At 52.8% G+C, this 115,343-nt stretch carries 92 protein-coding genes and 1 tRNA gene (2 of these 93 running past the window's edge); 72 read left to right on the forward strand and 21 right to left on the reverse strand.

Features of this window, described 5'->3' with window-relative positions:
* Positions 1-2,062 carry the 3' portion of a ribonuclease R gene (gene rnr / locus Q2J34_RS00900; protein ID WP_300969037.1) on the forward strand. It extends 116 nt beyond the left edge of the window, so only the last 2,062 of its 2,178 coding nucleotides appear in the window; its start codon lies off the left edge, out of view; it ends in the stop codon at positions 2,060-2,062.
* Between the two features lie 13 nt (positions 2,063-2,075).
* Positions 2,076-3,101, forward strand: coding sequence for a dual-specificity RNA methyltransferase RlmN (rlmN, locus tag Q2J34_RS00905; RefSeq protein WP_300969038.1), 1,026 nt, complete (start codon positions 2,076-2,078; stop codon positions 3,099-3,101).
* Positions 3,102-3,200: 99 nt separating this feature from the next.
* Here the strand turns inward: rlmN and Q2J34_RS00910 are convergent, their stop codons facing one another.
* Entirely contained in the window at positions 3,201-3,821 is a 621-nt protein-coding gene (locus tag Q2J34_RS00910) for a hypothetical protein (protein WP_300969039.1), read from the reverse strand.
* 40 nt (positions 3,822-3,861) lie between these two features.
* Positions 3,862-5,550 carry a SulP family inorganic anion transporter gene (locus Q2J34_RS00915; protein WP_300969040.1) on the reverse strand — a complete coding sequence of 563 codons (1,689 nt, stop codon included), beginning with the start codon at positions 5,548-5,550 and terminating at the stop codon, positions 3,862-3,864.
* Positions 5,551-6,102: 552 nt separating this feature from the next.
* Here Q2J34_RS00915 and Q2J34_RS00920 point away from each other — a divergent pair.
* The 6 genes from Q2J34_RS00920 to Q2J34_RS00945 all read left to right on the forward strand — a co-directional run bounded on the left by Q2J34_RS00920 (position 6,103) and on the right by Q2J34_RS00945 (position 14,504).
* Positions 6,103-6,768 carry a hypothetical protein gene (locus Q2J34_RS00920; RefSeq protein WP_300969041.1) on the forward strand — a complete coding sequence of 222 codons (666 nt, stop codon included), beginning with the start codon at positions 6,103-6,105 and terminating at the stop codon, positions 6,766-6,768.
* Between the two features lie 133 nt (positions 6,769-6,901).
* Positions 6,902-8,638 carry a hypothetical protein gene (locus tag Q2J34_RS00925; RefSeq protein WP_300969042.1) on the forward strand — a complete coding sequence of 579 codons (1,737 nt, stop codon included), beginning with the start codon at positions 6,902-6,904 and terminating at the stop codon, positions 8,636-8,638.
* Positions 8,639-8,653: 15 nt separating this feature from the next.
* On the forward strand, positions 8,654-9,643 hold the full coding sequence (locus tag Q2J34_RS00930; RefSeq protein ID WP_300969043.1) for a hypothetical protein: 990 nt from the start codon (positions 8,654-8,656) through the stop codon (positions 9,641-9,643).
* A 12-nt stretch (positions 9,644-9,655) separates the two neighbouring features.
* Positions 9,656-12,190, forward strand: coding sequence for an Hsp70 family protein (locus tag Q2J34_RS00935; RefSeq protein WP_300969044.1), 2,535 nt, complete (start codon positions 9,656-9,658; stop codon positions 12,188-12,190).
* Positions 12,191-12,229: 39 nt separating this feature from the next.
* Positions 12,230-14,008 carry an AAA family ATPase gene (locus Q2J34_RS00940; protein WP_300969045.1) on the forward strand — a complete coding sequence of 593 codons (1,779 nt, stop codon included), beginning with the start codon at positions 12,230-12,232 and terminating at the stop codon, positions 14,006-14,008.
* A 16-nt stretch (positions 14,009-14,024) separates the two neighbouring features.
* A complete protein-coding gene (locus tag Q2J34_RS00945; protein WP_300969046.1) occupies positions 14,025-14,504 on the forward strand; it encodes a tellurite resistance TerB family protein in 480 nt (159 codons plus the stop codon).
* 17 nt (positions 14,505-14,521) lie between these two features.
* On the opposite strand, the gene Q2J34_RS00950 is transcribed toward Q2J34_RS00945, so the two are convergent.
* Positions 14,522-15,706: a Coenzyme F420 hydrogenase/dehydrogenase, beta subunit C-terminal domain gene (locus Q2J34_RS00950; RefSeq protein ID WP_300969047.1), complete on the reverse strand. Its 1,185-nt coding sequence runs from the start codon at positions 15,704-15,706 to the stop codon at positions 14,522-14,524.
* A 1,035-nt stretch (positions 15,707-16,741) separates the two neighbouring features.
* On the opposite strand from Q2J34_RS00950, the gene Q2J34_RS00955 reads away from it, so the two are divergent.
* From Q2J34_RS00955 to Q2J34_RS00990, 8 genes are all read left to right on the forward strand, one after another.
* The gene (locus tag Q2J34_RS00955) at positions 16,742-17,869 is read left to right on the forward strand and encodes an ISAs1 family transposase (RefSeq protein ID WP_300969048.1); all 1,128 of its coding nucleotides are present in this window, start codon (positions 16,742-16,744) and stop codon (positions 17,867-17,869) included.
* 88 nt (positions 17,870-17,957) lie between these two features.
* Positions 17,958-21,371, forward strand: a complete 3,414-nt coding sequence (gene ileS / locus Q2J34_RS00960) for an isoleucine--tRNA ligase (protein ID WP_300969049.1) — start codon at positions 17,958-17,960, stop codon at positions 21,369-21,371.
* 85 nt (positions 21,372-21,456) lie between these two features.
* Complete coding sequence (locus Q2J34_RS00965) at positions 21,457-21,837, forward strand: TraR/DksA family transcriptional regulator (RefSeq protein ID WP_300969050.1); 381 nt, start codon at positions 21,457-21,459, stop codon at positions 21,835-21,837.
* A gap of 17 nt (positions 21,838-21,854) precedes the next feature.
* A complete protein-coding gene (locus tag Q2J34_RS00970) occupies positions 21,855-22,535 on the forward strand; it encodes a lipoprotein signal peptidase (RefSeq protein WP_300969051.1) in 681 nt (226 codons plus the stop codon).
* A gap of 15 nt (positions 22,536-22,550) precedes the next feature.
* Entirely contained in the window at positions 22,551-23,537 is a 987-nt protein-coding gene (locus Q2J34_RS00975; RefSeq protein ID WP_300969052.1) for a DUF4296 domain-containing protein, read from the forward strand.
* A gap of 43 nt (positions 23,538-23,580) precedes the next feature.
* Complete coding sequence (locus Q2J34_RS00980) at positions 23,581-23,805, forward strand: hypothetical protein (RefSeq protein WP_300969053.1); 225 nt, start codon at positions 23,581-23,583, stop codon at positions 23,803-23,805.
* 175 nt (positions 23,806-23,980) lie between these two features.
* Positions 23,981-26,599: an alanine--tRNA ligase gene (gene alaS / locus Q2J34_RS00985; protein ID WP_300969054.1), complete on the forward strand. Its 2,619-nt coding sequence runs from the start codon at positions 23,981-23,983 to the stop codon at positions 26,597-26,599.
* Between the two features lie 25 nt (positions 26,600-26,624).
* Positions 26,625-27,719 (forward strand): 3-dehydroquinate synthase, encoded by a 1,095-nt coding sequence (locus Q2J34_RS00990; RefSeq protein ID WP_300969055.1) that lies wholly within the window; start codon positions 26,625-26,627, stop codon positions 27,717-27,719.
* A gap of 1,359 nt (positions 27,720-29,078) precedes the next feature.
* Here the strand turns inward: Q2J34_RS00990 and Q2J34_RS00995 are convergent.
* The 7 genes from Q2J34_RS00995 to Q2J34_RS01025 form a co-directional block, all read right to left on the reverse strand.
* Positions 29,079-33,665 (reverse strand): hypothetical protein, encoded by a 4,587-nt coding sequence (locus Q2J34_RS00995; protein ID WP_300969056.1) that lies wholly within the window; start codon positions 33,663-33,665, stop codon positions 29,079-29,081.
* Positions 33,666-33,741: 76 nt separating this feature from the next.
* Entirely contained in the window at positions 33,742-35,211 is a 1,470-nt protein-coding gene (locus Q2J34_RS01000; RefSeq protein ID WP_300969057.1) for a hypothetical protein, read from the reverse strand.
* Between the two features lie 36 nt (positions 35,212-35,247).
* Complete coding sequence (locus Q2J34_RS01005; protein ID WP_300969058.1) at positions 35,248-36,207, reverse strand: FimB/Mfa2 family fimbrial subunit; 960 nt, start codon at positions 36,205-36,207, stop codon at positions 35,248-35,250.
* 298 nt (positions 36,208-36,505) lie between these two features.
* Positions 36,506-38,074 carry an Mfa1 family fimbria major subunit gene (locus tag Q2J34_RS01010; protein WP_300969059.1) on the reverse strand — a complete coding sequence of 523 codons (1,569 nt, stop codon included), beginning with the start codon at positions 38,072-38,074 and terminating at the stop codon, positions 36,506-36,508.
* Positions 38,075-38,393: 319 nt separating this feature from the next.
* A complete protein-coding gene (gene dgt, locus Q2J34_RS01015; RefSeq protein WP_300970141.1) occupies positions 38,394-39,731 on the reverse strand; it encodes a dGTP triphosphohydrolase in 1,338 nt (445 codons plus the stop codon).
* A 26-nt stretch (positions 39,732-39,757) separates the two neighbouring features.
* Positions 39,758-41,182, reverse strand: coding sequence for a DNA repair protein RadA (gene radA / locus Q2J34_RS01020; protein ID WP_300969060.1), 1,425 nt, complete (start codon positions 41,180-41,182; stop codon positions 39,758-39,760).
* A 3-nt stretch (positions 41,183-41,185) separates the two neighbouring features.
* Positions 41,186-42,124 (reverse strand): dimethylarginine dimethylaminohydrolase family protein, encoded by a 939-nt coding sequence (locus Q2J34_RS01025; RefSeq protein WP_300969061.1) that lies wholly within the window; start codon positions 42,122-42,124, stop codon positions 41,186-41,188.
* Positions 42,125-42,387: 263 nt separating this feature from the next.
* Between Q2J34_RS01025 and Q2J34_RS01030 the strand changes: the two genes are divergently transcribed.
* From Q2J34_RS01030 to Q2J34_RS01095, 14 genes are all read left to right on the forward strand, one after another.
* A complete protein-coding gene (locus Q2J34_RS01030; RefSeq protein WP_298888574.1) occupies positions 42,388-42,567 on the forward strand; it encodes a hypothetical protein in 180 nt (59 codons plus the stop codon).
* A gap of 146 nt (positions 42,568-42,713) precedes the next feature.
* A complete protein-coding gene (locus tag Q2J34_RS01035) occupies positions 42,714-43,148 on the forward strand; it encodes a single-stranded DNA-binding protein (RefSeq protein WP_298888576.1) in 435 nt (144 codons plus the stop codon).
* A 23-nt stretch (positions 43,149-43,171) separates the two neighbouring features.
* A complete protein-coding gene (locus tag Q2J34_RS01040) occupies positions 43,172-44,530 on the forward strand; it encodes a hemolysin family protein (RefSeq protein WP_298888578.1) in 1,359 nt (452 codons plus the stop codon).
* A complete protein-coding gene (locus tag Q2J34_RS01045; protein ID WP_298888580.1) occupies positions 44,527-45,207 on the forward strand; it encodes a 4'-phosphopantetheinyl transferase family protein in 681 nt (226 codons plus the stop codon). The genes Q2J34_RS01040 and Q2J34_RS01045 overlap by 4 nt, the downstream gene beginning before the upstream one ends.
* Before the next feature lie 697 nt (positions 45,208-45,904).
* Positions 45,905-45,979 (forward strand) — tRNA-Pro (locus Q2J34_RS01050).
* Between the two features lie 140 nt (positions 45,980-46,119).
* On the forward strand, positions 46,120-46,452 hold the full coding sequence (locus Q2J34_RS01055; protein ID WP_298888106.1) for a transcriptional regulator: 333 nt from the start codon (positions 46,120-46,122) through the stop codon (positions 46,450-46,452).
* Between the two features lie 139 nt (positions 46,453-46,591).
* Entirely contained in the window at positions 46,592-47,500 is a 909-nt protein-coding gene (locus tag Q2J34_RS01060; RefSeq protein WP_298888108.1) for a 3-hydroxyacyl-CoA dehydrogenase family protein, read from the forward strand.
* A 38-nt stretch (positions 47,501-47,538) separates the two neighbouring features.
* The gene (locus tag Q2J34_RS01065) at positions 47,539-48,450 is read left to right on the forward strand and encodes a ribonuclease Z (RefSeq protein ID WP_298888110.1); all 912 of its coding nucleotides are present in this window, start codon (positions 47,539-47,541) and stop codon (positions 48,448-48,450) included.
* 30 nt (positions 48,451-48,480) lie between these two features.
* Positions 48,481-50,028 (forward strand): lipopolysaccharide biosynthesis protein, encoded by a 1,548-nt coding sequence (locus Q2J34_RS01070; protein WP_298888113.1) that lies wholly within the window; start codon positions 48,481-48,483, stop codon positions 50,026-50,028.
* A gap of 451 nt (positions 50,029-50,479) precedes the next feature.
* Positions 50,480-51,394 (forward strand): DNA-binding protein, encoded by a 915-nt coding sequence (locus Q2J34_RS01075; protein WP_298889610.1) that lies wholly within the window; start codon positions 50,480-50,482, stop codon positions 51,392-51,394.
* A 26-nt stretch (positions 51,395-51,420) separates the two neighbouring features.
* Positions 51,421-52,473 carry a DUF4837 family protein gene (locus tag Q2J34_RS01080; protein WP_298889612.1) on the forward strand — a complete coding sequence of 351 codons (1,053 nt, stop codon included), beginning with the start codon at positions 51,421-51,423 and terminating at the stop codon, positions 52,471-52,473.
* Between the two features lie 8 nt (positions 52,474-52,481).
* Positions 52,482-53,555, forward strand: a complete 1,074-nt coding sequence (pdxA, locus tag Q2J34_RS01085; protein ID WP_298889614.1) for a 4-hydroxythreonine-4-phosphate dehydrogenase PdxA — start codon at positions 52,482-52,484, stop codon at positions 53,553-53,555.
* A gap of 21 nt (positions 53,556-53,576) precedes the next feature.
* Positions 53,577-54,542, forward strand: a complete 966-nt coding sequence (locus Q2J34_RS01090) for a hypothetical protein (RefSeq protein ID WP_298889617.1) — start codon at positions 53,577-53,579, stop codon at positions 54,540-54,542.
* 4 nt (positions 54,543-54,546) lie between these two features.
* Positions 54,547-57,942 (forward strand): UvrD-helicase domain-containing protein, encoded by a 3,396-nt coding sequence (locus tag Q2J34_RS01095; RefSeq protein WP_298889619.1) that lies wholly within the window; start codon positions 54,547-54,549, stop codon positions 57,940-57,942.
* A 293-nt stretch (positions 57,943-58,235) separates the two neighbouring features.
* Here the strand turns inward: Q2J34_RS01095 and rplI are convergent, their stop codons facing one another.
* The 3 genes from rplI to rpsF are packed head-to-tail and all read right to left on the reverse strand — an operon-like array spanning position 58,236 to position 59,453.
* On the reverse strand, positions 58,236-58,811 hold the full coding sequence (rplI, locus tag Q2J34_RS01100) for a 50S ribosomal protein L9 (RefSeq protein ID WP_298889621.1): 576 nt from the start codon (positions 58,809-58,811) through the stop codon (positions 58,236-58,238).
* Between the two features lie 25 nt (positions 58,812-58,836).
* Positions 58,837-59,103: a 30S ribosomal protein S18 gene (rpsR, locus tag Q2J34_RS01105; protein ID WP_004331634.1), complete on the reverse strand. Its 267-nt coding sequence runs from the start codon at positions 59,101-59,103 to the stop codon at positions 58,837-58,839.
* A gap of 2 nt (positions 59,104-59,105) precedes the next feature.
* Positions 59,106-59,453: a 30S ribosomal protein S6 gene (rpsF, locus tag Q2J34_RS01110; protein ID WP_004331666.1), complete on the reverse strand. Its 348-nt coding sequence runs from the start codon at positions 59,451-59,453 to the stop codon at positions 59,106-59,108.
* An 851-nt stretch (positions 59,454-60,304) separates the two neighbouring features.
* On the opposite strand from rpsF, the gene pstS reads away from it, so the two are divergent.
* From pstS to Q2J34_RS01145, 7 genes are all read left to right on the forward strand, one after another.
* The gene (gene pstS / locus Q2J34_RS01115) at positions 60,305-61,378 is read left to right on the forward strand and encodes a phosphate ABC transporter substrate-binding protein PstS (RefSeq protein ID WP_298886907.1); all 1,074 of its coding nucleotides are present in this window, start codon (positions 60,305-60,307) and stop codon (positions 61,376-61,378) included.
* Between the two features lie 225 nt (positions 61,379-61,603).
* Positions 61,604-62,494 carry a phosphate ABC transporter permease subunit PstC gene (gene pstC / locus Q2J34_RS01120; RefSeq protein ID WP_298886911.1) on the forward strand — a complete coding sequence of 297 codons (891 nt, stop codon included), beginning with the start codon at positions 61,604-61,606 and terminating at the stop codon, positions 62,492-62,494.
* Between the two features lie 9 nt (positions 62,495-62,503).
* Positions 62,504-63,382 carry a phosphate ABC transporter permease PstA gene (gene pstA / locus Q2J34_RS01125; RefSeq protein WP_297114506.1) on the forward strand — a complete coding sequence of 293 codons (879 nt, stop codon included), beginning with the start codon at positions 62,504-62,506 and terminating at the stop codon, positions 63,380-63,382.
* Between the two features lie 22 nt (positions 63,383-63,404).
* Positions 63,405-64,193, forward strand: a complete 789-nt coding sequence (gene pstB, locus Q2J34_RS01130) for a phosphate ABC transporter ATP-binding protein PstB (RefSeq protein ID WP_300969062.1) — start codon at positions 63,405-63,407, stop codon at positions 64,191-64,193.
* A gap of 73 nt (positions 64,194-64,266) precedes the next feature.
* Positions 64,267-65,004, forward strand: coding sequence for a phosphate signaling complex PhoU family protein (locus Q2J34_RS01135; RefSeq protein WP_300969063.1), 738 nt, complete (start codon positions 64,267-64,269; stop codon positions 65,002-65,004).
* Positions 64,985-65,686 (forward strand): response regulator transcription factor, encoded by a 702-nt coding sequence (locus Q2J34_RS01140; RefSeq protein ID WP_300969064.1) that lies wholly within the window; start codon positions 64,985-64,987, stop codon positions 65,684-65,686. The genes Q2J34_RS01135 and Q2J34_RS01140 overlap by 20 nt, the downstream gene beginning before the upstream one ends.
* Before the next feature lie 42 nt (positions 65,687-65,728).
* A complete protein-coding gene (locus tag Q2J34_RS01145; RefSeq protein WP_298886926.1) occupies positions 65,729-67,549 on the forward strand; it encodes a sensor histidine kinase in 1,821 nt (606 codons plus the stop codon).
* A 475-nt stretch (positions 67,550-68,024) separates the two neighbouring features.
* Here Q2J34_RS01145 and lipA read toward each other — a convergent pair whose 3' ends face one another.
* The 6 genes from lipA to Q2J34_RS01175 form a co-directional block, all read right to left on the reverse strand.
* A complete protein-coding gene (lipA, locus tag Q2J34_RS01150) occupies positions 68,025-68,876 on the reverse strand; it encodes a lipoyl synthase (protein WP_300969065.1) in 852 nt (283 codons plus the stop codon).
* 8 nt (positions 68,877-68,884) lie between these two features.
* Entirely contained in the window at positions 68,885-71,050 is a 2,166-nt protein-coding gene (locus Q2J34_RS01155) for a S9 family peptidase (protein WP_300969066.1), read from the reverse strand.
* Positions 71,051-71,149: 99 nt separating this feature from the next.
* On the reverse strand, positions 71,150-71,587 hold the full coding sequence (locus tag Q2J34_RS01160; protein WP_004331858.1) for an META domain-containing protein: 438 nt from the start codon (positions 71,585-71,587) through the stop codon (positions 71,150-71,152).
* Positions 71,588-71,798: 211 nt separating this feature from the next.
* Positions 71,799-72,236: an META domain-containing protein gene (locus Q2J34_RS01165; protein WP_298886938.1), complete on the reverse strand. Its 438-nt coding sequence runs from the start codon at positions 72,234-72,236 to the stop codon at positions 71,799-71,801.
* A gap of 27 nt (positions 72,237-72,263) precedes the next feature.
* Positions 72,264-73,109, reverse strand: a complete 846-nt coding sequence (gene murI, locus Q2J34_RS01170; RefSeq protein WP_298886941.1) for a glutamate racemase — start codon at positions 73,107-73,109, stop codon at positions 72,264-72,266.
* Between the two features lie 144 nt (positions 73,110-73,253).
* A complete protein-coding gene (locus tag Q2J34_RS01175) occupies positions 73,254-76,373 on the reverse strand; it encodes a thiol protease/hemagglutinin PrtT (RefSeq protein WP_300969067.1) in 3,120 nt (1,039 codons plus the stop codon).
* 350 nt (positions 76,374-76,723) lie between these two features.
* Between Q2J34_RS01175 and rpmB the strand changes: the two genes are divergently transcribed.
* The 27 genes from rpmB to Q2J34_RS01310 all read left to right on the forward strand — a co-directional run bounded on the left by rpmB (position 76,724) and on the right by Q2J34_RS01310 (position 104,533).
* On the forward strand, positions 76,724-76,972 hold the full coding sequence (rpmB, locus tag Q2J34_RS01180; RefSeq protein WP_004331861.1) for a 50S ribosomal protein L28: 249 nt from the start codon (positions 76,724-76,726) through the stop codon (positions 76,970-76,972).
* 31 nt (positions 76,973-77,003) lie between these two features.
* Complete coding sequence (rpmG, locus tag Q2J34_RS01185; RefSeq protein ID WP_004331841.1) at positions 77,004-77,192, forward strand: 50S ribosomal protein L33; 189 nt, start codon at positions 77,004-77,006, stop codon at positions 77,190-77,192.
* Between the two features lie 42 nt (positions 77,193-77,234).
* Complete coding sequence (locus Q2J34_RS01190) at positions 77,235-77,387, forward strand: DUF4295 domain-containing protein (protein ID WP_004331849.1); 153 nt, start codon at positions 77,235-77,237, stop codon at positions 77,385-77,387.
* Positions 77,388-78,500: 1,113 nt separating this feature from the next.
* Positions 78,501-79,388, forward strand: coding sequence for a nucleoside phosphorylase (locus Q2J34_RS01195; protein WP_300969068.1), 888 nt, complete (start codon positions 78,501-78,503; stop codon positions 79,386-79,388).
* A 227-nt stretch (positions 79,389-79,615) separates the two neighbouring features.
* The gene (locus Q2J34_RS01200; RefSeq protein WP_004331864.1) at positions 79,616-79,939 is read left to right on the forward strand and encodes a YtxH domain-containing protein; all 324 of its coding nucleotides are present in this window, start codon (positions 79,616-79,618) and stop codon (positions 79,937-79,939) included.
* A gap of 170 nt (positions 79,940-80,109) precedes the next feature.
* Positions 80,110-80,577: a hypothetical protein gene (locus Q2J34_RS01205; RefSeq protein WP_298886954.1), complete on the forward strand. Its 468-nt coding sequence runs from the start codon at positions 80,110-80,112 to the stop codon at positions 80,575-80,577.
* A gap of 14 nt (positions 80,578-80,591) precedes the next feature.
* The gene (locus Q2J34_RS01210; protein WP_300969069.1) at positions 80,592-81,032 is read left to right on the forward strand and encodes a hypothetical protein; all 441 of its coding nucleotides are present in this window, start codon (positions 80,592-80,594) and stop codon (positions 81,030-81,032) included.
* Positions 81,033-81,254: 222 nt separating this feature from the next.
* The gene (locus Q2J34_RS01215) at positions 81,255-81,950 is read left to right on the forward strand and encodes a hypothetical protein (RefSeq protein ID WP_300969070.1); all 696 of its coding nucleotides are present in this window, start codon (positions 81,255-81,257) and stop codon (positions 81,948-81,950) included.
* Positions 81,951-81,959: 9 nt separating this feature from the next.
* Positions 81,960-82,880 (forward strand): hypothetical protein, encoded by a 921-nt coding sequence (locus Q2J34_RS01220; protein WP_299369101.1) that lies wholly within the window; start codon positions 81,960-81,962, stop codon positions 82,878-82,880.
* Positions 82,877-84,298: a TolC family protein gene (locus tag Q2J34_RS01225; RefSeq protein ID WP_300969071.1), complete on the forward strand. Its 1,422-nt coding sequence runs from the start codon at positions 82,877-82,879 to the stop codon at positions 84,296-84,298. Before Q2J34_RS01220 ends, Q2J34_RS01225 begins: the two co-directional genes overlap by 4 nt.
* Positions 84,299-84,569: 271 nt before the next feature.
* Entirely contained in the window at positions 84,570-85,649 is a 1,080-nt protein-coding gene (locus Q2J34_RS01230; RefSeq protein ID WP_298886968.1) for a leucine-rich repeat protein, read from the forward strand.
* Positions 85,650-86,178: 529 nt separating this feature from the next.
* On the forward strand, positions 86,179-88,554 hold the full coding sequence (locus tag Q2J34_RS01235) for a hypothetical protein (protein WP_298886970.1): 2,376 nt from the start codon (positions 86,179-86,181) through the stop codon (positions 88,552-88,554).
* 22 nt (positions 88,555-88,576) lie between these two features.
* Entirely contained in the window at positions 88,577-90,112 is a 1,536-nt protein-coding gene (locus tag Q2J34_RS01240) for a leucine-rich repeat domain-containing protein (protein WP_298886972.1), read from the forward strand.
* A gap of 22 nt (positions 90,113-90,134) precedes the next feature.
* Positions 90,135-91,169, forward strand: coding sequence for a hypothetical protein (locus Q2J34_RS01245; protein WP_298886973.1), 1,035 nt, complete (start codon positions 90,135-90,137; stop codon positions 91,167-91,169).
* Positions 91,170-91,205: 36 nt separating this feature from the next.
* On the forward strand, positions 91,206-92,183 hold the full coding sequence (locus Q2J34_RS01250) for a hypothetical protein (RefSeq protein ID WP_300969072.1): 978 nt from the start codon (positions 91,206-91,208) through the stop codon (positions 92,181-92,183).
* An 80-nt stretch (positions 92,184-92,263) separates the two neighbouring features.
* Positions 92,264-93,274 carry a hypothetical protein gene (locus tag Q2J34_RS01255; RefSeq protein WP_300969073.1) on the forward strand — a complete coding sequence of 337 codons (1,011 nt, stop codon included), beginning with the start codon at positions 92,264-92,266 and terminating at the stop codon, positions 93,272-93,274.
* Positions 93,275-94,674: 1,400 nt separating this feature from the next.
* Positions 94,675-95,100 carry a 6-pyruvoyl trahydropterin synthase family protein gene (locus Q2J34_RS01260; protein ID WP_299367352.1) on the forward strand — a complete coding sequence of 142 codons (426 nt, stop codon included), beginning with the start codon at positions 94,675-94,677 and terminating at the stop codon, positions 95,098-95,100.
* Between the two features lies 1 nt (position 95,101).
* Entirely contained in the window at positions 95,102-95,707 is a 606-nt protein-coding gene (locus tag Q2J34_RS01265; RefSeq protein WP_300969074.1) for a 7-carboxy-7-deazaguanine synthase QueE, read from the forward strand.
* 15 nt (positions 95,708-95,722) lie between these two features.
* On the forward strand, positions 95,723-97,720 hold the full coding sequence (porE, locus tag Q2J34_RS01270) for a PorE family type IX secretion system protein (protein ID WP_300969075.1): 1,998 nt from the start codon (positions 95,723-95,725) through the stop codon (positions 97,718-97,720).
* A 20-nt stretch (positions 97,721-97,740) separates the two neighbouring features.
* The gene (gene rfbC / locus Q2J34_RS01275) at positions 97,741-98,307 is read left to right on the forward strand and encodes a dTDP-4-dehydrorhamnose 3,5-epimerase (RefSeq protein ID WP_300969076.1); all 567 of its coding nucleotides are present in this window, start codon (positions 97,741-97,743) and stop codon (positions 98,305-98,307) included.
* An 11-nt stretch (positions 98,308-98,318) separates the two neighbouring features.
* The gene (rfbB, locus tag Q2J34_RS01280; RefSeq protein ID WP_300969077.1) at positions 98,319-99,464 is read left to right on the forward strand and encodes a dTDP-glucose 4,6-dehydratase; all 1,146 of its coding nucleotides are present in this window, start codon (positions 98,319-98,321) and stop codon (positions 99,462-99,464) included.
* Positions 99,461-100,018: an FAA hydrolase family protein gene (locus tag Q2J34_RS01285; protein ID WP_300969078.1), complete on the forward strand. Its 558-nt coding sequence runs from the start codon at positions 99,461-99,463 to the stop codon at positions 100,016-100,018. The genes rfbB and Q2J34_RS01285 overlap by 4 nt, the downstream gene beginning before the upstream one ends.
* 36 nt (positions 100,019-100,054) lie before the next feature.
* Positions 100,055-100,702 (forward strand): ribulose-phosphate 3-epimerase, encoded by a 648-nt coding sequence (rpe, locus tag Q2J34_RS01290; RefSeq protein WP_300969079.1) that lies wholly within the window; start codon positions 100,055-100,057, stop codon positions 100,700-100,702.
* Between the two features lie 42 nt (positions 100,703-100,744).
* Positions 100,745-102,265 carry a ComEC/Rec2 family competence protein gene (locus tag Q2J34_RS01295; protein WP_300969080.1) on the forward strand — a complete coding sequence of 507 codons (1,521 nt, stop codon included), beginning with the start codon at positions 100,745-100,747 and terminating at the stop codon, positions 102,263-102,265.
* 256 nt (positions 102,266-102,521) lie between these two features.
* Complete coding sequence (locus Q2J34_RS01300) at positions 102,522-102,971, forward strand: hypothetical protein (protein WP_298889204.1); 450 nt, start codon at positions 102,522-102,524, stop codon at positions 102,969-102,971.
* A gap of 129 nt (positions 102,972-103,100) precedes the next feature.
* Complete coding sequence (locus Q2J34_RS01305; RefSeq protein WP_300968995.1) at positions 103,101-103,481, forward strand: transposase; 381 nt, start codon at positions 103,101-103,103, stop codon at positions 103,479-103,481.
* On the forward strand, positions 103,478-104,533 hold the full coding sequence (locus Q2J34_RS01310; RefSeq protein WP_300969081.1) for an IS3 family transposase: 1,056 nt from the start codon (positions 103,478-103,480) through the stop codon (positions 104,531-104,533). Before Q2J34_RS01305 ends, Q2J34_RS01310 begins: the two co-directional genes overlap by 4 nt.
* Before the next feature lie 469 nt (positions 104,534-105,002).
* Here the strand turns inward: Q2J34_RS01310 and Q2J34_RS01315 are convergent, their stop codons facing one another.
* Entirely contained in the window at positions 105,003-106,130 is a 1,128-nt protein-coding gene (locus Q2J34_RS01315) for an ISAs1 family transposase (protein ID WP_300969082.1), read from the reverse strand.
* Between the two features lie 276 nt (positions 106,131-106,406).
* Between Q2J34_RS01315 and Q2J34_RS01320 the strand changes: the two genes are divergently transcribed.
* Positions 106,407-107,558 carry an IS4 family transposase gene (locus tag Q2J34_RS01320; protein ID WP_300969083.1) on the forward strand — a complete coding sequence of 384 codons (1,152 nt, stop codon included), beginning with the start codon at positions 106,407-106,409 and terminating at the stop codon, positions 107,556-107,558.
* 135 nt (positions 107,559-107,693) lie between these two features.
* Here Q2J34_RS01320 and Q2J34_RS01325 read toward each other — a convergent pair whose 3' ends face one another.
* Positions 107,694-108,821, reverse strand: a complete 1,128-nt coding sequence (locus Q2J34_RS01325; protein WP_300969048.1) for an ISAs1 family transposase — start codon at positions 108,819-108,821, stop codon at positions 107,694-107,696.
* Positions 108,822-109,120: 299 nt separating this feature from the next.
* On the opposite strand from Q2J34_RS01325, the gene Q2J34_RS01330 reads away from it, so the two are divergent.
* The 7 genes from Q2J34_RS01330 to fabD form a co-directional block, all read left to right on the forward strand.
* On the forward strand, positions 109,121-110,557 hold the full coding sequence (locus Q2J34_RS01330; protein WP_300969084.1) for an aspartate ammonia-lyase: 1,437 nt from the start codon (positions 109,121-109,123) through the stop codon (positions 110,555-110,557).
* A 56-nt stretch (positions 110,558-110,613) separates the two neighbouring features.
* Entirely contained in the window at positions 110,614-111,018 is a 405-nt protein-coding gene (locus tag Q2J34_RS01335; RefSeq protein WP_300969085.1) for a DUF4878 domain-containing protein, read from the forward strand.
* 48 nt (positions 111,019-111,066) lie between these two features.
* Positions 111,067-111,714 carry a C40 family peptidase gene (locus Q2J34_RS01340; RefSeq protein ID WP_300969086.1) on the forward strand — a complete coding sequence of 216 codons (648 nt, stop codon included), beginning with the start codon at positions 111,067-111,069 and terminating at the stop codon, positions 111,712-111,714.
* A gap of 45 nt (positions 111,715-111,759) precedes the next feature.
* On the forward strand, positions 111,760-112,035 hold the full coding sequence (locus Q2J34_RS01345) for a hypothetical protein (RefSeq protein WP_298889037.1): 276 nt from the start codon (positions 111,760-111,762) through the stop codon (positions 112,033-112,035).
* A 315-nt stretch (positions 112,036-112,350) separates the two neighbouring features.
* The gene (locus Q2J34_RS01350) at positions 112,351-113,415 is read left to right on the forward strand and encodes a lysylphosphatidylglycerol synthase transmembrane domain-containing protein (RefSeq protein WP_300969087.1); all 1,065 of its coding nucleotides are present in this window, start codon (positions 112,351-112,353) and stop codon (positions 113,413-113,415) included.
* Entirely contained in the window at positions 113,399-114,859 is a 1,461-nt protein-coding gene (locus tag Q2J34_RS01355) for an aminoacyl-histidine dipeptidase (RefSeq protein WP_298889040.1), read from the forward strand. The genes Q2J34_RS01350 and Q2J34_RS01355 overlap by 17 nt, the downstream gene beginning before the upstream one ends.
* Positions 114,860-114,872: 13 nt before the next feature.
* Positions 114,873-115,343, forward strand: the 5' portion of a protein-coding gene (gene fabD / locus Q2J34_RS01360; RefSeq protein ID WP_298889042.1) for an ACP S-malonyltransferase. 420 nt of this gene lie beyond the right edge of the window; 471 of the gene's 891 nt are visible here — the first part of the coding sequence; it begins with the start codon at positions 114,873-114,875; its stop codon lies beyond the right edge, outside the window.

The raw sequence follows: 115,343 nt of genomic DNA on the forward strand, positions 1-115,343 counted from the left end.
AAACCCAACCCACACGTGGAACTACAAGCAGGTCTCCAAGCAACTCGGCATCACGGAGCAACCGATGCGCCAGTCCATCAGCCGCATCCTCGAGGTGCTGGAACTGGACGACACGCTCACACGGGTCAAACCAGGCACCTATCGCTATAATCTCTCGGGAGCTCTGCTCTTCGGCACCTTCGAGCGTCGCTCTAACGGACGCAACGCATTTATCTCTGACGAGGATGGCAAGAGCATCTTCATCGCCGAGCGCAACTCCATGCATGCGCTCAACGGAGACCGGGTACAGGCGCGTCTCTTTGCTAAGCGTCAGGGCGGTGACCTAGAGGGCGAGGTGATCAATATCATTGAGCGGTCAAAGCACACCTTCGTCGGGCGACTGGAATTCAAAAAGGACTGGGCCATCTTCGTCACCGAAGACCGCACCCTCTCGACCGACATACTGATCCCGCTCAGCGAACTAAACGGTGCTCAGCGAGACTCTAAGGTAGAGGTGGCTATCACCGAGTGGCCTAGCTCGGACAAGATCCCCACGGGACGTGTCCTCAAGGTTCTCGGCAAGGCGGGCGACAACGACACCGAGATGCGCGCCATACTGACCGAATACAATATAGACTACGACTACCCACAGGCTGCTATCGACGAGGCAGAGCGACTCTCGGGCGAGATAACCCAAGAGCAGCTAGCGCAGCGAGAGGACTTTCGCGAGGTGCCGACGCTTACCATTGACCCTGCCGACGCTAAGGACTTTGACGATGCACTCTCTTACCGTGACCTCGGCGATGGCCGGCACGAGGTGGGCGTTCACATCGCCGATGTCTCTTACTTCGTCACCGAGGGGTCCAAGATTGACGAGGAGGCTTACGCACGTGGCACCAGCGTTTACCTCGTGGACCGCACCATCCCGATGCTCCCCGAGGCACTGTGCAACAATCTCTGTTCGCTACGCCCCAACGAGGATAAGTACGCGTACTCCTGTATCCTCACGCTAGACAATGCAGCGCACGTACAGCAGTACCGCATCTGTCGCACAGTGATCCGGAGCGATCAGCGCATGACTTACGAGGAGGCGCAGGATGTGATCGAGGGACGCAGTGACACCCAGCAGGCGATCATTCAGCCACTCTTCGAACTCTCCCAGCAGTTGCGCAAGCGCCGCTTTGACGAGGGTGCGATCAAGTTCCAGAGCCAAGAGGTGCGCTTCGTACTAGACCCCAAGGGTCGCCCCACAGGGGTCGAGGAGGTGATAGACAATGAGTCACACCACCTCATCGAGGAGTTTATGCTTCTGGCCAATCGCACTGTTGCTGAGGACATCGGGCAGGTTCGTGCCAAGGGCAAGAAGGCGAAGAACTTCGTCTACCGTGTCCACGCACAGCCTAGCGAAGAGAAGTTGATGGCGCTCGCTTCTTTTGCCGGTAAGTTCGGCTACAAAGTCAATCTCAGTGGCGAGAATCGTCAGGTAAGTCGCTCCTTCAACAAGCTCCTCGACAGCGTCCAGGGAAAGCGTGAGGAGAGCCTCATCGAGACACTCGCCATCCGCTCTATGACCCGTGCCGAGTACTCGCCTGACAACATCGGCCACTACGGACTCTCCTTTGCTTTCTACACCCACTTCACCTCACCCATTCGTCGCTACCCCGACCTTATGGTGCACCGTCTCCTGACGCGCTACTACGCAGGCGGTCGCTCTGTGACAAAGGGCAAGCTTGAGGAGCAGTGCCAGCACTGCAGCGAGCAGGAGCAGATAGCCACACAGGCAGAGCGTGACTCGATCAAGTACAAGCAGGTGGAGTATATGAAGGCTCGCATAGGACAAGTCTTCGACGGAGTCATCAGCGGCGTCGCCGAGTGGGGACTTTATGTGGAGCTCAAGGGGTCGCACTGCGAGGGACTCATACCGATCCGCAAGCTCGAGGACGACTACTTCGAGTACGACGAGAAGAACTACCGCCTCCGTGGACGACGCACCGGCAAGCGCTACAACCTAGGCGACCCGATCACCGTACGTGTCGCTCGTGCCGACCTAGAGCAGCGACAGCTTGACTTTGACCTCGTCTGATACGCCCCCTCTCATGACAGCAACGCACCAGATCCTCGGCAAGACGCCTGCGCAACTCACGGAGCTAGCCGTTGGCCTAGGACTGCCCAAATACACAGGTCGGCAGATCGCCGACTGGCTCTACCAGAAGCATGTCTCCTCGTGGGACGAGATGACCAATCTGAGCAAGAAGGCGCGCGCTCTGCTCGCCTCGCACTACGAGATAGGCCGTGCGGCACCTCATCTACAGCAGACTTCACGAGACGGCACGGTCAAGTACCTCTTTGCCGCTGGTGGGGGCTTCGTTGAGACGGTTATGATTCCCGAGGGTGACCGCGCCACGCTCTGCGTATCGTCACAGCGAGGTTGCAAGATGAACTGTCTCTTCTGCATGACGGGCAAGCAAGGCTTCGGTGCTAACCTCTCGGCAAGCGAAATCCTCAACCAGATCCTCTCCGTGCCTGAGGTCAATGAGTTGACCAACATCGTCTTCATGGGAATGGGCGAGCCGATGGACAATATAGACACGCTCCTACAAGTGATCCACTGTCTGACCGATCCGCAGGGGCTGGCAATGAGTCCTAAGCGCATCACTGTCTCGACCATCGGCCTACGCCCTGGCTTGGAGCGTTTCTTGGACGAGTGCACCTGCCATCTAGCGATCAGCCTGCACAACCCACTGCCGGAGGAGCGTTTATCCATTATGCCCGTAGAGCGAGCCATGCCCCTTGCCGACACGGTGGCACTCCTACGACACTACGACTGGAGCCATCAGCGTCGTCTCACCTTCGAGTATATCGTCTTCTCAGGGCTCAACGACACGCCCCGCCACCTCGCAGCTCTCAAGCGTTTACTCGCACAGCTCGACTGCCACGTCAACCTGATCCGCTACCACCGCATCCCGCACATCGACCTGCCCAGCTCCGATATGACTCGCATGGAGTGGCTCCGCGATCGGCTCTGCGAGGCGGGCATACCGACCACCATCCGCACCTCCCGTGGCGAAGACATCAGTGCCGCCTGCGGTATGCTTAGCACCCAGGAGCAGCGAGGAGCATAAGAGCCTGTTGCAAAAGTCAACAGTCCCATTATGACAAAAGGTTCTAGCCTCACAAGAGAGGTTAGAACCTTTTTTGTTTCGTCCAAAGCTAGACACCCGCTAGAAGCGGTAGCCCACAGAGATCGCGGGATATATGTAAGCAACGTTCCACTTACTCACCTTCACGATATTACGTCCCAGACGACAGCTTATCTCACCGCTCCAGTTGCTACGCGTGACCAGCTTGAAGCCCCCGCCTAGGCCTATGCCCCACGAGATACCGCTCCGCTCTTCGATCTGCTTCTCCCTCTTTCCCGTTTCTGGAGAGTATTCATAGTGCACATTGCGCAGGTTATCGTTGTAAGCGATCGAGCTATTAGCCTCTAGGAAAAAGCCCGCATTAGGTTTTTTCATAGAAAACAAAACGCCTCCAAAGTACCAGCGACCATAAGGCATCACACCCGCTGTAGGGAAAAGGACGACGTTAAGTCGATCACTACCAAAATAAGCGCTCGCCATAACCCCTACACCCACATCTAGTGCCACCGCACGCTCATACTCCAGCGCAACAGCCTGATAAGGTATCGGAGCATGTAGATTCAGTCGTACTTCGTTGCGCTTTTCGGGTGTGGGTGGCTCAGGCTCTCCAGACACCACGACCTCCTGAGCAACTAGCCCAAGGAAGCTTAGTGCTAGTAAGATCGTGCTAAGGATCAGCCGTGTCAGTCGTTCTGTCATCATCGTAACGTCTTTAGGTTATGCCCCAAAGTTAATACTATTTCTAAGATTTGGCCACAGCCTCAGTGATCTCCTCGTAGAGTGCCAAGGCTCGCTTTTGCGCCTCAGCAAAGGTCGGCAGCACATTCTCCCGCCCCAGCTGATCGATGATACCCGTCTGCTCCAGATGCGTATAGACCGCCGGACGCACGCCACTCAGCACGACATGCACACCGCGCCTACGCTGTCGTGCCAGTACCATCTGCAGGTTGTGTAGCCCCGTGCTATCGATGAAAGGCACGCGACGCATACGGATGATGCGTACCTCCGGATGGTCGTGAACCGTCACCATCACCTCATCAAACTTATTGGCAATGCCAAAGAAAAACGGGCCCTCTACCTCGTAGACCTCCACGCGATCTGGTAGCTCCAAATGTTCCTCAGCCAGAGGCTCGTCCGTAATCTCCCCCACCCCAATCTGCTCGACCGAGCTCACATCGAGGATGCGACGGAAGAGTAGCGCGATCGCCAGCAGCATACCCACACCGATCGCCACCGTTAGGTCCGTCAGCACCGTCAGCAGGAAAGTCACCAAGAGGATAACCGTATCCCCTCGAGGGCCCTTAAAAATCGATACAAAAGAGCGCCAGCCACTCATATTATAAGAGACCACCACCAGCACGCCCGCCAGCACCGCCATCGGTATATGCGCCGTCAGGGGCGAGAGCAGGAGCATGATCAGCAGGAGCACCACCGCATGGATGATTCCCGCCATGGGAGTCCGTCCACCGCTATTGATATTGGTCATGGTACGAGCGATAGCCCCCGTCACCGGGATCCCTCCGAAGAACGGCACCACCACATTAGCCACACCCTGACCGATCAATTCGCTGTCAGGATTGTGCTTCGTGCCGATCACACCGTCCGCCACCGATGCTGAGAGCAGGCTCTCCATAGCACCCAGTAGCATGATCGTTAGAGCCGAGGGAAAGAGTGCCACGATACGCTCCACCGTGATTGTAGGCATGACGAAGGTCGGCAACGCACGCTCTATCGTATAGTTGTCCCCGATATTCTCCGGTCTGAGGTAGCCCAACTGCTGGAGACCAAAGCTAACCAGCGTGAGCAGCACCAGCGCCACCAGCGTGCTAGGGATCTTCGCATTAACTTTGGGCAAAAGCCAGATGATCAGTATCGTGCCGACCGCAAAGGCAAAGGGAATCCACGACGCCGTCGCAAAGTTGGCGATCAGCACCTGCCACTTGCCGATGAAGTCTCCCGGCATCGACTCGATCTGTAGCCCGAAGAGGTCAGCGATCTGCGTCGTGAAGATGGTCACGGCGATACCTGCCGTAAAGCCCACGATAATCGGATAAGGAATGAAGCGCACCAGACCACCCAAGCGCAAGAAGCCCAGCAGCATCAGGAGCAAGCCCGCCATGATCGTCGCAATGGCCAGCCCGTCCAGTCCGTGCTGCTGAATGATCCCGTAGACGATCACGATGAAGGCCCCCGTCGGCCCCCCGATCTGCACCTTGCTACCGCCCAGTAACGAGACTAGGAAGCCACCGATGATAGCCGTCAGCAACCCCTCCGTCGGTGATACCCCACTGGCGATACCGAAGGCGATAGCTAGCGGCAGGGCAACCACCCCGACGATGATACCCGCAGTGAGATCCTTGAGAAAGTCTTGTCGTGAATAACCACGTAGAGAGAGAAAAAACTCAGGCACGAGTCCCTTCATGATAGACATAAGCGTAAGAAAACGATTGGTACTGCTACAAAGATACGAAATTAGAGGTTAGAGGCCAGAAGTTAGAGGTTAGAGATTCGATCATTCTGACAGCTCCGATGACTCTTGCCTCTAGCTAATTGCTAACAGCTTTCCCAGCACCTCAAAACAAGAATTAGCTGAGCTTAGGACGAGCAGTATGCATCTCAATAAAGAAATAAAGCGTACCTTTGTGACAAGGATTTTAGATACGTTACAAAGTATGTTTGCCCCACCCCATTTAGTATTTGGCAACAAGGGAGCAGCTCACTTACAAAGCTCTCATGCAAGCACTTCTCTTGCTACCAGCAGGAGAAAGGGCGGGGCAACAAACACTCTACACACATCTCATCACACACCACAGACGATCTTTCCCCAAGAGAGGTCTCTCCACTCGTCGTATCTTTACTGTAACCCAATATGCTGAAAAGAGTTTTATCACCCCACTTGTTTATTAGGTCTTCCTTTAAGAGGGCTCAGCTGATTAACCAGCTATTTCTAAAAGCAGCAGGAGTCGCTCTATGCACGCTCTCCATGCTCACCCTCACCTCTTGCGATAAGAATCATACAGCAGAGTATGAGCGCATTGACAGATCAGACATCGAGGGGTATGAAGCCTTTGTCAGGGAATACCCATCTAGTATACATGTCTCTGATGCTCAAGAGCGAATCCAAGTAGCCAAAGAGGAGATACGGATACGAGAAGAGGAGGAGCGACGTCAAAGAGAAGAGGAGGCGCAGCGAGAGCAACTATATAGCACCTATGGCTCTAACTCCCTCCACAACGGATCTCAGCCCTACGAAAGCTTTTATGGAAAAAACCATCGCTACTCTAGCGACGAGCCACACGCAGAGGTGCGTGTAAAAGCCGCCCACAACTCTGACGTCATTGTGATCATTAGGTATAACAATCAGAATGGACGAGTCGCAGGACACACCTACGTCAGGGCTGGGCAGACAGCGACTATCCAGCTCCCTGGGGGACACCGCTATCAGACATTCTTCTACTATGGTCGTGGTTGGTATCCAGATAAGCCGATGAAAAACGGGGTCAAGGGAGGCTTCTTAGAAGATGAGGCATACTCTAAAGACGGCTCTACGGCACTACTGCAAGATAATGAAATCCTAAGCTTTAAGCTGACACCTGTACTGGACGGCAACTTCTCTACCTCTCAAAGCAATGAGAGTGAGATATTCTAGCCACACGGCATCGACAGCAAGTACTCCAAACATCATCACAATGAAAAAAACTCTTCATCACCTACTCCTCTCAGCCTTGTCACTGCCTTGGCTCTGGAGCTAAGGTTGGCAAGAGTTACTCTATATCCCTAGGATGAAACAAGTAAAGCAAAACCCTTATCGACTACTGGGCATCTATGCCAATGCCACGACAAAGGAGCGCTTGGCAAACCAAAGCCGACTGCAAGCCTTCCTAAAGGTAGGCAAGTCTGTCTCCTTTCCACTTGACCTAACCTCCTACTTAGGAGAGGTCGAGCGCTCTGAGGCTGTCATCGCTACGGCTAGTGCCAATCTAACGCTACCTCAAGATCAGATACGATACGCCCAGTTTTGGTTTGTTAGAGAGACCCCTATAGACACCATAGCCTTCAACCATCTCGAGAGTGGCGACCTTGTAAAGGCTGTGGAGATATGGGAGCAACGGGAGACCCCTTCATCGCTCCAAAACCTCATCATCTGCAACCTCATTAGAGAGGAGTATGCTGAGGCTCTCTCCTATGCAGAGAGACTCTATGGGAATCGTGAAGCGGTGAGTCACTTCGTAGCACTGATAGTAGGTGACGAGGTGGGGATTGAGTCTGATCACATCGGGCTTGACTTCCTAGACGCTCTATGCGAGGAGCTAGGAGGGAGTCGGTTATTACCTTTAGTCTCCAGCCCTGCTTGGCAAGAGCATCTGAAAGAGCATACCGTGGCACCTCTCATCTCAGCGATCCAAGAGGCTGTTGAGGTAGCACAAAAAGAGCGAAAAGCGAATAACAGCCGTGGAGCTAGCGCAGGCAACACTCTATACAAAAAGAGCAAATCCCCACTTGCTAAGCTTAAGGAGCTCCTCTCCACTTCCGACACACAGTATCAGTTGATAGCCGATAAGTTAGGGCTAGAGATACTACAATGTTCCATCGACTACTACAACGATGCAGATGATGATATAGAGACAGCCAGAGAGACGGCTCGCTTGGCAAAATATGCCAGTAGCATCGTCGTAGGCAAGCTGGCAAAAGATCGATGCCTGGAGAACCTCCAAATCATCGAAAAGAATATCGAGAGTTTGCCACCCGAAGAGGTTGCCGAGGAGGCTAAGGCTATTATGGGTTACTTGCAAGAGTTCAACTCACAGCCTAGTAAAATCAATGTTGCAGTAACACTACTCGGGAGCACCCGTCCTCACTTCCAAGCGATCAAGAAGAAGTTGGGAGCAACTAATAAGTTCTACCTCAAACTATCTACTAGAGTCGTCAATAGCGCGCTACAAGACATCATCGAGGAGGTCAACTCCGAACAAGAGAAGCTAAAAATGCTCGCAGAACAGTTCCCCCTAGGTCTACACTCTGCTTTTGGTTCAGACATCATAGCAGATCTTGAAAATATAATGATTCGAGCATGGCGCGCAACGCTCCTTATGGACTCCTTTGATATGGAAGAGGAGTTCAAGCGCGAAAAATACTCTCCAAATAGATCTACACTCAAAGACATCTGCCAACAACTCCATATAAATACGAATATCCTAACTCCTCCATGGGTGACTAGACCGGCATCTCAAAGAGCGACCAGCAGCTCAACACCTCGAAGAGCAACTAGCCCGACACCTCAAACTTCTTTTACCAAGTCAGAGTCTGAACGAGATTCAAAAGAGCGAGAGAAGAGACTTGATAAACGAATGAAAGCTTTCGGATATGCCATAATATTTGTGGTCTGTGGCACTATACCTTCGATTATGGTTGGACTTATATCCGACCATTCTAATGATAACTCAGGCACTATTACCTTGTCCCTCATATTTCTATGTGCCATCATAGGAGCTTTTGTTGGGTGGAATAAAGGAAATTAACCAGAAACATATAATATGAAGCGACGTATACTATATTATCTAACCATTGCGATGGGGAGCTTTCTATTGATGAGCTTTGCACCAATCGCAGAGAACTACAATAGTGAGAGAGCCACAGAGGCTCAGCGTAGTGAGCAGACTAGCGACTCCCTATCTGTCATTACAGAGCTGACGCATCGATGCATAGTGCTCGAAGCCCAGCACGCCAAGCTACGAAGGCAACTAACGACGACTGAAAAGCATATGACAGACCTTGCGACTCTGTCACAAACTCTACTCAACACTACGACCGCACAGCGGGCTACCATAGACAGTCTGAGAGCAACCTGCAATAGTCTAGAAGTGCAGCTCCAGCAAGACGGAGCGCAGGTGACACAAAAGATGGAGGAGGTAGACCGCAGCATAAATAGCAACAAGGCACTCCTACATCAACGCTCTCTGTGGGGCATTGTAATTGCCATAGTGCTAATAGGTGCTGTCGTGGGGATCGCCTACTGGCTAGCCAGAAGGGTGAAGCGTAGTAGCTCTTCTATCGAGGAGATTCGTAAAGCGCAGCACGCTGTGGAGGCTGCACAGCAGAGGATGGCAGAGGAGTCTGTCAAGCTAGACAATCAGTTACTCCAGCTGGTCGAGAAGCAACTAGAGACGACAGCCGCAGGAGTAGCGGGATCTGGAGAGCCTGACCACTCGCTAGTCGTCAAGCTCGCAGATGAGATAGCGCGTATAGAGACGAACCTCTCTAAGATGGACAAGTCTGTCAGAGGTTACAAGCAACTCGTACAGGCTAAGGATCGAATGATAAACAATGTACGTGCTAACGGCTACGAGATCATTAGCTTGATAGGACAAGAGTACAACGACGGTATGCAGTTTAAGGCGCGCATGGTGCCAGACGAAACGCTACCCGAGGGTAAGCGCATCATAACGGGTATGATCAAGATGCTCGTCAACTACAACGGCAAGATGATACAGCCTGCCGAGATAGTGGTAAGTCAAAACATATAACACGATATAGCTATGGCTAGAATTAAGATTGACTACGGTATAGACTTGGGGACGACAAACTCCGCCATCGCTCGTATGGAGGGTGGCGAGTCTGTCATCAAGCAGACCAAGACCTTGATGGATACCCTGCCATCATGTGTCTACTTCTCCAAAAACAAGCGTGGAGAGTGTGCTCTACGCATCGGACTAAAGGCAAAAGATGCTGTTTACTCAGACGCCATTATGGCACTCAGCAAAGATGAGCCTCCCAAGGAGTTTGGCTACCTAGAGTTCAAGCGGGAGATGGGGTCGGATAAGCAGTACTCCAACGAGAACATGACAAAAGCTTTCTACACACCAGAAGAGCTATCGGCCGAGGTACTCAAGGAGTTGAAAAGCCTTATCACAGACGAGACAGTAAATGCGATCGTAATCACAGTTCCGGCTATGTTTACCGCAGTCCAAAAGGACGCAACGATGAGAGCAGCTCATCTAGCGGGCTTCAATAAGTGCGTATTGCTACAAGAGCCTATAGCAGCTTGTATGGCGTATGGGCTATCTAATGAGAAGAAAGACGGCAAGTGGCTAGTCTTCGACTTCGGTGGTGGCACTTTTGACGCAGCTCTTGTGAAGGTAGAGGATGGCATCCTCACCGTGTTTGACACTGAGGGAGACAACTACCTAGGAGGCAAGAACCTCGACGAGATTGTAGTGAACGAGATCTTAATTCCCTCCCTTAAAGAGGAGTATGCACTCGACTCTTACGAGCGTGTACCTTGGAAAAAGAAGGCTCTAGCCGATGCTCTCAAGGGACCGGCCGAGGAGATGCGTATCGCATTGTCCTTTGCAGACAGTACGGACTACTCTACCTATGACCGCAACCTCAACCTCGGGGTAGATGACAATGGAGAGGAGATCGACCTGGAGATAACCTTGACAAAGGATGAGCTACTTAACGCCATAGAGGGGCAATACCATAAGGCCATCGACATCTGCAAGGATCTACTAACCAGAAACGGCTTGACAGGAGCAGACCTCACCTCGCTGATCCTAGTAGGAGGGCCTACCTACTCGCCCATCATACGCGAGATGCTCAAGAAGGAGATCACTCCTCACGTAGACACAAGCATCAACCCGATGACTGCCGTAGCTCGAGGAGCTGCGCTCTTTGCCTCTACAATAGATTCAGAGGTCAATGCTGATGAGGTCAGACGAGAGGCCAAGGCGGAGGTGACCTTCCTTGAGGTAGGCTATGAATCTACCTCTGTTGAAGACTCAGAGTGGGTGACTATCACGATTGATAAGGGTAAGAGTGGTGAAAACGCCCCATCTGAGCTACTAGTAGAGTTAGAGCGTGCAGATGGAGCTTGGCGTAGTGACAAGACGAGTGTCAATGAAAAGGGAAACATCTTTCAGGCTTTTCTGCTAGAGGGTGTAGCAAACACCTTTCATATAAACGCTTTCGACCATCAAGGCAACAAGGTAGAGGTCTTTCCCGCAGAGTTTACCATTATCCAAGGTGTCAAGGTCGGAGCAGCTCCACTACCTTACAATATCGGCATCTCGGTCTATAACGACATTAAGAAGCGTGGCGTATTTACCCAAGTCAAGGGCTTGGAAAAGAATAAGTCACTCCCTGCCGTGGGCGTAGTCCTCGGTCGCAAGACGACACAAGCTTTGCGTCCTGGTGTCGCTGAGGATGTCCTATCTATCCCAGTCTATCAAGCCGCAGGTCTAGAGGCTGAGGGAAAGACCGCTGCGCTAAACTCCCACATAGCAAACGTAGTCGTCACTGGCGAGGAGGTACAGCAACTTATCCCCGAGCAGTCTAGTGTGGAGGTCACACTCCACGTAGACTCCTCAGAGATGATGACTATGGAGGTGTATTTCCCCACAGTAGACTTTACGGTTAAGAAAGAGCTAAACCTCGGTAAGCGTGAGTCTGCGACAGAAGCTATCCAGTGGGTTAAGGAAGAGATACATACGGCTGAGCGAGCCCTCTCCGATCTCAAAGACTCTGGACTCTCTGTCGATGAGCTAGAGAAGGAGCTTAGCTCCGTAAAAGAGCTACTCTCCAATGGACAAGACCCGATGCGCACACTCTCTAATCTGAAAGAGCTACTCCGTAAGATTGAAAACCTAGAGGATAGCTCCGAGTGGGATCGTATCGAGAAGGAACTACGCACAGAGTTTGAGCGCCTAGAGGTGGCTCAAAACGATCTAGGCGACGAAAAGTCTGGAGAGGTCGTCAAAGAGCTACATCGTCAGGTGGACAATGTGATACGCACCCAAGACGTAGCTCTAGGGCGCAGTGTCTTAGAGCAAGTCGTGCGGCTCTTTATTCATCTCACGATGGTCTATCAGTGTATGGCTATCATCAAGGATTGTGAGGCACGCTTTGATCAGATAGCGTGGCGAGATAGGTCACGCGCTCGTCAGCTCATCAACCAAGGCCTCAGCGAGATGAATGACCAGCCCTCTACAGAGCGACTACACCCGATCGCCGTCTCACTAATCGACCTGATGCCTAGCGAGGAGGCCACTAATGCTGGTGGACTGCTAAAGTAAAGAGTCCCGAAGCCTAACCCTTAGTGACAAAAGAGTATTATGCACTTCAAGGCAAAGGAACTGATTGCCCACTACACCGTATTGTTTCCGCATAAGCAAGGAGCTTATGCGGAAACTTACCGAGTCAAAGACGAGCATGGCAAGACGGGGTTCCTAAAACTAATCGACTGCTCAAAGCTCACAAGAAGGCAACTGGACGACAGCGGGCGTGTCGTAGAGGTAGAGATCTGCAAAGGCTTACAGCATCACAACCTCTGCACCTGCCGTGAGACTGGAGAGTTGCTCATAGATGGGCGACAGTTCATTTGGTTTGTCACTGAGTTCGTAAGTGGAGAGACTTTGTCAGATCGGATGATGCGAGAGGAGGACTTCAGCGTATACGCTATCAAGAGCATTGCTCTAGGGGTCCTCTCAGCTCTCGCCTACCTACACAGTCAGCCACTCCCCATCATTCACAATGAAGTAACTACGCAAAATGTCCTTCTCAACCTCTTGGGAGATCTAAGGGACTTAAAGTTGATCGACTTCGGTCAAGCCTGCTACCTCAATCAGTCTCTCGGAGTGCCCAGAGTGAAAGGGCAAAACCTCTTTTACCTTGCGCCAGAGCGTTTTTCAGGAGTTTGCTCTGTGCAGTCAGATCTCTACGCTGTCGGAGCCATGGCTTACCACCTTTTATATAGACGGCTTCCGTGGTTTGTCGATGTCTCTAGGCTTAGTGACGCCAGTGCTGTAGAGAGCTTACTAGAAGAGCGACACAAGCCTCTAGAGCTGCCAAAGATAGAGAAGTATGAGCTTGACGAGCAGTTTGTCAACGTAATAGCCAAAGCGCTAAGCTATGACGCTGAGGATCGATTCCAAACGGCAGAAGAGTTTGCGAGAGCCATCGAGGGTAAGGTAAAAGTCGAGTCTCCTAGTCAGCGACTACAACAATCTCAAGCTGACGAAGCATCAAGACGATCTACTAAGCCTATGCAAGCTAAGGGACTAGGCTTTGCAGCGATAGCCGGGATGGAGGAGCTCAAACGACAGATGCTAGAAGAGGTCATAGAGCCACTACACAATCCTGAGAAGTACCACCGCTATGGCGTAACAATACCCAACGGCATGCTCCTCTATGGGCCTCCTGGCTGTGGCAAGACTTTCTTTGCCAAGCACTTTGCCGAGGAGGTCGGCTTTAACTTTAAGTTTATCACACCAGCCTCCCTAAAGAGTAAGTATGTCAATGCGACACAGGAAAATATAGCAGCCCTATTCAAAGAAGCCATAGAGCAAGCCCCCACGATTATCTTCATTGATGAGATGAATGAACTAGTCCCCAATCGAGATAATGCAGATGTGCATGAGATGTCCCGAAGTGCAGTCAATGAAATGCTAGCTCAGATGGATCAGACAGGAGAGAAGGGCGTATTTGTGATCGGTGCTACCAACTATCCTAACATGATAGACCCCGCCATACTGCGTGCTGGGCGACTAGACAAGAAGTATTACATAGGAGTACCTGACCAGGCCGCTAGGAGCGCACTATTTAAGCTTTATCTAGAGAATCGCCCCTACGACTTTGGGCTTGACTACGAGCATCTCGCTAGGCTCACTGAGGGGTACGTCTCTGCTGACATCCAGCTCATCGTCAATGATGCCTCAAGAGAAGCCCTACACCAAGAGAGCAAGATTACGATGCAAATACTGGAGGCTACAATTGCTAATACAAAGCCCTCTCTCAGCGAACAAGAGCTGAAAAAGTATGAGCAGATCCGAGCTGAAATGGATCGAGAGCTACCACAACAACGAAGTAGACCACGCATAGGATTTAAGGACTAAGCAATAGACAGTAACTATGACACTAGCAGAACTATACTTAAAGACCATCTTCAGCTGCATAGCCTGCGATGGTGAGATAGCACCCGAAGAGATTCAAATGGTTAGAGAGATCTCTCAGGTCGAGGATCTCTTCCAAGGCCTAGACGTAGAGAAGATCATAAACAGCTGGATTGCAGACATCAATGAGATAGGAGCTGTCTTCCTCCAGAGGTTTCTCAAAGAGATTGACACCGTAGCTATGAGCGATGACGAGCAGTTGACACTGGTCACTCTCGCCTTCAAGGCCATTGAAGCGGACAACGTCACTGAGTATGCTGAGATCAAGTTCTTCAAGAAGATCCGCAAGCACCTATCTATCAGTGACGATTATATCTTAGCCACACACCCCGACAAAGAGATCTTTTTACTACAAGACATCAATGAGCCAGAGGATCTGACTTGGGATACCAATACGCACTTTGATCTCATAAACATTGAGCAACTAAGCTCTCGTTAATGTTGCCTTAAGAATAATTAGTAAGATCGCGGGGAGAGTCGGCGGAGGCGCATCTTGACGCGATGAGCTTGGTGGTGCAGCTGACGCCAGAGACGTTTGTGGAGCGGTATCGTTGTGAGACGAGCGATCAGTTGCTCTAGCGGCTCTGCTTCTAGTTGCGCAAAGAAGAGCTGCCGCTTCGGAGGCTCTGCCGCCGTGTGCTCGATAGCAGGATTGCCCGCTAAGGCACTCGCATAGTTGGTCTCCTGATAGCGACATGGTAGTCCCTCCAGTAGCCTTCGCCCTCGCTCGCTGTGGATCATTACGACACTCGTCCCTTTGTCCTCGTCCAGCGCTCGATCTAGGTCGGGGCAGGTGCGCTCCACGCCCCAGTAGTCGCCCAGCGTCAGGTCGCTCTGACTGCGGCCCCCTTTCGCCATGCAGGCGTAGCAACTAGGACGCAAGTAGAGGTCGTGCAGGAAGCCCCGCATGTAGATATTGTCTCCGTAAAACTGTCGCACGCCGCCCCCTCCCGTGCTTTGTGCCACAAAGTCATAGCGTCGCCAGCCCGAGAGCGATTTATCGCGAAAGGAGATCCCCGTGATCTCTCCCTGCCCTGCTCGCAGTGTCGTCAAGTACCTTTGCCACACCATCGGTGAGGGTACGCCGTGGCAGACCACATCGACCGTCGTCAAGTTTTCGTAGGTACGTCCGAGGTAGTGGACCAGCCCTTTGATCTGACAGGGCGTCCCTGTGAAGAGGACCAGTCGACCCTCTTTGAGAAACTGTTCCGCCTGCCGATAGCTCTCTCCGATACGGCTCTGCAGGTACTTACTACCCCTAAAGGGAGCCAGCCCCTCCACCGTCTCCGTGTAGTCGTGACAGACGCCCCAGGTCTCATCAAAGCGCGCCCCAAAGACCACGCCCCCACGTCGTAGCGTCTCCTCAGCAAGGAGCGTAAAGAGTCCTCCCGACGAACTCGCCTCGCGGAGCCCTTCGTCGGTAGCACATGCAGCATAGACAGCCTGAGGCTCACGCGGCGCGTCCAGCTTCATAAAGGGGCAGACTCGCTCACACTTATGGCACTCGATGCAACGATCGGCATCGACGATCGGATAGCCAAAGCCCTCCTCGTCGCGCTCCAGTCGTATGCACCCCTGGGGGCATACCTGTCGGCACGCTTCGCAGCCACAGCAGCGCCGCTTGTCCTCTATCTGTATCATCGTGTCTCAGTCTCTAGTGCAGTGCAAAGTTAACCATTCGCGTACTAACGACCGCACATGTGAGATTTGCGAAAGAACGCGGACTCAGGGCTGACGCATTATAGTCGCTCTTTTAGGAGCTTCGTATTAGCAACAAGCAAGGAATAGATGAGGAGACTGTTGCAAAAGTCAACAATCTGGACATGTCCAGACTATGCAGAAAGGATAAAGCGCAAGGCGCTGAGGGTGAGGTCTGAAGGGAGCATACCTCCGTATGTGACCGAAGCCGAATCCCGAAAGCAACACAGCGATGCGCCTTTATGCAATAGTCTCATGAGGTCACTATATATAATGTGTCCGCCATGGATTAGCTGTTGGCTGTTAGCTATCGAAACCATCGGAGCTATCAGAGTGATCGGATCTCTAACTTCTAACCTCTAATCTCTAACCTCTAATTATACATATCTTTACGGGGAAATTCGTCCGATCCCCTCCTTTCTCGAATATCCACGTGGAAAATCTCAAATCTCCACGTGGAAGTTTTTTATTTTCCACGTGGGCGTGAAATAAAACTTCGGAGGAATCAAATGAAACTTCGGAGGAAACGAATGAAACTTCGGAGGAATTTTTTCTTTCTCACGTGGGTATTTCGAAATATCCACGTGGAAATCACTTTTCCCCGACACGATGCCGTTTTGATATGTAATCGGCTCTAAATTATTGTAGCGAGCCGACGTTGAATTTGCCCAGCCAAGGGCACTAGCACTACTAGCTAACAGCTAATAGCCAACAGCCAACAGCTACACATCAGCGACAAACGAAAAGTCGAGAGGTAGATGAGCTCATTGTATATAATGCGTCGGCTCTGTAAGGTGGACTCAGGGCTGACGCATTATAAATGAAAAGCTGATTTTGGCGTTGAGGGCAGAATGAAGAGCCTAAAAAGAGAACTCAATATAGCCTCAAAAACTCTTTGATTTTCCCTCAAAAAGGCTTGTCTATGTCATAAACTTTTCGTACCTTTATAGCTGATAATCAATACTATATACAGATAATATGAGTATATTCAATCACCTTCTAATGGTCGAAGATCCACGCATAAATCGATGCAAAAAGTTCCCCTTAGGGTACATCCTCACAACTGTATTCACGGCTACTATCTCTGGCTGCTCCTCTTGGTATGAAATAGAAGACTACGCAGAAGAGTACAAAGATGATCTAGAGGCTCTATATGAGCGTATATCAGGAGAGTCGAGCTCTTGGGGAGTCCCCTCTCACGACACGCTCAATCGCGCCATCAGTCTTCTTGATCCCAAGCAGATAGAGCAAGTCTACAAAGCCTTTCTAGAGGAAAGCTTTGAGATAACAACTGGCAAGCACATCTGTCTAGATGGTAAGACGATGAGAGGCGTTAAGAAGCTAGACTTTGATGCCGACAGCCATTGCGTTACAGCCTTTGACCCCAACCAGCAAGCCTCATTGGCTCAGGTATATATCTCCACTAAGTCGAACGAAATCAATGCCATCAAAGAGATCCTCAAGGCTCTAGATCTACGAGACACCGTCATCACCATTGACGCTATCGGCACTCAGACCGAGATCGCAAAGGCAGTGGTTGAAAAAGAGGGCGACTACATACTCCAAGTTAAAGATAATCAGAAGCTAACGAAGGAAGAGGTGCAAAGTTTCTTTTGTCCCCTCTACGATGCTCACATAGTGCATCAAGAACAGAAAGACTTTGGTCATGGGCGAATAGAAACACGTACGATGAGTAGCATCGTAGACCCTTTATCTCTAGACCCAGACTCGACTTTAGACAAATGGGACGGGCTCAAAAGTATCCATATGATGACAAGAGTACGGACGGACAAGAAGACAGATAAGTCCACCAGCGAGACCACCTTCTATATCTCTAGCCTGACAGACGGGACAGAAGTTTTCAAGTTGATCCGTGAGCATTGGGCTGTGGAAAACAAGCTTCACTATATGCTGGATATGCTTTTCAGAGAGGACTACTCTACCAAGAGAACCCGCAATGCCGCTCAGAACATGAACATTATAAATAAGATAAACCTGACTATCATTCAACGGCTTAAAGACAAGCTCAAAGCCACATCAACGCTGCGCCTGAGGAAAAAGCTCGCACGTATGACTCCAGAGGAAATCTTCGAAATGGAATTATAATGCGTCAGCCCTGAAGGTGGACTAACGATTAGAGCGTATTTGAACAAGATTCTGTATCTTTGCGAACATATCTTATACGAAAGCTCCAATGAAGAAACCGTTTAAGGAATACCAGTCTGCTGACTTTGCACAGATCAATCAGGAGATGCTCGCTCTGTGGGAGAAGGAGCAGCTCTTCCACCGCTCGCTACATCAGCGTGAGGATGCGCCGCTATTTACCTTCTATGAGGGTCCTCCCTCGGCCAATGGTATGCCTGGCATTCACCACGTCATAGCGCGCTCTATCAAGGATATCATCTGTCGCTACAAGACGATGCACGGCTACCGTGTGGATCGTCGCGCTGGCTGGGATACGCACGGCCTGCCTGTAGAGCTGGGGGTCGAGAAGAAGCTCGGCATCACCAAGGATGCGATCGGTAAGACGATCTCTGTCGCTGAGTACAACCAGACTTGCCGCAAGGAGGTGATGAAGTACACCGCCGAGTGGGAGTCGCTGACGAATCAGATGGGTTACTGGGTCGATATGGAGCACCCCTACGTAACCTACAAGAATAAGTACATCGAGACACTTTGGTACCTCCTCAAGGAGCTATACAAGAAGGGGTTACTATACAAAGGTCTATCCATACAGCCCTACAGCCCCGCGGCTGGCACGGGGCTAAGCTCTCACGAGTTGAATCAGCCAGGCTGCTATCGTGATGTCAAGGATACGGTCTGTACCGCACAGTTTCGCATCATCGATGCTCCCGAGTCTCTCCGTGGACGTGGCGAAAGCTTCTTCCTAGCGTGGACCACCACGCCGTGGACGCTTCCGTCGAACACGGCACTCTGTGTGGGCCCCTCGATCGAGTACTGTGCCGTGGAGACGTTCAACCCCTACAGCGACATGCCGATCACGGTGGTGCTCGCCACGGCACTCCTAGGCAGCTACTTCGACGCTGAGAGCGAGGTGAGCGAACTGCCAGAGACGTGGGACAAGGAGACCTACAAGAAAGCTCCCTGGCACCGCATCTCAACCTGCAAGGGTAGCGATCTCGTGGGCATTCACTACGAGCAGCTCATCCCGTGGGTCAATCCTGGCGAGGAAGCCTTCCGAGTCATCCCCGGTGACTATGTCAGCACTGAGGATGGTACCGGTATCGTACACATTGCGCCGACCTTCGGTGCAGACGATGAGCGTGTCGCCAAGGCGGCAGGCATTCCTCCACTTCTGATGATCGATAATAAGGGGCAGCAGCGCCCGATGGTCGACCTGAAGGGACGCTTCTACAAGATCGAAGCTCTCGATCATCAGTTCCTCAAGGAGTCGGTGAACGTACCGCTCTACGACACCTACGCAGGACGTTATGTCAAGAAGGATTACGACCCCAACGACACACCTGACAAGGAGACGCTAGACGTAGAGATCTGCGTCATGCTCAAGCATGAGAACCGCGTCTTCCGAGTCGAGAAGCATACGCACAACTATCCCCACTGCTGGCGCACCGACAAGCCGATCCTCTACTACCCGCTAGACAGCTGGTTCATCCGCTCTACCGCTTGCCGTGAGGAGATGATGCGTCTCAATGAGACGATCGACTGGCATCCTGCTGCGATCGGTGTAGGACGCTTCGGCAAGTGGCTGGAGAACCTCCAGGACTGGAATCTCTCCCGCAGCCGCTACTGGGGTACTCCCCTACCTATCTGGCGCACCGAAGATGGTGACGAGGAGCTCTGCATCGGCTCTGTCGAGGAGCTATACAAAGAGTGCGAGCGCGCTGTGCAGGCTGGCGTCATGTCGGCCAATCCGCTCGCTGGCTTTACACCTGACGACTACAGCGAGGAGAACTATGACAAGATCGACCTGCACCGACCCTATGTTGACGAGATCACGCTCGTGGCGCAGGACGGCAAGCGTCCGATGCGTCGTGAGAGCGATCTGATCGATGTGTGGTTTGACTCGGGGGCTATGCCTTTTGCGCAGGTGCACTACCCCTTCGAGCATCGTGAGGAGGTCGAGAGTGGCAAGGTCTTCCCCGCCGACTTCATCGCTGAGGGCGTCGACCAGACACGTGGTTGGTTCTTTACGCTTCACGCTATCGCTACGATGACCCAGGGGAGCATAGCCTTTAGAAATGTCCTCGTCAACGGGCTCGTCCTCGACAAGGATGGCAACAAGATGAGCAAGCGACTAGGCAATGCGGTCGATCCCTTTGGTATCATCCAGCAGTACGGCTCAGACCCACTACGCTGGTACATGATCACCAATGCCAATCCGTGGGAAAACATCCGCTTCGACCCGAAGGGCGTCGAGGAGGTGAGCCGCAAATACTTCGGCACGCTCTACAATACCTACCAGTTCTTCGCACTCTATGGCAACTTGGACGGCTTCGAACCTTCCGTTGCCCAGATCCCCTATGCGGATCGTCCTGAGATCGATCGCTGGATCCTCTCGCGTCTCAACTCGCTCATCAAGGAGGTGGACGGCAAGCTGGCAAGCTACGACCCGACACCCGCAGGACGTGCTATCGAAAACTTTGTCACAGAGCATCTGAGCAACTGGTACGTGCGTCTCTCGCGCAAGCGCTTTTGGGCAGGCTCTATGACCGACGACAAGCTCAGCGCATATCAGACACTCTACCAGTGTCTCTCGGTAGTAGCTCAGCTGATGGCACCCATTGCGCCCTTCTACGCAGATAGGCTCTACCGTGACCTGCACGATGACGCAGCATCGGTACACCTCTCTGACTACCCCGTGGCAGACGAGGCGCAGATAGACCTAGACCTAGAGCGTAGCATGGAGCTGGCTCAGATCTACTCGACGCTAGTCCTCTCACTACGTCGCAAGGTCAATATCAAGGTGCGTCAACCGCTCAGCGCGATCATGCTACCGGTCAATGACCCCGCCGACAAGATCCACATGGAGCAGGTACACGACCTACTACTCAGCGAGGTCAATGTGAAGGATATTCGCTTCGTTGATCCCTCCGACTCCATCTGGGTACGCACGGTCAAGCCTGACTTCAAGGCTCTAGGGCCTAAGGTGGGCAAGAATATGAAAGCACTCGCAGCTCAGATCAATGCCCTCACACCCGAGCAGATCAATGAGTTAGAGCAGACGGAGCACCTGACCCTGACGGTCGGTGATCAGCCTATTGTGGTGGACCTCCAGGATGTACAGATCATCGCTCAGGATATACCGGGGTGGACGGTTGCCAACGAGGGTCGTCATACGGTAGCTCTAGACATCACGCTCACGCCCGAGCTGATCGCTGAGGGTACAGCGCGTGAGTTTGTCAACCGCATACAGAACCTTCGCAAGCAGTCTGGCTACGAGGTCAACGATCATATCGAGCTACTCGTCATGGCTCCCGATGAAGTTGTAGAGGCTCTCCGCACTCATCAGGAGTACGTCCAGACGCAAGTACAGGCCGACACAATCGATTACTCCGAGGTACTCAGCGATGCCGAGGAGATCGACCTAGACGGCACCTTGATAGCGGTACAGATCAGCAAAGTATAAACACCAATTCACAGCGTCTGTAGACGATAGGGCTTTATCATCAAAGAGACTTCGTCTACAGCGCACTAATAGATTCACAGATAGTATGGAAGATAGCAGCAAGAAACGATACAATGCGGAGGAGCTCGAAGAGTTTCGCATACTCATCGAGAAGAAGATCGCTCAGGCTCGTGAGGATCTCAACATGCTCCGTGCTGAGAATGCCAACGACATCAGCGACACGACGCCCACCTACAAGGATCTAGACGAGGGTGCCATCACGCAGGCTCGTCTTGAAAACGATGCACAGGCACAGCGTCTGCAGGACTTCATCGAGAAGCTCGAGGCAGCTCTCCTACGTATCCAAAACGGCACCTACGGCATCTGCTCTGTCACGGGCAAGCTCATACCCAAGGAGCGTCTCCGTGCGGTACCTCATACGACCAAGAGCATCGAGGCCAAGCTCAATCGCGACAAGCTTAAGTAAAGTCAGTCGTCTCCTTTATGACTCGTACTAGCCAGCGCCATTGGATTGTCGCAGGGCTCATTCTGCTCCTCATTGTCATAGATCAGGTTGTCAAGATCTGGATCAAGACACACATGTACGTCGGTCAGGAGTATCATATCTTTGACTGGTTTCGCATCTACTTTGTAGAGAACCGTGGCATGGCTTACGGTGTGGAGCTAGGCAGCAAGCTCCTCCTGACCGCCTTCCGCATCATAGCCATGGCTGGACTAGCCGTTTGGCTCACACGCTTCGTCCGGCAGTCTCGCCACTACTCGCTGAGCTTCTGCTGCATCATAGGGCTGGTGCTGGCGGGAGGCATTGGCAATCTCATCGACTCACTCCTCTACGGACAACTCTTCACCTCCTCCATCGGACAGGTGGCGCAGTTTGTCCCTACCACCGCTGGAGCTGTGGGGTACGCCCCGTGGTTTGAGGGGCATGTGGTCGATATGCTCTACTTTCCCCTCTTCACGACAGTGCTGCCTGAGTGGTTCCCGATAGGCGGTGGGTCGGCGTATACCTTCTTCAGCCCCATCTTCAACATCGCCGACAGTTGCATCACCGTAGGCGTGCTGGCACTACTCATCTGCTATCCACGTACCACGACACGGGCTCTTGATCGCCTCTGGATCTACCTGCGTGGCAAGCGCCGGCACGCAAGTCAGCGAGCTAAGTAAGCAACCTCACAAGTTATGCGGGCTTACAGCGTCAAGGTCTCTTTGCTCAAGTTTGGGCTACTAAGCATGCTGCTACTCCTACTCGGGAGTGGCTGCAAAAGACGCTCGTGGCAACGCATACCAAATGATAAGCTCGAGCAGCTACTCACGGAGCTATACACAGCTCGTGGCGTAGGTCAGACGCTCTACCTAAGCTCCGACCAGCAAGACTCGATCTACGCCTCCATACTCAAGTCGCACGGCGTATCTCAAGAGGATCTAGACAGCACCATCTACTACCTCTCAGCTTCGAAAGCAAAGCTGCTTCAGAAGATCATCGCCCAGTCCTCCGCCAGCATACAGCGAGAGGTCGAGATACTGGAACGCACGACAGGCTTCTTCAAGGTTGGTCTGGAGGGTGACGAGGGCAACTTCTACTCACCACTACCCGACTCACTCTCGTGTCGTGTCACCCCGCTCTCGACCTATCCTATCCGCATCAGCAAGGAGCAGAGCAGCTACCTCTGGAAGGTGGCTCTCGCAGACATTCCCAACCTCCCCGATACCATTCATCAGATAGAGATACAGGGACTCGTCAGCGGTACGCGATTACCCGAAGAGTTCCAGATGCCCTACATCGCCATATCCAAGCAGCTCGACGCCACGCCTCCGCCCCTAGCTATGGAGAGTGCGTCAATGCAGCTGCCTATCGGAGGGGTCTTCTCGCTAACCCTAGGGTCAGCTACTCCAGAGAATGCGTCAGAGCCTACGGAGGAGCCAGAGCCTACAAGCTATATGGATAGCATCTCAAGTAGTTTGACGGATCTCATGTCGAGTGACCCGACAGGTAGTGTTGTCGGCGATCTCCCCGTGAGCAGACCACGCAAAGAGTCTGTACGCACCGCTCCGCATTTCTCCGTGGGCGATACCATCTCGATCTCTATTTACAGCCAGCCGTCAGACTATCTGAGTACGCAGTCACTGCACTTCAGGCTACAAGAGCTGCGCATAGTCGCTCGCTAGGAGCTACGCATAGCCCCTATGTAGCAAGCTCAGCAGCAGACCGATGGCACGACAGATCATCCTCCACGCAGGCGAGCGGATCGCCCTCCGACAGCTACGTTACCGTGGCGAACTGCTCCACTCCGTACTACTCACCTACCACGATCGTGAGCGAGGCGTCGAGCTAACGCCCTGGCATCACGACGAACCGCCGCACACGCTCTACTACTCAGGCACGTGGAGCCTCATCGAGGACGAGGGGCACCACTACCTACTGCGCCACGAGTAGCGGTTGGTGGTTGGCTATTGGCTGTTAGCTGTTGGCTATTAGCTAGAGCCACTAAAAACACTAGAGCCACTAGAAACTAGACTCTAACCTCTAACCTCTAATCTCTCCTCCCCCTAACCTCTAATTTCGTACCTTTGTATCGTATTAAGTATTAGCATAGCATGCTCTATAGATTATGATGACAGCACACGATATACGAAAAGCCTTTCTCGACTTCTTTGAGGAGCACGGGCACCGCATTGTACCCTCGGCACCGATGGTGATCAAGGACGACCCCACGCTCATGTTTACCAATGCCGGGATGAACCAATTTAAGGATATCATCCTGGGCAATAAAGAGCCTCAGTATCGTCGTGCAGCAGACTCGCAAAAGTGTCTCCGCGTGAGCGGTAAGCACAACGACCTCGAGGAGGTAGGACGCGATACCTACCACCACACCATGTTTGAGATGCTGGGCAACTGGTCCTTTGGCGACTACTTCAAGCGCGAGGCGATCCAGTTTGCCTGGACTTTCCTCACGGAGCGTCTCCAGCTACCCAAGGATCGGCTCTACGTGACCGTCTTCGGCGGCAGTGCCGAGGAGGGACTGAGCCGTGACGACGAGGCGGCAGGCTACTGGCTTCAGTACACCACGGAGGATCGTATCATCGACGGCTCTCGCAAGGACAACTTCTGGGAGATGGGTGACACGGGTCCTTGCGGTCCTTGCTCCGAGATACACATTGACCTGCGTAGCGAGGAGGAGCGTCAGCTCGTCTGCGGTCGTGATCTAGTCAACAAGGATCACCCACTAGTCATCGAGATCTGGAACCTCGTCTTCATGCAGTACGACCGCAAGGCTGACGGACATCTAGAGCCTCTACCCCACAAGGTGATCGATACTGGCATGGGCTTCGAGCGTCTCTGTATGGCTATGCAGGGCAAGAAGTCGAACTACGACACCGACCTTTTCACCCCTCTGATCCGTGCCATCGAGACACTCAGCGGGGAGCAGTATGGTCAGAACGAGCAGATGGATATCGCCATGCGTGTCGTCGCTGACCACATCCGTACGATCGCTTTTGCTATCGCCGACGGACAGCTCCCGAGCAATGCTAAGGCGGGCTACGTGATCCGTCGTATCCTACGTCGTGCCGTGCGCTACGCCTACACCTTCCTCCATGCCGATGAGCCGATGCTCTACACGCTCCTACCCACGCTCAATGAGGTGATGGGCGAAGCTTATCCCGAGATCGTGGCTCAGCGCGAACTGATCGCTTCGGTGATCAAAGAGGAGGAGGAGAGCTTCCTACGCACCCTTGCTCAGGGACTTAAGCTTCTGGAGAGCAAAATCCAAGAGCTACCCCAGGACGCAAAAGTTCTGTCAGGTGCCGACGCTTTCGTCCTGTACGACACCTACGGCTTCCCACTAGACCTCACGGAGTTGATCCTGTCGGAGCGTGGCATGACGCTCGATCAGGTCGCTTTTGACAAACTGATGCAGGAGCAGAAGAGTCGTGCCCGTCAGGCGGCCGCCGTTGATGCTGCCGACTGGGTGGTCCTCGATGAGGAGACCACCGAGAGCACCTTCGTAGGCTACGAGACGCTCCAGATCGAGACGCATATCCTGCGCTACCGCAAGGTGGCTGACAAGAAGCGCAGCTACTATCAGGTGGTGCTGGCTGAGACTCCCTTCTACGCTGAGATGGGTGGTCAGGTGGGCGACAAGGGCGTGCTGATCGCTCAGGACGGCACCGAGTACCCAATCCTAGACACCAAGCGGGAGAACAACCTCACCGTCCATATCCTCTCGGCCCTCCCCACAGATCCTAAGCAGCCGCTCATCGCGCGTGTCGGGGCTGAGCTGCGTCACCTCACGGAGGCAAACCATACGGCGACACACCTGATGCACCACGCACTGAGAGCCGTGCTCGGCACTCATGTAGAGCAAAAGGGTTCGCTCGTATCGGCAGACCTGCTACGCTTTGACTTCTCTCACTTCAAGAAGGTCACTCCCGAAGAGATTGCCGAGGTGGAGCGTCTGGTCAATGCGGAGATCCGTGCCGATAGGCCTCGTGATGAGCAGCGTAATGTGCCGATCGCCAAGGCTAAGGAGATGGGTGCTATGGCACTCTTTGGCGAGAAGTATGGCGATGAGGTGCGTGTCATCAAGTATGGTGACTCGGTCGAGCTATGCGGTGGTACCCACGTGGCTAGCACGGGGCAGATAGGCTTTTTCAAGATCATCAGCGAGGGTTCTATTGCCGCCGGCATCAGACGTATCGAGGCGGTCACGGGGCCCAAGGCGGAGGAGTATGTGCACCATCTAGAGGAGCAGTTACAGCTCTTCAACGAGAGGCTCAACAATGTGCCCGATCCGCTCAAGGCGCTAGACCGACTGATTGCCGAGGGTGCCGAGCAGCGCAAGGCTATCGAGCAGTACACCAAGGCTCAGGCAGAGCAGATAGCGCTACAGGCTTTGGCCGATCAGACGAAGCATGGCGAGACAACCATCGTCACCGTCAATAAGCCAATGAGTAGCGATGTAGCTAAGGATGTCGCTGGCACCATTCGCGAGCGACTACAAGGCTCTTACCTAGCACTCATCGGTGCTGCCGAGGAGGGCAAGTGTACCCTCACAGTGATCCTCTCGCCAGACCTTGTCGACAAGGGGCTCAACGCTAGCAAGCTGATCAAGGAGGTCGCCTCCCTCATCAAGGGCGGTGGCGGTGGTCAGCCACACTTTGCGACGGCTGGCGGACGCAACCCCGAGGGGCTACAAGCTGCCATAGACCATATCGTCTCGCTGATTTAGCAGCTAGACCAAACAGCTAAACCAGATGCCACCCCTAGCCTTCATCTCCACCCAGTCGAGGGTACTCGTAGGCAACCTGATGGGCGACTACCTGCGGGAGTTGCTCCGCCAAGGCAAGCCCGAGAGCTACTACCTACTGGCAGATGCGAGGGTGTGGCACCTGAGCCAAGAGCTAATAGCGAAGAGCTATCCCGAGCTGACGGAGCTACCTCGCTATCTGATCAACGACCCTGAGGAGGCGAAGAGCCTGGAGGGCATCGCCGAGATGGCGCGCTGGCTCCTTGAGCAGGGCGCCACGCGTGGAGCTACCCTCATCGCACTGGGCGGTGGAGCCGTGAGCGACGCCGTCGGCTTCCTCGCTCAGATCTATATGCGGGGTGTCTCGCTCGTCCTACTCCCCACGACGCTCCTCGCCATGGCAGACGCAGCTGTGGGGGGCAAATGCGGGGTCAACTTTGCGGGTGTCAAGAATCTGCTCGGAGCTTTTGCCAATGAAGCGACCACGCTGACGCTCTGCGACACAGCTTGGCTGGAGAGCCTCCCAGAGGAGGAGCTACGCTCAGGCTGTGGCGAGCTGATCAAGTATGGCCTACTCGTTAGTCCCGACCTGTGGCGTCGGCTGCTGCAGGTGCTGCCCGAGCAACCGCTCTCCTTAGAGCAACTCACCCCGCTCATTCGTGAGGCAGTGCAGTTCAAACTCGACATCGTGGCGCAGGATCGTCTAGATCAGGGACTTCGTCACCAGCTTAACCTAGGGCACACCTTCGGACATGCCTTTGAGGCGTGGAGCCATCAGCACAGCGACACGCCTTTGCTACATGGCGAGGCGGTGGCTCTGGGACTTGTTCCCGAGCTTTACCTCTCGCACGTCAAGCTAGGCTTCCCCAAGGAGGTGCTACATCAGTTGCTCGCCGTAGTGCAGGAGCTATACCGTCCGCTCGCCATCACCTGCCGAGACTACGATGCGCTCAGGGAACTGATGCTCCACGACAAGAAGAATAGCGACGCCCAGCGCATCACCACCGTCGCTCTCTCGGCCATCGGTCAAGTCCACGAACTACAGAACGCTCCCCTCGACATCACCGAGGCGCTCGACTACTACCAAGACACGATGCTGTAAGCAACCAGACGTGTACCCCGTTGTAGGGACGCACGGCTAGTGTCTAGCCGGAGGGCGTCCGTCCCCATCAAAGCATTACTCCGTCCCCCCACGTCGCCTAGCAGGGGACTCACGGCAAGACGACTCCCTGTAGGGACGCACGATCTGTGCGTCCGTTGTCGATCTAGCCGACATATAACGATTGCAGAGCGACCGCTTGCGGTCGGACGAATCATAGCCCCCAGTCGAAGGAGCAAAGCTCCGAACGACTGGGGGGGACATAGGTGCGTATAAGGGGGAAACGACCTCCCCTGGCGGGAGGTCGGACTAGAGCTGTAGATTCGTTTAGTCCGACCCACAAGGGGTCGATAAATCAGGAGGCGTCTAGCGTCCGTGGGTCGTTCGGGGCTTTGCCCCTTCGACCCACGGCTATGATTCGTCGGACCTCTGCGAGGTCCTTCTGTGTGCGTCATTCTATTATGCTACTGGTGCTACAGCGTTTGATGGGTGAAGTTGTCGTGTTGATGTGGTCCGCCCCTACACATCGCTACTCGTCTCGCTTTGACACAACGGACGCACAGATCGTGCGTCCCTACACGGCAACGTTTTGCTTTGATACGACTTCTGTAGGGACGCACGATCTGTGCGTCCGTTGTCGATCTAGCCGACATATAACGATTGCAGAGCGACCGCTTGCGGTCGGACGAATCATAGCCCCCAGTCGAAGGAGCAAAGCTCCGAACGACTGGGGGACACAGGGGCGTATAAATGGGGGACGACCACCCCTGGCAGGAGGTCGGACTGGAGCTGTAGATTCGTCTAGTCCGACCCACAAAGGGTCGATAAATCAGGTGACGTCTAGCGTCCGTGGGGCGTTCGGGGCTTTGCCCCTTCGACCCACGGCTATGATTCGTCGGACCTCTGCGAGGTCCTTCTGTGTGCGTCATTCTATTATGCTACTGGTGCTACAGCGTTTGATGAGTGGAATTGTTGTGCTGACGTAGCTTGTGTAGGGGCGGACCTGCGTGTCCGCCCACAGAATAGACTGCGCTCAGGTGAGGACGGGCGGACACACAGGTCCACCCCTACGGTGGGAGCCCCCACCCCGACGGTGCGTTTCTCGGAGTGCGTCGCTCCCCCTTAGAGAGAGACTGTTGCAAAAGTCAACAGTCTCCTTAGGGGCTGTTGATACGCTTGCAGATTACAGAGCGACGCTGAGTGCACCTGAGCTCTGTCTCGATGAGCTGTCGTACTACCTTTGCACCGTCTATCTATTTTATCGAGGCTCCCCCACCTTAGTGGCTATGATACAGCAATCGGGGTAGCTCTCACTAGGAGGACTACCCCGATTACGCTATTTATATGCGACGACGAGCGTCCTTATCGCTGGAGCTTCTTGATCCAGCGGAGACCATCGGCGGACTGTACTTCGAGTAGTACGACGTCCGTCTCGGGCATCTCAATATCTACCTGCGTCTGACCATCGGTCGTGGCACGCTCTAGTAGATAGCCCTGTACGCTGTATAGCTGATAGCTAGCTATGCCCTGATCGTAGGAGATACGATAGCCCGTAGCGGTGCGCTCGATGGCTAGCTCAGCCTGGTGATCCTGCTGCTCGTCGTAGCGGATGTTGCCGTACGACATACGTAGCTCGAAGCGACGTCCGTCACGCTCGCTATAGCCGTAGCTGTAGGTCGGGTTGGCGAGCAAGTTCTGCTCGGTGCCTCGCAGACGATCGTAGAGTGCCAGCTTGTCAAAAGGCTTCTCCGCCAACGTCGTGAAGTCTAGCGTGAGCATACCATCGGTCGGCGCAAAGACTCCTAGCTCGACCACGGCACTAGGCACATTGGTCTGTACGAAGTTGCAGCTGCTATCGGTCGGGCTGATGAAGTAGACAAGCGGAGCTGTCTGCATGCCCTCCGGTGCCATCATCGCAGGGATTGACTCTTCCGTATCTTCGGGTAGCAGTACCGCAGAGGTATAGCCACCCTCGGCATCTGTGACCTTCACCGCGACATACCGCTCGGGTTCCTTGCTCGACCCCTCGTCCGTACTGCGTAGCTCCGCACCGCGTCCGTCTGTGCTGTTGGGATCTACAAGCACTGAGTACTTTGGTGCAGTAGGGAAGTAAACATTGGGAGTGCCATCTAACCTAAGCATAACCATAAAGGCTTGCAATGGTGGAATCGTTTTGAGTGCATCATCGCTCGTATCCCCAAATATTTGCTGACCATAGTAGCGCCAAGCACCATCGGTGAATATATAGATACTTTTTGTGATGTTATTCCTGTTCACCTCAAAGAACTGATCAGAGCTTATGGGGCTCATGAACGGGTTACCCACGATAACATACTTATAAGACTTGGAGCTGGAGGTGAGCTTCATCGTGTAGCCCTCTATCTCCTCTTCGACCCAGTCTAGGTCAGACCCTTGACCAGCAGGCTCCCCTGTCGATGCTCTAGTCCTACCTATCGCATTGGTCTTGTCATCCTCAAAGAGGAAGCGGTAGTCTAGTTTTGTATCTCTCTTGACTGAGTCCACCTTAGTAACTGGCTTTAACGTGTTTACGTCAAAGTAGGCGAAGTAGGATCTCGGCTCAGGTCGTACGGCTGTTACCTTTCCCTCCTTCTTATCCTCATCATAGGTATACCAATACCAGTTCTTGTAATAGCGGTGTAGTGGATAGTAGGGCGCACGCTCCTTGTTCTCATAGTAGGGCAAGCGGATGATACCATCTAGCCCATCGAGGTTCTTATGGTCGTCAGCGCCTTTCTTGCCAGGGTGGTAACCCTCCACCTTGTATGCTAAAGCGTGATTGTAAGCTACCATAGGACGTCCCAGCTTGTTCATTGGGATGTCGAAGGAAGCCTCTTTAGGTCTTTCTCCATAAAACTTTACCTTGAGGTAGCGCTGATAGGTGAGTGGGTAGCCAGCTAGAGAGAAGTCTCCAGTGTAGACATTCTTGAGTGGTGTAGAGATCATATACCAGCGATCCCGCTCTAGGAGACGATCGTAAGCACCCGGATGCTTAGGATCCTTGAGCGCTTGGATAGGTCCACCATTACCCATCTTACCAAAGTTGTAGTCGATAAAGGCTCGCGAGTACTCAGTCAGTAGCTGAGGCTGACCTAACGCAGAGCCGAAGTGGAAGTAGATATCGTTGCACACAGGCTCTCCGAGTGGCTCTCGGATCGTCTTCTTTGGGTCTAAGTTAGGATAGAATTTGTCAACCACTGCAGGGAGGTGTACATCGGTACACTTAGCAGGGATAGCATTAGCTGGTTTACCCTCCTTGTCGGCCCAGTTATCAAAAGAGTTCCAGTCTGCAGACTTGGCATCGCTACGCCACCATAGCTCGGGTGGAGCGACAGACAAGATGAAGGGCACCTCCTGCGGTGCTGGTGTGCCATCGCACGGCACCGCTGTGACTTTGAGCTGCCACTCTCCAGAGAGCGACAAGTCCGCGACACCAACGGTGACCTTGCGACCAGGATACTCCGTTCCATCTGGCTGTGTCCAAGTGTACTCAGACTCAGGCGTAATGGGTGGGCACTCTAGCTTAATAGTATCCCCCACGCAATACTTGGTATAAGCAGCACCAATGATGAAAGAAGAGCCTCGCAGATCGTTCATCTTGATGATCTCACCACCATTGTCTAGAGGACACTTATCTGTGCCTGTCCTAATGTAGAGACTATACTCAGGCTGAATCTTATCGCCAGTGAGCTTCAATTCAACTGAACTACCTTGCTTCGTCGCGGGGAGCGTCTCACTTGCGTAGAGCTTGTTTTTATCCTTGACATCTCTGAGCTCTACGAGGGTAGCACCTACCGTATGGATTGGTAGTACCGATACATAGGCAGTCTCACCGCTCTTACAGATATAGGTGTAGAGGTGCTCCAGATCATAGGTAGGCGGCGTCGCCTCGACGGTGAACTTGACCCCTAATTTGTCAATACAAGGTAAAATGTCTCCCCAGCTACGCTTGTAGTTGTACTGGATCTCAATATTAGAGCTGGTCCAAGGCAACTCTACATAGCAGTCCTCAGGGCTTCGATCATACACATTGTCAGGATCAAAGTCGGTAGAGCCAGTCGCAATCGTGTTCACATATTGCATTGGATGATCCTCGGGTCTAGTCTCCTGTACGACGCGTGCATAGACTCTGATTGGCTTACCATTAAGCAGTAGTATCTTACGAGACTTCGCTCCACGGAAGGGGTAGACACGCATCGTCTTGCAGTCGACCTTCTCGAACTGCTGAGGCTTTAAGTCCTTAGCATCGTCAGCAATCTCATACTTTACTGATTGATAGTTGACATTAAGTTCGACGGTTTGAGTTTCCCACTCACCGCAGAGGGTGAAGAAAGATACTTCAAATTCGTATTTGCCCTCGGGTACCTTGACATCAAAGTAGGGCTTCATATAGGGATTGTGTGCTGGTGCCGAAGCGCTAGGAAATGGGAAGAACAAAGCACTCTCGTAGTCTCCCGAGACCTCAATAGTTTTTCCAACCTTCGGGAAGTAATCATTCTGAGGCTCATACGCCCGAGGCGCGGACACAAGCGTGACCTCTGCTTGAGCAAATTCAGTCTTAAAAGGCTTATCGAAATGCACCTCCTGTAGCGACAAGGCGGGGACCATCCGCACCTCTCCAGTACAATAATCTCTCACGCCAGGGCCATCCGCCTCGGGATCATCACGCCATCCAGACTCCTCATCCCACATCCGCTCAGGCTTTGAATCGGAGTAGTACCAATGCCCCTGGAGGAACTTCTCTGCGAAACCAGTTGCAGGCTTACCAGGTCTGAAGCCCATAGAGGATTCCTTACCACTTGCATCCCTCATATAGATCCTGTTGTCGCTATTGTAGTATAAGACACCGAGATCTTTGGGAGTTGTGTCGTTCCTATCGGTAAAGGTTATTTCAGTACGACGACTCTTCACCTTGACAGGAAATTGCAAGTTCATTTCCTCAACAACATCTTTCTTTAGAGCGAAGGTCGGTTTATACTCACAGGGTTCGTCTTTACCATCTCCAACCATTTCAATCCAAGGATTTGGATCGGCTGACTCTTTTGTATCAAAAAGGTATTGTGCATTAGAATAGTCCGAGTTTTTGGGGTCCGTTGATCCTTTCACACGAATAGCTATACCTATCTTTACTTTATCACCGAGAGGTAAAGCAAACTGAGCGTTGTAATAGAGCTCATCAGGAGAGGGCGAGTCGTCTGGCACTTTGACAAATAGATGTGACCTCTCGACTGTCTGTCCAGTTGGCTTGCCATTATTATCATAAACAGGATCCTGAACGAGCCAACAGCCATAGGTACCTTCAAATGTGGGAGCCTTTTTAGCTTCTTTTAAGTCCAGCCAGTTGAGATTATCCTGACCCTTCATATAGCCATAGTAGTAGTCATAAGAGACACATATGGCAATATCAAAGTACTTAGCTATAGAGTCTATCTCAGAAGAGTAGTAGCGTGGGACTATTCCTTTATCACGGTCAAAAATTCTTGTGGAGAGCCAACGCGACGGATTTGCCTGAGAGGTGTGTAGCTGAGACCATTTCGCATTAACGTGGAACTCATTAAGACCTACCCCTACCTCACGGACAGAGCTGCTTACTGTCTCCACAGAGCCATTGGCATCTGAGACCTGCAGCGTGTAGCGTCCTTTAGGGAGATTGTAGATAATGGTCTCTTCCTTCTGACTTGTAAACAAGGTCTGCTGACCTTCGTACTCTGCAGGGTATGCTGTCAACTTGACTGTGTAAGGAGCTTTACCTCTAGAGAGGGTTAGCCTTACTTGACCAGTTCCTCCACGGAATCCCTTAATAGTGGCGCGAGTTGTGGAGCGAACACTAAGCTGCGCCTCTGCCGTGGTAGGTATCAGGCAGAGCGCAGAGATGACGAGGAGGAGACTCCATATAGTGCGCACTAGTGTCGTGCTGTTGTATTGCTTCATAGCCTATATCTGTTTATAGGTGAGGTTTCTTGATAGTGAGTGTATCTGTATAGATGCGATAGTTGCGAGCTTGCCTCTACTCATCAAAGGCTTCGCCATTGCCTGCGGGTGGTTGTACATCCTGTGGGGTCAGCGTTATCTTGTAGAGACGATTGCGGTAGACACTCTTGTCTGATGGATCAAACGAGCCTGGAATACGCTTTACGTAGTCTTCGCCCCTGTCCTTATTGTTCTCACGATTCTTGATATTTAGGACATCAAAGTAGCATTTTGTCTCGGCTCGTAACTGATGATTGTTCGAAGCTATATCCAACCACGGACGGAAGCCACTATAATGATACCATATAAACCATAGGTAAAGAGGCTTCACAGTCTCATCAGGTCCCTCGGGCACGAGCTTCTCGGGGATATAGAAGTACATCCTATAGTCCAGCAGGTAGCCACCACCCATAGGTACACCCTCTTTCCGAACCTTTTCAGCTATTTTGTCATAGCCAATGATAAAGCGTTTCTGTGGACCTGTACGTGCCATATATTGATCAGACTCTCTACCGAGGAAGCTAGACACGGTATCCTGAGCACTAGAGTAGTCCTGTATAGGGAAGAGACTGACATCCTTAGGCATATCATAAATATGAGGTCCATAGGGGTGCTGAAATCTCCAAGGGCCTATCCATTTCAGTTCCTCTTTTCCATTTTCATCCCAAGAGAGCCATATACACTTCTTGTAGATTAACTCGACCTTGGCAAAGGTGCGCAAGAGTTCAATACCTGTCGTACGACCATAAGGATTAGGGAGCTGGATCTGGCGCGGATGGTCCTTGGTACCCCCCTCGGTGAAGTCTACATGCTCATACTCAGCAGTCATCGGAGAGATGACATCTATATATGGATTGCTCTGATTATAGCGTCTTCCTTGATGCGTATCACAGTAACGTCTCGTGACGGGGATGCGAATCTTCTTGAGGTCATCTAGCGTCTGTGCCTCTCTTAGTGCTTTCCTAAGTGCAGCGTCAGCCTCCTCCTCTCTTTCAAACTCTCTGTCGTAAGGCTTCTGCTCTGGGGGAATTGGGCCTGGGTTAAGGGACTGACGATTCATATAAGCTCCCTCATTGGCTACGACAACGAGGTCGTAGTAGCCTAGCTCCGAATCTGTGAGTCGGAAGGTGATCTGAGCCTTGCCACTTTTATAGTTATAGCTGATACCTTCATCTTCTGAACCTGTGCTATAATCGTATGCGGGTCTCGGAGCTAGATTGGTAAAGAAGACGTTCTTCTTGATTATTCCGTCTTGGATCAGGAAGATGCGCAGATCGTTCACATAGTCCTCACGATTCGTCTTGTCGGAGTTGATGCTATAGTCATCGCCTTGCATACGTAGCTCATCGTTGCCACTAGGAGCTAGCGAGAACGTCAGTGAGAGGTACTTGTTACCGTCATCCTCCTCCCCGAGACTGTTGTAGTCCCGCACACAGCTAGCGCAGGTGAGGAGCGCCCCCAAGACGAGGAGGAACGTATATATATGGGTGTGTCGTAGTCTATTCATAGTGATGTGACAACGTTGGTGTGTAGTATAGTGAACTTAGAGGACTATCTCGTAGGAGTGTACCATCCAGCCATTGATGAGAATCTCCACACCGTAGTGCGTGTTATCGGGCAGGCTCTTGAGGCGTATCTCTATGTCGTACTCAAACTGACACTCGGGGCGGAAGTCGTTCGTCTTGGCGAGCAGCTTCTTGAGATCGTAGGTAAAGATCTTAGCACCCGTATCGGAGCGCACGAGACTCAGCTGGGGCTTTGTCTTCGGGTCATCTAGTCGTAGCGTGCTCAGGCGGGTGCTGCGCGTCGTACCCTCGTTGGGTAGTGGCGCCTGATAGATGACATGCTTGGTGGGATTGGTCAGCTGACCCATGAAGTCGTAAGCAGCGTTGTTGTCCTCGATCTCTATATGGAGCGGATAGATGATTTTGCTGGGTAGCTCGGTAAGAGATATATCAAAGTCGTTGCTGTAGCGCGTTAAGTTTGGCGCAACGGGAATTCTTGTCGTGATACCACCTCGAGGCTTAGGACATACGACAGTGTCTGTGGCAAAGTAGAGTGGCTCGGGCAGTAATCCCATGTGTCTATCTTGCTCGTTGAGCTGAAGTGCTAGGCGGCAGTCGGGATGCTTATTGCCCGAGGCTGGTGCTAGGTCACTCATGGTGTAGTGCTGGGGAGTAGCACCCACCCAGATGGTGTAGCGATAGGTCTCCGTGCACTCGTTCGGTACAGGGATCTCTATGGCTGTGGCAGCCGTCAGGTCGGCTGGCTCTAGATGCTTGTATGCGATGATCTCTCCAGATGAGGGGATACTGATGACGATGTCCATATAGCCCGCCTTGCCTATGTAAGCTGAGTCAGACATACAGGGTGTCTGCATATAGGGTGTGAAGACCAGTATCGTGGGGCACTCGCCTCGATCATATACGAGCTTATCACAACTGACGAGTGATAAGACGAGGAGAGGCAGCAGGAGTATACTATATATAGTGTGTCGCTTCATAAGATGTAGCAGTGATTGAGAGATCAGGTGTGTCGGTGTAGGGGGAAAAGGGTCGGATCGTAAGGTTAACGATAATGGGGGGGAGACGTGTAACGATTTGTAGGGACGCTCGGAAGCGTCTAGCGGGAGGGCGTCCGTAGGTCAAACAACGATACGTATAGCCCGTTGTCTTTACGCTTTAACGCTGTAGCCTTTGATACAACGGACGCACGACCGTGCGTCCATACAAAAAGTTACTCGTCTGTCAAGTATGGACGCACGAGCGTGTGCGTCCATACTTACAGATAGAGTCTTCTGATTAGAGACCTAGCTCTATATCATAGGAGTGTACATTCCAAGGAATGACATTGACCTCTACAGCCATATAGGTTTCCTTAGGCGTGTTGAAGTCTCCAGGTACGTAAGGAGGCGTGTTGGGATCATCCTTTGGCTTAGGATCTGGGTTCTGTTGATCGGGTGTATCAGGATCCTCTGGATAGAGCGGGTTCCAGTTGAGACCGAGAGTCTTGAAGCCTGTGACACTGATATGGTAGATGTTGTTGCGATAGGCAGGTGCATCTAGCGTCTTAACGACATTATCAGGGTTGACAAAGACATGGTAAAGCACCTTACCACCCTCAAACTTGGTGTACTTCTGATTTGGCACAATCCTATCCTTAATCTTACCACCACCAACAGTTCTATTCGTGGCGTAGAAGAGACCATCCTCTCCTCTGTAGAAAGTTCCATTGCCTTTTTTGAACTGGGTTTTCTGATACTCGTTGTAGAACGCATTGTCATCAGGCGTAAACTTCGTACGAACGAGTACATAAGGAGTATTACCACGACGGAACCCTCCCGTGTAGTCAGCAACCGTCTGTCCATTTTCCCCAAACGGATGGCTAGCCTCAAAGATGAAAGCGCTGCTCTCGAGGCTCTTCTTACCGATCTCTAGAGCTGCGGTAAGATTCTCAGCGACAAGAGCTACACGAGGAGTCGTGACAGTCGCATGTAGATCACTATAGTCGTAAGTATTAGCCTGAGCCTCATAGTTGGTCAGCTTGCTCTTATCAGCAGGATCAACCAGTGGCAGGAAGCTATATCCAGGAGTGGTGATGCTACCAGCCTTATTCTTCTGCTGGCTAATGTAGAAAGCCTTCTCACCCTGAGCTACTGCGTAGGTGATGTTTTCGATTTTACCTAGCACAGTACCATCTTGGAGTTTGATCTCATAGCTAGGCTTTGTTGTCGTTAGGATCACACGTGCTACAACACGCTTGACATTCACCTTGGCGAGGTTCTTAGGACCTTGTTTAGCCTCCTCCTTGGTGACACCATCCTCGATCGTGATATTACACTCAGCAGAGTTAGACATCATGATGACATCCTCCTTCTTTCCGTTTGCACGAGCTACCTGAGCCGTTGTCATACCCTCGACAGCCTTAGCATAAGCCTCGTTGAAGTGAGCTGGCATAGACTTCTCAAGAGTCGTGGTGATTGCCTCAGGAGCATTGATGAGGGCATAAACCTTCTTTGCGCCTGGGGTGGTAAGGATAGCGTTCTTAGGCTTGATGGAAATGTTTGCATCATCTGTAGCCTTGACAATATCAAAGTCAGCCATCGTGTATTGACCATAGGAGACCTCGCCGTTACCAACGACATAGACGGCAATAGTCTCGATGGCATCCTTGCCATTCCAAGTGCCCTTAAGGTTAAACTCATCATCAGTATCGCCCGTACCAGCGCGCAGGCTAGACTGTAGGTTGATCGCTACGCTTACGTAGGTCGAACCTTCGTTCTGAGGCTTCTCTGGCTCCTTTTTGCAGGAAGTTAGAGCTACTAGACCGATCGTTAGTAGGCCTAGCAGTGTTCTTACTGTTCTGTTCATTGTTTGTTTGTTATTTGATTGATATAAAGATTCTTCGATGTGTCACCGAAATAGATTCGTTTAAGGGAATACCCGATGCAAAGGTAGGCATAATATATCGAATACTCCTTTTAGCGACTTGACATATTCGGTATTTCTTTTGACATATTCGGTATTTCCTCGTAGAAATAGAGATTAGAGGCTAGAGATTAGAAGTTAGAGAGCGGAGTGATCGGAGCCATCGGAGCTATCAGAGCTATCAGAACCATCGGAACTCTAACTTCTAACCTCTAAGCTCTAATCTCTAACCTCTAATCTCTAACCTCTAATCTCTAATTTCTCAGATCGCTGGGAGGCTCATGCCGGTGATGCGTCGGTAGAGGTCTAGCGCGTAGGGATCGGTCATGCCGGAGATGTAGTCGAGCGTGCACTGGAGCTTGCCGTAGATCGACTCTTCGTGCAGGTTGTACTGACTACTCACCAGCGAGAGGAGCGTACGACTATACGCATCATCAGGATGTAGGAGCGATTGCATCAGTTTGTCGATCAGCTCAGAGAAGATCCGATGCCCCGCCAGCTCTACGTCTATCACCGCTCGCGCCGTGTAGATCTCACTCTGCGCCACCTCGCTATTGGCTCGGTAAGCTGCATAGAGCCTCTCGGGCATTCGACTAACCAGCGTCCCCGCAAAAGCACCACACAGTATCTCCTCCTCATGCTCTATGAAGACCTCGGCACACGCCTCCACGAGGATATTGATCGCCTTGGCTCTCAGGTAAGCGATCCGCTCGTTGCGGTCGCCGATAGTCTCCAGCGTTGCCAGCGCATGGTCGTGACCATCTGCGGGGAAGTAGCGCAGGAGCAGATCCACCGTACGCTCGTAGCTCAAGATACGCAGCTTATATGCATCCTCCACATCCATCACCTGATAGCATATATCGTCGGCGGCCTCCACGAGGTAGACCAGCGGGTGACGCACGTAGTGCCCCGTGGCGGGATCTACGGGCAGGATGCCTAGGTAGTTCGCCACATCGAGGTAGGCTGCCTGCTCCGACTGGAAATAGCCGAACTTTCCGCTCTCAGGCGCCCTAGCCGACGACCAGGGGTACTTGACAATAGCTGCCAGTGTGGTGTAGGTTAAAGCAAAGCCCCCAGGGCGGCGCCCCTCAAACTGATGGGTCAGCAGGCGAAAGCCATTGGCATTACCCTCGAAATAAGCGAAGTCCTCCCACGAGTGCCCCTCCCCTACTACGGCATCATACCATTGGCGACCGTTGCCCTCGGTAAAGTAAGCCCGGATCGCCCGCTCGCCACTGTGCCCGAAGGGAGGATTGCCCATATCGTGTGCCAGACAGGCCGCCGAGACGACCGTAGCGATGCTCCCCCGATGAGGCGTATCCTGGTTGTCCGTCAGGCGGCTCGCTATATAGTTGCCCAGACTACGCCCCACGCAGCTCACCTCCAGACTATGCGTCAGACGGTTGTGCACGAAGATACTCTTCGGCAGCGGGAAGATCTGCGCTTTGTTTTGTAGCCTGCGAAATGGTGCCGAGAAGATCAGACGATCGTAGTCCCGGTCAAACTCCGTACGCATCTCCATGCCCCCACCTAGTGCGCCAGCTCGCACAGGCTCTGGCGCTCCAAAGCGTCGGTTAGAGATCAGCTGATCCCAATTCATCCTACTCATTATTATATATAGTGTATCTATTGTCTTTGAGAGAAGAGTGTTCTGAAGGCGTGATCCACCCGATCACACGGCACGATCTCTATGTCGTAGTTTCGCTGTTGCAGGCTCTTAGCATTCGCCTTGGGGATCAGTATCCGCGTGAAGCCCAGTCGGTGCGCCTCCGCTATGCGTCGCTCTATGCGACTCACGGCACGTATCTCGCCCGCCAGTCCCACCTCGCCCGTCATGCAGGTCTTCGAGGGCACGGCTATGTCCAGATTGGAGGAGAGTACGGCACAGAGCACCGCCAGATCCACGGCGGTATCGTTGATCTTGATACCGCCCGTGATATTGAGGAAAACGTCTTTCTGTATGAGCTTGAAGCCGGCCCGCTTCTCCAAAACGGCCAACAGCATGTTGAGTCGCCTCAGGTCAAAGCCCGTAGTGGACCGCTGCGGGTTATTGTAAATAGCCGAACTAACCAAAGCTTGCGTCTCGATCATGATCGGGCGGATACCCTCCACGGCACAGGCGACCACGACCCCACTGAGCCCCTCCGTATTGCCCGAGATAAGGTGCTCCGAGGGATTGCTCACAGCGACCAGTCCCGAGCTATTCATCTCGTAGATGCCAAGATCGTCGGTAGAGCCAAAGCGGTTCTTATGGCTACGCAAGATGCGGTAGAGATGCTGCTTGTCGCCCTCAAACTGCAAGACCGTGTCTACCGTATGCTCCAAGATCTTCGGGCCCGCTATGGAGCCCTCTTTGTTGATATGCCCAATGACAATCACGAGGATGCCGCTGCTCTTGGCAAAGTGCAGGAGCAGGTTGGCGCACTCCTTAATCTGACTGATGGATCCAGGCGAAGAGTCGGAGCGTGCAGTCGTGACGGTCTGAATACTGTCGATGACCAGCAGGTCGGGTACTATCTGCAGAGCCTTCAGGAGTATGTTGTCCAGGTCGGTGTCGCAGTAGATGAGGCACTGCTCCGAGTGTATGCCGATGCGGTCGGCACGCAGCTTGAGCTGCTGGGCACTCTCCTCGCCCGATACGTAGAGCGTCTTGAGCTCTGGGCAGCGCAGCACGGTCTGAAAGATCAACGTAGACTTACCAATACCCGGCTCGCCACCCAGCAAGGTAAAGGAGCCTTGCACCAGGCCGCCACCGAGAAGGCGGTTTAGCTCCTCGTCGTGCAGATCTACTCGACTCTCCTCGCTTCCCTCGATCAGTTGTATGGGACGCACCTCCTCCGAGTGGAGCCCATCCCACGTAGCACCCTCATGGATCTGCTTGAGCTTGCGCTGTATCTCCTGCGCTGGTGTCGAGCGCCCTGAGGTCGTCTCCGGCTGCGCCAGCTCCTCCTCGATCGTGTTCCACTCTTGGCACTCGTTGCACTGGCCTTGCCAGCGACTGTAGGTAGCACCACAGGCACTACACTTATATATAGTCTTAACCTTTGCCATCTGCTATGCTCGCTCTAGAGGACATGTGGAGCAGCGCAGCAAGCCACCCTGCTTAGAGATCTCACTATAAGGCACCTCCTCAACGGTCATGCCAGCCACCTCACGGAGGTAACGCTGCAGACGCTCGGCACCCGCCTCAACACAGACCACTTCGGGAGAGAGGGAGAAGAAGTTCGTATGCATCTCGACAGCCTCCTCAGCGGTGATGGTCAGTAGCTTGTCCTGTCCAAAAACCTCGCCAATGATCCCGCGAGCCTCTCTGGAAGCGACTCCCTCGGGATAAAAGACGGCGAAGCCACGCCCCACGGGCTGAAAGGCGCAGTCTAGGTGCAGCACACCACGCAGAGGATCCTGGTCATGCTTGTATAGTGGTACGGGTACGATGCGCTTGTGCGGGAAGAACTCACGGAAGAAGTCCACCGCGCGATCATTGGTCCTCGTAGTCTTGAACTGCCCAAAAGCTCCTGGCTCGCAACAGCCCACGAAGAGGATGTCATCATAGAGGATCACGTCGCCCCCCTCGACACGTACCTCGGCGGGCAGATGTAGCACGCTACTCGGCTCGAAGAGATCGTAGATCGATGCAAACGCATCTACCTCTCGTCTCCTGTCGGGGATCATGTGTGCCACAAAAAGGTGCTCATCGATCACGAAAGAGACATCTCGCGCGAAGATCTGATTGCACGCCTCTATTGGCTCAGGACGATACACCTCCACGCCGTGGCGCTGTAGGATAGCGAGGAATCCCTCCATCTCACGTACCACCGCCTGCTCCGTGGGGTAGTCTCCCCGCAACACCGCTTGGTAGCTCTTAGCGTCGTAGGTCTCCTCAAGTGTCGGTGGCGTACCGAGCGCATGAGGCAGCCCGAGTACGACTTTGCGGAGCTGGTTCGTTTCGTTGGTTACGTGAGGGGTGAGTCGTTTATGTTGTTTGTCCATCATATCAGTTGCTTAGTGGCTCCCTGCGCAGCAGATGTGCGGGGAGCTCTATTCTTTCTCTGACAAATATAGGGAAAAGTGAGAAGTTAGAGATCAGAGCGATCGGAGAGTTGTCGTGAGATGTGCGCAAGCGGATAAGTTGCAGGAGCATGCGCTATCTCTTGATTTTGTATTACCTTTGCGGTACGAGGGTGTGTCGTCCCTATGGGGGTGACTTCTCCGACCCTTCGTTGTCAAGTATCACCTTAGATAGTAATCATAAGTATATGAAAGGTTTCAATCCCATAGGTAGTCTGGTAGTCCTCATTGGGGCTCTTGTACTCATCATCCCCGCTCTGCTAGATAAGGGAGGAAATATGTTCAATCTCATTGGCTGTGTCGTGATGATTGCTGGATTTCTCCTACACATCTTCCTAAATAAGCGGATTACAACTATCAAGGAGTAACCTCTCCAAGTGCCTGACTTGGCACGGACTCCTGCCCTAGTATACAGCCCCATGGCTATCGTCGAGGGCTTGCCTTGCTCATACGTAAGACAAGTCTCTCTCGTTCGTATATAAGGTCACCCTTAGTCATCCACCCCGCTCAGTCTATGTACTACAATAAGGCGATCCTAATAGGCTTCGTAGGCGCAGACCCCAACGTACACTATTCGCGTCGGGGAAGCTGCCAGGCTACGCTACGCCTTGCGACCTCTGTATCGGGCTACACGAAGCGTGATGGCACGCAGATACCAGAGCGTACAGAGTGGCACACGGTGGTGATCTTCGGCACGCTGGCGCAGTTTGTCGAGCGATGGGTGCGCAAGGGGTCGCATCTTCTCGTGGAGGGCGAGATACGCTACAACAACTACACCGATCGCCAGGGACAAGCACAGGCTCGTACAGAGATTTGGGCGGACAAGGTCACCTTTGTAGATCGTCCCAAGCAGGGCGGTAGTCAGGAGGGAGCCTCTGCTCGCTCCACAGCCGAGCCTCCAGCATCAAAGCCCGACACGCAAGGAGCGAGCGCACATGGTCAGCAATAGCATAAGTCACAACAATAGTAGCAATGGGTGATGCCTTCTTATTAAGTCTTTTCGGGGGAATTGTGTACAGCAATCCAATCGTTTGGATAGATGCTATACCGCTCTTGATCATCCTCGTCTTACTGCTTTGTTCCGCCTTTATGTCGAGCAATGAGGTGGCTTTCTTTTCGCTCACCCCACAAGAGGTGCAGCAGATCAAAGAGCAGGAGCACCCCAACGACCCGCGCTTACTACGACTCCTATCGCACTCGGAGCAACTGCTGGCGACCATCTTGATCGGCAATAATGCGGTCAACGTGGCGATCACGATCCTCTGCGCGTGGTTTGTGGGAGAGCACTGGGACTTCTCGGCCAATCGTGTTGCTGGCTTTATCATCCAGACGGTCCTGATCACCTTCCTGCTCCTACTCTTTGGCGAAATCATCCCTAAGATCTACGCTCAGCGTCACCCGCTCTCCTTCATACGGATGACGGCTCCAGCCGTGTCTGCCCTTTACAAAGGGATCGCTTGGTGCTCCAAGGGCTTGATCAAAACCTCTAAGCTCCTCGGATCTAATGCGAAGAAGGGGCACGAACTCTCTGTCGATGATCTTTCGGAGGCTGTCGCACTCACGACCGAGGGGGACAATAAGGAGACGGAGATGATCCATGAGATTGTCAAGTTTTACCACAAGACGGCCGACGAGATCATGGTGCCGCGTGTCGATATGGTTGGCGTCAACTACCACTGGGCTTATCATCAGACGCTGAACTATGCGGTCGACACGGGCTACTCACGACTACCTGTCTATGACGGGTCGCAGGACACAATCCGAGGGGTGCTCTATGTCAAGGACCTCCTGCCTCACATGCACGAGGAGGACACCTTCCCCTGGCAAAAGATCATCCGGCAAGCTTACTTCGTACCTGAGAATAAGAAGATCGACACCCTGCTGGAGGAGTTGCAACAGGAGCGTATTCACATGGCGATCGTGATCGACGAGTTTGGCGGGACCTCAGGACTGATCACGCTCGAGGACATCCTCGAGGAGATCGTCGGTGAGATCGTCGACGAATACGATGATGAGGATCCGCCTTACGTACGGCTTGCCGAGGGGGTCTATCTGATCGATGGCGGTATGTCGCTGATCGATCTCTGCAAGCTGCTAGATGTAGAGCCTGAGTACTTTGCACCACACTACGAGGAGGTTGATACGGTTGGGGGCTTGTACCTAGAGGTGCTCCAAGAGATTCCTCAGGTGGGTCAGCAGATAACGATCTCAGACATTGACTTCACCGTAACGCGCATGGACCGCCACCGTATCATGCAGCTCAAGATGCGTCTGCATCCCAAAGAGCAGGACGAGACGCAGAGCAATAGTCCTACAGAGCCTCAGGCGTGATCTACTCACAGCTAGACCTCCCGCTAGGAGGGACACTCTACGTCGCAGAGCTACCCTCTAGCATCGTCCCCAGCCTATCTAACTACCGCTCGCTGACGCAGCAGCTCCTCGACGAGATCGCCCCGAGAGAGACTTCCTGGCGATTGACGCACCTCCCCACGGGTGCTCCCCGCCTTGATGCGCCTGACCGTGATTATAGTATCTCCCTATCCCACAGCGGGAGCTACGTTGCCCTCGTCCTCTGCGAGGGGCAGCACGGTATCGGTGTAGATCTACAGATCGCCAGTGATAAGTTGCCACAGATAGCTCCGAGGTTTATGTCTCCCGCTGAGCTGGCTCACTATCATCACCTGCTCACAGCTGAGGAGCCTCAAGCCGCTCGCGAATGGCTCTACACGGTGTGGGGACTCAAGGAGGCTGCCTACAAAGCCTACCCACCAAAGGTCCAGCGACACCTAGCAACCAACTACATTGTCTCGCCACCCGACTACTCCGTCTCTGCTAGCCGGAGTAGTGACAAAGGGAGCGACTCGATCACCCGTTACACCATCTGTGCCGACGAAGGGGATGACCGCCCCACCCTCCTCACGGGCTACCGCCTTCGTAGCATCACGACAGCTCCATACCACCTCACCTATGTGCTAGACTCAGGAGGTGCCGTCCTACCGGCTGAGTAACTGGAACTGCTCGCTTTCCTCCCGTCAAAAGCTCGTCACCCGTACAAGAGCTCGCCAAGCGCATCTCTAGCAACCACCATTTGTCCCAACATTTCGAGAGCTCCGAGGTCGGGCAAATCCAACGCTAGCTCATTACAATAATTTAGAGCAGACTACATATCGATACAACGCTATGTCGGGGAAAACTGATTTCCACGTGGATATTTCGAAATCTCCACGTGGAGAATAAAAAATTCTTCGGAGGAATGAAATGAAACTTCGGAAGAATCAAATGAAACTTCGGAGGAATCAAAACGCCCCCACGTGGAAAATAAAAAATATCCATGTGGAGATTTGAGACTTTCCACGTGGATATTCGAGAAAGGAGGGGATCGGACGAATTTCCCCGTAAAGATATGTAAATAGAGATTAGAGGTTAGAAGTTAGAGATCCGATCACTCTGATAGCTCCGATGGTTCCGATAGCTAACAGCCAATAGCTAACAGCCAACAGCCAATCCATGGTTGACACATTATATATAGTGACCTCATTGATGCCTCGATTGTCGCTCATGTGTAGCTTCTGACAGAGCGATTATAGTGCGTCAGCCCTGAGATGCGAGGTCGGGCTGCTTGTTTATTCAATTAAATGTTGTATCTTTGCACCACGAACGGCACGAAGGGGGCATTCTTCCCTACGATGTACCGTTCGGAAGCTTCGGGGTGTAGCGCAGTCCGGTTAGCGCACCTGCTTTGGGAGCAGGGGGTCCCAGGTTCGAATCCTGGTACCCCGACTAAAAAGCTAAAACATTTACAGAGTGGCACTTGTCACTCTGTTTTTGTTTATAGAGGGTACGACAAGGTGGATTGTCTAACTATCTAACCGCTTTGAGACATGTATACAGGAAAACAATATAGATACGCTCTAGCTCGTGTGGAGACACTTCTACCTCGTATGGAGGATGAGACAATAAGTGAGCCCGAAGAGCAGGAGTTGGCGATTATGAGTGATGTGGTCGCTTCTTACGAGGAGGAGCATTATCCGCTAGAGAGCCTAACGCTGGGCGAACTAATCAGCTATGCCCTCAAGGAGCAGGGCAAGTCTCAGGCAGAGCTAGCCCGCGAACTGGGTGTCTCTCCATCTCGTGTGAGTGACTTCGTCAATGACAAGAGCGAGCCATCGCTCTCGCTAACGGGGCGCATCTGCCAGGTGCTAGGACTCTCCGCCGAGCTGGTTCTAGGCTGTGTCACACCTGCCTATGCGTAGCTGGTTGGCTGTTAGCCATTAGCTAGGGACACTAGTGCTACTAGGATCTAACTTCTAACCTCTAATCTCTAACCTCTATCTCCCTCCCCCTCTAATCTCTTTTTCGTACCTTTGATCCTACAAGAGAGACTATAAAGAAATGACAAACGATACTTCTACCCAGCGTGATACTGCGGCGGTCGGCTACGACAAGAAGGTAGCCGTCGTAGGTGCCGGCTCCATGGGGCGCAGCATAGCCATCTGCCTGGCCATGCACCATATACCTACCGTCATACAAGCACGATCTCTGGATCGTCAGAAGCGGGCTATCCCACTTCTCGAGCAGTCACTGGCGGAGTGTGGCGAACTCTTCGACTGGAGCAAAGAGCAGCAGCAGGAGTTGCTCAGTCGCATCAAGGTGACTGTGGACAATGCCGACATTGTCTCGGCCAACCTCGTCATAGAGGCGACCAGTGGTACCCTAGAGGAGCACAAAGACCTCTACCGCGACCTCGATGCTGTCCTCAGCGAGGGGACGATCATAGCTTCGATCACTTCGTCGATCAGCATCACGGAGCTAGGCAACGCTACACAGCGTCCGTCGCTGGTGGCGGGGATGCACTTCTTCAACCCCGTGCCGCTCATCGACCTTGTCGAGATCGTCTCGTCACAGCACACTTCGCAAGAGACACTTGAGCAGATCCAAGAGCTGTGCGATGCGATGGGCAAAGAGACAGTCTACGTCGAGGACTCGCCCGGCTACATCGTCAATCGTATGCTCATCCCGATGATCAACGAGGCGATCACCGAGCTGGCTCAAGGTATCGGCTCTATCGAAGACATAGACCGTGCGATGCGCATCGGCGCTAGTCACCCGATGGGTCCGCTAGAGCTGGCAGACTGGATCGGGCTAGACACTTGTCTGGAGATCTTGGAGGGGCTCTTTGCGGAGTTTATGGACAGCAAGTATCGTCCGCACCCGCTACTACGCCGGAAGGTTCGCGCCGGACAGCTCGGTCGCAAGGTCGGCGTGGGCTTCTACCGCTACTCCCCAGAGGAAGAGGAATAGTCGTAATAGTAGATCCGTTTTTTTGCACTAAGCTTGAGATGCAAGTCAAGATCCTCGGCTGTGGCTCTGCACGTCCCACACGGCATCATCTCCCCTCGGCACAAGTACTGACCGTCGCAGGGCATCACTACCTGATAGATGCTGGCGAAGGGGCTCAGCACTCGCTCATCCTGGCGGGCTATAAGATCACGCAGCTGGAGGCACTCTTTATCTCGCACGCTCATGGGGATCATTGCTTCGGACTGCCAGGGCTGCTCACCTCGATGGCACACGTAGGGCGCACGAAACCGCTCACCATCGTGACGACAGCCGAGGTGGCTGAGTACATACGCTACATCGAGGAGCATCACATCGAGGAGAGTCCCTACGAACTTTCCGTAGTCGTAGCTCCGAGCGACGAGGTATCCCGCACTATCTACTCCGACCCTTGGCTGCAGGTCGACACGTTGCCGCTGCGGCACCGCACGAGCGCCATCGGCTTCCTCTGCCGTGAGCACTGTATGCCGAGGAGGATAGACCCTGCGGCTACCGACTTTTATCAAATCCCCCACACCGCTATGCATGCCCTGCAAATGGGGCTAGACTACGTACCTCAAGGTGGCGGGCGCATCATCCCCAATCGTGAGCTGACGAAGCCGGGGCGCCCATCTCGCGCCTACGCTTATCTCTCAGACACGCTCCCAGCATGGCATCTGGTAGAGCAGATACGAGGCGTGGACCTCCTCTACCATGAGAGCACTTACAGCGATGAGTTTTGTGACCGTGCGGAGGCTTACGGGCACTCGACAGCACGACAAGCTGCTGAGGTGGCCGAGGCGGCCGAGGTGGGTCAACTGCTCTTAGGGCACTACTCAGGTCGCTATGACGACCTGTCCACATTGCTTAGTGAGGCTCAAGAGGTCTTTCCCAATAGCTATGCAACCCAAGAGGGAGATCTATACGAAGTATAATGCTTTGCTCGAAACACAATTGACAGAACCATGAGTAGCCGCATCAAAAGTCTCTTTAAGGATACCGTCATCTACGGAGCAACGACCATGCTTAGTCGTTTCCTCGGCTGGGCACTCTTCCCACTCTATGTGTATCAGCTGCCCTCGCCTGCCGACTACGGTATCGTGACCAATCTGTATGCGTGGGTAGCCCTGCTCCTGATCCTCCTAACGTATGGAATGGAGACGGGCTTCTTCCGCTTTAGCCGTGAGGGTGACGGGCGCAAGGTGTATGCCAATAGTTTGCGTACGCTAGGCACCAGTTCGCTGCTCTTCCTCGTCTTGGGCTTGCTCTTCGTCAAGCCGATCGGAGCAGCTCTCGGATATGCGGACATGCTGCGCCCCGTGGCGATGCTCATTGTGATCGTGGCGATCGATGCCTTCACCAGTATCCCCTTTGCTTATCTGCGCTACACCAATCAAGCCTTGCGCTATGGCTTGATCAAGATCGGCTACGTACTCCTGACGGTGGCGCTCAACCTCTTCTTCCTATTGGTCTGCCCTTGGCTCCAGAGGGTGGCTCCCGGAGCGGTCAACTGGTGGTACGAACCTGGGCTAGGTGTCGAGTATATCTTCCTCTCGAACATGATCGCCAATATCATCCTCCTACTGGTCTTGATCCCCATTATGAAGCAGGCGCGTGGCGGAGGTCGCTTCGACTGGGGGCTACTTCGCCGCATGCTCCACTACTCGCTGCCGATGGTCTTGCTCGGCATCGCGGGCAACTTCAACAAGATGGCGGACAAGATCATCTTCCCCTTGCTCTTTGAGGATCAAACCTTTGCCAATACACAGCTTGGCATCTATAGTGCGGGGTACAAGATAGCGGTCGTCATCGTCATGTTTACACAAGCCTTCCGCTTTGCTTACGAGCCCTTTATCTTCCAGCGAGGCAAGGAGGGCGAACTCACGGCAGACGAAGAGGCAGCCGCAGAGCGCGAGCGACGCATCACCTATGCGAAAGCAATGCACTACTACCTGCTCTCGGCGATCTTTATCTACGTCGCCGTGATGTGCTACCTCGACCTGCTCAAGGTGCTGATCAGTCCCGCCTACTACGACGGGCTACAGGTCGTACCCTACGTGATGCTCGGGGAGGTACTCTTCGGCATCTACTACAATCTATCGCTCTGGTACAAGCTGACCGACCGCACCTACTGGGGTGGCATCATCTCCACGGCCGGCTGTCTGCTCACGGTGGCGATCATCGTGTGGGGCGCACCGCACTGGGGCTTTATGGCGTGTGCCTATGCTTCGGTCGTGAGCAACCTCCTACTGGTCCTCGTCTCCTACTTCCTCGGCCGCAAGTACTACCCCGTACCGTACCAACTGGGAGCGACGGCTGGTTATTTCGTCGTGGGTGCCATCGCCGTGGGGCTAGTCTTGTGGATCTATGGTGCAATGCCTGCGATGTGGCTGCGCCTGCTACTCAGCACCGTGGTCTTAGTCGCACTCACTGGGTATATCGTCTGGCGCGAGCAGCTGGTCAAGGCATTTGCCCCGATCTTACGCCGTCTGCGCCACAAAGCGGATCGATAAAAGCCCGTAAGGTCATAGAGAGAAGGCTCAATCGCTACACAAAAGCGGTTGAGCCTTCTCTTTTTTGCAGTCTAAGCTCCTTTCACTACAAAGGCATCTGTAGCTTATGTCGCAAGCCACAGCGGAGCTAAGACCGTTTGAAGCGGATTACCGAAACATTCGTATCGCACTGAACTTATGTCACATACGAGTTCCAAAACTTGTTCCACTCTTGGAACTTTTTAGTTCCAAGGGGGGAACTCTTCAGTTCCAACGGAGGAACTTTTTAGTTCCAAGGGAGGAACTTTTCGGTTCCAAGGGAGGAATCCGAGAGAATGTGGCTCAATATTGCCAAGGAGTCAAAGAATTCACTATCTTTGTGTATCCACACGGGAGGAGTGTCGCAACAAGCTACGAGCTTGGCAGGCCGCCCGTAACATACAGTTTACATACCTATATAGACAGATTGATTATGATTAATGATTTCGCAAGTTGGCTGACACCAGGCCAGAGTGTTCTTATCGTATCGAAGGATAGATCCTTCAGAGGCACCTTCCAAGCAGTTTGTGGCGACTACATAGTCCTCGAGAGTCGTCGTGGTGACCAGCACTTCATCCGTGAGGAGCTGATCGAGTCCTTTACGGTTTACAACAGGAGAGAGAGGACTGCTAACAGAGAGACAGAGGCTATCGACGAAGAGATGCCACTGACCGAAGCAAGTAGCGAGACGACGCAGTCAGACGAGGAGGCGATAGAGAGCTTGCTCGCCCCGCTCGAAGGCGCGATAGACAAGGACAAGCCCTACATGTACAAGCCTGGCGATCGCATCCCGCTACCTAATAAAAATCAGCTCAAGTCGCATGCCTCTAGACAACAGAAGTCGGGGCCTAATCGATACCCGCGCAACTCTGCCGACAAACCTACCCTAAGCGAAATCCTAGACGAGATAGAGGCTAATGAGGATCGCAGTGTGATACCTGCCGAAGACCTCCTCTTAGTACGTCCCGCAGGAACGATCAAGATGCGGGAAAACATGAAGAAATACGGCTTTATCGAGGCTTTTGATGAGGAGAAGACAAACTACTGGTTCCCCTTTAATACACTGACCGACGAAGACCTCAGCGTGACGGACGAGGTGGTCTTTTGCAAAGGGTCAAACGAGAAGGGCTTCACCGCCAGCGGTATCGCTTCGCCAGGCACCATACACCGTCTGCTACTCCTCGTGGATCATATCTTGACGACGAGATACTACAACTTCCCGATCGTGCTACCGCTCCTCGAGGCAATGCTGGAGCAGTACCCAGAAAACAAGAGCATCCAGGATAAGTATCAGGAGGTCAAGGAGAGACAGGAGAGCTACAGCAAGCGCAAGGGCAGTGCTGAGTGATCTACTCGCTATAACGCTACAGACTTATGAGACCCTTATATCAGCTTACAGCACTACTTGTGGCACTACTCGCTGTGTGTAGTTGCTCGGGCGGTGGTGGTAGCACCTTTACTCAGGCTAGTGGCAAGCCAAACGAGGTGATGCTCGTCATGGATCGTGACTACCTAGCAGACTCTGTCGGCACGGCTGTCAAGGATATGCTGCGAAGCTATGTACCCGCCATGCCTCAGGTCGAGGAGCAGATGGACGTGACGACGGTTGATCCGAAAGACTTTGACACCTTCCTCCGCTACGTGCGCAACATACTGATCGTCGACATCGATGCGGGACGATATACGCAGAACAGTGTCAAGTTCGCTTACGACCAGTGGGCGCACGGGCAGATCGTGGTGACGATACAGAGTCCCTCGCCTGACTCGGTCTGCTACCTCATGGCAGATCGTGGACGTGCTGTGCTCAACCTATTCGTACGCCACGAGCTGGCAGTACAAGCGAGCAACTTGGTGAAGAACTTTAGCCGCACGGCTGACCAGCTAGCCGTAAAGCATCTCGGCTACCATCTCAATGCGCCCGAAGACATCGTCTCCTACAAGGTAGGCAAGAATTGTCTCTGGCTCTCTAACAATGCGATGCGTCGGCGCACCGACATGCTGCTCTACAAGGTGCCTTACCATGGCGAGGCACTGACAGCACCTTACCTTGTGGCTCTACGCGACTCGGTCCTCGCAGTCAATGTGCCTGGCCCTATCGAAGGGAGCCATGCGGTCACTGCGCCTCATATCTTGATGACACGACAAGTCGCCATCGAGGGGCAGCCGATGCGTACAGAGCTACGTGGACTATGGGAGCTGCGTGGCGGAGGAGCTATGGGCGGACCATTCGTACAGCACGCTTTCGTCACGCCTAGCGGAGACGAGTTGGTCGTCGCAGAGGCTTTTGTCTACCACCCCAATGAGGCTAAGCGTGATGTGATGCAGCAGGTCGAGGCGGCACTCTTCTCCGTAAGAGCTGACACGGTCGAGCAGTGGGATGCTGATCAAGTAGCACAGGCGCGCTGGACGGCCTATACAACCTATTGAACGATTTTATGACTGACAGAAGAATTGTAGTCGGGATAACCCACGGCGATATCAACGGAACGAGCTATGAGCTACTGCTCAAGCTCTTCAATCGCCATGGCGTGACCGACCTCTTTACACCTATTATATATGGATCTCCACGTATCGCCGCTTACTACAGCAAGACACTACAGATGGAGCGCGTCTCGTGGCATCTGATCACTGACGCTGAGGAGGCTGAGCCCAACGTGGTCAACGTAATCGACGTGGTGGGCGACGAGATCGACGTGACGCCTGGCAAAGTGACCGAGGCGGCGGGAGTAGCCGCTCTAGCTGCCTTAGAGCGAGCCACGAGCGACATCAACCGTGGCGCTATCGATGTGCTGGTCACCTGTCCGATCAATAAGGCAGCTATGCCACAAGACCGCTTCCCCTACAAGGGGCACACCGCCTATCTGGGCGTGGCTTGCGGACAGGGCAAAGAGCCGCTGATGATCCTCGCAGCGCCTTCGGGTTTGCGGGTCGCTTTGGTTTCGACGCATGATCCAATCAGCCAAGTGTCTAAGGTCATCACGCAGCGAAAGGTACTCAAGACTTTGGAGATACTAGACGAAGCGTTGCGCCGTGACTTCTTGATCTCTTCGCCACGCATAGCAGTCCTCGGACTCAATCCACACGCTGGTGACAATGGTCTGATCGGCTCTGAGGAGCTTGAGGTCATCGCACCGTCTATCGCCATTGCGCAGCGGGAGATGGGGATCTATGCGTTTGGTCCTTTCTCGGCCGATGGCTTTTGGGGTTCGGGAGCTTATCAGCAGTATGATGCGGTCTTGGCTATGTACCACGATCAGGGGTTAGCCCCCTTCAAGCTCCTACACCTACACGACGGGGTCAACGTGACGGCGGGACTACCCATCATACGCACCTCGCCAGACCACGGCACGGGCTACGACATCGTGATGCAGGGTGTCGCCAACGAGCAGGCACTCATGGAGTCTATCTATATGGCTATCGACCTCTACCGCCACCGCATGGCCGACGACGAGGCGCGTAGCAATGTGCTGCCTAAGCTCTACAAGAACAAACGAGGAGATAACGAGTAAATGCAAAGAGCGACAAAGGATATGGAACGCATCAACGGACTCATAGCTCGCAAAGGGATCAGACCTATGACAGATCGCATAGCCCATGAAGTGCTGGTGCGTACAGACTTTGCCGAGACTCACTACATGTCTATGCTGGCGATGCTTATGGGCATCGTCGCAGCCTTCACACTGATCGACCCGATCTCCCTATGGAGTAGTATCGTCGGCTCGGTAGTCATACTGCTGGCTCTGATCCTCAACGAGACCGCCTGGTCCATAGAGCGGCAACGTGTCACGAGACAGACGATCCCGACGCCCGGTAAGCAGACCGTCGTATGGTACACAGCGACCCCAATCGTCATACAGTTGGCACTCCTCGTCTCCTTGCCGATACGTATCAGCACCTACCCGCCACAAGAGGCTGGAGCTGCGGGCGTGTCGGGCTGGTGGTATGTAGCGCTGGCACTTATCGTTGTCGTACTCTACCTCTATCAGCTACTCATCGAGTACTTCGTCAGGTACTACCAGCGCAGCATGTCTGCACAGGTGGAGGCACAGCACTACGCTCCGCTCTTCGCCTACCGATACCAGCGGGGATATCAGGCGAATAGTCCTAAGGAGCCAGAGAGTGTACGGACCAGGCGTGCGCTCCGTCGCTTGCTCACGCTTTGGGAACTCTTACTCCCATGGCATTATCGTCTACAGTCGCTACTTTATCGACATGCCCATCAGAGTGGCGTGCCGGCTCAGTTTGTCCAGCAGATGCCTCAGTACAAGCGTGGCGTCGGCATCACGCTAGGTCTGCTCAGCAACTACAACCGCTGGATATTGCTCGTCCTGACCCTAGCCTTCCGTTGGGAGCTTTGGTATCTGGTGGTGACAGGCGTCGTCATGACGCTGATGACCCTAGGGGCGCAGCTGTACCTAGAGTCGGAGTACCGCAAGCTCTACGAGGGACTCCTCAGCAACCTACACCGCGAGGAGCAACAAGAGTCTCCACAATAGTGCTATGAGGACAAAAGACGAAACCGCAAAGCGACTAAATGTCTACAAAGCTTCGGCAGGGGCAGGCAAGACCCACACCATGACGGAATCTTTCCTGCGCCATGTCCTAAAGAAGCCTAAGAGTAGCTACCAGGAGGTGCAGGCGGTCACCTTTACCAACCTAGCGACCCGAGAGCTCAAGGAGCGATTCTTCAAGGAGCTCCACACATTGGCGGAAAAGCCTCAAGAGTCGCCTTTCTACGATAGCTTTAAGGGTGACGCTGAGCTAACCAAAAATGCACGTACGGCACTCCAGTCCATACTCTTCGACTATGGCGGGCTACGCGTCAAGACGATCGACTCCTTCTTTCAAGACATCATCCATGCGCTAGCGATCGAGCTCAAGCAGCGTCCCTCGACGCGCATCGAGCTCTCCACCGATCAGATACTCAGTCTGGCCGTAGAGCGACTCTTTGAGCAGCCCTCCGCCACCGCTCAAAAAGCTATCCAGAGCTTTCTGGTCAATCGCCAGGATAAGACTATCTACGCCCTGCGAATGAGCTTGAAGTCCTTTGCCAAGCAGCTATACAATGAGCAGGTGCAGGAGCAAGCCTTTGAGGGGAAGACGCTCTTTGATCCTCAGACTTACAACGACTTCGTCCGTGCTGTCGAGAAGCAGATCGATGTGGTGCAGGATCAGATCAGAGAGCAGGTGGAAAAAGCCCGAACGCTCGTCGATGAGGATGTCAAGCTCCCAGGTGGCAAGAACTCGCCACTGACGAGGCTCACGGATAGGACAAAGAATGAGCCGACGGTCGGTGCTACAAACTCCTATATAACCGCTACACCCTGGAATAAGTACCTGCAAAACCTCAATGTCACCGAAGCTCTCGACGAGCGCTACACCAAAGGACTCGAAATTCCCCAGCTGATCGGTATCTTCCAGACGATACTCCGCCTCTACACAGAGCTCTTTACCCTACGTACGGCGATCAAAAACGGATACGAGCTACAGCTCCTCGCAGAGATACAGACGAATGTCGACAAAGTCTCCGAAGAGCTAGGCATCACGCTCCTAGACAACGCCAAGCGACTCATCCGAACCCTCGTGAGCGGCGAGGGTAGCACCGCTTTTATCTATGAGCGGCTAGGCACCAAGCTGACGCATCACATGATCGATGAGTTTCAGGATACCAGTCGCTTTCAGTACAAAAACTTCGTTCCACTCCTTGAGGAGGCGCTGAGTAGTTCTGGCGAGGTCTTCATCGTGGGAGATGTCAAGCAGAGCATCTACCGCTTTCGCTATAGCGACCCGATGCTTCTGCAGGAAGATCTTGGCAAAGACTTCGGCGATAACCTGAATGCAGAAAACCTACCGAAGAACTGGCGTAGTGCCCCAGCGATTGTCTCCTTCAACAATCGCTTCTTCTCGCTCCTACCCTACGCCTCCGAACTCAAGCTAGAGGATTCTAAGGAGAACCCCGACGAGAGCCCCGATGAGGACCTCAACCTGATCCAAAAGGTCTACAAGCCTAAAGAGGTACACCAAGATGTGCCCGAGTCAAACATGACCAAGGTCGGCGGCGTCTTCATACATCAATGGGAGAAGATGCCCGAGACACCGCCACCAACAGCAGCAGAAGAGGACGACACCGCCAAGACGCCCCCACCAGATCCGCTCCAGACGAAGATCAACTACCTCCTCTACCATATCATCCCCTCCATACGAGCGCGCGGCTATAAGCTCTCGGACATCGCTATCCTAACGCCAAACAACGACACGCTCCAGCGCATCGCTCAGACTATCATCCAGTACAACAAAAAGCGCGAAAAGGAGGGAAACGAGCACCTGCAGCCACTCGCCTTCGTATCCCGTGAGATGCTCTCACTAGATGCCAACCCGCTCTACCGTCTCATCGTTGAGATCATGCAGAGCGTCCTAGTCAACGCGGGAGCCAGCGAGGAGCTTTACAGCAAGAGCTTCGAGCACCGACTAGCCGTAACACACTATGGCGAGCTAGCTCGTGGCCTCAGTGACTCACCCGCCCTAGACCTCGCACGCTGCTACCAAGAGGGGCTGAGTGCCTCGCTCTACGAGCTAACCTTACTGATCGTCGAGGAGCTCCGTCCCCTCATCACCTCCGCTGACCAGCCCTACATAGACGCACTCCTAGACACTGTCCAGGACTACAGCCAGGACAACTACGTAGACCCGCAGGGCTTCCTCGAGTGGCTAGAGACCCACACACCCAGACTAAGCTTAGAGACACAAGATGCCCTGCAGCTCCTCACCATACACTCGGCCAAGGGGCTCGGCTTTCCCGTCGTTTGCCTCCTTGAGTACCAGTGGAGGCTACTAGAGCATACGGATACCATCTGGTGTCGCGATGAGGAGACAATGGCTAAACTACACAAGCTCCTAGGCGAAAGCGTCGAGATCCCCGCTTTACTCCCTATCTCTCCCACCAAAGAGGCGCGAAGCACCCTCTTTCGCGAGAAGATTATTGACGAGGAGCAGCTTGCTCTCCTAGACCGCATCAATACGATCTACGTAGCGATGACACGCGCCAAGAACGAGATGCACCTCATACTCAGTGAAGACAAGGGGAAGTCGGGTACGAGTATCAACTTCGAGCGACTCATCTCTGAACTAGTCAATGAGGTCCAAAAGCCTGCCCCTGAAAAACTTAATTTATTGTCACGGGAGACGATCGATCTCCAATGCTCGGAGGACAAGGTCTTGCCGTCAGAAGATGAGGAGATCAATCAAAGGATCTTTTACTATCAGACCGATCCTACCACCACACCGCCTAAGCCTACGACAGACTCTAGCGACGCCTCACGGCTCGTCCATATACCAGGCAGAGCGCAGACAGGTGCGCTAGCCCAGCTACGCGTACATCGCTCCCAGAGCGTCGCCTATCAGACGCAAGATGCCGTGCGCAATGGTCTCTTCCTCCACGCCTTGCTGAGTGAGATCGACTATCTAGAGCACGACGAGCTACTGAAGCTACTCGATATGAAATGCCTGCAGGGACTCATCCCGCAAGAGCAGCGTGACGCTCTCGCTAAGCTACTAGAGCAGGCACTCACAGATCCCATGATAGCCGAATACTACGATCGAAGTAGTGGGTGGCAGGTGATCAATGAGCGAAGCATCGTCCGCCTCTCACAAGACGCCGAGAGCGAGGCCAGACAAGCCCGCATAGAGCGTCCCGATCGTATCCTGTACGACGACGAGGAGCAGCAAGCCGTCATCATAGACTACAAGAGTGGCGACGAGGCGCAGCAGTATACGAGTCGCCACAAGCGCCAGCTGCGTAGCTACCGCAAGGCACTCCTCGAGAGTGGCTTCCAGACAGTACGTGCCTACCTCCTCTACCTCTCTGCCGAGGGGCACCAGGTCGTCGAGGTAGACTAGCCGGAGACTGTTGCATAAAGGCGAATCGCTGTGTTGCTTTCGGGATTCGGCTTCGGTCACATACGGAGGTATGTGAGCTTCAGACCTCACCCTCAGCGCCTTGCGCTTCATCCTTTCTGCAAAGCCTAGACAATCTTGCAAGCAAGATTGTGAGACCGCATCAAGCCACCGTCCTACCCTAGCGGCAGACAATAGTTTATAGCAAAAGGTCGCCACGTATATACTACGTGACGACCTTTTGTTTTGTTATGATTGTAGTGCTCTAGAGCAAGCTCTTAGAGCATACGCTTGACTTACTCGGCAGCTGTAGCTGTCTCCTCAGCCTGAGCCTCTGGAGCCTCAGCCGTCTCAGCGCCCTCCTCAGCAGGAGCCTCAGCAGCGGGTGCTGGTGCAGGAGCAGGAGTCTCAGACTCGATGACGGCGTGATTCTCTGAGATGACGGTAAAGGTGATCGGAACGATCACATCGCGGTGCAGACGTACCTGCGCCTCGTAGTCGCCTACCTCCTTGACAGCCTTCTTGATCTGGATGATCTTGCGATCGATCTCGAAGCCCTTCTCAGCGAGAGCCTCAGCGAGCTGTATATTCGTTACAGAGCCAAAGATGACACCATACTTAGATGTCTTAGCCTTGATCTCTAGGTGTAGACCATCGATCTTCTCGCCCAGAGCTTGCGCCTCCTGCTTGATGGCTTCGAGCTTGTGAGCTCTCTGGCGTAGCTCCTCAGCAAGCATCTTCTTAGCGCTCTCGCTAGCGATGACAGCCTTCTTCTGAGGGATCAGGTAGTTGCGTCCGTAGCCGTCCTTGACGGTTACGATATCATCCTTAAAGCCTAGGTTGATAATGTCTTCTTTCAGTATTACTTCCATTGTCTTATCGGTCTCTAGGTGATGATTACTTCATAAGGTCCGTTACGAAGGGTAGCAGAGCTAGGTGACGAGCACGCTTGACAGCCTGAGCTACACGACGCTGGAACTTAAGGCTATTGCCTGTGATACGACGTGGGAGGATCTTACCCTGATCGTTGAGGAACTTCTTGAGGAACTCGGGGTCCTTGTAGTCCACATACTTGATGCCAGCCTTCTTAAAGCGGCAGTACTTCTTCTGCTGTACCTCTCCTGGGAGTGGTCTGCTATAGCGACCTCTTCTTGTTCTTGCCATGATTACTTCTCTGCTACAGGGTTACTTTTCAGTGAGCGACGCTTCTCAGCATACGCATGGTGGAACTTGTCCTGAGCGATCGTTAGGTAGCGCAGGACCGTCTCGTCACGTCTCAAGAGTGTCTCAAAGGGCTTGATCACTGAGGGCTCAGCGTCAAACTCTATGAAGTGATAAAATCCGGTAGACTTCTTCTCGATGGGATAGGCGAGCTTCTTGAGCCCCCAGTGCTCATCGTTCACAATCGTGGCACCTGCAGAGGTGAGATGTGAGGTGAACTTATCTACCGCTTCCTTCATCTGAGCATCAGACAAAACGGGAGTTAAAATGAAAACGGTTTCGTAGTGGTTCATATATAGTTAGTAAAAACGCTATTGCTTGCAAAGGTACACATATTTATTGGATAAACAAGCGACCCACCCTGCCGACCCTCCGAAAAACGCAATTTGGAGTGGGAAATACAGGCTGACGCATGATAATCACTCTGTCAGGAGCTTCACATAAGGACGATCGATGCATCAATGAGGTCACTATATATATAATGTGTCAACCATGGATTGGCTGTTGGCTGTTAGCTGTTGGCTGTTAGCTGTTGGCTGTTAGCTATTGGCTGTTAGCTATCGGAACCATCGGAGCTATCAGAGTGATCGGATCTCTAACCTCTAATCTCTAACTTCTAACCTCTAATCTCTATTTACATATCTTTACGGGGAAATTCGTCTGATCCCCTCCTTTCTCGAATATCCACGTGGGAAATCTCAAATCTCCACGTGGATATTTTTCTTTTTCCACGTGGGGGCGTTTTGATTCCTCCGAAGTTTCATTTCATTCCTCCGAAGTTTCATTTGATTCCTCCGAAGAATTTTTTATTCTCCACGTGGGCATTTCGAAATATCCACGTGGAAATCACTTTTCCACGACACGATTCCGTTTCGATATATAGTCGGCTCTAAATTATTGTTGCGAGCCAACCTCCAGTCGGAGGCACCCGACTCAAGCAACTCTTATGCGACATCCAGGTAGGGAGTCGACCTTTTCTAATGCAAAAGCACCCGACAGCTTAACATCTTCACCGCGCCGTAACATTTTCGTCACAGGGGTATAACCCATTGGCCGTAATATTGCAAACGAAAAGGAAGGCCTACCCCGACACGATCGGAGAGAGCCTCCCATTAAGATCGACAACTAACTTACTAATAGAACTATGAATAAGAGTACACTCAAGGCTTTAGTCCTCATCGCCATCGCCCTTATGACTGCTAGCTGTGCCGGCAAAGGTGGTCGGGTGACCGAGCTAGATGCAGCCGGAGCAACCTTTCCACTACCCTTCTATACCGAGGCTTTCAAAGCTTATGAGGCGCAGTCGGGTATACATGTTAATTATGGAGCCGTAGGCAGCGGTGGTGGTATCCGTAGCCTCAAGGACGAAGTGGTGCACTTTGCCGCTACCGATGCTTTTCTATCTGATGCGGAGATGGCCGAGATGCCGCGTCCGGTGGTTCACATACCGACCTGCATGGGAGCTGTCGTCATCGCTTACAACTGTCCTGAGATCTCGCAGCTAAACCTCACGGGAGAGATCATCGCCAACATTTATCTAGGCAAGATAACGCGCTGGAACGATCCGGCTATCGCTGCGATCAACCCCGACCAGAAGCTCCCCGACAAGGAGATCTCACCCGTCTATCGCTCCGATGGTAGTGGCACGACGAATGTCTTCAGCGACTATCTGACGAAGGTGAGCACCGACTGGGCTACGCAGGTGGGTACGGGCAAGTCGCTCAAGTGGCCTACCGGTATGGCTGCCAAGGGCAATCCAGGCGTCGCTGGCGTGATCGCACAGACCGATGGCGCGCTCGGATATGTAGGTAGCGAGTACAGCTTCTCCCTAGACATACCGACAGCCATGGTACAGAATCAGGCTGGCAACTTCGTCCTCCCCTCGCTCGAGTCTATCTCTGCAGCGGCGGCTGGCGAGGTGGCACCCGACACCCGTCAGATGATCACCAACTCGTCACACCCAGACGCTTATCCTATCAGCTGTCTCACCTGGCTCATCGCCTACCAAGAGATGCAGTACGACAACCACTCAGAGGCAGAAGCTGTCGAGACGGCTCGTCTACTCAACTGGATGCTGAGCGATGAGGCGCAGGCGATCACTTCGCAGATCCACTTCGCACCGCTATCCGCTGAGATGGTCGCAGCAGCCAAGGCGCAGCTGGCTAAGCTGACCTATGGCGGTAAGCCAATAGACCTAACTAGCTCTCCTAAGGAGTAGCCCCCTTATTACACCTGAAAAACAAAAAAGGAGACTGCTACGGTCTCTGTAGCAATCTCCTCACACCAAAAAAAGAACGTCTCTCCTCCCCTCTCAACAGTAGTGCCGTCTGGATAGCTCCGATTAGTTAGTGAGTCGCATCCGACCTGTACCGCTCTCTATTCGGAGGAGAGATGTCTCTTTTACCCTCCCCACCTACTCCTCATAATATAAGCTCTGCCTATAATGTCTACCCTCGTCCGTAAAGCGTCACGCCCTATCGGCGACAAGATCTTCCGCAGTCTACTCACTAGCTCTGGGCTCCTCGTGCTACTGATCTGCCTAGCGATGCTGATCAGTCTGATTAGTAACAGCACGGAGGCCTTTAGTGAGTTTGGCTTCTTTCGCTTCATCTGCTCCTCCGAGTGGGACCCCACGGCTGGGCGGGAGCAGTATGGAGCGTTGCCCTTTATCGTAGGGACCGTGGTCACCTCGATACTAGCCTTGATCCTGTGCATCCCCTTCTCGCTACCGGTGGCGCTCTTCATCGGGGAGTACTTCAAGGGTAAGCGCATCGCCGGCGTCATACGTTCGCTGACAGACCTACTGGCAGGCATCCCCTCGATCGTGTATGGTCTGTGGGGCTTCTACACACTGCGTCCGCTCATTGACATGATCGATGGGCCACAGGGCAATGGCTACGGGATCCTCACTTCGGTGCTGATACTGACCGTCATGATCATCCCCTATGCCTCGTCGCTCACGGCAGAGTTTGTCATGCTCACCCCTAAGTCGCTCAAGGAGGCTGCCTACAGTCTTGGCGCCACCCGCACGGAGGTGATCGGATCGGTCATCCTGCCTAACGCACGGAGTGGTATCGTCGCAGCTTATATCCTCGCGCTGGGACGAGCTCTCGGTGAGACGATGGCGGTAACGATGCTGATCGGTAACACGGACAAGATACCCACATCGCTCTTTGACACGGGACAGAGTATGGCCTCGCTGATCGCTAACCAGTTCAACGAGGCGCACGGACTCAAGCTCAGTTCGCTCATAGCGATCGCTCTCGTCCTCTTCCTCATCACAGCCATCATCAACGGCATTGTGAAGATTATCCTAAACAAGCAACGAGCCTAACCTGAGACCATGGCATCACTCAAAGTAAGACAGGGCTGGGACCGCACGGTCTATCTAGTCAATATCGTACTCGCCTGCATTACCGTCATACCGCTCTTTCTCATCATCGGTAAGATCGTCCTAGAGGGGTACCAGCAGATCAACTGGGACTTCTTTACCAAGACGGCACCGACAGCTGTCGAGGCGATGATGGCTAAGCGCGCCAACACGATCGAAGGCTCTCGCACGATACTCCCAGGCGGTATCGCTAATGGTATCGTCGGCACCCTCCTCATGACCCTCGTAGCCTCTATCATCGCTATCCCCATAGGGCTCCTAGGCGGTATCTATCTCTCGGAGAATAGATCCACACGCCTCGCCAATGTAGTACGCTTCGTCACGGACCTGCTACAAGGCACCCCCTCGATCGTCATCGGTATCATCGTATACGCGTGGGTGGTACTGCCGATGCGAGGCTACTCGGCTCTAGCCGGTGCTGTGGCTCTGGCGATCATGATGCTACCGCTCATCATACGCTCTACCGAGGAGACGCTGGCGAGACTGCCTAAGTCCTTCAAAGAGTCGGCACTTGCTCTCGGATGCTCCTACCGCAAGATGGTGCTCAAGATCCTCCTCCCCTCTGCTATGGGTGGTCTGCTGACAGGCATCCTGCTAGCGGTGAGTCGTATCATCGGCGAGACGGCACCGCTCATCATGACCGCTCTAGGCAGTGCCCGCATATCGTGGACGCTCGACACGCCTTCGTCGGCCGTGCCGCTACTCATCTGGGAGTTTTACAGTGACCCCAACCTTCAGGAGATGATCTGGAGCTCTTCGCTCTTTCTCCTACTCCTAGTGCTCCTTCTAAACTTTATCGCCAAGCGTATCTCCGATCGGACACGCTACTAGTAACTTCTTTTTTGTCCAAAGCATGACTCCAAACTCTATACAGACGACAACGCCCGAAGTGGTCCTCCAACTAGACAACGTAAGCATCTGGTACACTCCTGAGAAGAGTGCCGTGACCAACGTATCTGCGGAGATCTACGACCACGAGATCACCGCCATCATGGGCCCTAGTGGTTGTGGCAAGAGTACCCTGCTACGTGCCATAAACCGTATGCACGAGCTTTACCCCGGCATACGTACCGATGGGCGCATCCTCCTACAGGGAGAGAATATCTTAGAGAAAGACCCGATGGTCGTCCGTCGTATGGCGGGGATGGTCTTCCAGCAGCCGAACCCCTTCCCGACGATGAGCATCGCCGACAATGTGATGGCGGGCTACAAGCTCAACGGCATCAAGGTCTCCAAGGAGCAGCGCGAAGAGATCCTTACCACCTCTCTGCAGTCGGTCGGACTCTGGGAGGAGGTCAAGGACAGACTAGACAAGCGTGGCTCCTTCCTCTCGGGGGGACAGCAACAGCGTCTATGCATCGCTCGTGCCTTAGCACTGCGTCCTCGGCTACTCCTGATGGACGAGCCGACCTCCGCACTAGACCCGATAGCGACCAATCGCATCGAGGAGCTGATCCTAGAGCTCAAGAAGGAGATAGCCATCCTCATCGTCACACACAATATGGGGCAGGCGGCACGCATATCCGACCGCTCGATGTTTATGTATCTCGGTGAGCTGGTCGAGTATGACCGCACCGACAAGATGTTTACCAACCCCAGCGATCAGCGCACCGAGGACTACCTACAGGGCAACTTCGGATAAAACATCGTACCTTAGATCTGCCATACAGACAGACACTCACACGATCAAGTAAAAAACGTAACTGTCACAGCCTATGTCACCCAATATGGATCACCACGTCGTCCTGATCAAGGAAGACTTCAACGTACTCAACAAAGTGATCGCTCGCCAAGTAGAGATCATACAGCAGCTCCTCAGCGGGATCGTCGAGCCTGACGACTACGAGCACATCGAGATGAATGAGACGATCATAGATAGCCTAGAGGTCAAGATAAGGAGCGAGGTCATCAACGGGATCGTACTCTACACCCCTCGCGCCTCTGAGGCTAGGCGTATGTTTGCCCTGCACGATATGACCAGCTATCTAGAGCGCATCGGTGATCTGCTGCTCAATGTAGCCAACTTCACCCGTACGATCGACTCTAGCAATGGACTCTACCTCCAGTACGCTGGTACGCTACACGAGATGCTCTCGGAGACTTATCAGATGGTCACCGACGCGGTCACTTCGTTCTTTGCCGGAGACTCTGACCTCTCGCGACGAGTCATCCGTCGAGACACCCATGTAGACGATCTACACTATCAGATCAACGACTCGCTGCCCCAGGCACTCCTAGATGCGGAGCAGACTCCCGACGTAGACTCCATACAGGCTTCACTGGCAATCAGTAGCATAGCCTACAATCTGGAGCGCATCGGCGACAATGCGACAAACATCGCCGAGGCGGCTATCTTCCATTCAGAAGGCAAGAACCTACTACACGCTAAGAGTCAAAAAGTAGAGATCCCCACCGAACAAGAGCTAGATAACTATGGACAAGAAGAAGTTTAGACTACTCCTCGTTGATGATGAGGAGGACCTCCGAGAGATACTCACCTTCAACCTCGCTGGCGAGGGATACCAAGTCTCCACAGCCGCCAACGCTGAGGAGGCACTCAAGATGCCACTCGAGGAGTATCACCTACTCATCCTCGACGTGATGATGCCTGGCATGAGCGGCTTCAAGCTCGCTGAGGTCATACGACGAGACAAAAAGCTCACCACACCCATCATCTTCCTCACTGCCAAGGATACTGAAAACGATCTCCTCACGGGCTTTAACATCGGAGCCGACGACTATATGGCGAAGCCTTTCTCTATCAAAGAGCTACAGGCGCGTGTCCAAGCGGTTCTCATGCGCTCCCTGCAGGGCGGACTAGACTTCGAAGAGAGTCAGATAGAGATCGGCACGCTCCTCATTGACCTAGATACCAAGCAGGTCTTCGTTGATGGCGAGCCTATAGATCTAACCAAGAAAGAGCTCGAGATACTCATCTTACTGGCACGCGACCCCAGCAAGGTCTTCTCACGTGAGGAGATCCTCGACCGCGTGTGGCGAGAGGATGTATTCGTTATGGAGCGCACTATCGACGTACATATCACCCGCATACGCAAGAAGCTACGTGGTAGCGGAGTCAAGATCATCAACCGCTCAGGCTTCGGCTATTGCCTCGTCGAGGAGGAGGCGCAGTAGTTCCCATTTACCTAACACACCCCTATCGTTACCGTCCTAACTATGAGTCAGTACAACTATAAGTCCAAAGTCCTTATCTCCGCAGCCCTACTCTTTATCCTCTTTGGCGGGATCATCTACTTCGTACAGCGCGCCTCCGAAAAGGAGATCAAGACCAAAGCACTCGTATCATACCTCGAGCAGGCCGCCGACTGTGTCGATAGTTACATAGCGGACTACGAAGCTCACCCGCAGGTGCCAGGGCGTGACTCGCTCTCAGCCTTTAGCAACTGGCCTGATCAGAAGAATCTAGGGCACTTCTTATCCTACCTCCCGGACAATCTACGCTTTACGATCATCAACCTAAAGGGCGACGTCTACTTTGACAACGTCACCCAAGGGCCAATCCCTGAGAACCACCTCTCACGCGTAGAGCTACAGCAGGCCAACCTCAATGGCACAGGCACCTCCAAGCGGTATAGCGAGACGCTCCGTGAGGACTTCTACTACTTTGCCAAGCAGTACAAAGATCAGGGGTACTACATCCGTGTAGCTATACCCTACCATATAGACTATGTCAATTACTTTCGCTCCAATCACTTCTTCCTCCTCCTCATCGTTGGCATCTTCAGCCTAGCACTGCTGGCGGTGGTCTTCTTTACCGACCAATTCTCTCGCTCGGTGCGTAAGCTTCACGACTTTGTAGCGAAGGCGCAGGCTGGTGAGGAGTACGAGTCTGTCACTTTTCCCAAGAGTGAGATCGGAGAGCTAGGAGAGCAGCTCAAGAAGATCTTTAAGATGCTCGAAGAGAGCAATACCCGCTACGAGATCGAGCGCGAGAAGCTCATACAGCACTTCGCTAGCTCCGACGCTGGCATCTCTTTCTTTAGTGCGGAGAGCAAGTTTATCTATGCCAATAGCCACTTCATACAGAATCTCAACACCCTCGTCGACACCCCTACCTTTATCATCGACGAGCGCATCCTCGACTACCCTGAGCTTTACCAGGTCAAGACGCTTCTAGCCGACCAAGAGGCTCGCCCAGGTGCCGCTCCTCGCTCCACACGATACATCATCGACAAGGATGGGTCGCACATAGAGGTGCGCGCCCAGTTCTTCCCGGACAATAGCTTTGAGATCGTCCTGACCAATGTGACTAAGAAGGAAAACGATCGTCGCCTCAAGCACGACATGACCAATAGCATCGCCCACGAGCTACGCACGCCGGTCACTTGCGCCCGTGGTTACCTCGAGACAATACTCAACCAGCCACTCCCTGAGGAGAAGCAGCGCTACTTCATCGAGCGGACGTACAATCAGATGATCCGTCTCTCACAGCTCATCAGCGACGTCTCTATGATCACCAAGCTGGAGGAGGCGAGCGACCTCTACGCCCTGCAGGAGCTAACCCCGTACAGTGTCGTCGAGGAGGTCAAAGCAGCCCTAGAGATCAAGCTACAAGAGGCGCAGATGACCGTCTGCAATCGAATACCCGAGCAGACCACCGTACAGGCCAATCACTCGCTACTCTATGCTGTCTTTGCCAATCTAACGGAGAATAGCATCCGCTACGCTGGCTCTGGCACCACTATAGAGATCGATCAGACGATGGAGGACGAGCACTACTACTACTTCACCTTTGCCGACAACGGACCTGGCATCCCCGAGAGCGAGAGCCTGGCTAAGATCTTCGACCGCTTCTACCGCATCGATGAGGGTCGCAGTCGGGAGATGGGCGGATCAGGACTGGGCCTCTCCATCGTACGCAATGCTATCCGCTTCCACGGTGGCGAAATCTCAGCAAAGAACAGACCCACGGGAGGTCTCGAGTTCTTCTTCTCGCTAGCCAAGAGCACCCCCGACAAGACAGCCCAAGCGCACTAGTTCAGGCCGATCGTTGCGGTCGGCTCTAAGCGACACTCCTCTAGACGAAGGATAGCTTTCCAACCTTGGAAAACAAAGTTTCCAGCGTTGGAAAGGAAAGTTTCCAACCTTGGAAAAAGATATTTCCTCCCTTGGAAAAAGAAGTTTCCTCCCTTGGAAAACTATTTTTCCAAGGGAGGAGACGTTTTGGAAACTTTACAAAACGATCCGACCCCTCCGCTTCTGACTCCTATCAGATAGCGGAGAGGTCGGAACAGCTTAGTGGAGACTGTTGCAAAAGTCAACAGTCTCACAATCTTGCTCGCAAGATTGTCTAGACTTTGCAGAAAGGATGAAGCGCAAGGCGCTAAGGGTGAGGTCTGAAGGGAGCATACCTCCGTATGTGACCGAGGCCGAATCCCGAAAGCAACACAGCGATTCGCCTTTATGCAACAGTCTCTAGTGGGAAGTGAGTCGCCCTCTAGAAGCGACAACGCTAGAGCAGGTGACGCTCAGCGTGGTAAGAGGAGCGCACCAGAGGACCGCTCTCCACATGGCGGAAGCCTTTGTCTAGAGCTATCTCCCGTAGCTCGGCAAAGCGGTCAGGATGCACATACTCCTGCACGGGATAGTGGCGACGAGTGGGCTGGAGATATTGACCGAGCGTGAGGATGCTACAGTCCACCTGACGCAGATCGTCCATCGTCTCGAGGATCTCCTCCTGCGTCTCGCCTAGACCGAGCATCAGCCCCGTCTTAGCGGGTAGCCCCGCCTCAGCAATCTGTGCCAAGACGGAGAGACTGCAGTCATAAGTAGCTCGGCTGCGTACCACAGGCGTGAGCCGTCGCACGGTCTCCATATTGTGCGCCACCACCTCGGGGCGCTCCTCTAGGATCGGCGCAATGAGCTCTGCCTGCCCGTCGAAGTCGGGTATCAGCACCTCGATCGTAACGCCAGGGCACAGCTCACGTATCTGTCGTATTGTCTCGACCCAATGGGCACTGCCCTTGTCGGGCAGGTCGTCACGATCCACACTGGTGACCACCGCATGCTTGAGTCCGAGGGCGCGGACACTCTCAGCGACGTGACGAGGCTCCGCTGGATCTAGCGGTAGCGGGCGACCCGTCTCTGTATTGCAAAACTTACAAGCTCGCGTACAGACCGCACCTCCGATCATAAAGGTGGCGGTGCCTCGTGACCAGCACTCGCCTTGATTAGGACAGCGACCGCTCGTGCAGATGGTGTGCAGGCAATGCTTCTGCAGCACCGCACGCGTCTCGTCGTAGGTTACATCGCTACCAAGCTTGATCTTGAGCCACTCAGGCTTACGTATGTGGGGTTGCTTCATCAGCCTTTTTACTTCAGCTTACGATCGAGGAACTCAATGATGCGACTGTAGAGATGCTGCCTATTGTTGCCTCCATAGATGCTGTGATCCTTGTCGGTGTAGGTCGCCATCTCAAAGGGTATGTCCGCCTTGACCAGCTCGGTGGCTAGACGCATCGTGTTTTGCAGATGCACATTGTCATCAGCCGTGCCGTGGATGACAAGTAAATCGCCATGTAGATTGTGAGCGATAGACAGGACTGAGGAAGCCTCGTAGCCCTTGTTATTGACTTGTGGCGTCGCCATAAAACGCTCTGTGTAAACCGTGTCATAAAAGCGCCAATCGGTCACAGGAGCTACAGCTACACCAGCACGAAAGACCTTGCCACGGCAGAGCGACATGAGCGTATTGTACCCACCGAAACTCCAGCCAAAGATAGCAATGCGCTCTCCGTCGATATAGCTAAACTGCTTGGGCAGTGCCTCAGCAGCTGCGATCTGGTCGCTACTCTCGCGCAGACCTAGCTCACGATAGGTGCACTTGCGCCACTCGGTGCCACGGCCACCTGTACCACGTCCGTCCACACAGACGACTACATAGCCAGCCTGAGCGAGCGCATACTCCCAGCCGATGTAAAACTGATCCAGCACCTCCTGCGAATCGGGGCCACTGTACTGATGCATCACCGTGGGGTAACGCTTGCTCGCGTCAAAGTGTGGCGGGCGGATCATCCAGCCATGGAGCGTGCGTCCTGGAGCCACCTCAATGGTAAAGAACTCCTTGTCGTTGTAGTCATATCCCTTGAGTTTAGCAACCAGCTGGGCGTTGTCTTCGAGCGTACGGATCACCTTGCCCTCCTTTGCCGTGCGGATTGTCGTGATAGTAGGCGTCTTAGCATTGCTATAGCTATTGATGAAGTAACTATAGTCTTGCGTGAAGCTAGCGCGATTGATGCCAGCCTCTCCCGCTAAGACGGTCGTCTTGCCCCGTGGAGTCGTCTTGAGGACTCGTCTCTGGGTAGGCGTCTCGTCGGCAGCCTGGTAGTAGACGTTGCCCTCGCTGTCGCAGCCGTAGAAGCTGATGATGTCCCAGTTGCCCTGCGTCAGGCGCTTCTGGAGTGCTCCATTCGTACCATACTTATAGAGCTGCGTAGAGCCATCGCGCTCGCTCAGCATGACTATGCCATCGGGTACGAAGCGCATGGAGTTGATAAACTCATTGTTGATGTATCGCGGATCTTGCTCACGAAGGGTCAGACGAGGCGTACGGCTCTTCGGATTGATGCGGTACACCTTGAGGTCGTTCTGCAGACGATTGAGCGTGACGGCTGCTAGATCGCTGCCCCAACCGGTGAAGACGATGCGAGGTATGTAGCCGTCCGCATCCAGCGGTAGCTCCACACGGTCGATGCGCTTGAGCTCGAGGTTGTAGAGATGTAGTGAGACGGTAGAGTTTTCCTCGCCCACCTTGGGGTACTTGTAGACATAGTCCGTGGGATAGAGATCGTCTCCGTAGATCGGCATCGAGTAAGCCTTGACGTGACTCTCATCACTGCGTACGAAGGCTAGGAAGTCGCTCTGGGGGCTCCACTCCATCAGGCGTGTCGTGCTAAACTCCTCTTCGTACACCCAGTCGGTCGATCCGTTGATCACTTCATTGCGCTTACCATCTGTGGTGACCTGCACCTCTGAGTTGAAGTCAAACTTCTTGATGTATATATTATTGTCTCTGACGAAAGCGACCATCCGCCCGTCAGGACTGAAGGTAGGGATCATGATATCTCCCTCAGTAAGCGGCTCACAAAGGTTGCGACGCACATCGTAGTGGGTAGCGCGCATCGTGTAGGAGCGTCGATAGATCGGCTTGATGTCGGTGTAGATCAGGATGTGATGTCCCGAAGGGGCTATGTCGTAGTCCCAAATCGCCTGGAGATCGCACTCACGAGCCTTGGCAATGTCAAAGAGCGTATCGACAGCCCGTCCCGTAGCGTACTCATACTTGACGATACGCTGGTAGTCATCGCTGATGAGCGTGTAGTGCTTGCCATCGGGTAGTGAGCGAAAGCCGTTGCCAGCACCACGAGCAGCAAATGCGCCCGAGGTAACCTCAGGAAGTGTTATCTCCCTCTGCTGCTGGGCAACGAGCGTGAGTGAACAGAGGAGTATGAGGGTGGTAAAGAGAGTGCGAGTACGCATGGATTAGAGATTAGAAGTTAGAGATTAGAGATTCGAGGCAAGACCATAGCGTAGACCCCGAGAGAGAGCCTACGCTATGGTGCTATGTAAGGGGGGGGATTACTTGCGCTTGAAGGTTAGGCTAGGCTGCCCCGAAGCGTCGTGTGTAGAGTAAAGCTTGAGCGTGTTCGCTCCATCCATACGAAAGGCTTTAGCCTCCTGTAGAGCTGCTAGGAAGATACGCTCGTACATCATATTGGAGCATGCCATGCGAGTAGCCATCATGTCTCCGACCTTGATGCGACCGTCAGAGTAGACAAAGCACTCACCACCATAGCTATTGCAAGCAGCTTGACCAGAGATACTTGCTCCGCTGATGCTGATAGTAGCTGTCTGAAGCGCATCCTTATTGATCTTGATGCCATCCATGTGCGTAAGCTCCCAAGAGCTACCGTCGAGTGAGGCCAGATTGATCTTGCTACCGTTCTTACTAGAGCCGCAGCTGACGCAGAGTAGCGTAGTCAGCATGAGTAGTGCTACAAGATAGATTCTCTTCATAGTGATTCGTTTGCTATTGGTTATTCATTAGTATTGTGATAGAGACAGATGCTCTACCGATATGGGTGTGTCAAAGAATATGGATGCCGTACGGGAGAAGCGCTCCGTCTGCTCCGTCGTGTAGTAACGTGTCGTGCCACTATGCGTGAGCTGAGCGTAGACCCAGCGAGAGGATCTACGCTATGGCTATATGTCGTGACGGGCGTGGAGATTACTTGCGCTTGAAGGTTAGGCTAGGCTGCCCCGAAGCATCGTGCGTCGAGTAGAGCTTGAGTGTGTTCGCACCATCCATACGAAAGGCCTTAGCCTCCTGCAGAGCTGCTAGGAAGATACTTTCGTACATCATATTGTGACAATCCATCAGGGTAGACATCATATCTCCGATCTTGATGCGCCCGTCAGAGTGCATTATACACTCACCGCCATAGCTATTGCAAGCAGCTTGGCCAGAGATACTTGCTCCGCTGATGCTGATAGTAGCTGTCTGAAGCGCATCCTTATTGATCTTGATGCCATCCATGTGCGTAAGCTCCCAAGAGCTACCGTCGAGTGAGGCCAGATTGATCTTGCTACCGTTCTTACTAGAGCCGCAGCTGACGCAGAGTAGCGTAGTCAACATGAGTAGTGCTACAAGATAGATTCTCTTCATAGTGATTCGTTTGCTATTGGTTATTCATTAGTATTGTGATAGAGACAGATGCTCTACCGATATGGGTGTGTCAAAGAATATGGATGCCGTACGGGAGAAGCGCTCCGTCTGCTCCGTCGTGTAGTAACGTGTCGTGCCTCCACGCGTGAGCTGAGCCGCCATCTCGGGGTGACGTACGAGGTACTCCTCGAGAGACTTAGCGACCAGTTCGCCCTGGGCCACCACCTTGATCGATGGAGTCAGCAGACGCTGTATCTTAGGCATTAGTATCGGGTAGTGGGTACAGCCGAGGATGATCGTATCAATCTTCTCATCCTTTGCCAAGAGTCGCTCTAGATGCTTGCGCACGAAGAAGTCGGTCCCCGGGCTATCGCTCTCACCCGTCTCCACGATAGGCACCCACAGCGGGCAAGCCTCCTGCACGACCGTCACGTCGGGGTAGAGCTTGTGTATCTCAGCCACATAGCTCTCACTAGAGACGGTACCCTCAGTGGCGAGGATGCCCACATGCTTGGTACCCGTGAGCGTGTCGATGCACTCGACCGTCGGGCGGATGATCCCCAGCACACGACGACGCATCGAGCCTCCGTCGAGCTTGGGCAGATCCTCTTGCTGTATCTGTCGGAGTGCCTTCGCCGAGGCTGTATTGCAGGCCAAGATGACCAGCGGACAGCCTAGGTCAAAAAGCCGCTCGACCGCCTCTCGCGTAAACTGATAGACGACACGCATCGACCGCGAGCCATAAGGCGAGCGCGCATTGTCACCAAGATAAACGAAGTCGTACTGAGGCAGTTGCTCCTGCAGTTTACGCAGGATCGTCAATCCTCCGTACCCTGAGTCAAAAACCCCGATCGGACCCTCTATCTGCTGCATCTGTGTATACTATATATTATAGTGTCTAGCTCGAAAAACGGAAGTCGCGCTCGCAACTCCACTCCAAAGGTACGAAAAAGAAGTTAGAGGTCAGAAACTAGAGGTTAGAGGCTGCCCCTAGTGACACTAGTGTATCTGACACGTCTAGTGCGCCACGACTACCCGCCGGCTCCCCAGTACTGTGGTGAGGATGTATGTGCCACTAGGTAGATGTGCCAAGCTGAGCTGGAGCTGACCACTAGCTGGTGTGACTGCCTGTAGCAGTCGCTCCCCCTGCAACGTGTAGAGCGTCACGGGACTTGCGGTAGGTAGCCCTACCACTGTGAGCTGATCACGTACAGGCATAGGATAGATTGCCCAGTCACTTTGCATTGCCTCCGCAGGCGTATCGATAGCCGTATAAGCGTTTCCCTGCTGATCAGTGACCGTCCAGCCACGCTGTGCTGCTAGCTTTACCTGCTCTGCTGTACAGACGTTGCCCTCTAGATCAGGTCTAGAGGTGTCGATGAGTGCTATGGTACCAGGAGTGGTAGCGGAGCGATCTGGGAGGGACTGAAGCATCTCAGTCATCGCCTCGCCTTTTATCATGCTGTGGCATATAGATATATGCTGTAGGAGCGGGGAGGCGTGTGAGAAGTCGGCCTCGACGATTCTCGTGGAGTCGTACTTCTGATCGAAGTCTAGTGCAGTGAAAGCTCCGATGATAGCGGTTCTTCCCTGATCGACAGCTCCGTAGATATTATAGACTCCATTTTCGTGCGACAGGCCCATCAGTGTGATACCATAGAGGCGGATCATCTCGGGAGCCGCTACATCTACCATAAGAGAGTATGAGTAGTCAGATACCTTCTCGAAGGAGACATAGTGCTCCTCGTCAATAGCTGGTGAGAGTTGGTCTACAGCAACTAGGGGTAGGGTTAACTCAGACTCTTGCTTTCCGCGGTAAAACTTACCACCACGCTCTAGGACATCAGATAGGCGGATGTGGAGGGAGTAGCCTTGTCCTTTGGACATTTGCATTGGTCCCCAAGAAGAGGGGTCTATACTATACTTATCCGACCCTTTAGCCTTTAGATCCCGAATAAAATCCCGACCTTTATGCTGCACATAGACCTCTCCATTCGCATGATGTAAGAGTTCCCAGTCCAGCACGAGATAACTTCTCGCCCGATCACCTGGATTGGTTACCTCAAAGTCTATAGCAGTCATCCCTGGGAGATACTCTATAGCCCCCATCATGGATCGCCTAGCGAGGCACTTGAGCGTGGATACCTTGTACACGGGGGTTGTCGATGGGAGGACCTCCAGACGCTTCGAAGAGCGTAAAGCGTAGCCACTATTGGAGCCGTCGACATCGAGATAGGTTCCCTTGAGGATGATATTGCCCTTGGTGCCAGCGGGAAGCAGTAGCTTGGAGATCTCTAGCGGCACCTGTTGCCGCTCCTGCGGGTTCATCAGAGCTGAAAGGGCACCGATAGGGGTAAGATCGCCCTTCATATCCTCAAAGTAGCAGGTCCATGTGGAGTAGTACTCCTCCTTGCTAAGGTTGTCGATGCCGAGCGTGAGCGAACTCTTGCTATAGCCTCGCAAGTTAGGATCTATAACATCTGTCAAAGCAAGCTGTGGCTCCAAGTTTGGCAATGGATAGCTAGCCTTGCCCTCAGCATCAAAGGTGACGAGCACCTCGGAGATACCTCCGTTGCAGTGCCGTACAGGGATCATCTTGCCGTCATTGCCTGCGTAAGCAAGGGTCACGACGTAGCTCGCACTCCGTGTAGGGAGTCCCAGGTCAGGTAGGTTAACGGAGGGAATCTTGGATATATTCTTTTGAGAGTAGTCATAAGAGCCCTGAAACTCTAGCTCTTGCTCATCACTAGCAGCCCCGTAGTAAGTCTCTGCGCCCTCCTTTGCAGGCGTTATGGAGAGACAAAACTTCGTCTTGTACCTCACGGCTGAGGTTAGCTCGAGGACCACGTTTCGGAGCTCGATCGTTGCATTGTCCTCACACGACACCTCTAGGGAGATGGCCGATACATCCTCACTGACGGTGCGCTTAGAGGAGCCATCACGGTCTGGCTCTATACCGACCATGATCTCCTGATAGTCATTGTACCCATCGTAGGAAGATCCGCCACCAGTACCTAGCGCATCAGGATTGATCGCATAGAGGAGGAAGTAGTTATCGGCCATGCCGTTCCATCCTAGATTAATATGGAAGTAGCCGTCCTGCTTATAGCCATCGCAGACGAAGGCGTGACCGACCGTGCTACTGGCTCCTGCGTAGTAGACGGGGCGCCCCTCGTTGAGTTCCTTGGCGATGATGTCCATCCAGTCCGCAATCTTGTAGTTCATACGACTGAGTAGCTGGATATTCTTCTTGTACTTAAAGTACTTCTGCAGGCCCTCCTTGGGATACTGAGAGAAGGCACCACTCCCCTCAGGGCTATACTGCATCTCTGAGATGACTCCTACATGATAGCACAGCGTAGAGAGCGCATCGGTCACATCTTGTGGCTCATACCGCGGATTAGGACGTTTAGGCATTTTTGCCCAGTTGTAGGAAGTCTGTGAGAAGTCTACACGATGCTCAGTGCCATCCTTCTCCTTATACTCGCAGATCCCCACACCCTTGTCAGGCCATCGATGATAGCGGAGGATCTGCGAGAGAGCCGTTGCGACACAGCCCACCACAGAGCGACCGTTCTTATCGGGACAAAGCGTATTGAAGGGGTAACCCTGCCCCCATTGAATATCGCCAAGTAGCGGAGGCACCCCCTCAGGGCGTAGCTGTGAGGTGCGTGGCATCTCTACGGGCTCGCCACGCTCTACTAAGTATTGTAGAGAGGCTCGCACCTGAGCGAGAAAGGAGGCGATGTGCTCTGGTTGCTCTTCATCAGGAAGGAAGGCTCCTGCGTCAGCATAGGCGATCACCTCAGGCAGTAGATCATCGCCCGAGATCATCACATAGCCTCGCTCGCCACCTATATTATATACGTAATAGGCGGAGGCTAGCGTCTGCACAGCTGGAGCCGCTGTCTGGCGACGTGCAGACACACCGCCAGCGTCAGCGGCTGGAGCTGACACAAGAGTCAGCAAGGGCGTGGCTGCTGAGCGTAGTGCAGCTAGCTCTCTATGGCTCAGGTGCTGTGTGGTGTATTGCTCGGCTATGAGGCGAGCCTGCTGCTCTGTGCGGGGCTTAGCCCATAGTGTACTCACACTGAGTATTAGCGCTAAGGCTAGGAAGGAGAAAAAGCGTTGGGTCATATCATTGCGACGTTTTTATCTGGGGAGCAAAAGTAATACAATTTTGCTACGTAGAGCGTGTTGTCTTTTGCAACAGTCTCACGTAGTAACGCTTTAGGTCTTATCTAGAGCCTCAGCACAACGCTCACGTACATCCTGTGGCAAATAGCTCAAAGAGCTTTATCAGAGTAGCTTTTCAGCCCTTCACAGAGATGCCAATTGCCCAAGCCTAAGCCAGGAGCATTTGTTTTTGTCAAAATAATTGCGTTACTTTGCAGTCTGATTGCAGACCCACACCAGATGATGCTAATGGATGGGGCTGTGTCGATCTCAGAAACATCGTAGAAGTATAAAAGAAATACCACACCGTCATGTCTAAGATATGTCAGATTACCGGTAAGAAGGCTATGGTGGGCAACAATGTATCCCACTCAAAGCGTCGCACGAAGCGCACCTTTGACGTTAACCTCTTCCGCAAGAAGTTTTACTGGCCCGAGGAGGATCGCTGGATCTCCCTCAAGGTCTCAGCAGCTGGGCTCAGGCTCATCAACCGCGTAGGACTCAACGAGGCTCTGCGCCGTGCTAGCGATGCGGGCTACCTAAGCATCAAGAGCAAGTAAACCACTCACTCCTTAATCACACTCATTTACTATGGCTAAGAAAGGTAAAGGCGATCGAGTACAGGTAATACTCGAGTGCACAGAGCACAAAGAGAGTGGCATGCCAGGCACCTCTCGCTACGTCACGACTAAGAATAGAAAGAATACCACACAGCGCCTAGAGCTCAAGAAGTACAATCCGATACTCAAGCGCTACACGCTACACCGTGAGATTAAGTAATCATCTCTCCCCTTCCAACTAACAAAATAAGAACTAAGTACAATGGCTAAGAAATCGGTCGCAACCTTTAGAACGGGCGATGGTCGCTCATACTCGAAGGTTATCAAGATGGTCAAGTCGCCTAAGACTGGTGCTTATACCTTCCAAGAGGAGATGGTACCAAATGACCACGTACAGGACTTCCTCAAGAAGTAACCTGAACAAGCTTATCATAGAGACGCTACCATAGAGGCGGGACTACACACGCACCCGCTCTACTCGGTGAGCGCACATCATACGGAGAGCATAGATACAAGATGTCGTATCTATGCTCTCTTGCTGTATAGATCGAAAGCTTGCGCCACTCGTACGGCCTCCCCCACCACCTAGACTCCGCTGATCGCTTTGTCGAGAAGAGCATCTAGGCAAACACTGCGCCAGATCGCAACAACATTTTAGAACCAACTACACATCGAAACAGAGCTGTGTCGGGAAAAAGTGATTTCCACGTGGATGTTTCGAAATACCCACGTGGAAAAAGAAAATTCTCCACGTGGGCGCGAAATAAAACTTCGGAAGAATGAAATGAAACTTCGGAGGAATCAAATGAAACTTCGGAGGAATTTTTTGACGCCCACGTGGAGATTTGAGATTCCCCACGTGGATATTCGAGAAAGGAGGGAATCGGACGAATTTCCCCGTAAAGATATGTAAATAGAGATCGGAGGTTAGAGTCCAAAGATTAGAGGTATCGGAGCGATACGACCGCAAGCGGTCGGACGAATCATACCCCCCAGTCGGAGGGGCTACGCCCCGAACGACTGGGGGTAGGAGTGCCATGTGAAGTAAGCGACCTCCCCATTGTGGGAGGTCGGACTGGAGCTGTAACTATAAGCTGCGTCTAGTCCGACCCACAAGGGGTCGATAAGCTGCTATCGTCTTGTCCCCGTGGGTCGTTCGGGGCTTTGCCCCTCCGACCCACGGCTATGATTCGTCGGACCTCTTGCGAGGTCCTATCCATCAGGGCGGATCGGAGGGTAGATTAGAGATTAGAGGTTAGAAGTTAGAGATCGGAGTCCCGATAGCTCCGATGGCTCTGATGACTCCGATAGCTCTGATGACTCCGATCACTCCAGCTAACAGCCAATCCATGGCTGACACATTATTATATATAGTGAGCTCATCTCTGCCTCGCTTGTCGCTTATATCTAGCTTCTGACAGGACGATTACAATGCGTCTGCCCTGAGAGGAGCACCCAAAGTCTAGGAGATGTGACGGAGTTTTTGTATTTTTGGAGAGTCATCATTTACTACAAACGAAATACAACTATGAGTACACAGAATCGCATCATACCTCCCAGCGAACTGATCGTCAATGACGATGGTTCGATCTTTCACCTTCATCTGAAGCCTGAGCAACTGGCTGACAAGATCATCCTCTGTGGCGATCCGTCTCGTGTGGACTTGATCGCATCACACTTTGACTCTCACGAGTGCTCGGTGAGCAATCGTGAGTTTCACACCATCACAGGGACTTATCGTGGCAAGCGAATCACGGTACAGAGCCACGGCATAGGCTGTGACAACATCGAGATCGTCATCAACGAGCTAGATGCGCTCGCCAATATCGACTTAGAGACTCGCCAAGTACGTCCTAACCACCGCAAGCTGACCATGGTACGTGTGGGTACCAGTGGCGGTCTGCAGCCTGAGACGCCAATAGGCACTTACGTCGCAGCACACAAGGCGATCGGCTTCGAGGGGTCGCTCTTTTTCTATGCCAATACGGAGGCGATACGCGACCTACCTTTTGAGGCTGCGCTCAAGGAGCAGCTACAGTGGCCAATCAAGGGACTCGATCCCTACGTAGTCAACTGTAGTGAGTCGCTCTACCAGCAGATCGTCGGCGACTACGGAGACATCGTGCGTGGCTGTACGATCGCTGCCAACGGATTTTACGCACCTCAGGGACGACAGCTACGCCTGCCACTTGCTGACCCGACGCTAAATCAGAAGATCGAGGCCTTTGAGTATCAAGGACAGCACATCACCAACTTTGAGATGGAGTCGGCTGCCCTCAGTGGTATCGGTAGCCTCCTCGGACACGACACGCTGACTGTCTGCTACATCATCGCAGGGCGTCAGAACCTGAATATGAATACCAACTACAAGCAAGGCATTGACGGACTCATCGAGCTAGTCCTAGAGCGTATCTAACAACAAGTAGAAGTAGCGTTTAACTGAAAGTTAATCGGTCCTTCGGCTTGTCGTATGACTATTTTTTTGTACCTTTAGAGTGTCAAGGTGATTTCTCCTACTTTTACCCTTATATAGTAAATAGGAGTAAGGGAGTACATCGAGACACTCTCTAGATCGTCAGATGCGATCTAGAGAATGCATAAGCAAGGATAAATTATATTCACAAATCAAACAACAGAACAGATATGAATAACACAGGACGTATCGCATTAGGCATTGCCCTCGGTGCTGCTATCGGTGCAGCCATCACTTACCTCTCTGACCGTGACAAGCGTGATCGTCTCTATGACGACCTCAGCACCACGGCAGACCGCACACGCGACTCGCTCGTAGAGGGATACTATGAGGCTAAGGATCGTTTTGAGACCTATCGCGACAAGCTACAAAAGCGTGGCGCGAAGTTTGCCGAGGAGGTTGAGGAGCAGTTCGATGAGACTGTGGACAAGGCTAAGGAGACAGCCAGCAAAGCTAAAGAGACTGTCGAGGAAGCTAAAAAGGCAGTCAAGTAAGCTCTCAAACTGAGACAATCTCCATTGAGCAATACAGACTCAAGAGAACTAAAAGGGTAGCACGCTCATCCGCACAAGGGGACCACGGGTCACCGACGACAGATGAGTACGCTACCCTTTTGTTTTTGCTTTCTATCCTCTGATCTCTAACATCTAACTTCTAACACCCTATGGAAGACTTCAAGATATCTCGCTTTATCCATCACACCAAGGAGTACCTCAAGGCGTACGCTCGCCGAGCAATCTACTCGAGCACCGACGCGGGCATGAAGCTCGCTGGTAATCTCCTCACGATACTTCTAGTATTGTCGCTCATGCCGTTTGTGATCATACTCCTACTCTTCGCTGGAGTAGCTGGGATCAACACTTGGCTGGAGCTGGGCTGGGGATGGAGCTTCCTCATAGGTGCTGGAGTCTTACTACTACTGGTAGTCATCACGCTATTACTGCGCAAAGTCATCGTACGCACCATCAGCACCAGCATCTATCGCAAGATATACGACTCGCTAAGCAAGCTCGACGACAAGCTACGTCCACAGCCTATGCCATCAGACGTGGAGGACTCGAGCTACACAGCTAATGAAGGCAAAGAAGCCATCACACCCACCGACGAAGGACCCACCACGCTAACCCGCTAACCTGACCATCTAACATGAAGAAAAGAGTATCATATCAAGACTTCCAGAGACGTCAGAAACTTGCCGAGGCTGATCTAGTGATCGCTGAGCGCACCTGGCAGAGAGAGCTGGGCTATATCAAAGGGCTGGGCATCAAAAAGACAATTATCAATGAGGTAAAAGAACAGATAGCTCCTCGAGGCTCTCTGCTCAGTCGTCTGCTCACGCCATCCACACGTAAGCAGCGACGCAAGGGGAGCTCACTACTCTCCAAGCTGACGGGTGGCCCTAAGCAATCGACCTACAGCTCTCTGACGCAGGGCGAGCAAGAGGGAGCGACGACTCACGGAGCGACACGGCGAATCCTCGACACCGCTATGTCTCTCGCCAAGCCAATATTATGGACCGTAGGAATCGGTATGGCAAAAGGGTTTCTTCGCAGGAAGTTTAAGCCTCTTCGCTTTATCCTCCGCTAAGAAGCTCTCTAAACATCGTTATTCCCTTCATCTGACTTCCAGCTTCGCGCCTGTCAGCCTTAGACGTTTCTGACTGAGAGACGCCAGTGCCACGAGAGGCACCAATTGCTTATTTCATTATCTTTGCGGGGCGTAGCGAGAGGAGCGACATCCCACCGGGAGCGTGCAGTCGTCCCGCCTTGGGGTAGGCCTCTCTCAGCGCGGTATTTTTTCTGAAGCTTTATGCACTTCAACTGTAGATATCTCCTTATTCTCTTGCTGCTCTTCGCTTATCGTCCGCTCGTAGCGCAGGAGCGAGCCGAGCTAGAGCAGCTTTACCAGCCTATCCTCGAGCGCCCGCTAGGCGTAGCTCCCGCCATCAGCGACAGCGCATGGGAGCAACTCATACAGAAAGCACTAGACGCCCCCGATACCACCGTCACCCTACAGACCAAAGCACAGGAGTCTCTAAAGATGCGGATAGACAAGGCACATCTCTGCTGCACGATCTCCATATCGGGTCTACTCACCTACGAGCTACTACTCGCCCCTTGGCGCACGCAGGGCGAGCGACCCATACTACAGATCACGACCCTCGAGCAGCCCTATCGTGTGAGCCAGCTCACAGCCTTTCTACCCAAGCAAGAGAAGCAGTGGGTGCTAGATGCGACCATCCCATACACAGACTGGCTCATACATTCCGAGGAAAAAGAGTCCGATCCCTCCCCCTCTGAGGCTCTTTTGTCATCACTGACCGAGATGCCCATCGTACTAACCTTTGACACAGAGCAAGGTAGACGAAAGGTCCGGATCAGTGCCACTCCCTCTCTAGAGGGCTGGACAACAAAGGAGGAGGTCAAGCGCATCAAGCAACTCATCAGCATATCGCCCCAATCCTATCAATTGACACGGAGGGGCATCTTGAAAAGAATCAAGTAAGATCACCCCATGGCTAGACTAGATAATAAGCATATCAAGTATATCATCGCTGGAGCTGTCCTCGTGATGCTCCTCGTCATCGTTGGAGCGTGGCTATATATAAGGAGTGAGCGACAGCAGATGCAAAGCGTGCAGAGCGAGCTGGTCGATATGGAGAAGCAACGCATGCAGCAAGAGCTGGACGAGCTGGCAGCGCAGTATCAGCTCCAGTACGAGAAGCTCGCCTCAGCATCGGGCGAGACAAGTCTCTCATTTGACAATGACGAGCTACTCGCTCAGCTGGAGAGCGAGCAGGAGCGTGTCAAGCAGCTAAGCCAAGAGCTAGCCACCGTCAAGGCATCCAACGCCAAGCGCATCAGTGAGCTAACGGGCGAGATCAATACGCTCCGAGCCTTACTCCGCAGCTACATCGTACAGATCGACTCACTCCATGCAACCAATGAGCGACTCGTAGCCGAGAATCAGCAGGTCAAGGAGGACTACTCACGCATCAGCAGCGAGGCCTCACGACTCTCACAGGAGAAGGCTGCACTATCTGACCAAGTTGCCATAGCAGCCCGCCTAGACCTCTCTGGGCTCTCCGTCTCTCCGCTCAATAGCCGTGGCAAGCGCACCTCACGCATAGACAAAGTGGAGACGCTGGCGGTATCCTTTACGCTCAAAAAGAATGTCACCGCACCCGTCGGCAACAAAGCGATCTACGTACGTATCCTCAACCCCAACGATATGCCGATGAGTGGCTCTGGCGGAGCCTTTAGCTTCGAGGGGCAGACCCTCCAGGCGACAGCCTCCAAGAGCATCGAGTACACAGGCGAGGATACTCCCGTCACCATCTACTATCAGATTACGCAGGCACTCCTCTCAGGGAGCTACCGAGCAGACATTTTTGCCGATGGACATCGCATCGGACACACCACCTTTACCCTATGATGAGAGCTCTATCGACACCCCTACGAGGACTACTCGCACTCGTCCTCAGTTGCACACTCACTGGCTCCCTCTTTGCACAGGCGGAGCCACTCACGCTGTCGCTACACGACTGCATCCGCTACCACCGAGAGAGTCCCGCGCCATCGGCACAGCTAGAGGCACAGCGACAAGCAGCCCACGCCACACGGCTCAAAGCGCAGAGCAACTTCTTCCCGCAAGTATCGCTATCAGGCGGATGGCTCTACACACCAGCCAAGCTTAAGCCCTTCTCCGTCGACATCTCCTCCTGGCTTCCACCCATGCAGATGCCCAACCTACCAGGCTTGCCTTCTCTAGGCGAAGTGCAGTCTTGGCTCGATGACAAGATGAGCCTCGAGCTAGGACACATATTCTACGGCTCCCTCTCTCTACGTCAGCCCATCTTCGCCGGTGGACGCATCTACAACGGGGTACGCCTAGCGCAGATCGGCGAGCAAGCAGCCGAGTACCAGTGGACCATCCAGCAGCGTGGCGAGGAGGAGCAGATCGCCAAGACCTATTGGCAGGCAGTACAGCTACAGGAGCAGCTCAAGGCGATCACGCAGTTCAACGACATGCTAGACAAAACGCTCGCGGACGTCTCAGCCATGAAGGAGCAAGGAGTCGTAGCTGATCGTGAGGTGGTCTCCGTACGGGTCAACCGCAACAACGCCAAGCTCCAAGAGGGCAAGCTACGAGAGGGATTGCAGGCTCTGCTCATCTTACTCAAGCATCAGTGCCGTATCCCAGCGGAGCAAGCCATAGAGCTTACTCCCGACTTCACGCTCGCCAGCCAGCAACCGATCGATCCATGCCAACCCAAGCTATACAGCACGGTCAATCCGATGGAGCGTGTCGAGCTCAAAGCCGCCAACCTCGCTGTCAAGGCGGAGCAGCAACGCGCTAAGATGGCTCTCGGCGAGATGCTCCCCGAGGTAGGCTTCACGGCACAGCTACTCACCATGTCGCCCAATCCTATGGATGGCTTTAAGAAGCAGTTTGGCACTACTTGGATGGTCGGTGTAGCCGTTCAGATCCCCATCACGGGCATTTACCAAGGTTGGCAGAGTCGCTCTGCCGCACTTGCCAGCCAACAGGTACGTCAGCTAGAGCTACAAGACGCTGAGCGTGCCATCCAGATGCAAAACGAGCAGGCCTCACGGCAACTCACCGAGGCACTCGCCCGCTATGCCGAGACGGAGCAGATCCGCACCGATGCACAACTCAACCTCGACCTCTCGACCGAGGGACACAAGGAGGGCGTCGTCACACTCGAGACGCTCTCACTAGCGCAGCGCAACTGGCTCGAGTCGGAGATGCAGTACATCGATACCTTCGTCGCTGTGCGCCTCGCACAGGTCGCTGTCAACGTCGCCACCGGCCAGCCCCTCGACCTCTAGACTCTAACCTCTCCCGCCCGCACATCAACTCCTCTACGAGCCGACACTCTATGAGTCTATTGACTATGCAATAGGCTTATCACAACTAAGCATCTTCTACAAAGGTCACGGATCGCGATCCGTGACCTTTTTTTGCGCTACGTGGAGAGACCGAGCATAGCGAAGGCGACACGACAGTCGACATGACACTCAAACGACTTTACGAGAGCCTTGCTATTTAGTTACAAATATGTATATTTGCAATAGGCATAACCACTAAAAGAATTAACGTATGAAAAAAGCAACGCTCTTACTCTCACTAATCTCCTTATTGTTCGTGACCACTAGTGGGCTGCACGCAGCAATACCTATCTACGACTTTGACGCAGATGGACTGTTTTACAAGATAACCAATCAGGAGCAGTCAGAAGTCTATGTCACATCAGAGAAGCCCCGTGGAGGCTACACGAATAAGCCCGAGGGCGCTCTCATAATTCCTGAGAAAGTAACCCATGAAAATGTCGAGTACACGGTAAAAGGGATCGCCAACCAAGCCTTCTATATGTGTGATAAAATCACTAGTATCACCCTACCTAGCACTATAGAGAGCATCGGCAAGAAAGCATTCCTCGGATGTCATGGCATCCAGACCATTACCTTACCTAAAGGGGTCACTAAGCTTGGTGCATTGGCCTTTACTTCGTGCGCCAGCCTAGAGGCTATCAACGTGGACAAGGAGAACCCCTCCTACTCAAGTATCGATGGCGTACTATACAACAAGGATGCCTCCATACTAATCCTGTGCCCTTCAGGCAAGAGTGGCGAGTACATCATTCCCAATTCTGTACACGAGATCACGGCTCGTGCCTTCTATGGTTGTATCAAGCTATCTACTATGACCATACCATCTAGTGTAGAGCGTATCGGTAATGATGGATTTTATGCCTGTAGCAAGCTTAGACAAATCTACTGTTATATCCCTGAGCCCTTGACTGGAGATGCTATCGGCACCTACGTATTCGAAAACGTCAGCACGGCAGCTATCGGAGGCTCCTGCATACTGTACGTACCAGCAGGTAGCGAAAAGGCATACGCTGAGGCACCACACTGGCGACTATTCGCACCAAATATCAAAGCGCTACCCGAGACTAGTATCTGCGAGACCTATCTCGACAACTTCCGCGTCATCGGCGGACGAGGCGAACTCACCATCTATGGGACCAACGCAGGTGATACCGTGGAACTCTATGACGTAAATGGCCAACTACTCACCACCCTTTACCTCCGTGGGGAGGAGCAACGCATATCAGTGCCGCAAGGGGTCTGTATAGTTAAGAGAGGGAGCGACTGCGTCCGCGTCCTCGTAGAGTAAATGATCTAAAAGAGTGCGTCGATCACCCGACCGCCTCATATAGCTAAGCATAGAAAGGTCACGGATCGCAGTCCGTGACCTTTTTTTGCGCTACGTGGAGAGACCGTGCATAACGAAGGTGGCACGACAATCTACCCAAGACCTCCCCCTAGTCTTTGAAGATGAGATAATCCCCACGTGGAGAATCTCAAATCGCCACTAAATATTTGAGATTCTCCTCCTGGATATCGCAGAATTGTCGTTTTTAACGCCAAAGCCTTCATAAGCTCGTAAGATTGGCGGGCGCAAATTTCTGAAACTATTGCACTTCAAAAAATTATTCTCTATATTTGCGGTACCGTTCTCCTCCTAAAGGTAGCCTCCTTAGACAGAGCTTTATACCCCTTAAAAAAGAACGATAACAACGAATCTACAAACACTAAATAATAACAACGCTATGGGTTTGAAAACTACTACTTGGCAATCATTAATCAAAGCTCGACGAATGCTCATCGGGAGCTTACTGACAGCGCTTGCGCTCATTCCATCTATGGGGGCTCTCAAGGCTCAAGAGCAGATCACGCTCGTCGCAGCCGCTGAACAAAATCAGTGGAAGATCACTGTGGAGGCCGACACCGAAGTGTGGGCCGACTGGAATGGCAACGGACAGAAGGACGACAACGAGCTACTCACCTCCGGACAGCTAGCTGAGCAGACGACCGCTGCGACCACACTCACTATTTACGGAGCGGTCAAGAAGCTCACTGCTCCGAACAACAACATTCAAGAGGTAAACCTCGAGCAGGCTACTTCGCTCATCGAGATTGACTTGTCGCACAACAACCTCGAGGAGATTGATGCGTCAAACTGCGAGAGCCTCTCTGTGGTCAACATGAGCTACAACCAGTGCGAGTGGCCCGACTTCTCGTCCAATGAAGGACTCACCAAGCTAGACTGTAGCTACAATGAAAGTCTGAGTGGCCTAGATATCCCTGATGGACTCAAGGAGCTCAAGTGCAACAACGGAGCCCTCACCTCCCTATCTCTCTCCTCACTCTCTCAGCTCACCCTCCTAGACTGCTCGGCAAACCCATTTCAGTCTATAGATCTGTCTCAAAACACAGCACTTCAGTACCTCTACCTACGGGGCCTCGACCAGATACCTCAATTCGCCAGCGGGCTACAAATATCTAACCTGACCAACCTCGTAGAGCTTGACTTCTCTGGATCTACGTTTACCTATGTAGAGCTTCCACCACAGTCTGAGAACATGAAGATCTTCAACTGTAGCAATACCAAGCTAGATATCTTCAATGTGGCTGGCTGCCCCAACCTTGAGGAGCTCTACGCTAGTGGCTCTATGATCGTGACGCTAGACATATCTGAAAACAACAACCTCAAGAAGCTCGTCTGCAACAAGACTCAGCTTAAGACGCTAAAAATGCCTAAAGCTTCGCAGCTAGAGTACATCGACATACACAACAACCACTTGCTCCTCGATGGTATCAAGAAGTTTGTCCAGGAGCTCAATGACCGCACGGGTCTAGCAGAGGGCACCCTCATCCTAATCGACAGCTACGAAAAGAGCGAGCTCAACCCCTATGACGACGAGACACTACACGCTGCCATGGACAAGAATTGGGCTCCCTACGACTACAAAGCCGGCGAGAAGGGTGGTCTCAATCCTCTCAGACCATCTGACATGCCACTCTCTCCATACGTCACAGACCAGCCTAAGATCGTCCTAACGAGTGACGCCACATCAGGCCAGTGGGATCTCCAGATCGAGATGAAAAACAATGACGACAAGAAGTCCGTTTGGATCGATCGAAATGAGAATGGAAAGTACGACGAAGGCGAGGAGGTGACGGTCTTCAACAAGAGCCTACACTTCCCGCACGAGGCGAAGGTAATCACAGTATATGGCAATGTGCTGAATTTCTTCTGCTATGCCAACAGCCTCACAGCTCTCGACATATCCCAGTGTCCAGATCTAGAGATACTAGACGCCTCTGACAATAAGCTTGCAACGATAGATCTAAGCAAAAACGGCAAGCTCAGAGCACTCACACTACATGGCAATATGCTTACAGCGGTGGATCTGTCATACACGCCACACCTTTTCCGATTCTACTGCAACAAGAACAAGCTGACCCAGCTAGACCTCTCCAAGACTCCTGATCTGGTACAACTCAGATGCGGTAGAAACGAGCTGACCCAGCTAGACGTCTCGATGCTTACGCAGCTCAAGTACTTCGACTGTACGGGCAATAAGCTCACAACGCTTGACGTGACGCACTCAGAGGACTTGACCAACCTCCTTTGTGCAGACAACCAGCTCACATCTCTAGACCTAAAGGCATGCGCCGACCTTGAGGAGCTCACCTGCTACAATAACAAGATCGCCTCTGCGATTGACTTCACCAACTGCAAAGTCATTAGAGAGGTAAGCCTCTTTGGTAATCAGATCCAGAGCAAGGAGATGCTACAGACCGTCAGCTCACTGCCACAGAATGAGAAGGCTGAGAAGAAGGCGTTCTATGGTATCGATACGACCCTCGAGCCTAAGGACGGCAACGTAGTCACCAAGAAGGCGGTAGCAACGCTTGCCGAGAAGGGCTGGATCTGCTACGACTTCCAAAATGGTGCCAACGCTGGTAAGAACGAGTACGCAGGCTCTGACGATGTAGCCATCGACACGCCAGTAGCTCACACTGAGCAGATCATTTACCTCAGCAACTCTCAGGAGCTACTGATCCCGACATGCTACACAAGCGTAGCTATATACGATGCCACGGGTACGCTCATCCGCTCTCTAGAGGGTGCTAGCCGTGTAGACCTCTCTGAGTTACCAGCTGGACTATATGTCGTAACGGGCATCGCTGCCGACAGCGCAAGCACCGCTATGACGCTTGTCAAGGAATAATACAACGCTGTCTACGACTAATATGAATATAGTACACAACTTCTGGGCTTTAGCCCTACTACTCTCTGTGGCTCTTCTGCCACAGAGAGCCTTCTCGCAAGACGTGCAGGGTCTCCCTAAGATGGAGCTACAGGTCATTCCTCAAAACGCCCTATCGATGGTCATCACGGTAGGCGACAAGGAAGCAACCATATATGTCGACGAGCACCGAGGCACTCTCGTTCCGCACAAAGTACCTGCGGGCGAGGACTACACCCTCTCAGTATCTTCAGCAACTAATGAGGCAACGATCTATGGAGAGCTTGTATCGGCCAAGATAATATCCCAAAAGGTTTTCCAGATAAAAGTCGATGGCATGAAGTCTCTAGAGGAGCTATCGGCTTTTTCATGTGGGCTTAACGATTTATCCCTCAAGGGTTGCGAGCGTCTTAAGTCTCTCTCCCTAATGCAAAACAATCTCTCCGAGCTATCTCTGGCTGAGACGCCAGCACTTCAAGAGCTCAATGTCGGGTACAACGTACTCCGTGAGCTAGACTGCTCGCCCTGTCCCAACCTACTCAAGCTCGTCTGTGGCAAAAACGACCTCACCAAGGTCAACATCTCTGGTTGCACTAAGCTTTACGAGATAAACGTACAGATGAATAAGAAGCTCACCGCACTCGATCTCTCCTCTTGCAAAGCACTGATGGGATTGACCTGCGCTAGTACTGGGATCACAGACATTGATGTCTCTGGATGCGAGAAGCTCACTTTCATAGACTCCTCCTTCTCTCCCGTACAGCGACTCAAGGCGCGTGGCTGTAAGAGTCTCAAGACGCTCAACTGCTATCAAAACGATCTCTACAACATAGATCTCAAGGGGTGTGTGCGTCTGGACAAGCTGACGCTACAGCACAACCCTAACCTCGGCTTACTAGACATCACCACGCTCTCAAGTCTCGTCACGCTACTCTGCTCTGACTGCGGACTAAAAGAGATCAAGATCGGTGATCTGCCTAGCCTCCAGGAGTTCTACAGTTTTGACAACAAGCTCGTTGCACTAGACTTCTCTGGAGCTCCCAACCTCCGTGAGCTACAGTGCGACAACAATCAGCTGCAGTCTCTACAGCTAGCCTCATCTATGCCCATGCTAGAGCTAGTCTCCGTTGTCAAGAACAAACTCTCAGCCTGCGCTATCGACAGTCTCTGCGTAGCTCTCCCTGAGAAGGAGCAAGGCGGACAACTCCGCATCGCAGCCAACCCAGGAGCTCCGACGAGTAAGTCTTACTTCGCTGCTGACAAGGGCTGGACGATAGACATCCTCGGCGATGGCTCTGGCTGTAGCATCAATGTCGGCATAGAGTCTGTAGGTAGCACCGAGAGCCTCTGCCTTGTTGACGAGACAGGCATCACCCTGCTCCCCGAGAGCGCACAGGCAGACGTAGCTCTGTATACTATAGAGGGCGAGACACTCTATCGCTTCGCAGCTCAGGAGTCACGTCCCACACACCTCACACTACCCTCTGGGCGTTACCTGCTTAGAGTCGGCGAGATGACACGTCTCGTCATCATACCCTAACCACCCAGTAAGTACACCAACAATGAAGACAATTACACACAAGGCACTACTCCTATGCCTGATCTTACCCCTCATAGCCACAACCAGCTATGGACAAGAGGAGTTTGACCCCAACCGCTACCTAGAGCTCACGACGACGCTCAACGCAGGGGATAAGGTAGAGATCTCAGTCAGTAAAGATGCTTGGATCGACCTCAACGCCAATGGTCAGCAAGACGAAGGCGAAGTGGTCAGATTAAAGTCCGTAGACGGTCAGCCTGATCAAGGTATACAGAACTTTACCGTAACCCTATCGGCACAGACCTTTAGGATCTATGGCAACTTTAACGAGATCATACTGCGTAGGTGGCGGCTCTCCAAGATCGACGTCAGTCGTATGACACAGCTCACCTACCTAGGCGTACCTTATAGTAAGCTGGATGAGATCGACCTATCGGCACTCACCAAGCTCAAGAGCTTCGAGGGACGCAACAATCGGTTTACAGAGTTAGACCTGTCGCACCAGCCTAACCTGGAGCTGGTAGAGGTCATCTCCAACGAGCTCACCCGTCTAGACCTCACCAAGAAGCCGCATCTCTACTACGTCGGTGTCGCACATAATGCGATACGAGACGAGGCGATGGACCTCATTGTTAATGCACTACCGATGCGTAGCGAAGGCGAGTTCAACGAAGGCCAACTATATGTCTACACGCTCAATGAGCCTACCGAAAAGAACTATATGACCGACCGTCAGGCTGCCATAGCTGACGGTAAGTATTGGAACGTGCAGGCCTGGGACAAGTCTCGTGGAGACTGGGTCAAGTACCTAGGAGAGCCCACGGCAATCACAGGCGTAGCACCCGCTCAGACGGAGCTTAGAGCCCTCTACTCAGGCTCGACACTCGTCCTCATAGGTACCACCCTCGATGAGCCGGTGCAGATCTACGACTATTCGGGAGCTCTTCTAGCCTCCTTCGCTGGGGATCAGGAGACCACCACATACCCCATTGCACTACCTGCAGGTAGCTACATCATCACCCACTGCGGAGCGACAGCCACACTGCAAGTACTATAAGTTTATCTCTCACAACAATCAAGCATATACTCAGCTATGAACAAACTAGCTACACGATTCATACCCCTCATACTACTCTTACTGCTACCACTCAGCACCCATCTGCGTGCTCAAGTGACGCCAGCACCTATCGATGGGCCTCGTATTACCTTGACGACCGACCTACCCGCCGGCTCTAGTCTAGGTATAGCTTTCGTGCCACACGATGAGACCGTCTGGGTAGATGTCAATGGCAATGGCATCTGCGACAGAGGCGAGGGCAGAGCCAAGGACAACGTCGGCAAGACAAACATCATGATCGTCGTCCTTGTCAAGCCGAACGTCACAATCCATGGTCCCATAGATGCGATCCGCTTTGGAGGACTAGATCTCACCGGGCTCGAGGTCACCAAGATGCCTAAGCTAAAAGAGATCCAGTGCTTCAATAATCGGATAGAGCGTCTAGACCTCTCTGGCAGCACAGGACTACAAACGCTCTTTTGCTTTCAAAATAAAATTTCCTCGCTAGATCTCTCTGCATGTAAGGAGATAAACGACATACGTTGCTTCTACAATCAAATCGGAGAGGGACCGATGAATGCGCTGATGCGTAGCCTCCCCGACCGTACTGCAAAGAAGAAAGGACTCGTCATAGCACTCGACACGACCATTCCTGATGAGAAAAACGTCTGCTCTGTAGATGCCGTCAAAGTCGCTCTAGATAAGAACTGGGAGGTCAACGATTTCCACGGGGACAAGCAGTCCTGGACAGGTGTGCCTTACAAAGGCTCTCCCTCTGCAATCCAAGAGTTGCTCCCAGACACCCCCATTGTCTACTATGACGGGGCTACTCATGCCCTAGTCTTGGCTGGCAATGCTGGTGCGCCTTACGCCCTATACTCAGAGACCGGCTTACTGCTAACATCAGGGGTACTAGACGCTAGCGGTCAGTACCAAATAGCGATGACCGCCTATCCCGATGGAGCCTATATACTCAACATCGGAGGCGAGAGCTTTAAGATCTACCACATCTAGGTCAGAGCTGTAATCCACGTGTGGCGTGTTTCCTAGAGGAGACACGCCACTCCATCCACTACACACTAAATACATCAACTATGTCTCGACATCATATCACATATTTCATCAGCCTCCTCTCGCTACTGGCACTCCCAGTCCTTGGGCAGGATCCCTTCAAGCCAGTCTCTACCGATGGTGACCGCATCGTCCTAACCACCGCCATAGAGCGTGCTGACGAAATCTCATTCGTCATACGTCCTATAGAGCATGGCGTCTGGGTCGATCAGAATGGCGATGGCCAGTTTCAAAGAGAAGAGATGGCCAGCAATCCTGAAGATGACCTTGATGAGCCAGGACAATTCCTAGTATCCTTTCAGGTCACATCACCTCAGATTACAATCTATGGCAAGATAGACCAACTCATCATCCAAGACCGCAAAATAACCAACGTAGACCTAACACACGCCACAGCACTCAAGACTCTAGAGGCGTACCGCAATGAGATATCCTCGATCATGATACCGGCAGGTCTACCACTAGAAGATCTCTGGCTAGCAGATAACAACTTGCAGGGGATAGACTTCTCCAATTGTAGCAAGTTGTGGTTCATAGAGCTCTACAACAATCAGATCTCAGAGCAGGCTATGACTAAGGCCTTTAGCACCTTGCAACACGCAGCACCCGTTGCTAATCCCGAGCTAGACATCCCCGAGCCGACCATTCAAGTGATCGACACGCATAGCGACCATGAGGGCAATGTATGCAACGTAGATGCTGTAGCTCATGCCAAGAGCCTCGGATGGGCTGTCTACGATCTAGCAGGAGACACGAAAGACTGGATTGGAGAGCCTTACGAAGGTTCGCCCGTGGGCATCACGCCTATCTCGTCGCACATGCCGACCTGTAGCCGTCTACCTGAAGCGATCAGACTAGACTCGCTAGAGCCTCACAGCACCATCACACTCTACGATATGGAGGGACGCACGCTGCAAGAGTTCTCTACGTCCACGAGCTCCGTCACGATTCCTCTGGTAGCCGAGCAGTCTGCTACACCCTACCTCCTCACGATCCAGTCGCCTGAGGGGCAGCGAGTGAGCCTCAAGCTCTAACCCGCATAGCGATCCACGGGTCGCAAAGGTTGCACCCTTAAGTAGCACTTATAGATGATAGCCACGTAGGAAATTCGAAATCCCTACGTGGCTATTTTTCATTCCTTACATAGGGATTGAAAAGTTCCAAGAGGGAAACTATTTTTGGAACACGTATCTATCACACGTTCAATACAATAAAACAATATACACCAATAGAGGCTAACGAATTGAGGAAATCAGGGCTGACGCATTATAATCGCTCTGTCAGGGGCTACACATGAGCGACAAGCAAGGCATAGATGAGGTCACTATATATAATGTGTCACCCCTGCCCTCTAACCTCTAACCTCTAATCTCTAATTACATATCTTTACAGGGAAATTCGTCCGATTCCCTCCTTTCTCGAATATCCACGTGGGGAATCTCAAATCTCCACGTGGATGTTTTTCTTTTTCCAAGTGGGGGCGAATCATTTCTTCCGAAGTTTCATTTCATTCTTCCGAAGTTTCATTTCATTCCTCCGAAGAATTTTTTATTCTCCACGTGGAGTTTTTGAAATATCCACGTGGAAATCACTTTTCCCCGACACGGAGTCGTTTTGATATGTAGTCAGCTCTAAATTATTGCAACGATCCAGCGTCGAATTTGCCCAGCCAGGGCTGACGCATCATAATCGCTCTTGCAGGGGCTACACATGAACGACAATCGAGGAGTAGAGAGGTCGATGTGTTCATTATATATAATGCGTCAGCCCTGTTGAGGAAATGGGTACAACTCCTCTTACGTCTGTTTTTTTTTACCTTTGCCGAGCAACGAAAGAGATCGATATCTGTCAGTAAGTCTATCCCTAAGTTATGGCACTGTTTTTTCTTTTGTTACTTCCATATTATACACTAGCGAGGGGACTCAACACCCTACGCTTGTTCGGGCTATCTTGGAGCGATCTCAAAAGGGGGAAGACTCGATCGAACTCGCTCACCTCTAAACTAAAGTGCGCAGATATCTGTGACGGGGTCTTATTGATTGTGCTATCACTTGTTGCTTTAGTGGCTTTGTCTTCACTGTCACTGTACGAGGTCGGGGTACCTCTAGGATATAAACTTATAGGTAACACCTTCCTGCCTGGACTTTTTACAGGATGGGCTCTGGAGCTCTTACGTTGCCATAGTGCTGACGGCTCATTCAATAGGAAGCAAGCAATCTTCCTCACCCTAACGATTGCGATCTTGCTAGGGTCGCTTTATTGGCTATGGGTTGAGGTGTCCTATTGAGTCTGCTATCCAGTCCCAAGGGTTAGCATAAAGAAAGCTGTGTCAAAGCACTACCCATCAGCCTCTTGTAGGAGACTTGCGGGGGCTTCGTAGGGTGAGGGATCTTTGCGACAGTCTTCTTTTTCCTTACCTTTGTGACACTTAACTATGACGACAGTAGAGAGATATCACGATATAAGCATGGGACACCGTGTCGTGGGACACGAGTCGAAGTGCCGCCACCTACACGGACACAACTACCGGATACACTTCACCTGCTCCGCAGCACAGCTTGATGAGCTGGGGCGGGTGATCGACTTTGGCGTGATCAAAGAGCTCCTCTGCATGTGGCTGGAGGAGCATTGGGATCACAAGATGATGATCTACGATGAGGACCCGCTACTCCCCTCGCTACAGGAGCTGGTACCAGAGGACTTGGTCGTGGTGCCCTTTAATCCGACAGCCGAAGCAATGGCGCAATACCTCGTCGAGACGGTTGCTCCCGCACAATTGGCCGGCACGGGCGTAACACTCGTCAGCTGTCGTGTCGAGGAGACGGCACGATGTAGCGCTACCTACTCACTACCTATATAGTATGCAGTCGCTACCGGTCAACGAGATCTTCTACAGCCTCCAAGGCGAGGGAGGACAGATGGGACGCGCGATGCTCTTCGTGCGTCTCTCGGGGTGCAATCTCTCCTGCGACTACTGCGACACAGACTTTGCGGGGCATCGGCTTATGAGCGCTGCAGAGATTTTGGCAAAGCTGGAGGGCTACCCCTGCCGTGACATCCTCTGGACTGGTGGCGAACCGACCTTAGCACTGCAGGAGGAGCATATAGCTTTCTTTCACGAGCAGGGCTATCGTCAGTCTATTGAGACAAATGGCACACGCCCCGTGCCTCGGGGACTGGACTACGTCACCTGTTCGCCCAAACCAGAAGCAATAAGTGGCTTGCGGGAGCGTTTTGTAGATAACTACCCTGACGGCATCAATGAGGTGCGCTGGCCCCTACAACTAGCCGCTCCCCTACCCCCACCCATTGAGCAGCTGGCCGAGGCACGTCGTTACTACGTCAGCCCCGTAGAGGAGACGGGCGTAGAGATGTCGGCCGTTGTGGCGCGCTGTATGGACTTCGTCTTAGCCCACCCCGAGTGGCGGCTCAGCGTACAGCTACACAAGTTGCTAGGGTTTCGTTAAGTAAACGGTTTAACCATGAAAGTCTCGTCGTCACATATTCGCTGGTTGCTCGTGCTACTTCCGTGCGCTATGGCGCTCTGTAGCTTGATGGGCTGCAAGAGTGTGACGCTGAGCAAGGCGGAGCTGTACGACCATACGGGACGCTATGCCCTCGCAGCCGATAGCTACTACACGCTCTACCGCAAGACCTCTCGCAAGAAGCCGGAGCGACGGGCTTATCTAGCTTTCAAAGCAGCAGAGAATTACCGACGACTGGGCAACACGCCCCGTGCGCTCAACTGCTACAACCTAGCTCTCTCGGGGGACTATCCCGACTCGATCCTCCACCTACGCATCGCTCAGGAGCTACAACAGCTGGGACGCTGGCGGGAGGCGGGTAAAGCTTACGAGCAGTTTCTAGAGTACTACCCACACGACTACTTCGGACGCATAGGACTGGCGAGCGTGCATCAGGCTGACTCGCTCCTCGCCCACCCCACGGGGCACACGGTCGAGACGGATCGTCTCTTGATCTCGCCCTATGCGGAGTTTGCCCCTTGCTATGCGCCTGACGGCACGATACTCTACTTCACCAGTAGCCGTGTGCCTCTCCGTGATATGCTACAGGAGAGCGAGGTGACGGGGCTGGGGACGAACAATCTCTATATGATCAAACAGGACGCTACGGGTAAGTGGTCCCGCCCCGACAGCGTGCCAGGCAGTGTCAATACGCCCGAAGATGAGGGCACCCCCTCCATCACGGCAGACGGCAACACGCTCTACTACTCTTACGCTGAGCAAAGCTCCACCTACGACCGCACCGTGCAGATCTACAAAGCCTCCAAGTCTAGCCAAGGGGGCTGGGGCAAAGGCGAGTGCATACCCATCTGGGAGGACTCGCTACGTATGGCGGCGCACCCCGCCATTGACGCTTCGGGACGATACCTTTACTTCGTGAGCGAGGGGGCTGGCCTAGGGGGCAAAGACCTTTACCGCATACTCCTCAGCGAGCATGGCTGGGGCAAGCCGGAGAACCTCGGCAACGAGATCAATACGCCTGGCGACGAACTCTTCCCCACGATGGTGGGCGACAGCACCCTTTACTTCTCCTCCAACGGACGTGTGGGTCTGGGCGGACTAGACCTATACAAAGCGCAGATGGACTCGCTCGGAGAGTGGCAGGTGACGCATCTGGGCGCTCCGATGAACTCCCCCGCCGATGACTACGCCATCACCTTTGCACCAAAGCCGCAGTCAGGCTTGGCAGAGGAGGGATACCTCTCCTCGACTCGTGGCGACCAGCGTGGACGACCACACCTCTACCGCTTCTCATTACCCGCCACCATCATCCGCATCGACGGCTTCGTGATGGACCGGGAGGGGTACGGCATCCCGCAGGCGACGGTACGCATTGCCGATGAGCAAGGTTTGCTCGCCACGCCCATTGTCTCGACACGTGACGACGGTTCTTTTGTCCTTGAGATTGCGGGGTCAAACCGCTACGTGCTACATGCCTCGCACCCGGACTACCTCAACCAATACATGCCGCTCGTGACCGACAGCGCCACCGAGAGCACCGACTACTTGGTCGACTTTTACCTAGCTTCGCGCCTGCACTCGGAGCAGATCCACGACATCTACTACGACTTCGACCGAGCTTCGCTACGCCCCGAGGGGAAAAAGAGTCTCGACTACCTCGTCACGCTCCTAGCGCAAAACCCCGACGTACGCCTCGAGCTGAGCAGTAACACCGACCGCAAAGGTTCGCAGGCATACAATCAGAAGCTCTCGCAGCGTCGTGCGCAGAGTGTCGTCGACTACCTCATCGCCAAGGGCATTGCCGCCGACCGCCTAGAGGCTCGGGGCTATGGCAAGGAGCGTCCCTACGTAGTGAGCAAGGGGATGGCGGCGCGCTTCGACTGGTTGCCCGAGGGGCAGGAGCTAACGGCCGAATGGGTCGGCACGCTGACCGAAGAGCAGCAAGTCGTCTGCGACCAGCTCAACCGTCGCACCGAGTTTACCGTCATACAATAATATATAGAGTGACCTAAGCAATGATACATTACCAAGCGGACCCAGACTTAGCGGGCGTCTACCTCATCGAGCCAGACTGCTACGGCGATGCGCGTGGCTACTTTGCCGAGACTTACCGCACGGCAGACTTTGCAGCGACCGTCGCGCCTAGACCATGGGTGCAGGAAAACGAATCCTCCTCCGTCCGTGGCGTCTTGCGTGGTCTGCATCTCCAGCGAGGTGAAGCGAGCCAAGCGAAGCTGGTGCGCTGCGTCGTGGGCGAGATCATTGATCTGATCGTGGACCTACGACGAGATAGTGCCACTTACGGGCAGTGGCGCAGCTATCATCTCTCGGAGACAAACCATCGGCAGCTCTACATCCCGAGAGAGTTCGCGCACGGCTTCCTCGTTCTCTCGGAGCAAGCGAAGTTTCTCTACAAAGTGGACAACGGCTACGCCCCCGAGAGCGAGCTCTGCATACGCTATGACGACCCACAGCTGGCGATACCCTGGGAGTCGTGGGGCATCGCACCCGAAGAGCTAATCCTCTCAGACAAAGACCTGCGGGGCATCTCCCTAGCCGACTACACCGCATCACGCTTTTGACACTTTACGCTATGACCTCATACCGACACACCTACGCCGTGACTGGAGCCGCTGGCTTCATCGGCACTAACCTCGCTTACTACCTGAGCGAAGCCCTCGCCTCCGACGAGCGGATCGTCCTGATCGACAAACTAACCTATGCAGGCAACTACCGCTCCATCGAGCCGCTCATCGACAACGAGCGGGTCATCTTCGTGCAGGCAGACATCTGCGATGCCGAAGCGATGGACGACCTCTTCACCCGCTACGCTCCGCACTACTTGATTAATCTTGCGGCCGAGAGCCACGTCGATCGGAGCATCGAGGACCCCGCCATCTTCGTACGCACCAATATCCTCGGCGTGCAGACCTTGCTAGACACCATTCGCAACCATTGGTCTACCACCAGCGGGCGAGGCTCTTATCCCGTATGGCAGGAAGGACGCATGATGCTCCAGGTCTCTACGGACGAGGTGTACGGGTCACTCGGCAAGGAAGGCTTCTTTGTGGAGAGCACCCCCCTCGACCCACGCAGTCCCTACAGTGCTGCGAAGGCTTCGGCAGATCTCCTCTGCCAAGCAGCTGTGCACACGCACCATGCGCCAGTCGTTTGGACCAGATGCTCGAACAACTATGGGCCCTACCAATTCCCCGAGAAGCTCATCCCGCTAGTTATCCGCCAGTGTCTCCTCGGCAAGGAGATACCGATCTACGGCACGGGCGAGAACGTCCGTGACTGGCTCTACGTGACCGACCATTGTCGTGCGCTGCACCTCGTGGTGACTCAGGGGAAAGCTGGCACAGCGTACAATATCGGCGGGCACAACGAACATACCAATCTAGAGATAGTCCGTATCATCATCAACCAGCTACACGATCGTCTGAGCAAAGAGCCAGCACGTGCCGAGCGTATCTCTGAGATCTTAGGCGCTCAGGTTCAGCCCGAACTAATCAACGAGCAGCTGATCACCTTCGTTCGTGATCGTCTTGGTCACGACGCCCGCTACGGCATTGACCCCACCTTCATTCATCAGGAGCTAGGGTGGCTACCCTCGATCCCCTTTGCTGAGGGCATCGGCTACACGATCGACTGGTACCTCGACCACTTCGACTGGGTCAAGGGGATCACCGATGAGGACTACCAGCACTACTACCAGCAGATGTACAGCGGACGATGAAGGTCTACGGCATAGACGACGAGTCTCGGCTCTTTTACAAAGGCGAAGCACTCCTTCGCCCGGGCTACCCTTTCTTCGTTCCACACCTCGAAGCGGAGTGGTGCGCCATCCCTTCTCTCGCCATCAAGATAGGGCGAACGGGCAAGTGCGTGGCGCCTCCCTTTGCTGAGCGATACATCGAGGCATGCGCTGCTGGCTGGGACATCACCAGCCGCTCGCTACTCGCTGAGCTACGCAAGGCGAGCGCTCCCTGGGAGCGTGCTAAGGTGTACGACGGCAGTGCCGTAGCCCTCGACTGGCAGCCCCTTGACACAACGCTCGCAGAGTACTACACGCTAACCCTCTCTGAGCAGAGCTGGACGCTCTCCCGTACAGCAGTCTGCCAAGCGCTCTCGCTCCTCTCCGAGTGCCTCACCATTCACACGGGCGACGTGCTCCTACTCAACGCAATCCCCATAACAGCGGCTCCCGCCATTGCCCCCGAGCAACAGCTCTCCCTCACGCTACAAGCTGGCGAAAAGCTTCGCTCCACTACCCTACTACGCATTAAATAAAGCATCAATATCGAATCGTCTTAAAACCCCTTCACTATGGCTATTGTATCTCCCTCCCTCCTCAGTGCCGACTTCCTGCATCTCGCCGATGAGATCACGATGATCAACGAGAGTCAGTGCGACTGGCTCCACATTGACGTGATGGATGGTGTATTTGTCCCGAACCTCTCCTTTGGCTTTCCCATCATTGAGGCGATACGCCCCATCTGTCAGAAGCCTCTCGACGTGCATCTGATGATCGTCGAGCCGTGGAAGTTCATCGATCAGTTTGCCAAGCTCGGCATCCACATTATGAATGTACACTACGAGGTGTGCCCTCACCTGCACCGCACGCTGCGTGCTATCCGTGAGGCGGGTATGCGTCCAGCCGTCACGCTCAATCCGCACACCCCCGTGGAGCTCCTCACCGACATTCTCTGCGAAGCCGACATGGTGCTCCTCATGAGTGTCAACCCCGGCTATGGCGGGCAAAAGTTTATCGAGCACTCTATCCGCAAGGTCGAGCGTCTGCGCAAAATGATCCAAGAGCAGGGACTCTCCACCCTCATACAGGTCGATGGCGGGGTCAACCTCGAGACCGGTCGCCAGCTCATCGAGGCGGGTGCCGACTCGCTCGTGGCGGGCAGTGCCGTCTTTAAGGCTCCCAGTCCTCAAGAGATGATTGCACAGCTACACGCCTTGTAAGCCACCTTGCACTACCTCGTCCGAGGGCTACACGCCACAATCATGCGCCCAGCATTGGTGACACTCCTGTCGCTAGTGCTGGGCATTTATCTAGGTAGTCTCGGGCTACTAGCAGCGCAGTGGTACTTCCTCGGCATCGCTGTGGCGACACTCCTCCTCGTCCTCTCTAGACTTTGGCGCAAAGCGCTCCTCGCCGGCTCCGCTTGGTACCTACTTCTCCTCTGCTTGGGAGCTTGTCTGGCAACAATCCCCAAGGAACGGGTAGCGCAACTACCACAACCCAGCGAGAAAACGACCTACCTCGTCACCATCTCCCGTCCGCCCACAGCGCGTGAGCAGGGTTCCCGTGCCGAGGCTATCATCGAGCAGGCGACAGATCCGCGCGGTGCCGTCCTAGCTCACTGGAGTGGGCAGCGTATCATGCTATACCTATATAATGGATCGCTGCAACTCACGCCTCGCACCAGCTACCTCGTCCGTGGACGGCTCACACCTCTAGACCAAGTCTCCTCGCCAAGCTATCAGCACTACCTCCTCTCACGAAAGGTCTCGGGCATGCTATCCGCCTCCACCGCAGAAGCTTGCGATGCGCCAAGCACTACCCATTGGTCGCTCTGGGACCAATTACGCTACCGCGCCTACACCCTCCAGCAGCGCATCGGTGGCACGCTAGACGAGATTGACCGACTCACCCCGCTACAGCGAGAGACGCTCCGTGCTATCTGCCTAGGCGATCGCTCCGAAGGGACCGTCGTGGAGGCACAGTTTCGTTCCGTAGGCGTTGCGCACCTGCTGTCGGTCAGTGGCTTTCACGTTGGGGTCGTCCTGCTACTCATCTACTGGCTCATACGCTATCCGCTACGGCTCATACGCAACGTCCACACCGCTTACCTTCTGCGCTGGAGCCTCACTCTCATAGCGGTATGGATCTACGCTTTCATCTGCGGACTCTCCATCCCGACACTCCGCGCCTCGCTTATGTTCTCCATCTTTGCTGTGGCACGTCTCTTGGGGCGCTCCACCGATCGGCTGAACGTCTGGGCGCAGGCGGCCGTCCTCCTGCTACTCATCTCACCCTACGCACTCTTTGACGTAGGCATGCAGCTCAGCTTCGGAGCGGTGCTAGCCATCTTCGTCACCTGGGGCGCACTCAACCAACGCATCACGCCGAGTAGCTCCCGTATCGTCAGCTACCTCTACTACCTCATCGTCACGACCATAGCCGTACAACTCTTCGTCTGGCCTATCCTCGCACGCAGCTTCGGCACCACAGCCGTCTGGATGCTCCTCGCCAACCTCCTCCTGTCACCTCTCGCCACGCTGCTCATCATCATGGGGCTTGTCACCATGGGACTACTCGCCCTCGGGCTCACCACGAAGCTTCTACCGTTGCTCCTCGTCGTCGTGAGCGATCTCACCAGCGGTGCGATGACACTCCTCGAGCAGCACTTCACCACTCAGCTCACCATCGCCATGCCACTCTGGCTCTGCATCGCTTACTACCTCCTCCTCTACGCCTGGGTGCAGTACCTCCTAGCCCGTCCCCGCCCCGTCCGCGTCTAGCTACGCCCCCCCTATTGCCTATTTGCATGAATAACACTACATTTGCTGTAGAGGTTGTTCACTTAGAGACTGTTGCAAAAGTCAACAGTCTCACAATCTTGCTTGCAAGATTGTCTAGACTTTGCAGAAAGGATGAAGCGCAAGGCGCTGAGGGTGAGGTCTGAAGGGAGCATACCTCCGTATGTGACCGAAGCCGAATCCCGAAGGCAACACAGCGATTCGCCTTTATGCAACAGTCTCACTTAACTAACAGACTATGCACAACAAAATCCCTAATCTCAGACAGATACTGTGCATGACCCTACTAGCCATCGGCGCAGTACTCGCAAGCGTCTCCTGTAGACAGGAAGTGCGCAAAGACCCAAGCGTGGCTCTTATTGGGACAGCCTGGGAAATGCTAGACACGCTCTATGATTCGAACGATACGCTAGTCGTATTGTCTACGTCACTCCACTTCGAGAGTGCCACCGCAGGACACTATCTCCTGAAGATGGCAGATGATCCCGAAAGCATCACCTACCCGCTCCTATATAAGTATCTAGCAGCACAAGATTGCTACCAGATCTATTCCAACCTTCCTCCCGATGCCGGCATGATTATAGACACTTGCTGGGCCAAAGTGGACTGGGAGCACAACCTTCTCTGGTGCTACGAAGACAAAGATCTGAAAGATCAGGATCCAGACTTCTGCCGCCGCATCAAGTGACGCGTCAGCTCTCTAACTTCTAACTTCTAATCTCTAATAACATATCTTTACGGGGAGATTCGTCCGATTCCCTCCTTTCTCTGTCCTCTCCTGAAATAGTACACAGTTGGGAAGCCAACCCCAACAACTATGAAAGAAGAAAAAAGTAACCGAGGACGAAAGGGATATCCCCTAGATTTCAAGTGGAGAGTCATTGATGACCTCCTAGCCACTGGCGAGAGCATCGCCACGACCAGCCAGCGCTACGGCATTACCACACGCACCATTCGAAATTGGTTGCGTACCTTTGGAGTAGAGTTACCCAACCAAAGCAGCAGTAGCACTATGAGCAAGACAAACAAGAACAAAGACGTAGATCCAGAGTACGCAGAACTCAAGCGCGAAAACGCTCGCCTCAAAGCAGCCCTCTTCCAGGCTGAGAGCAAGGCATTAGTCAACAAGACACTACTCGAAGTGGTCTTGAATCGCTACCACATTGATCTAAAAAAAAAGACCGATTTGCAGCCGTGAGACAGCTTGAACACGCCAAAGTGAGAGATCAAAAGCTCTCCATAACCTACCTTTGTCAGCTACTAGAAGTCAGCCGCAAAGGCTACTACAAGCACACCTTCACCGAGCAAGACGAAGATGTCAAAGTAGCCTCCGTCCTACACTATTGCCAGTATGTGCGAAGTAAGCTCCACAGGGCAGGCGTAGACACCCTTCAGCAGTGTGCCAACGAATACTTCGAAGGAACCTTCCAAGTAGGTCGCGACTGGCTGTACAAAGTCTTAGGAGCCAACGATATGCTGCTGAGAAGTCGCAAGCGCAAGCGTCCACCCCAGACGACCAAAGGCGTGGTCAATCACGGCTTCCAAGATCACCTGAACACCACCCCTAAATACATTGCCACTGACCATTGCCGGCTCACCGTCTCAGACATAACCTACGTCAAATGTTTAGGGGGCTTCGCATATCTCTCCCTGACGATGGACGCTTATAGCCGCATCATCACCGGCTTTGACCTGCAGCCCACGCTCTCCACAGAGGGCCCCTACAACGCACTAAGACAGACCGTTGACTTCTACCAGAAGCATGGCTTTGACCTCAAAGGGCTCATCTTCCATAGCGACCGAGGCTGTCAATATGTCTCCAAGCAGATGACCGACTACGAGGCCAGCCTAGGCATCGTAACCAGTGTCACCCAGACAGGCAACCCTCTCCACAACGCTATGGCAGAGCGACTTAACGGGATCATCAAGAACGACTGGCTCTACAACTTCGAGGATAAGCCCATAGATCAAGTTCGAGAGATCCTCTCGCAAACGATTGCTCTCTATAACACAGCGCGTCCTCATCGAGCCATCAACAAGAAGACTCCGATGCAGATGCTCATACCAGATTACCCCAACCCTATAACCACACAACCCTCTAAGAAACAGACATCTAAGAACAATTCACCAAAAGCTCCGAGCCTCAAATCTCCGAGCTCATGCCGCTTAACTCCACACAAAGACCTATCTTTGTGTACCTCCGCAGTAAAAACGACCACAAGTCGTGTACCCCAGCAAGAGCAAAACTAACAAATGAGTACACTCACAGGACTAACAAAAATGACCCGAGTACCATCTCAGTAATACCTTCCCAACTGTGTACTTTTTTCAGGAAGAGGACACTCGAATATCCACGTGGGGAATCTCAAATCTCCACGTGGATATTTTTCTTTTTCCACGTGGGCATGATTCATTTCTTCCGAAGTTTCATTTCATTCCTCCGAAGTTTCATTTCATTCCTCCGAAGAATTTTTTATTCTCCACGTGGAGATTTCGAAATATCCACGTGGAAATCACTTTTCCCCGACACGGCGCCGTTTTTATATGTAGTCAGTTCTAAATTATTGTAACTCGCCGAGGTTGAATTTCACCAGCCAGGGCTGACGCCTTATAATCGCTCTGTCAGGAGCTACACATCAGCGACAAACGAGAAGTCGAGAGGTCGATGAACTCATTGTATATAATACGTCAGCCTGGATTCTTAGACAGGGCTGACGCATTATAATTCTATATCGAAGATTTCCTCTGGAGTCATTCGTGCGAGCTTTTTCCTCAGGCGGAGCGATGATGTGCCTTTGAGCTTGTCTTTAAGCCGTTGAATGATAGTCAGGTTTATCTTGTTTATAATATTCATGTTCTGAGCTGCGTTGCGGGCTCTCTTGGTAGAGTAGTCCTCTCTAAAAAGCATATCCAGCATATAGTGTAGCTTGTTTTCCACAGCCCAATGTTCACGTATCAACTTGAAGACCTCCGCTCCGTCTGTCAGGCTAGAGATATAGAAGGTAGTTTCGCTGCTGGACTTATCTGTCTTCTTGTCCGTCCGTACTCTTGTCATCATATGGATACTTTTGAGCCCGTCCCACTTGTCTAAAGTCGAGTCTGGGTCTAGAGATAAAGGGTTTACGATGCTACTCATCGTGCGCGTTTCTATTCGCCCGTGATCAAAGTCTTGCTGCTCTTGGTGCACTATGTGAGCATCGTAGAGGGGGCAGAAGAAGCTCTGCACCTCTTCCTTCGTTAGTCTCTGATTGTCTTTAACTTGAAGTATGTAGTCGCCCTCTTTTTCAACCACTGCCTTTGCGATCTCGGTCTGAGTGCCGATAGCGTCAATGGTGATGACGGTATCTCGTAGATCTAGCGCCTTGAGAATCTTTTTAATGGCATTGATTTCGTTAGACTTACTAGAGATATATACCTGAGCCAATGAGGCTTGCTGATTGGGTTCAAAGGCTGTGACACAATGGCTATCGGCATCAAAGTCTAGCTTTTTGACGCCTCGCATCGTCTTACCATCTAGACAGATGTGCTTGCCAGTTGTTATCTCAAAGCTTTCCTCTAGGAAGGCTTTGTAGACTTGCTCTATCTGCTTGGGGGCAAGAAGGCTGATAGTCCGATTGAGCGTGTCGTGAGAGGGAACTCCCCAAGAACTCGACTCGCCTGATATACGCTCATATAGAGCCTCTAGATCATCTTTGTACTCCTCTGCATAGTCTTCTATTTCGTACCAAGAGGAGCAACCAGAAATAGTTGCCGTGAATACCGTCGTAAGGATGTATCCTAGGGGGAACTTTTTGCATCGATTTATGCGTGGGTCTTCGACCACTAGAAGCTGATTGAATATGCTCATAGAATTTATATATAGTATTGATTATCAGCTATAAAGATACGAAAAATCTACGACATGGACAAGCTTTTTGAAGAGAAAAATGAAGAGTTTTTGCGACTATATTGAGTTCTCTTTTTAGGCCCTTCATTCTCCCCTCAAGATCACAATCAGCTTTTCATTTATAATGCGTCAGCCCAATAGTGTCCTAAACGTTTTGCAGGATAAAGAGAAAAGGGTAGGTTTGTAATTGAGAAGAAAAACACAGCTAGTGAGAGCTGTCACAAACCACCCTTTTCAATGGCAAATATAACACTATTCGCACAAGTAATCCGACTCATACCTCGAGAAATCATCCAACGATTAGTCAAGAAGCATGGCACAGACAAGCATGCAAAAGGCTTTAACTCGTGGAGCCATTTGGTGACTATGATCTTCAGCCAATTCTCGAGTAGCGTGTCGCTACGTCAAATCTCAGAGGGGCTACAATCTGCCACGGGCAATCTCAACCACCTAGGTCTATCACGAGCTCCCTCCAAATCCAACATCAGTTACCAAAACGCCAATAGGAGTTCCCAATTCTTCCAAGATGTCTTTTATGCACTCTTCCAATATTTGGGACAGCACGGAGATCTCAAGCAGATAAAGAAACGGCTGAAGGCGAAGGTTTGTCTTCTAGACTCAACCCTAATGTCCCTATGTCTCAGTATGTATGACTGGGCTCTCTATACTCATACGAAAGGAGCCGTCAAGATGCATACAGTGCTTGATTTTGAGACACTTCTGCCTGAATTCGTCTGTATAAGCAATGGCAAGGGAGCCGACAATACGATTGCCAAAAAGCTCCCCTTTGCCCGAGGAACCATCGTTGTAGCTGATCGAATCTACAGCGATACTGAGCTTCTGAATCATTGGGACAGCACAGGTGTGATTTTCATCGTCAGAGGAAGAGACAACATCCAATTTGAGTCAATAAGGGAGAGAGATTTGCCTGATACGACATCTCAAGAGATACTGATAGATGAAGAGGTGAGACTGACAGGTGTAGAGACAGCGAGCAAGTACCCTAAGAAGATTCGTAGAATAGGCATCTACAATGTTCAAGGAGGTTACACGATTGACTTGTATACCAATGACTTTACGCATGCAGCCAGTACTGTTGCAGCGCTATATCGCTCACGTTGGAAGATTGAGATCTTCTTTAGAAACCTCAAGCAAAACCTGCATATCAAGAGTTTTCTGGGAACTTCTCAAAACGCTGTCGAGATTCAGATTTGGACGGCTCTGATTACGATTCTCTTACTTCAATATCTCAAGCGAATAGCAAAACACCCCTGGTGTCTCTCCAATTTAACAGCATCCTTGAGACTCAACACGTTCACCAAAATCGGCCTCTTTCAGTGGATAAATGAGCCGTTTTCACCGCCTCCAGACGAGACCGAAATAGCATAGGGGGGATACCCCCGTTTTTACAGCAAATGTCAAGGGGCGATTGACCCGCTTGACAGCTATCTTACACCCATCGCCCGCAAAAAACGTTTAGGACACTATTGGCGTCAGCCCTGATTCTTAGACAGGGCTGACGCATTATAATTCCATTTCGAAGATTTCCTCTGGAGTCATACGTGCGAGCTTTTTCCTCAGGCGCAGCGTTGATGTGGCTTTGAGCTTGTCTTTAAGCCGTTGAATGATAGTCAGGTTTATCTTATTTATAATGTTCATGTTCTGAGCGGCATTGCGGGTTCTCTTGGTAGAGTAGTCCTCTCTGAAAAGCATATCCAGCATATAGTGAAGCTTGTTTTCCACAGCCCAATGCTCACGGATCAACTTGAAAACTTCTGTCCCGTCTGTCAGGCTAGAGATATAGAAGGTGGTCTCGCTGGTGGACTTATCTGTCTTCTTGTCCGTCCGTACTCTTGTCATCATATGGATACTTTTGAGCCCGTCCCATTTGTCTAAAGTCGAGTCTGGGTCTAGAGATAAAGGGTCTACGATGCTACTCATCGTACGTGTTTCTATTCGCCCATGACCAAAGTCTTTCTGTTCTTGATGCACTATGTGAGCATCGTAGAGGGGACAAAAGAAACTTTGCACCTCTTCCTTCGTTAGCTTCTGATTATCTTTAACTTGGAGTATGTAGTCGCCCTCTTTTTCAACCACTGCCTTTGCGATCTCGGTCTGAGTGCCGATAGCGTCAATGGTGATGACGGTGTCTCGTAGATCTAGAGCCTTGAGGATCTCTTTGATGGCATTGATTTCGTTCGACTTAGTGGAGATATATACCTGAGCCAATGAGGCTTGCTGGTTGGGGTCAAAGGCTGTAACGCAATGGCTGTCGGCATCAAAGTCTAGCTTCTTAACGCCTCTCATCGTCTTACCATCTAGACAGATGTGCTTGCCAGTTGTTATCTCAAAGCTTTCCTCTAGAAAGGCTTTGTAGACTTGCTCTATCTGCTTGGGATCAAGAAGACTGATGGCGCGATTGAGCGTGTCGTGAGAGGGGACTCCCCAAGAGCTCGACTCTCCTGATATACGCTCATATAGAGCCTCTAGATCATCTTTGTACTCTTCTGCGTAGTCTTCTATTTCATACCAAGAGGAGCAGCCAGAGATAGTAGCCGTGAATACAGTTGTGAGGATGTACCCTAAGGGGAACTTTTTGCATCGATTTATGCGTGGATCTTCGACCATTAGAAGGTGATTGAATATACTCATATTATCTGTATATAGTATTGATTATCAGCTATAAAGGTACGAAAAGTTTATGACATAGACAAGCCTTTTTGAGGGAAAATCAAAGAGTTTTTGAGGCTATATTGAGTTCTCTTTTTAGGCTCTTCATTCTGCCCTCAACGCCAAAATCAGCTTTTCATTTATAATGCGTCAGCCCTGGATTCTTAGATCTCAATAGTCGCAATAAGAAAATAAAGAGGTATCTTTGCCAAACGGATTGTACAGTCACGCTTCGGTGACCGACCTTCACAGCGAAATACAGATAATACAACTATATAGATATGACGGCTAATAAGCAAATGAGAACCGAGGGCGACCTGCTAGGCGATCGCCAACTACCCGCAGACGCACTCTATGGGGTGCAGACGCTACGCGGTATGGAAAACTTTCAGATTAGCAACTTCAAGCTAAGCCAGTACCCTTACTTCATCCAGGGACTCGCTTACACCAAGTGGGGTGCAGCTGTCGCCAACCACAGCGAGGGCATCCTGACCGATGAGCAGTACGAGGCTATCGTCTTCGCCTGCAAGGAGCTACTTGCTGGCAAGCATCACGATGCTTTTGCAGTGGATATGATCCAGGGTGGTGCTGGTACGACAACCAATATGGCAGCCAACGAGGTGATCTGCAACATTGCCCTCCAGAAGATGGGACACAAGCCAGGCGAGTACAAGTACCTCGCTCCCAATGATGGAGTCAACGCTTCACAGTCGACCAACGACGCCTACCCCACAGCTATCCACCTAGGGCTATACCCCAAGGGGCTAGAGGTGTACAAGCATGTCGAGCAGCTCGTAGCAGCACTTCGTGCCAAGGCTGAGGAGATGAAGCACGTCCTCAAGATCGGACGTACGCAGCTACAGGACGCTGTGCCTATGACGCTGGGACAGACCTTCCACGGCTTCGCTTCTATCCTGGAGGATGAGTTGCCAAGACTCAAGAGCGCCTGCGAGGAGTTCCTAACGGTCAATATGGGTGCTACCGCCATCGGTACCGGCATCGCCTCAGAGCCTGGCTATGCAGAGGCTTGTGTCAAGGCTTTGTCAGAAATCACTGGTTGGCCCGTCAAGCTGAGCGCTGACCTCGTCGGTGCTACGAGCGACACCTCTGTGATGATCGGCTACTCATCTGCACTACGTCGCATCGCTGTCAAGATCAATAAGATCTGCAACGATATCCGTCTCCTCTCTTCTGGTCCTAGAGCTGGTATCGGCGAGTTCAACGTACCCGCTATGCAGCCAGGCTCCTCAATAATGCCTGGTAAGGTGAACCCCGTTATCCCCGAGGTAATGAGCCAGGTATGCTACAAGGTGATGGGTAACGATACGACTGTCCTGATGGCTGGCGATGCTGCTCAGATGGAGCTCAACGCTATGGAGCCCGTCATGGCTCAGTGCTGCTTCGAGAGCTCAGACCTGATGATGCGTGGTATCACAACCCTCATCGAGCGTTGTATCACTGGCATCACGCCCAACGAGGAGCGTTGCCGCCAGCAGATTGAGGCATCGATCACGATTGTCACCGCACTCAACCCGATCATTGGTTACAAGAACTCGACCAAGATTGCCAAGGAGGCTCTTGAGACGGGCAAGGGTATCTACGAGCTAGTCCTAGAGCATGGCATCCTAGACAAGAAAGATCTCGACGAGGTGATGGATCCCAAGCACATGACCCAGCCCTCGAAGCTCGATCACATCAAGCCTAAGAAGCAACTGTAAGCTCCTTAGACTGTAATAGGAAATAGGGACTACTAACCTTTTAGACCATATATATTATGAAGAGATTAGCTTTAATCAGCTTTGCACTCGTCAGCATGCTGGCGTTTGCTGCTTGCTCTAGTCCTACGAAAAAGGCAGAGCGAGTCACCATGGACTTTGTCAATGCTCTCAACGCTAGCGACTACGACAAGGCTCGTAGCTACACGGCATCGGAGCAGGCTAAGGCTTATGTGGGGCTTGTTGAGTACTTTGACTCCGAAAAGTCTGACGACTCTGAAGAGGCAAAGGCAGCGAGAGCTAAGATCACGAGCCGTATCACCCGCACGGAGCAGCAACAGGACACGGTCATCTGCTATGTAGAGACCATCGAGCCTTCAGACAAGCCAGACACTATCAATCAGAAGGTGCTCCTCACCAAGGTGGACAACGAGTGGAAGGTCGTCGAAGTACCTATGAAGTAACCGAAGCAACTGCCACTCAGGCACGCGCACTCTAGACTTAATCTCTAGATGAAGTCTATCTATCACAAGCCCCAAGAGCTAGCGAGGTCTCTCCGTCTACTGCTCTTGGGGCTTATATTATGTGGAGCTGCCGCTTGCTCTGCACACCACGAGCGAGAGACCATCGCTATCGATACAACATCTCTGCGGCCTGGTAGTCTCATACTGCGTCGTGGTGAGGGGATGCTCTCGACCTTCTTTAGCAAGATAGCCTCCGAGGGGCAACGCTACAGCCACTGCGGGATCATCGACTACGACTCCACGGGTCAACGCTGGGTCGTATGGCACGCCTATCAGGATAGCTCGCTCGGTGCTGACGGTATCTTCCGTCAGTCGCTAGACAGCTTCGTGATGGAGTCGGAAGCGGTGGCTATCTATCCAGCTCTCGCACTAGACAGCTTAGGCTTGCAGAAGATGAGAGCATACATAGCACTGCATCGCCCTGGGGGGCAGTACCCCAAGAGGTTTGACTCGCACTTTGACCTCAGGGATACGACCACGCTCTACTGCACTGAGTTTGTCGCACTCGCTTACTGCGCCACTGAGCTCCCCGCATATCAGGTACAGCCGACAGGGCACAATGTAGCGATCCCCTACACATATTATACGCTCGATGATTTAATCAAAACAGTCAACCCCTTGCACATTCAAAAATAATGCGTACCTTTGCACCAGTTACTAATCACTTATACTAAAGCTAATATGAAGAAGGTATTTGTACTTGTAGCTGCTGTTGCAGCTCTAAGCCTTGTTTCTTGCAACAAGGAGAACCAGAATCAGGACGCTCAGAATGCTGAGCAGAATGTTGAGAACGCTCAGGAGAATCTTGACGCAGCTGCTCAGGATCTACAGAACGCAGCTCAGGATGCAGCTCAGGTAGTTGCTGACGAGGCTAACGCTGCTGCTGACGCAACCGCAGAGGCTGCTCAGGACGCTGCTGACAAGGCTCAGGAGACTGCTGATCAGATCAAGAAGTAAACACCAACTTCTCTAGATCATCGCAATCTGAGATAACCTAAGCAACCAAACTTTACGAAGGTCACCTAGTCCTCTTTATGAGGGTTAGGTGACCTTTGCTGTTGGATGTTGGCTATTGGATGCTGGCTGTTAGCTGTTAGCTGTTGGCTATTGGCTAGAGCTACTAGTGCCGCTAGGGACACTAATGTCACTAGGGACACTAGTGCCACTAGAGAACTAGTCTCTAGACTCTAGACTCTAGCCTCTAACATCTAATCTCTAACCTCTAACCTCTAGTCTCTAACCTCTAATCTCTAATTTTCGTACTTTTGGAGTGTGAAGACGAGACACTCCTGGCAATGGTGGCTGAAGAACTTCTTGCCACTCCTCATAGGGCTAGCGATACTGTTGTACCTCTATCGCCATCTAGAGCTCGCAGACACGCTACGCTTATTGCAGCATGGCGTGCGCTACGAGTATCTCCTCTTGTCACTACCTATGGGACTCCTGGGCAATGCCACGCGAGGCTATCGCTGGCACCTCCAGATGCGACCGCTATACACCCCCCCGGCACGACCCATCAATCCGATCTTGATCACGATCGGGAGCTATGCGGTCAACTTTGTCATACCTCGTGCTGGCGAGGTATGGCGCTGTACCGAGATGAAGCAACGAGAGGACTATACGCTCTCGGCAACGGTCGGCACGCTCCTAGTGGATCGTCTCTCAGATATGGTCGTTGTCCTAGCTCTCTTCGTGGCTATGATGCTGTTTCAGCCAGGGACTATATCGCAGATCTTAGCTGCTCAGGGCTTATCGCTCGGCGATAACTTAGGCGACCTCTTTTCGTCAGACTACACCACGGCTTGGCTGATAGCAGGCGTTTCACTCCTCGTCATCCTGCTGGTTCTCTATCGCTTCAGAAAGAGTCGCTTCATACAGCGTATACGAGAGAAGCTTCGCTCTGTACTGCAAGCCGCTTCGACCCTGAGAGGATGGCGCGCCTGGAGTCAGTTTATCGCACTTACGATACTCCTATGGCTCTTTTACTACTACTTCTTCTACCTTACATTTGGAGCTTTTGCCTTCACGGCTGAGCTGGGTCATCGGGTCGCTTTTGCCTCCTTTGTTCTCTCCACACTGATGATCGCTATCCCCACGCCGGCAGGTGTCGGCCCGTGGCACTATGCGGTGATTATATCGCTGACAGCCTTTGGTGTGAGCGAGGCGGAAGCGGGGCTCTTTGCTTTGATTGTACATGCTGTACAGACGCTCTGGACCATTATTACGGGGATTATTGCTATATTTGCCTTACCAATAGTCAATAGACACTACAAACGTGCCTCCTCACTAGAAGACACTTCAAAAATAAAGAGAATAAGCTATGATGAACAAAGCTGACTACCAAAAGCTCGCCCCCTCCACACTATGGGGCTATTTCTATGATCTCACACAGATACCCCGCCCCACAGGCCACTGTCAGGCTGTTAGGGAGTATGTCGTTGCCGAGGGTAAGCGACTAGGGCTAGAGACCCATGTAGATGAGGTGGGCAACGTGTTGATCCGTAAGCCAGCCACGCCAGGACTAGAGGATCGCCCCGTAGCTACCCTACAGGGACACCTAGATATGGTACCTCAGAAGAACTCGGACAAGGTACACAACTTCGAGACCGATCCTATCCAAACGATGCAAGAGGGCGACTGGATCACGGCCGATGGCACGACACTCGGTGCGGACAACGGTATGGGAGTCGCCTTCTCTCTAGCAGTACTCGCCGATGACACGCTCAAGCATGGCCCCATCGAGGCGCTTTTCACCATTGATGAGGAGGTCGGCATGGACGGTGCCAACGGCCTTAAGCCTGGCTTTAGCAAGGGGGACATTCTCCTTAATATAGACTCCGAGGTGGAGGGCGACCTCTTCGTCGGTTGTGCTGGTGGTATCGATGTCAACGTCTCTCTAGAGTACCAAGACAACCACGAGCCTGACGAGGACGAGATAGGCGTACGCCTCACGATCAAGGGGCTCAAGGGTGGACACAGCGGTGTGGACATACACCTCGGTCGTGCCAATGCCAATAAGCTGATGGCGCGTCTCCTCAAGGAAGCCGTCTCGCAGTGCGGTGCTCTAGTAGCTGAGATCGATGGCGGTAACATGCGCAATGCGATACCTCGTGAGGCGGTCGCTCTGCTATCTGTCAAGGAGGACGACACCGAGGCACTCTGGGAGCTGGTATCCGACTACGAGGAGCTATTTAATAAGGAGTTTGCTGGGATAGAGAACCACATCACCGTCTCTCTAGAGCGTTGTGACCGTCCTAAGACGATCCTCCCCGACGAGATACAAGACGCGCTGATCCATGCGCTGAATGCTTGTCAGAATGGTGTCATCTCGATGCTCTCTGAGTTCCCCGACACGGTAGAGGCTTCGTCGAACCTAGCTCAGGTACAGGCTGGCGAGGGACACATCTCTGTCCGCTTCCTCGTCCGCTCCTCAAGTGACTCACGCAAGATGTGGGTCGCCTCTAGCATCGAGAGTTGCTTCCTACTGATGGATGCTCGCGTAGAGTTTGACGCTTCCTATACAGGCTGGCAGCCCAATGCTGAGTCTCACATTATGCAAGTAATGTGTCAGGCCGCCAAGGAGATCTACGGCAAGGACCCTGCTGTCAAGGTGATGCACGCTGGCCTCGAGTGCGGTATCATACAAGGTGTCATGCCCGATATGGATATGATCTCCTTCGGTCCTGAGATCCAGCACCCACACTCACCCGATGAGCGTGTAAGCATCTCCTCCGTGGAGCGTAGCTACCGCATGCTCGTCCGTGCTTTGGAACTAATCTAATCGATAATAACAGATGAAAAAAGCTTTTGTATTCCCAGGTCAGGGCGCACAGTTCGTCGGTATGGGTCAAGAGATCTATACGAAGAGCGAAGCAGTACGCAAGCTCTTTGCTGAGGCGGACGAAGTGCTAGGCTTTGACCTAACCAAGACCATGTTTGAGGGTACTGAAGAAGACCTCAAGCAGACGAAGGTAACACAGCCCGCTGTCTTCCTCCACTCTGTGGCGATGACGGTGGCGCTCGGAGAGGCCTTCGCACCAGACATGGTCGCTGGACACTCGCTAGGCGAGTTCTCGGCACTAGTTGCGAGTCGCGCCTTGCCTTTTGCAGATGCACTGCGACTTGTCTCTGAGCGTGCACTCGCTATGCAGGCCGCTTGCGAGGCACACCCCTCGACGATGGCAGCAATCATCGGACTGCCTGACGAAAAGATCGAGGAGATCTGCCGTGGTATCTCGGATCAGGTGGTGGTCCCTGCGAACTAT

The sequence above is a fragment of the Porphyromonas vaginalis genome (genome assembly GCF_958301595.1).
GTDB classification, from domain to species: domain Bacteria; phylum Bacteroidota; class Bacteroidia; order Bacteroidales; family Porphyromonadaceae; genus Porphyromonas; species Porphyromonas vaginalis.

Excerpts from the sequence above, each read along its gene's own strand:
- rlmN (WP_300969038.1), top strand. The coding sequence starts at position 2,076 with ATGACAGCAACGCACCAGATCCTCGGCAAGACGCCTGCGCAACTCACG.
- Q2J34_RS00910 (WP_300969039.1), bottom strand. The coding sequence starts at position 3,821 with ATGATGACAGAACGACTGACACGGCTGATCCTTAGCACGATCTTACTA.
- Q2J34_RS00915 (WP_300969040.1), bottom strand. The coding sequence starts at position 5,550 with ATGTCTATCATGAAGGGACTCGTGCCTGAGTTTTTTCTCTCTCTACGT.
- Q2J34_RS00920 (WP_300969041.1), top strand. The coding sequence starts at position 6,103 with ATGCTCACCCTCACCTCTTGCGATAAGAATCATACAGCAGAGTATGAG.
- Q2J34_RS00925 (WP_300969042.1), top strand. The coding sequence starts at position 6,902 with ATGAAACAAGTAAAGCAAAACCCTTATCGACTACTGGGCATCTATGCC.
- Q2J34_RS00930 (WP_300969043.1), top strand. The coding sequence starts at position 8,654 with ATGAAGCGACGTATACTATATTATCTAACCATTGCGATGGGGAGCTTT.
- Q2J34_RS00935 (WP_300969044.1), top strand. The coding sequence starts at position 9,656 with ATGGCTAGAATTAAGATTGACTACGGTATAGACTTGGGGACGACAAAC.
- Q2J34_RS00940 (WP_300969045.1), top strand. The coding sequence starts at position 12,230 with ATGCACTTCAAGGCAAAGGAACTGATTGCCCACTACACCGTATTGTTT.
- Q2J34_RS00945 (WP_300969046.1), top strand. The coding sequence starts at position 14,025 with ATGACACTAGCAGAACTATACTTAAAGACCATCTTCAGCTGCATAGCC.
- Q2J34_RS00950 (WP_300969047.1), bottom strand. The coding sequence starts at position 15,706 with ATGATACAGATAGAGGACAAGCGGCGCTGCTGTGGCTGCGAAGCGTGC.
- Q2J34_RS00955 (WP_300969048.1), top strand. The coding sequence starts at position 16,742 with ATGAGTATATTCAATCACCTTCTAATGGTCGAAGATCCACGCATAAAT.
- ileS (WP_300969049.1), top strand. The coding sequence starts at position 17,958 with ATGAAGAAACCGTTTAAGGAATACCAGTCTGCTGACTTTGCACAGATC.
- Q2J34_RS00965 (WP_300969050.1), top strand. The coding sequence starts at position 21,457 with ATGGAAGATAGCAGCAAGAAACGATACAATGCGGAGGAGCTCGAAGAG.
- Q2J34_RS00970 (WP_300969051.1), top strand. The coding sequence starts at position 21,855 with ATGACTCGTACTAGCCAGCGCCATTGGATTGTCGCAGGGCTCATTCTG.
- Q2J34_RS00975 (WP_300969052.1), top strand. The coding sequence starts at position 22,551 with ATGCGGGCTTACAGCGTCAAGGTCTCTTTGCTCAAGTTTGGGCTACTA.
- Q2J34_RS00980 (WP_300969053.1), top strand. The coding sequence starts at position 23,581 with ATGGCACGACAGATCATCCTCCACGCAGGCGAGCGGATCGCCCTCCGA.
- alaS (WP_300969054.1), top strand. The coding sequence starts at position 23,981 with ATGATGACAGCACACGATATACGAAAAGCCTTTCTCGACTTCTTTGAG.
- Q2J34_RS00990 (WP_300969055.1), top strand. The coding sequence starts at position 26,625 with ATGCCACCCCTAGCCTTCATCTCCACCCAGTCGAGGGTACTCGTAGGC.
- Q2J34_RS00995 (WP_300969056.1), bottom strand. The coding sequence starts at position 33,665 with ATGAAGCAATACAACAGCACGACACTAGTGCGCACTATATGGAGTCTC.
- Q2J34_RS01000 (WP_300969057.1), bottom strand. The coding sequence starts at position 35,211 with ATGAATAGACTACGACACACCCATATATATACGTTCCTCCTCGTCTTG.
- Q2J34_RS01005 (WP_300969058.1), bottom strand. The coding sequence starts at position 36,207 with ATGAAGCGACACACTATATATAGTATACTCCTGCTGCCTCTCCTCGTC.
- Q2J34_RS01010 (WP_300969059.1), bottom strand. The coding sequence starts at position 38,074 with ATGAACAGAACAGTAAGAACACTGCTAGGCCTACTAACGATCGGTCTA.
- dgt (WP_300970141.1), bottom strand. The coding sequence starts at position 39,731 with ATGAATTGGGATCAGCTGATCTCTAACCGACGCTTTGGAGCGCCAGAG.
- radA (WP_300969060.1), bottom strand. The coding sequence starts at position 41,182 with ATGGCAAAGGTTAAGACTATATATAAGTGTAGTGCCTGTGGTGCTACC.
- Q2J34_RS01025 (WP_300969061.1), bottom strand. The coding sequence starts at position 42,124 with ATGATGGACAAACAACATAAACGACTCACCCCTCACGTAACCAACGAA.
- Q2J34_RS01030 (WP_298888574.1), top strand. The coding sequence starts at position 42,388 with ATGAAAGGTTTCAATCCCATAGGTAGTCTGGTAGTCCTCATTGGGGCT.
- Q2J34_RS01035 (WP_298888576.1), top strand. The coding sequence starts at position 42,714 with ATGTACTACAATAAGGCGATCCTAATAGGCTTCGTAGGCGCAGACCCC.
- Q2J34_RS01040 (WP_298888578.1), top strand. The coding sequence starts at position 43,172 with ATGGGTGATGCCTTCTTATTAAGTCTTTTCGGGGGAATTGTGTACAGC.
- Q2J34_RS01060 (WP_298888108.1), top strand. The coding sequence starts at position 46,592 with ATGACAAACGATACTTCTACCCAGCGTGATACTGCGGCGGTCGGCTAC.
- Q2J34_RS01065 (WP_298888110.1), top strand. The coding sequence starts at position 47,539 with ATGCAAGTCAAGATCCTCGGCTGTGGCTCTGCACGTCCCACACGGCAT.
- Q2J34_RS01070 (WP_298888113.1), top strand. The coding sequence starts at position 48,481 with ATGAGTAGCCGCATCAAAAGTCTCTTTAAGGATACCGTCATCTACGGA.
- Q2J34_RS01075 (WP_298889610.1), top strand. The coding sequence starts at position 50,480 with ATGATTAATGATTTCGCAAGTTGGCTGACACCAGGCCAGAGTGTTCTT.
- Q2J34_RS01080 (WP_298889612.1), top strand. The coding sequence starts at position 51,421 with ATGAGACCCTTATATCAGCTTACAGCACTACTTGTGGCACTACTCGCT.
- pdxA (WP_298889614.1), top strand. The coding sequence starts at position 52,482 with ATGACTGACAGAAGAATTGTAGTCGGGATAACCCACGGCGATATCAAC.
- Q2J34_RS01090 (WP_298889617.1), top strand. The coding sequence starts at position 53,577 with ATGGAACGCATCAACGGACTCATAGCTCGCAAAGGGATCAGACCTATG.
- Q2J34_RS01095 (WP_298889619.1), top strand. The coding sequence starts at position 54,547 with ATGAGGACAAAAGACGAAACCGCAAAGCGACTAAATGTCTACAAAGCT.
- rplI (WP_298889621.1), bottom strand. The coding sequence starts at position 58,811 with ATGGAAGTAATACTGAAAGAAGACATTATCAACCTAGGCTTTAAGGAT.
- rpsR (WP_004331634.1), bottom strand. The coding sequence starts at position 59,103 with ATGGCAAGAACAAGAAGAGGTCGCTATAGCAGACCACTCCCAGGAGAG.
- rpsF (WP_004331666.1), bottom strand. The coding sequence starts at position 59,453 with ATGAACCACTACGAAACCGTTTTCATTTTAACTCCCGTTTTGTCTGAT.
- pstS (WP_298886907.1), top strand. The coding sequence starts at position 60,305 with ATGAATAAGAGTACACTCAAGGCTTTAGTCCTCATCGCCATCGCCCTT.
- pstC (WP_298886911.1), top strand. The coding sequence starts at position 61,604 with ATGTCTACCCTCGTCCGTAAAGCGTCACGCCCTATCGGCGACAAGATC.
- pstA (WP_297114506.1), top strand. The coding sequence starts at position 62,504 with ATGGCATCACTCAAAGTAAGACAGGGCTGGGACCGCACGGTCTATCTA.
- pstB (WP_300969062.1), top strand. The coding sequence starts at position 63,405 with ATGACTCCAAACTCTATACAGACGACAACGCCCGAAGTGGTCCTCCAA.
- Q2J34_RS01135 (WP_300969063.1), top strand. The coding sequence starts at position 64,267 with ATGTCACCCAATATGGATCACCACGTCGTCCTGATCAAGGAAGACTTC.
- Q2J34_RS01140 (WP_300969064.1), top strand. The coding sequence starts at position 64,985 with ATGGACAAGAAGAAGTTTAGACTACTCCTCGTTGATGATGAGGAGGAC.
- Q2J34_RS01145 (WP_298886926.1), top strand. The coding sequence starts at position 65,729 with ATGAGTCAGTACAACTATAAGTCCAAAGTCCTTATCTCCGCAGCCCTA.
- lipA (WP_300969065.1), bottom strand. The coding sequence starts at position 68,876 with ATGAAGCAACCCCACATACGTAAGCCTGAGTGGCTCAAGATCAAGCTT.
- Q2J34_RS01155 (WP_300969066.1), bottom strand. The coding sequence starts at position 71,050 with ATGCGTACTCGCACTCTCTTTACCACCCTCATACTCCTCTGTTCACTC.
- Q2J34_RS01160 (WP_004331858.1), bottom strand. The coding sequence starts at position 71,587 with ATGAAGAGAATCTATCTTGTAGCACTACTCATGCTGACTACGCTACTC.
- Q2J34_RS01165 (WP_298886938.1), bottom strand. The coding sequence starts at position 72,236 with ATGAAGAGAATCTATCTTGTAGCACTACTCATGTTGACTACGCTACTC.
- murI (WP_298886941.1), bottom strand. The coding sequence starts at position 73,109 with ATGCAGCAGATAGAGGGTCCGATCGGGGTTTTTGACTCAGGGTACGGA.
- Q2J34_RS01175 (WP_300969067.1), bottom strand. The coding sequence starts at position 76,373 with ATGACCCAACGCTTTTTCTCCTTCCTAGCCTTAGCGCTAATACTCAGT.
- rpmB (WP_004331861.1), top strand. The coding sequence starts at position 76,724 with ATGTCTAAGATATGTCAGATTACCGGTAAGAAGGCTATGGTGGGCAAC.
- rpmG (WP_004331841.1), top strand. The coding sequence starts at position 77,004 with ATGGCTAAGAAAGGTAAAGGCGATCGAGTACAGGTAATACTCGAGTGC.
- Q2J34_RS01190 (WP_004331849.1), top strand. The coding sequence starts at position 77,235 with ATGGCTAAGAAATCGGTCGCAACCTTTAGAACGGGCGATGGTCGCTCA.
- Q2J34_RS01195 (WP_300969068.1), top strand. The coding sequence starts at position 78,501 with ATGAGTACACAGAATCGCATCATACCTCCCAGCGAACTGATCGTCAAT.
- Q2J34_RS01200 (WP_004331864.1), top strand. The coding sequence starts at position 79,616 with ATGAATAACACAGGACGTATCGCATTAGGCATTGCCCTCGGTGCTGCT.
- Q2J34_RS01205 (WP_298886954.1), top strand. The coding sequence starts at position 80,110 with ATGGAAGACTTCAAGATATCTCGCTTTATCCATCACACCAAGGAGTAC.
- Q2J34_RS01210 (WP_300969069.1), top strand. The coding sequence starts at position 80,592 with ATGAAGAAAAGAGTATCATATCAAGACTTCCAGAGACGTCAGAAACTT.
- Q2J34_RS01215 (WP_300969070.1), top strand. The coding sequence starts at position 81,255 with ATGCACTTCAACTGTAGATATCTCCTTATTCTCTTGCTGCTCTTCGCT.
- Q2J34_RS01220 (WP_299369101.1), top strand. The coding sequence starts at position 81,960 with ATGGCTAGACTAGATAATAAGCATATCAAGTATATCATCGCTGGAGCT.
- Q2J34_RS01225 (WP_300969071.1), top strand. The coding sequence starts at position 82,877 with ATGATGAGAGCTCTATCGACACCCCTACGAGGACTACTCGCACTCGTC.
- Q2J34_RS01230 (WP_298886968.1), top strand. The coding sequence starts at position 84,570 with ATGAAAAAAGCAACGCTCTTACTCTCACTAATCTCCTTATTGTTCGTG.
- Q2J34_RS01235 (WP_298886970.1), top strand. The coding sequence starts at position 86,179 with ATGGGGGCTCTCAAGGCTCAAGAGCAGATCACGCTCGTCGCAGCCGCT.
- Q2J34_RS01240 (WP_298886972.1), top strand. The coding sequence starts at position 88,577 with ATGAATATAGTACACAACTTCTGGGCTTTAGCCCTACTACTCTCTGTG.
- Q2J34_RS01245 (WP_298886973.1), top strand. The coding sequence starts at position 90,135 with ATGAAGACAATTACACACAAGGCACTACTCCTATGCCTGATCTTACCC.
- Q2J34_RS01250 (WP_300969072.1), top strand. The coding sequence starts at position 91,206 with ATGAACAAACTAGCTACACGATTCATACCCCTCATACTACTCTTACTG.
- Q2J34_RS01255 (WP_300969073.1), top strand. The coding sequence starts at position 92,264 with ATGTCTCGACATCATATCACATATTTCATCAGCCTCCTCTCGCTACTG.
- Q2J34_RS01260 (WP_299367352.1), top strand. The coding sequence starts at position 94,675 with ATGACGACAGTAGAGAGATATCACGATATAAGCATGGGACACCGTGTC.
- Q2J34_RS01265 (WP_300969074.1), top strand. The coding sequence starts at position 95,102 with ATGCAGTCGCTACCGGTCAACGAGATCTTCTACAGCCTCCAAGGCGAG.
- porE (WP_300969075.1), top strand. The coding sequence starts at position 95,723 with ATGAAAGTCTCGTCGTCACATATTCGCTGGTTGCTCGTGCTACTTCCG.
- rfbC (WP_300969076.1), top strand. The coding sequence starts at position 97,741 with ATGATACATTACCAAGCGGACCCAGACTTAGCGGGCGTCTACCTCATC.
- rfbB (WP_300969077.1), top strand. The coding sequence starts at position 98,319 with ATGACCTCATACCGACACACCTACGCCGTGACTGGAGCCGCTGGCTTC.
- Q2J34_RS01285 (WP_300969078.1), top strand. The coding sequence starts at position 99,461 with ATGAAGGTCTACGGCATAGACGACGAGTCTCGGCTCTTTTACAAAGGC.
- rpe (WP_300969079.1), top strand. The coding sequence starts at position 100,055 with ATGGCTATTGTATCTCCCTCCCTCCTCAGTGCCGACTTCCTGCATCTC.
- Q2J34_RS01295 (WP_300969080.1), top strand. The coding sequence starts at position 100,745 with ATGCGCCCAGCATTGGTGACACTCCTGTCGCTAGTGCTGGGCATTTAT.
- Q2J34_RS01300 (WP_298889204.1), top strand. The coding sequence starts at position 102,522 with ATGCACAACAAAATCCCTAATCTCAGACAGATACTGTGCATGACCCTA.
- Q2J34_RS01305 (WP_300968995.1), top strand. The coding sequence starts at position 103,101 with ATGAAAGAAGAAAAAAGTAACCGAGGACGAAAGGGATATCCCCTAGAT.
- Q2J34_RS01315 (WP_300969082.1), bottom strand. The coding sequence starts at position 106,130 with ATGAGCATATTCAATCAGCTTCTAGTGGTCGAAGACCCACGCATAAAT.
- Q2J34_RS01320 (WP_300969083.1), top strand. The coding sequence starts at position 106,407 with ATGGCAAATATAACACTATTCGCACAAGTAATCCGACTCATACCTCGA.
- Q2J34_RS01325 (WP_300969048.1), bottom strand. The coding sequence starts at position 108,821 with ATGAGTATATTCAATCACCTTCTAATGGTCGAAGATCCACGCATAAAT.
- Q2J34_RS01330 (WP_300969084.1), top strand. The coding sequence starts at position 109,121 with ATGACGGCTAATAAGCAAATGAGAACCGAGGGCGACCTGCTAGGCGAT.
- Q2J34_RS01335 (WP_300969085.1), top strand. The coding sequence starts at position 110,614 with ATGAAGAGATTAGCTTTAATCAGCTTTGCACTCGTCAGCATGCTGGCG.
- Q2J34_RS01340 (WP_300969086.1), top strand. The coding sequence starts at position 111,067 with ATGAAGTCTATCTATCACAAGCCCCAAGAGCTAGCGAGGTCTCTCCGT.
- Q2J34_RS01345 (WP_298889037.1), top strand. The coding sequence starts at position 111,760 with ATGAAGAAGGTATTTGTACTTGTAGCTGCTGTTGCAGCTCTAAGCCTT.
- Q2J34_RS01355 (WP_298889040.1), top strand. The coding sequence starts at position 113,399 with ATGATGAACAAAGCTGACTACCAAAAGCTCGCCCCCTCCACACTATGG.